Genomic DNA, 103777 nt, shown 5'->3' with positions numbered 1-103777 from the left:
GATACGCTGCTCAAAAAGCCACGGAAGGACTTGGTGACATTAGTCACGTTAGTAAGTAGGGAATGGTCGCGACCATTCCCTACGAATCAACAGACCCGCACCACGTAGGGTGCATGGCACGGATGGTAGGGGCGGACACATATGTGTCCGCCCTTTTTTTATCATTTTGTACCAGGCTGCGCGGACCTATGCCTGTTCGACCTGCCCGGTGAATGCGGGGCGGATGCCGGATGTGCCCCTACTAATATTTTGTGCAAATGTAAAAAACATTGAAATTTAAGGAAAAAAAATATAAAATAAATATTTACAATTATAAACAGGTGGAAATATGCGTTTATCCAGATATGAATATTTAGTCATTGCAATTTTATCGCTAGTGCTTTTATCGGCAAGTCCGGTCATTGCTGCGACACCGACGTTTACACCCACCTTGACCGAATCAGCGACGCATACGATTACTCCAACTGATACATTAACGCCGACCGAATCACCCACCTTGACCGAATCAGCGACGCATACGATTACTCCAACTGATACATTAACGCCGACCGAATCACCCACCTTGACCGAATCAGCGACGCATACGATTACTCCAACTGATACATTAACGCCGACCGAATCACCCACCTTGACCGAATCAGCGACGCATACGATTACTCCAACTGATACATTAACGCCGACCGAATCACCCACCTTGACCGAATCAGCGACGCATACGATTACTCCAACTGATACATTAACGCCGACCGAATCACCCACCTTGACCGAATCAGCAACCTACACCATCACTCCGACCGTGACGGAGACGGGCACACAAACCTTGACCGCTACGCCGGTAGAGTCACCTACAGAATCGCCGACTTATACAGTGACATTGACCGGCACCGAGACAGCGACAGTAACACCAAGCTTAACGATTTCAGAAACCGCCACATCAACGCCGACCATTACTGAGACAGCGACCGTATCGCCGACGCCGACGATCGGTGATACACCGACTTTTACACCGAGTCCCACGGTTTCAGAAACAATAACCGTTTCACCGACGGTCACACCCACACCTACGCCAGGTGATACCGCAACCTATACAGTGACGCCAACTGAAATAGATACACCCGAGCCGCTATCAACCAATACAAGTACACCGACAATTACCGAGACGGCCGTGCCGGGATTACCTTCGGCGACAGCAACACCCAGTCCGGTCGTGAGTGCCACCAACACCGGAACGCCATCGCCGACATCAACTCATTCACCCGAGACGGATGACTATACTGCAAATTTAGGCGAGGTCAGTGTTGTCTCCAAGACATTTACACCGGACAGCACCATCAACCGGGAATTAATGATTACCTTTCGTTCACAATTACCGTCCTCGGATATCACGGTGGGTCTGTATACGATCCATGGCAGAAAACAGATTGAGCTTGTGCCGCAGCAGACGCTTTTTGGGTATCGGGTTCAATGGGATGGCAAGGATGAAAGCGGCAATGCATTGCCGTCAGGAATCTATATTTATCAAATTAAAGCAGGCGACAGCGCTTTTCGCGGCGCGGTTGTATTGGTGCGCTAAAGATGAGGAAGACTTATTTTACAGCAATCGTCATGATGGTCGCAGTATTCGGGGTTGTCACACAGGCTTGGACGGTTTTTGATCTTGAACGTCCGGGTACTCGTCCTGCCGGGTTGGGCGGGGCTTTTTGTGCAGTGGCCGATGATGCTGATACGATGATTTATAACCCGGCAGGATTGGGTCAAGTTTATACGTCAGTGGTTGCATTTAATTATGTCAGCTTGCTGTCCGGCTTGGATGATGGGTCTCTGACGGATAACCGGATTGCGTATTTACAACCGCTGAGTGAAGCCGGTACCTTGGGGGTCTTATGGTATCAGCGTCGTCTGGCGGGTTTGTATCAGGAAAATATTGTTTCACTTGGTTACGGCTTGCCCCTGGGTGATGAGAGTAATTATTTAATCGGGGGGGCTTTGAAACTGTTTTTTCAGGATTTTCTGGATTCTGATGCGGTGACGGGAAACCCGCTGTTTGACAACGGGTCGTCTTCGCAAGGCGTTGGTATTGATTTGGGCGGCTTGGTTTATCTTAGTGATGATTTTAATTTGGGCTTCTCGATTGCGAATCTCAACCAACCCAATATGGCATTGGGGGACACCGATGTCATCGTACCTGTGACCCTGCGCTTTGGCGGCGCGTATCAATATGAACAGTATCTTGGGACTCTGGAATGCATGCTCAAAGAGTCCCACTACCGGATTTCCGGCGGCGGCGAAGCGTGGTGGTTTGATGGCCTGCTGGGAACCCGTGCCGGCATCGGCATCGGGGATCAGGATATGAGCGAACTGTCAGCCGGGTTGTCTTTTCGTTTTGAGCAGATTGTATGGACTGGTCAACTTGATTATGCTTTTGTGGTGCCGATAGGATCGCTGGCAGGTGGCGCAACCCACCAGTTTAATATTTCGGTATTGTTCGGTTCCGGTTTTGAAGATGGTACCGAGCGCCGGGCCGAGGAACTGATCCGGAAAGGGAAAAAAGCGCAGGAAGAGGGCGAAAGAGAAAAAGCGCTCGTTTTTTGGGAAGAAGCGGCAGAGATATTTTCCGAGGATGAGGAGCTGGCGGCGGATATTCAGGGACTTCGGGAAGACATGAAACGCGATTCGGAATCTCGTTACTACATCGAACGCGGGTTGGCTTTTGAAGCAAATGAAAGCTATTTGAATGCAGCAGTCGCTTATAGGAAAGCGATGAAGTTAAGCCCTGAAAAAGATCAAGTCCCTGCATTGTTGGAAAACGTTGAAAATAAGATCCGGCAAATGTCCAAGCGCCAACAGCAACTCCAAAAGAAAAAAGAAAAACAAGCGAAACTTGAGGCACAGGCGTTGACCAGAGAAAAGGCTGTTCGTGTTTTTCGGGCTGCGTCCAATGATTTAACGGCCGCTAAAAAGAATACCAAAATCATGAAGAATTTTTCCGAAGTTATTGCCCGTCTGACCAAACAGTTGACGGAAGCAGGCCGGAAGCTCAAACGGAAGCGGAATGAAAAAACGATTATATTGGCTCAGGCAATCAGCAAAGAATTGGGCGGACTGGCTTTGCGTGCAACGCGGCTGGAACGGGCCAAGGCACGAAAAAAGAAAATAGCCAGGAAATCGCTTGCCAAGGCACCGGTATCATCGGGAAAAAAGCAGACGGCTAAAATACCGGTTAAAGCCGGGAAGAAAGCCGTCAGTCCGAAGACGACAGCCGACAGTGAGCAGATTCGGAAAATGAAAAAACGTGCCCGTGGGGCGTATGGCCGGGTAGTGAAACTTATGCTGGATATTGATAAACTCAATGGGGAAAAATATTTTCCTGGAAATATGCGGAAGCACAAACAGGAATTATCCCGCATTAAGTCATTGATGAAACAAAAAAAATATCGTGCTGCGATCAAGGCGGCGGAGAAAGTATATCCTCCACTGACGCAGCTGAAAAACCGTTGCGAAAAAAAGGAAAAAGCCCGCAAGGCAATGCCCACCAATTGGTGAAATACAATCCGTATAAAACCAAAACGGTATCCATTCATCCGGGAAAAGCTATTTTGTTTTTTGGAAAATTAAATCAGGGAAATTACCGTACTTCAATAATCAGGATGGCTTTGTTTTCAGTGTGACCAATATTCGGAAGCGGGTCGCCTTCTCCCAGGGCATTGACATTGATCTGCGGGATTTTTTCATTAACAATCAAATGGCGCAGGATACTATTGGCGCGCGCACGGGCGAGTGTTTTAAGAATCGGTAGTGTTTTTTTGAACAAACCGGAGCCGCGCATATAACCTTTGACCACCAGCGAGGCTTCAGGGTAGTTTGATAATTTTTTTGCCAGAGTATGTAATGCAGGCAAGGAGACGGGTTTGATCATGTCTTTGGCAAAATAGAATTCAATCTGTGGCGTAAAGATTATTTTATTTTCATCGAGAGTGCCGTCTGTTTCTGCTAACGCCTTTTCAGGCAGAATAGCTTCATCCGCATCGGCATATTCTTCATATTTGGCGTATTCGTCTTCATCCACCATGACATATTCATAATCTTCATCTTCGCTGACCGGGGGCGCTTGGCCTTCTTCCACTTCAATGAGCTCAACCACTTCATAATCTGCTTCCGGCTCCGGTTTCAAGGCCTGGGTTGGCTCCGGTGTCGGCTTGCTGGTTGGGCGTGGCGTCGGCGCCAGGGTGGGTTTTTTGGCGGCGGGAATTTCTGTTGGCGGTGGCACGGGTGTTGGGTGCTTTTCAGGTGTTGGTAGGGCAGTTGGCAGGGCGGCTGTGCTGATGGGGATGAAATCATTCCGCGCACGTCTGAGCCAGACCGGGGAAAAACCACCTTTGCTGGTTATGGAAAATTGTCCGGTCCCGTCCTGGTTCATGGCCCATAGTTGCCAGTGATAGGGGTCTTGACGGCCGGAAGAAAATGCGAGTTTGTCTCCGTCCGGTGACCATGCGGGAGAGTTGCTCAGACCATCGCGTGTGAGTCGGGTTAATTCAGCACCGTCTTTACGAACAGACCAGACATTAACTTTTTCAAAAAGGGAAACCGTAAAAGCCAGGTACATGCCATGGGGAGACCAAGCCGGACTATCCACCTGATGGGTGGAAGGGAATTTGGTTACCTCCCATTCATCCCCGGTTGCCAGCATTCGGATGAAAAGTGACCGGCTCTGGTTTTGTTTGGCAATAAAAGCGAGCAGGGTCCCGTCAGGCGAAAGGGTTGGGGAATAGTTGGCACCTTCGGCAATCAGGGTTTCTAAATTAAACCCGGAAGTATCGATTTTCCATATTTTTCCGAGGTAAGAGAAAATAATTTGTGTACTGTCAGCCGACCAAGTCGGTGCATTGTGAATCGAGTAATTGGGCAGATCTGCTTGGGTTGTTTTTTCATTGAAGAAAGTAAGCTGCTTCGCCTGTTTTTCTTGCAGCGTATAAAGCCAGATTTCGTTGAAGCCGGATGCGGTGGACCAAAAAGCAACCTGCTGCTGTGCAGGCGATACGGCAGGAAACCAAACATTTTTACCCATAGCAGGAATTTTCTCATAGCTGTCGCCTGCCAGTGTGGTCTGGAAGCAATACCCGCCGGATGTAAAAAGGATTGTATCGACAAAGGGTAGCGGGGTGGGTACGGCAGTCAACGTATTGTTGCCAACAGGCGCACCCGGTTTGCAACCGGAAAAAAGCAAGCCGATGGCAGTCAAGGCAAGTAAGCAGTAGGGCGTCAAGGGTTGTCGTAAAGTGAGGAATTTTGTCATTTTTTTAGTTGTTTGCGCTCCGCAATTAGTATTATGGCCATGATCCTAAAACATCCAGGCCGCTAGGTTCCTCTTCGGCAATTTTACCTAAATTTTAAATGATTTTGTTAAAAGTTTAAAGGATTTTCTTATATATTATCAGAGGCAGAGCATGTCCGGGTTTTTGCTTGACAACGCCTAATTTTAATTGATAAACTGACCCTCATTAATAAAGCGTTGAAAAAACGGTTATTTAGGCGTTCAATTTTTTTTTATTTTAAAAATCCAGTTATTTTTTGCAATAAAAGGAGCACGAATGCGGGCGGGGTTAAAATTAAAGTTCATTATAATGACCGTTTTGTTGGTCACTGTTACCGTTTTTGGGTCCTCCTACTTTTTTACACAACAGGAACGCGATGTTCTTATGCGGGAAATGACCCGCCGGGGCGCCACCATTGCAAGAAATTTAGGTATTATCAGCACGGATTCTCTTATCAGCAAGGATAATCTTTCTTTAGCCACGTTTGTCAGCAGCACCATGAAAAATGAAGGTATTGTCTATGCCATGATTCTTGATGAAAAAAGCCGGGTTTTGGCACATAGCAATATTGAAATGATAGGTAAATCCTATTTGGAACCTCCCGGGGTTAGACCTTTGACCAATGAGGAGATTTTGATTCAACCCTATCGGAATGATAAAAAAGAGTCCGTTATTGACCTGGCGATTCCCATTAATTTGCGCAACGGTGTGCGTATTGGCGCTGTTCATATCGCGATGTCTCAAAAATCCATTGATAAATATGTGATGCAGGCTTTTCGGGAATCACTTTCCATTGCTGCCGGGTTGCTGATCATTGGTGTGATTATTGCGATTTTTGTCGTTAATTTCATGCTAAAACCTTTTGGGGAACTTGTTCGGGGTGCCAAGGCGATTGGGGAAGGCAACCTGAACTATAAAATTAATCTTAAAGGGCAAGATGAACTGGCGATTTTAGGACAGTCGTTTAATGAAATGACGGATCGTTTGAAAGAAATGTATATTGGCATGTTGCGAGCCATGGCCAAGGCATTGGAGTCGCGGGATCCCTTTGCCGGTGGTCATGACCAAAGGGTCGCCGAGCTGGCGGCTAATTGTGCGCAATTGATTAATCTGCCGCCGGAAGAGGTCGAGAATATCCGTTTGGCGGCGCAGGTCCAAAATTTGGGACATATCGCGGTGCCGGATGTTATTTTGGACAATACCGGAAAGCTGAGTAATGAAGAATACGACAAATTAAAACATCATCCTCAAGCGGGCGCTGAAATTCTGGATCAAGTTCAGGCACTTCGGGGGACCGTTTCATTGGTATTGCACCATCATGAACGGTTTGACGGCACCGGTTATCCGACCGGCATTAAGGGCAAGGACATCCCGCTGGGCGCGAGAATTCTTGCTGCCGCAGATGCTTATGACGCAATGACTTCGGCGCAAAAACATCGCGAGGCGATCAGCCACGAGCAGGCGGTTGAAGAAATAAAAAAAGGCGCGGGGACCCAATTCGATCCTGAGGTTGTGGAAGCTTTCGTTGAATCTTTAAGTAAACAATAGGGGAGATTGAGCAAGTGGTAAAAGAGGAAGACAAATTACTTCAAGCTAAAAAAGCTTCTAAAAAAGGTATTCGGATTCCTTTGATGATTCAGTTTACTTTTTTTGTAATTTTAACGATTGTAACAATTATGGCTATGACAACCTGGCTGACATACCGGCAGCAGCAGAAATCGTTGCAGGACGAGGTGGTGAAACGCGGAGCAACCATTGCCGGGAGTCTGGCGTCTTCGGCCGGTGAGACTGTACTGGATGAATTGAATTGTGCCGCATTGGTGCACGAGATTATGCCGGAGACCGGCAGCAAAGAATATAATGAAATTGATTTGCAGGCGACACTGGATTCGCTGGTTCATGATGTGCTGGGCAATCATCCGAAAACGTATGAGGAGCTCATCAGCAATGCCGGTGTGGTGGCGGCTTTTATTGTCAATAAAGACGGTATGATTATTGCTCACAATGATATCAAAATGTTTCAGAAAAAATATGTGCCGCCTAAGGGTGTGGCCCCTTATAATGGCCAATCCATTCTGGTACAAGCTTACCAGGCTGAAAACGGTGAAAAACTTTTTGATATTGCGGTCCCGGTTATTGTGAGAAAACCGTTGGTGGGGGATAAGCAGATCGGTGTGGTGCATCTCGGCATGTCTCGAAAGCTGGTTGACTTGACGGTGAGGCAGGCTGCCGTGAAACTGGGAATCGCATCGGTTTTTATCCTCTGCTTGGGCGCTATGGTTGCGATTATTTTGGCGCAGTATTTGACCCGGCCGGTCAAGATTTTGGTGGGTGGTGTGCTCGCGATTGCGGAGGGTGATCTGAATCAGGAAATTAAGGTGACGCGTAAAGACGAGCTGGGGGATTTGACATCGGCCTTCAATGAGATGGCGGCCTCCTTGCGTGAGAAGGAAGTTATTAAAGGCGCTTTTTCAACCTATGTTTCCAGTCAGGTGATGGAAGAGGTCATCAAAGATCCGGGGAGTCTGGCGCTGGGTGGTGCGCGTAAAAATGCAACTATGTTTTTTTCCGATATTCGCGGGTTTACTTCCATGTCGGAAACCATGGAACCGGAAGATGTTGTTTCGGTCATCAATGTCTATCTCTCGGTACAGACCGAAATTTTATTGAGATACGGCGGGATGCTGGATAAATTTATCGGTGATTGCGTGATGGCGGTTTTCGGTATTCCACTTGCAAAAAAAGGTGATGCCTTGCGGGCGGTAAAAAGCGGTCTGGAAATTCAGCATGCTGTTCAGGAGTTGAACCAAGCCAGAAAAATGGCCGGGGAAAAAACCGTCACAGTCGGCATCGGGATTAATACCGGTGATGTGGTTTCGGGTAATATGGGTTCTTCACAGAAAATGGATTATACCGTGATTGGTGATGCGGTCAATATGGCGGCCCGGTTGGAATCTGTTGCCGAAGGCGGCAGTGTTTTGATCTCGGAAGCAACGTATTTATTGGTACAGGATGAGATTGTTGCTGACAAACTATCTCCGATTGCGGTCAAAGGTAAAAAGGAGAAAATTTTAGTCTATAGTGTGAAATCCCTGAAAACCTGATATGACGCAACCCCGGACAATTATCGCAGTTTGTACAGGCAACACCTGCCGAAGTCCGATGGCGGAAGGATTTCTGAAAAAACACTTTCAACAATTCCCGGATTTTTGTATTATCTCTGCAGGAATCCAGGTTTTTTCCGGTGCACCGGCAACACCTGAGGCAGTCGCCGCAGCGTCTGAGCGGGGTGCGGATATAAGCAGACATACGGCGCGTATGATTAGCCGTGAGTTCATGGCAGAGGCCTGTCAGGTGATTGCCATGACCCGGCAGCATGCCGCTTGGTTGCGGGAACATTTTCCGGAATACAAGCAAAAGATTATGACATTGGGTGAACTGGCACACGGAACCGGGGGTTTGGATGTGGCGGACCCGATTGGCGGGACACCGGACCAGTACCGGGAAATTGCCCGGCAAATTGAAGAATTGATTTTGTCGGCCAAGACGACGCTATTGGGGAAATTTAAATAATTGGAATACAAAAACGGAGGGTGAATAATGACGTTGATTATAGGAAGTGATCATGCCGGTTATGAGCTGAAAGAAAAGCTGAAAAAACTTTTGCTGGCTGTCGGTGAGCAAGTTGAGGATTTTGGCACATCTACGGAAGAATCCTGTGATTATCCGGATGTTGGCGTGAAGGTTTCCGAACGCGTGGCCAAGGATGCTGCGGCATTGGGTATTCTAATCTGCGGTACCGGTATCGGAATGTCAATTGCCGCAAACAAGGTCCCCGGCATCCGGGCCGCACTGGCGTACAATACCTATGTTGCACAATATGCCCGGGAGCACAACAATGCCAATATCCTTGTCCTGCCGGGACGGGTGTTTGGTAAGGATATGGCGTTGGCCATGACCCAAGCCTGGCTCAAAGCACGGTTTTCCGGTGACCGCCATCAGCGTCGTCTGGACAAAATTACAGAAATTGAGAATCGCTATGCAAAAATTGAAACCCAATCCGCTTGAAGAGGTTAAACCATTGAAATCACTAGCTGAAATTGATCCCGATGTTTTTTCCGTTCTGACATCTGAAATTGAACGGGAGACCACCCGTCTCCAGATGATTGCATCGGAAAATTTTTCGTCCCGGGCGGTTTTGGAGGCCCAGGGAAGTTTGTTTACCAACAAATATGCAGAAGGTTATCCTCAAGCGCGTTATTACCAAGGCTGCGGGCCTTCCGATGCAGTGGAGCAATTGGCGATTGACCGGGTCAAAGAACTTTTTCAAGTCGACCATGCCAACGTACAGGCCCACTCCGGGTCGACCGCCAATATGGCGGCGTATATGGCATTATTACAGCCCGGCGATAAGGTGTTGGGAATGGATTTGGCGGACGGGGGTCACTTGACCCATGGGGCAAAATTTAATTTTTCCGGAAAAATTTATCAGGGTTTTTCTTATAAAGTACATCCGGAGACCCACCGGATTGATTATGATGCGTTGCGCAGCCAAGCCAAGCAGATAAAGCCCCGGCTGATTATTGCCGGCGCATCCGCTTATCCGCGGCTGATTGATTTTGCCGCATTCCGGAATATTTGTGATGAGGTGGGAGCTTATTTGCTGGTGGACATTGCGCACATCGCAGGTTTGGTGGCAGGCGGTGTTCATCCCAGCCCGGTCGCCTATGCGGATGTGATTACATCGACCAACCATAAGACCTTGCGCGGACCCAGAGGTGGATTTATTCTTTGCAAACAGGCATATGCCAAGAAAGTGGATGCCAGTATTTTCCCCGGGATTCAAGGCGGACCCTTGATGCATGTCGTGGCTGCCAAGGCAGTTGCGTTTCATGAAGCGTTGCAACCGGAATTTAAAGTATATACCAAACAAATTATAAGCAATGCCAAAGTCCTGAGTGAAGCGATGCTGGAACGCGGTTTTCAATTGATCACAGGCGGTACGGATAATCATCTGATCCTTGTGGATTTGAGAAAAGAAAATAAGACCGGTGCCGAGGTTGCCCAGCGACTGGAAGATGCCGGTATCGTAGCCAATAAAAACGGAATACCTAATGATCCTTTGGGACCACGGGTTACCTCGGGGATACGGTTGGGTGTGCCGGCGATAACATCGCAGGGCATGAAAGAAATTGAGATGCAAATGATCGCCGGGTATATTGACGACGTGGTTCGCGGCAGTGGCGATGCCGAAGATTTGAAAACGATTCGTGAAAAAGTCAGGGAACTGTGTAATCGCTTTCCGATACAGGTTGCCTCATGAGCGATGTCATCACCGGACAACCGGAAAAGGATGGACGGCTTCCTTGGGATGATTACTTTATGGAAATCACAAAGACCGTTGCCAAACGCGCGACTTGCCTGCGCCGTGCTGTGGGCGCGATTTTGGTCAAAGATAAGCACATCATCGCGACCGGTTACAATGGGCCGCCGCGCGGTGTGCGCCATTGCCGGGAAACAGGCTGTTTGCGCGAGAAATTAAAAATTCCTTCAGGGGAGCGGCACGAGATTTGCCGTGGATTGCATGGGGAACAAAACGCGATTATTCAGGCGGCGATTCATGGAACATCGATTGAAGGCGCGACACTTTATTGCACAACCCAACCTTGTATTATCTGCAGCAAAATGTTGATCAATGCAGGCATTCGTACGATCAAGTATGAAGGCTCCTATCCTGATGCCCTTTCGCTTGAGATGCTGGAAGAGGCAGGGATTGAACTGGTGCGGTTCAAAGCCAAATAACCGTAGAGACGTTGCAATATCGTAGAGACGTTGCATTGCAACGTCTCTACAGGGTATATCCCGGGAGACCTGAATGATCCCAAGTCTTGTGGCATTATTGATTGCCGGTATCCTTTCTTTTCTTGTGACTCCGCCGGTTCGCCGGTTGGCGGAACAATTGCAGGTTATTGATAAACCTGACCGCAACCGTAAACGGCACCGCCGTCTGATTCCCTTATGGGGCGGACTGGCAATTTTTCTTTCGCTTTTTATCGCGATTTGGATTGCCTTGCAAGTCACTTCCGGCGGCGAGGTTATGTTAACCTATCGGGAAGGCTTTTTTGGAAGCCGGATGCCGTTTCTTTTTTCCGCCGGAGCATTGTTGCTGACCATCGGGTTGATTGATGATCGTTTTCCCCTTCCACCCAAAGTAAAGCTGCTGGCACAAATTGTTGCTGCGACGCTGGTGGTCATGGTTGGATTTCATTTTATTGAAATTGTCATTCCTTTTCTGGATACCCGGGCAATCGTATGGCCCGGCGTCGGTGTCGCTTTTTCCATTCTCTGGATGGTTTTTTTTACCAATGCATTTAATTTTATCGATGGATTAGACGGGTTGGCTTCCAGTCAGGCGGTGATCTCCGGACTGGCTTTGGCCGGCGGCGCACTGATTCTGATGACAAAAACCGGGGACATGATGGTACGCCATCACTATTTGCTCGCGGCTGTGATTGGTGCGGCGGTAGCGGGCAGCGCCTCGGGATTTTTTAAATTCAATCATTTTCCCGCCAGGATTTTTTTAGGTGATGCAGGTTCAAACCTGCTGGGATTTTCTTTGGCATTTTCCGCTTTGCTGATTTTAATCCGGTCAGCCTCAGCCTGGACGCCGTTGTTTGTGCTGTTGGTATTGGGCTGGCCTATTTTTGATATAGTCCAGGTTGTGATCCGGCGCTGGCAGCGGGGGGAACCCATCTCCAAGGCGGATAACCGGCATTTACATCATTTATTGATGGAACGGGGATTTACCAATTCCTCGGCAGTCGCATTTATTAATATGATTGTTATTATTTTCTGTGTGATCGGTTTGGTGATCGTTTGGCTATAAAGAAAGCTACTCATAAAAAACACATTGCCTGTGTTTTTGGAACGCGACCTGAAGCCATTAAAATGGCACCGGTGGTGCATGCCTTGCAAGCAGTTCCGGATGTTTTTCGTACGACGGTGACGGTCACAGCCCAGCACCGTGAGATGCTGGACCAGGTTTTAGAGACTTTTTCGCTCACACCCCAGGTGGATTTGGACCTCATGCGGCATAATCAGACCCTGGCAGGGCTCAATGCCCAGGCGCTGGTGGGATGTGAAACCCTGTTTAAAAAAATAAAACCGGATGCCGTGCTGGTGCAGGGAGACACCACCACCACGCTGTCCGCCGCATTGGCGGCCTTTTATCTCCAGATACCGGTCGGGCATGTGGAGGCCGGATTGCGGACCTTTGATCCGCGCAATCCTTTTCCCGAAGAGATTAACCGCCGTATGGTGACCACAATGGCGCAATGGCATTTTGCAGCCACCCGGAACAGCTATGAAAATCTTCTCGCCGAGGGTATTTCGAAATCGCAGATCTTTATTACCGGCAATCCGGTGGTGGATGCCATGCGCTCAGTCTTGCAAGCGGATTTCGATTTTACCAGTCAGGGGATGGGGTTTGATCCGGCATTAAAACGTATTGTTTTAGTCACCGCCCACCGCCGGGAAAATTTCGGGAAACCGCTGCAGGCAATTTGCAGAGCGCTTTTTAGACTGGCACATTTTTTCCCTGACGTGATTTTTGTTTTTCCCGTGCATCCCAATCCAATGGTTCGCAAAACCGTTAATCAGTTGCTGGGCAAAGCCCCTGCCAATTTAAAACGTATCACTCCCATGGACTATCCGGCGTTTATCAACTTCCTGCGCCATGCTGAATTGGTTTTGACTGATTCCGGCGGGATCCAGGAAGAAGCACCGGCATTGGGTGTTCCGGCATTGATTCTGCGTAAAAAAACCGAGCGGCCTGAGGCGCTGAAAGCCGGTGCCAGGTTGATCGCTTTGGATGAGGACACGATTGTCCGGGAAGTCTCGGCCCGGTTGCGGGAAAAAGTGCGCGGGAAAGCCAAGCTCAGTTGTCCTTTCGGCGACGGCCGGGCCGCAGCCCGGATTGTCGATGTTCTTTTGTGGCATTTCAAGCATAAGAAAACCCGGCCCAGGGATTATTTAGGTTTAAAAATATCGAATTAAAGGAAGTTACTCATGTTTGAACAGGTATTTAAAAATATAGACGATATATTACACAAAGATGCCGGGTGCAGCAGTGAACTGGATTATGTGGAACAGACCTCATGGATATTGTTCCTCAAATATCTGGATGATTTGGAAAAAGATAAGAAAGCAGCCGCAGCCTTATCAGGACACCATCATACACAAATAATAGACAATAAATTTAAATGGGCAGTTTGGGCAGCGCCAAAAAATAAAGAAGGCAAGCTTGATCATCACAAAGCGCTGACCGGTGATGATTTGCGCGATTTTGTGGATCACAAACTTTTTCCTTATTTGAAAAAGTTCAAAACCAGTGCTGAAAGCCCGAATACCATTGAATACAAAATCGGTGAGATATTCAGTGAATTGAAAAATCGTGTCCAGAGTGGTTATAATCTGCGGGAAGTGATCAACCGGGTTGATGAACTAAAATTCAGAACTCACAAAGAAAAGCATGAGATGTCCCATCTTTATGAAGATAAAATTAAAAATATGGGCAATGCCGGCCGCAATGGCGGTGAATATTACACGCCTCGGCCGCTGATTAAAACCATTGTCAAAGTCGTGGCACCTGAGATCGGGAATAAAATTTATGATGGTGCAGTTGGTTCGGCAGGCTTTTTGGTGGAAGCGTTTGAATATTTGAAGAATACCGAAAAATTGACAACCAAAGATAATAAAACATTGCAAAAAAGCACCTTTTACGGAAAAGAAAAGAAGTCACTGGCTTATATTATTGGAATCATGAATATGATACTCCACGGCATAGAAGCGCCGAATATTGTCCATACCAATACACTGGCTGAAAATATCATGGATATACAGGAAAAAGACCGCTTTGATATCATTCTCGCCAATCCGCCATTTGGTGGAAAAGAGCGGCAGGAAGTCCAGCAGAACTTCACCATCAAAACCGGGGAAACAGCTTTTCTTTTTCTTCAGCATTTTATCAAAAAGCTAAAGGCCGGGGGCAGGGCTGGTGTGGTTATCAAAAACACCTTTTTATCCAATACAGACAATGCCTCTATCTCACTACGCAAAGAACTACTCCAGAGCTGTAATTTGCATACAGTACTTGATTTGCCGGGAGGAACCTTCACCGGTGCTGGCGTCAAAACAGTGGTGCTCTTTTTTGAGAAAGGTAAAAAAACAAAAAAGACCTGGTTCTATCAACTCAATCTCGATCGCAACCTGGGCAAAACCAACCCACTCAATGAAAAGGATTTGGCAGAATTTGTAAAACTGCAAAAGGCCAGGAAAGACTCAGACAATTCATGGACAGTGAACATCGCTGATGTGAATGAAGAAACCTGCGACCTTTCAGTCAAAAACCCTAATAAGAAAGATGAAACAGTTTTAAGAAATCCTAAAGAGATATTAGCTGAGATAAAAGCCCTTGATAAAGAAAACGCTGAGATTCTTAAAGGCATAAGGGAATTGGTATGAAAAAGGGGTGGGAAGAGAAGAGATTGGGGGAAGTGTGTGATATTATTGGCGGTGGCACTCCATCCAAAGCTAACAGTAAATTTTATAATGGTGAAATCCCTTGGGCTACCGTTCGAGATATGAAATTAGAGTGCATTAAAGATACTGAACACAAAATCACAAGAGAAGCTATTAAAAAAAGCTCGACGAACATCATTCCGAAAGGGAATGTAATTATTGCCACTAGGGTAGGTTTGGGGAAAATATGTTGGATAGAAAATGATACCGCAATAAACCAGGATTTAAGAGGGATTGTACCTAAAACAGCAGAAAAAATATCTGCGAAATACTTATTTCAATGGTTTAAAAGTATTTCATATAAAATTGAAGAAGAAGGAACAGGGGCAACAGTAAAAGGAGTGAAGCTTCCTTTTATTAAATCACTCGCAATCCCCATCCCCCCGCTCCCCGAACAAAAACGCATCGTAAAAACCCTCGACAAAGCTTTTACTGCTATTGATAAAGCCAAAGAAAATGCTGAGAAAAATCTCAAAAACGCCAAGGAATTGTTTGATTCTTATTTGCAGAATATCTTTGCCAGTCCGGGGAAAGATTGGGAAGAGAAAAAGCTTGAGACGATAACAAACAAAATAGGTAGTGGTGCTACGCCTCGTGGTGGAAAAAACGAATACAAAGCGGAAGGTCTATCACTGATTCGGAGCTTAAATGTTTATGATAATGGGTTTGCCTATAAAAAACTAGCATTTATTAACCAAGCCCAAGCAGATAAACTTTCAAATGTTATAGTTGAATCGGGTGATGTTCTTCTGAATATAACAGGTGCTTCTATTTGCCGTTGCACAATTGTCCCTGATGATGTTTTGCCGGCAAGAGTGAATCAACATGTATCAATAATTAGATTGAAGCAAGGTGTAATGGAATCAAAATTATTGTGGTACATATTAATATCAAAAGTACATAAAGATCGTTTATTAACTATAGGTGAAAAAGCAGGCGCTACCAGACAAGCGCTTACTAAAAATCAACTCGAGGAATATATCATTTATTACCCACGGTCTCTCACTGAACAAAAACGCATCGTTGCCAAGCTCAACGCACTCTCTGCCGAAACCAAGCGTCTTGAATCCATCTATCAACAAAAAATATCCGGACTTGAAGAATTAAAGCAGTCGGTTTTGCAAAAAGCATTTGAGGGGGGATTATAAAATGGTAGACACAGGCTTTATTAAAGGTTTGGATATTTGGTATGAAAGGGCTATTAAGAGTATTAAAAAAGCCGAAACAAAATTCAAACCCATTTATGAAGGGTTTACGAATTCTCTGGAATCATTATTTCGTGAAAATGAAGCTGTTGATACTCCGAAGATTATTATTCGATTATTTCATCGAAAAATACTGGTTGGGGGCATGCTTGAATTTGATTATATTGAAATTGAAGATAATGGTATCGGATTCACTGATGAAAATTATAAACGTTTTAAAACCTGGGGTGATGACCGGAAGGGGATGAAAAACAGAGGAGCTGGACGGGTTCAGCTCCTACATCTTTTCGGGAAATCAGAATATTATAGTATTTTTAAAAATGATGATGGGAAATATAAAGAACGGAAATTTTATCTATCCAAGTCAGAGGAATATTTAAAAAATAATGCTATTATTTATCAGTTTGCTACAAAGGATGCCGATTCTAGCGAATCTAAAACGATTCTTAAATTAAAAGAATTATTAAATGAAACCGAGAAGAAAGAATATGATGAACTAACGACAAATAAGCTGAAGGAGGCCTTGCTTAAACATTATTTGCCATGGTTTTGTATTCGGCGGAATGATATTTCGTTGCTAAAAATTGAGCAGTATGTTGATGGTGAATTGAAATCAGAAGAGGCACAAACAATTACTTCATCTGATATTCCAGAGTTTAATAAAGAGGAACAAATTGTAATTAATTATTCGAAAATGTCATCAGATGGGAAAGAAATTATAAATAGTGAAAAAACAGAAGCATTGACATTGCATGCTATTGAAATTCAAAAAAATGAGTTGAGTGAAAATTCAATTAAATTAGTAATTAAATCAGAAGTCGTTGAAAATAAAGAAATTGAAATAACGTGTCTTGCCAAAAAGGATACAATTGAAAATAAACGCTATTTATTTTTTATATCTGGAAAATATTTTGATGAATCGGATGGCGCGTCAAGAGGGGATTTTAATATTACGACTACTAAGGAATTTAAGAAGAAATATGCCGATCCTAGTTTATTTGAAAAAGAAGAAATTTTGTCAGAAACAATTGAAGATATAGCGAATAAAAAAATCGAAGCAGTATATCCTGAGATACGAAAAAACAAGGAAGATCAAAACGCAAAACTAGATAAATTAAAATCAATGTTCTTGCTGAATGATACAACATTAAATACCATAACGTGTGATTTGCATGATACCGATGCTGATATACTTAAAAAAGTGTACAAAGCAGATAGTGAAATAGCGGCCCAAAATGATGCGAAAATAAAGAAACAAATGGATACTCTTAATACGCTTGCATTGGACGAGAAAAACTATGAAGAAAATTTCAATAAAATAATTTCAGAACTTGTTAAAGAAATACCACAGCAAAATCGTACGTCTTTGACACGTTATGTAGCACGCCGAAAACTAGTTCTTGAATTGTTTGACAAAATATTAAACCGTGAAATGGAAAACCAGAAAAAAGAAGCGCGAAATGTAGATGAAAAATTATTACATAATCTTATTTTTCAACAAAGTACCGATGACCCAGAAAAAAGCGATTTGTGGGTAATAAATGAAGAATTTATTTATTTTCAAGGAACGTCAGATAAAAAAATAGAAGATGTTTTTATTGATAAAAATAAATTACTTAAAGATAATTTGACAGAAGAAGAAGAGGCATACCGTTTAAAGCAGAAAGGCGACGCAAACTTGAAGAGGCCGGATATTCTTTTATTTCCTGCGGAAGGTAAATGTATTATATTAGAATTCAAATCACCGGAAGTTAATGTTTCGGATCATATCAATCAGATAAATAGATATGCAAGTCTAATTAATAATCTTTCGAAAAAAGAGCATAACTTTATATCTTTTTATGGGTACTTGATAGGTGAAAATATAGATGTTGATGATGTCAATGATAATGATAGTGATTTTTTGTTCGCGTCTAATTTCAACTATCTTTATCGTCCTTATAAACGATTGAAGGGTAAATTCGGGAAAAAAGATGGAGCATTATATACAGAAATAATAAAATATTCAACATTACTTGAACGAGCAAAACAGCGTAATAAAATATTTATAGATAAGTTGGAAGTCAAATGAATAAATCAATACCCCATTCCAACAAACTACCATATTCCAAAGCAAAGAAAATTACTGGTGCCAGTTACTTGATTTCAATAGGAAAATAAAATATTTTTTTCTGCATTGTTGAAGGTTAAATTATAATTTTTACAAGAAAATTGAAAAATATCGGTCTAAGTGTATAGCGTGATTATTCTATACACAGGAGGAATAAGTAACATGTCTAAAAATTTAGCAATTTTTCAGGAAAAAGAAATCCGAAGAAGCTGGCATAGCAAAGGGTACTTATATTCACCGGTTGATATAAATGGAGAACTGGTATGAATCACGACGGCCAATCAACATCTGACATGATTTTATATTCAACACCCAAAGGTAAGATTCACATTGAGGTTATTTATCAGGATGAGACTTTCTGGTTATCTCAAAAAAAGATGGGTGAGTTGTTTGGTGTTAATCGTCCGGCTATTACAAAACACTTAAAAAAAATATTTGAAAGCGGTGAATTGGACGAGAAAGTGGTAAGTTCCATTTTGGAACATACCACTCAACATGGTGCCATTGAAGGAAAAACTCAGAAACAACCAGTTAAGTATTATAATCTCGATGCCATTATTGCCGTTGGATACCGCGTGAATAGCTATCAGGCAACGCAGTTCCGGATTTGGGCAACCAAAGTCCTGAAAGAATATATTATCAAGGGTTTTGCCATGGATGATGAGCGGCTCAAGCGTGGTAAACAGCCTGGCAGGGATTATTTTGACGAGCTTTTAGAGCGTATTCGTGAAATCAGGGCAAGTGAGCGCAGATTTTACCAGAAAATTACGGATATTTATGCGCTTTCAGTAGATTATGATAATAATGCACCTGTTACCAAAGATTTTTTTGCAACAGTACAAAATAAATTGCATTGGGCTATTACCGGAAAAACAGCTGCTGAAATCATCTATGACTCTGCTGATGCGGAGAAAATTTATATGGGACTGACCAACTGGAAACAAGCTCCTGATGGTATGGTTTTGAAGTCAGATACAATGGTTGCCAAGAATTATCTTGGTGAAGCGCATATCAGGGAATTAAATCGTATTATTTCTGCTTATCTTGATTTGGCGGAAACCAGGGCAGAGAAACAATTAGTAACCAAAATGGAAGAATGGACCTCTTTTTTACATAAGTTTTTAGAGCTTTCTAATTATCCCATTCTAAAAGATAATGGCAAAGTAAGTGCCTTGGAAGCCAAACTCAAGGCTGAACAGGAATATGAAAGTTACCGTAAGAAGCAAGATAAAGACTATATTTCCGATTTTGATAAGGAAATAAAACGTTTGGAAGGATAATTATGAACGAAGCCGAGACCAGGGCGGAACTCATTGACCCGGCATTAAAAGAAAAGGGCTGGGGTGTTGTTGAAGGCACAAAAGTTCTGCGCGAATTTCATATTACTGTCGGTAAGATCAATATCAACAATGCGCCGCGTAAGCCGCTTATTGCTGATTATATTCTGGTTTATAAAAATCGTAAGCTCGCGGTGATTGAAGCCAAAAGTGATGAACTGGAAGTTGGGGAAGGTGTCGCGCAGGCAAAAAACTATGCGGATAAATTGCATTTGCGCTATACCTATGCTGCCAATGGCAAAGAAATATATCAAATCAATATGGATACTGCTGAAGAAGGCCTGGCAGATAGTTTTCCCACACCAGATGAATTGTGGAACAGAGTTTTTGAAGTGGGAAATAAGTGGGAAGACAAGTTCGATCAAATTCCTTTTGAGGATATTGGCGGGACAAAACCGCTCCGGTTTTATCAGGAAATTGCTGTTAATAAGGCATTGAAAGCAGTAGCAGCCGGCAAAGATCGTATTCTCTTGACCCTGGCAACCGGAACCGGGAAGACTTTTATTGCTTTTCAGATTGCGTGGAAGCTTTTTCATACACGCTGGAATTTAAAGCGGGATGGATCAAGACGACCGCGCGTATTGTTTTTGGCAGACAGAAATATTTTAGCGAATCAGGCCTTCAACGCGTTCAGTGCATTTCCTGAAGACGCGTTGGTCCGGATCAAACCAAGTGAAATCAGCAGACAGGGACGCGTTCCTACCAATGGCAGCATTTTTTTTACTATTTTTCAGACATTTATGAGCGGGGGTTCGACAAGCTCACCCACCACATCTACAGATTTCGTCGAAGGATATTTCGGTCAATATCCGGATGATTATTTTGATTTCATCATTGTTGATGAGTGCCATCGCGGCGGTGCCAATGATGAAAGCAACTGGCGGGCTATTCTGGATTATTTTTCACCTGCTGTTCAACTGGGTCTGACAGCCACGCCAAAAAGACGGGATAATGTGGACACCTATAAGTATTTTGGTGATCCGGTGTATATCTATTCGCTGAAGGAAGGGATCAATGACGGTTTTTTAACACCGTTTAGAGTAAAACGCGTTCAGACAACGATGGATGAATACATCTATACATCTGATGACACGGTTATTGAAGGAGAAGTTGAATCCGGCAAGATTTATCAGGAACCTGAATTTAATAAAATTATTGAAATAAAAGAACGTGAAGGGGAACGGGTCAGGATTGTTCTGTCTGAAATTAAACAGAATGAGAAAACCATTATTTTTTGTGCGAACCAGTCGCATGCTGCGCTGATTCGTGATTTTGTGAATCAATATAATCCAAGTGGTGATCCGCAGTATTGTCAAAGGGTGACTGCAAATGACGGGGAATTGGGTGAACAGCATTTAAGGGATTTTCAGGATAATGAAAAAACGATTCCGACGATATTGACAACATCGCAAAAATTATCAACCGGGGTTGATGCCCGGAATATCCGGAATATTGTACTGTTGCGGTCGGTGAATACGATAATTGAGTTCAAACAAATTGTTGGACGGGGAACGCGTCTGTTTGACGGGAAAGACTATTTTACGATTTATGATTTTGTGAATGCCTATCATCATTGTTCTGATCCGGAGTGGGATGGCGAACCGGAAGATCCTTTGGACTATACAATCGTAGATCCGAAAAGACCAAATGCAACCAACGAAAAAGATAGTCCCGAGTATTTGACGAATCACAGGGAACAACATGAAAAGATAAAAATAAAATTAAGTGACGGGAAAACAAGAGAAATTCAACATATGATTGCGACATTATTTTGGAGTGCAGAGGGGAAACCAATTTCAACGGAAGAATTTTTGGAAATGTTGTATGGAAAATTACCTGAGTATATAAAAAATGAGGCGGAATTACGGAAAATTTGGTCAAGTCCGCTGACACGTAAAGCATTTCTGGAAAAGCTCTCGGCTGTTGGATATGGTAAAGATGAATTAGTAAATTTACAAAAAGTGATTGATGCTGAAAAAAGTGATTTGTTTGATGTTCTGGAATATGTGGCTTTTGCTTTGAAACCCATCACCAGAGAAATGCGTGTGGCTCAGGCGCAAACAAAAATTTTCAATGGACTCGATAGTAGCCAAAAGGAATTTTTGGAGTTTGTGCTTCATCAATATATTGAAACAGGTGTGGAGGAGCTGGATCAAGAAAAACTTCCGGGATTGTTGGAATTGAAATATCAATCTCTGGCAGATGCAGAAGAAATACTAGGCAGCCTGGATGCTATGCGGAAGACTTTTATTGATTTTCAGCGCTATTTATATGCAAGATGATCGGGGGTTCGACAAGCTCACCCACCGCATCTATAGACTCCCGGCGGGGGATTTGAAAAATGATTATCCACTTTACGGAAAAACTTAATAAAAAGCTGAAACTCGGTTCGCTCACGAAAATTGTGCATTGAATCATTGAATCCACAACAATCGAATGTACCCCATGTGGGTACCCTGAAAACAAGGGATCAACAATCATGGGGCAACCACAAGGGATTGCCCCTACGCTGGGTGATATGGTGGTGGGCATTAAAATCATTAACAACCAAAGTGATTTGAAAATTGCTGGTACTAGGCAGCTGATGACATATGCATAAAAAAACGCAATATTTTGCAAGGAAATTGAAAAATGTTGGTCTAAGTGTGTAGAACCATCATTCTATACACAGGAGGAATAAATAACATGTCTAATAGTTTAGCGGTGTTTCAGGGAAAGGCGATTAGAAAGACCTATCATAACGATGAGTGGTGGTTTTCGGTGGTGGATGTGGTGGAGGTTCTAACAGCTAGTAACAAACCCCGTGTTTATTGGAACGCAATGAAAGCCCGAGTGAAAAACGATGACGGATTTCAGTTGTCTACAATTTGTAGACAACTGAAATTAGAAGCTTCTGACAGCAAAAAATATTTAACCGACTGCGCCAACACCGAAGGTATGTTCCGTATTATCCAGTCTATTCCATCCCCCAAAGCCGAGCCGTTTAAGCGCTGGTTGGCAAAAGTTGGCTATGAACGGGTGCAGGAGATAGAGAATCCTGAACTCGCCCAACAACGTATGAAAGAGATTTACGAGAAAAAGGGTTATTCCAAGGATTGGATAGATAAGCGGCTTCGCGGCATTGCCATACGGCAGAATTTGACTGATGAATGGAAAGAGCGCGGTATCGAAAAGCAGCAGGACTTTGCCATCTTAACGGCCGAAATATCCAAAGCAACCTTTGGAATGACGCCCGATGAATATAGGGCGCATAAGCATTTATCTGAAAAATCAAAAGCTAATTTGCGCGACCACATGGATGATCTGGAACTTATTTTTAATATGCTGGGCGAGCGCGTTACAACAGAGATTTCCAAGAAAGAGAAACCCGCTACATTTAAACGAAATAAAAATGTTGCCAGACGTGGTGGCAAAGTTGCCGGTAATGCCAGAAAAGCAACGGAAAAAGAACTGGGCAGAAGCGTGGTTTCGAAACAGAATTATCTTGGGAGAAATGATGAATTAGAGTAGGGAACGCAGATCTGCGTTCCCTACTTATTACGAAAGCGGTGAATTGTAGGAAAATGCAACTGTTTCCAAAATGGAAACAACTGCCGCAGATGGTCATATGCAGTTGAATGATGCAGGTAAAAGGATAGAACTACCGCGAATTTGTAGGGGTGCCCCTTGTGGGTACCCTGAAAACAAGGGACCAACAACCAATCATGGGCAACCACAAGGGATTGCTTTTACGCAAAATATTGTTTTCATGTCCTTTATTTCACACAAATCCAAGAAAAACATTTCGATTCAAGATAATATCTGGTATAAAGTAGGGGTGGCAATTGCCATATACCAGATATTGTGGAGTGATTGATGACCAAAGAACGACTCCGATTGATATGTAATCAAGGCATTCTGCTCTCGCTGATGGCCATGCTGTTGGTGGTTCCGTTGGTTTTTTATACCAAGACACACGATGTTTTTGAGTTTAATAAATTAACCGCTTTCCGGATTTTTCTGCTGATGGCGTCGTTGGCCTATTTAACCAAAGTGCTTCTGCTCGGCAAGGAGACTATTCGGTCTTCGGCTTTATGGCCGCCGATTGCGTTGATCGGCATTTCTTCACTACTTTCCACCCTGTGGACGAATAATTTTGTAACCAGTGTTTTCGGGGTTTACGAAGATTTTGAAGGTATTCTGACTATCGCAGGATATGGGCTGCTTTTCTTTTTGGTAAATCAGTATGTCCGTCATTTGAAGGATATCAATAAATTTCTGGCAGTGATCGTTGCGGCTGGTTTATTGGCAGGCGGTTATGGGGTTGCACAGAATTTCGGGATTGATTTTATCAAATGGAATCCCCACACCTATACAGCATCCCGGCTTTTTGGTTCTCTGGGAAACCCTAATTTTCTGGCAGCTTACTTATTGATGGTGCTTCCGATTGCCATGATGCTTTTTTTAGCAGTCAAGCAGGTGACCTGGAAGCGCGTGCTCCTGCTTATCATCGTGATTATTGGGCTTGCCATTTTTTTTACGAAAAGCCGGGGCGCTTTTTATGCTCTGGTAGCAGAGGCTGTCGTGCTCGCCGCCTATGTTTTCTGGGACATCAAAAAGATGTCGCGCGCAGGCAATATCAGCGAAGCATTATGGACAAGAAATAAACGCTGGCTGCTGGTGCTGGCAGTACTGGCCGGTTTAACCCTTTTTTCACCGTATGTCCGCTCTAATATTTCAACGACAGTGACCCGCACGATTGCCACTATGGATATGAAAAGTATAAAAATAACACCGCGTCTGTATATCTGGCGAAGTGCGCTCCAGATGATGCGGGACAAACCCATTATCGGAAGCGGTCTGGATACATTTCAGATTACATTTCCCAAATACCGTCTGGCTGAATATTGGCGGCTGGAATGGAACGGGACACCTGAAAAAGCGCATAATTTTTTCCTCCAGATTGGCGCGACCACCGGATTTCTTGGATTGGGCGCCTGGCTGTGGCTGTTGGTGGCGTTTTATGCGGTGCTCTGGAAACAATTGAAGACATTGCCGCCGTACCGGCGGCATGTGACAGCTGCCATTGGTATTGCTCAGCTTGGTTTTATTGTCCAAAACCAGTTTAATTTCACGGTGATTGGATATGGTTCCTTATTTTGGTTTCTTTTAGCCCTGGGAACCGTCCTGCCGCGTCAGACAGTGATTGCCGGTCCTGCCCAAGCCGGGGAAACGGAATTCTCACTTTCCCAATTGCCGCTCAATCGATGGATGGCTTTTTTAGGCAGCGGTTGTTTGATTTTGCTGCTTATGATGTTTTCACTTAGGCTTTGGTCGGCTGATGTCTACTTTAAACGGGGTATTATTTATCTTGCCCGGGGTTATCCCCAGCAAGCCATAGCAGAGTTGGGTCGGGCGGCGGCCATCAATCCCCATCGGGAAATTTATTGGGTCAAATATGGGATTGCTTATGAAGAGGCTGCCAAGCGGGCAACGGAAAAAGAGCCGCTGTTGGAAAAAGCAGCGAAAATTCATAAACATACCATGGGAATGAATCCTCTCAATGGTTATGATTATAATAACCTGGGCCGGGTGTATAAATACTGGGGTGATTTTGTAAACAAAGAAAAACTCAAAGATGCCGAGGCTGCTACTCGCAAAGCCAGCGAATTGGATCCCTATAATGTCTATTTTGCACTTGATCTGGCCTCGGTGTATCTTTCGCAGAAGCGGTGGGTGGAAGCCGAGACCATTGTTGACCGTTTGATTAAGATTTTTCCTGATTTTGCCATTCCGTATTCTTACAAAGGTTATGTTGCTTTAATGCAGCAAAACCAGGAAGCTGCTTACCAGCATTTCACAGCAGCTTCTGAAAAAAATTGGCGGGGTGATGTCAATACCCATTCTTCCACGTGGAGCAATTTGGGAATTGTTCGGGCGCGCAAAGGGATGCTGGAAGCATCAATTGAGGCTTTTGACAAGGCATTGAAGATCAAACCGCAGTATTTGGAAGCACGTTTGAATAAGGCGTTGATTCTGGAACAACGCGGAATGGGTCGTGAAGCAGCCGGGGAGTACCGTTACATCATTCAGCAGGCACCGAATTATCCCCGGGTAGAGGAGTTAAAGCGTAAGATCAAAATTTTAGAGAGGGGGGCCAAACCATGAAATGTCCCTTTTGTAGTTTTCAAGAGGACAAAGTTGTGGATTCCCGCACCAGTAAGAATGGATTGGCGATTCGGCGGCGCCGGGAGTGTTTGCAGTGTGGAAAGCGTTTTACCACGTATGAGCAAGTTGAGGATATTTTGCCCATGATTGTCAAGAAGGACAATCGGCGGGAACCGTTTGATCGTTTTAAGATTGTGTCCGGTATGCGAAAAGCATGTGAAAAGCGGCCTGTTTCCATGGAGATGTTGGAGCAGGCAGTGGATGAGATTGAAAAAAATGTTCAGAACCGGATGGAAAAGGAGATTCAGGCAACCGAAGTCGGTGATCTGGTGATGCGGAAATTAGCGGAACTGGATGACGTTGCTTATGTACGTTTTGCTTCGGTCTACCGGCAGTTTAAAGATATCAATGCTTTTATGGAAGAGGTAAAATCCCTGCTGGGAAAAGAACCGCCCAAGTAGGCACCCTTACACCGGGAGATGTTCCGGGTGATGACAGTGATGGAGAGGCCGTAGTATGCACCGGGCAGCCTATTGGGAAAAACAGGGAAATGCCGTTCAATGTCGCTTGTGTCCCCATCAATGCGTGATACCGGAAGGGAAAGTGGGGCGCTGCGGCATCCGCCAAGTGCAAGACGGCATTCTTTGGGCAATCGCGTATGGGAAAATTTCCGCATCCAGTATGGATCCGATTGAGAAAAAACCTTTTTTTCATGTTAAACCGGGTAAGAAAATTTATTCTATTGGATCAGCCGGCTGTAATTTGAAATGTGATTTTTGTCAAAACTGGCCGATCTCGCAAAAAGTTCCTTCCATGAACGCCATGGCGCCCCTTCAGGTCGCCGAACAAGCGATACAAATGGGTGCTTGTGGTGTTGCGTATACCTATAATGAGCCTTTGATTAATTCGGAGTTTATACTGGCGTGTGCCCGCATTGTCAGGGAAAAGGGGCTTATCAATGTCGTGGTTACCAACGGTTATGTTGCATCCGGCCCGCTCAATGATTTGTTGGAAGTGATAGACGCATGGAATATCGATATCAAATCAATGCAGGACGGTTTTTATAAAAGAAGGTGTTGCGCTACGCTGGCGCCGGTTTTGGCGACCATCCGACGCGCAGCTGAAAAAAGTCATGTTGAACTGACCCATTTGATGGTGACCGGCGAGAATGACGCCATGGATCAGGTGCGTGAATTGGTGGCATGGATTGCGGATGTATCCCCCGAGTTGCCGCTTCATTTAACCCGGTATTTTCCGCAGTATCGCTCAGAGGAATCGCCGACCGATCCGGAAAAACTGTTGGCAGCCAGGGAGATTGCGCGTGAAAAACTTAAGTGGGTTTATTTGGGCAATCTGAGTGCAACCGATGATTCCACCTATTGCCCGGATTGCGGGGAAATACTGATTTCCCGTCAGGGATATCAGGTGGAAAAGAGCTCGGTGCATGCCGGCCGGTGTACGCAGTGTCAGCGTGTTGTGCCGGGGATTTTTTGAAAGAGGGAAGCCATGGAGTTAGGAAAAATACTTTATTATAGTGCCAGCATTCTTTTATGGGTTTTTTTAGCTGTGATGGCTTGGGCGGCTTTACGTTCCGGTTTTCCCAAATGGCTCCGGGAACATGAGCAGGCCATGCTGGTCCTGTTGGGAACCAATCAAATGCCGGCCAATCCGGAAAAAACGCTGCGCCGGTTTTATCTTTTTCTCGGCGGCGGTTGGACGTGGTTGCTGATCTGGTCTTGGTGGCTGATGCCGGTGGTAAAGGATTTTTTCTTTCGCGAAGTATCAAATCCGGCGGCTTTACAGATTTCCCGTATTTCGAGTGGGATCGTTCTTTTTGCCTATGCGGGGGTGGGTTTTTTTTGGATTGGAAAGGCGGTTACCATCTGGTTTAAAGAGATTTACAATCATCAGGAAAAAGAGATAGTTAGAAAATGAATTTTTGCTATAATAATCCGAGTTTTTTAAACAAACCGGTATGGAGGAGGAACCCGTGGCCCGTGTTAAAGGAACCGCATTAATCCCGCGGCTTAAGTATATTGATGAGCAAGGCACCCCGGAACAAAAAGAGCGGATACTGACTCAGCTGAGTCCGGTGTTTCAGGCGGATATCCGGAAAAACATTTACGTTGGGATGTGGTATCCGTTTGAATATTATATTGAGATCAACCGGGCCATGGACAAAGTTTTTGGCAGTGGAGATTTTACCATGATTCCACAATTTGGGAAATACTCCGCCGAACACTCGTTAAAAGGCGTATATAAATTTTTTTATAAAGTAGGCTCGCCTGATTTTATTATTATGCGTGCCACCAAAGTGTGGAATCAGTACTTTGAAAACGGCACCCTTACCGCGGAAAAAGAAGGGACTAAGCAGGTTCGGATGATCCTGCTGGATGTCGAAATGTACGCGGATGAACATAATCTCTCCGTGCTGGGATGGGTCAAACGCACCCTGGAGCTTTCCGGTGGAAAAAATGTAAAGTCCGATATTGTTAAGCACCGGAAAAAAGGCGACCCTCACTGTGAGATAGTAAGTTCCTGGGAATAATTTTTATCAAACCAATCAAGGCGGAAAAATGGCGGACATAAAAAAAAGTCGTCCCGGATGTGTGGCGGATCTGCAAATAAGTCCCCGGGATTTGAGTTTTGCCGATTTGCATATTCATTCAAAATATTCCCGAGCCACATCCAAACAGATGGAAGTATCAACACTCCATTACTGGGGACGGCGAAAAGGGATTCAGCTGCTCGGTACGGGAGATTTTACGCATCCCGAATATTTCAATGAATTGAAAAAAAGTCTGGAACCGGACCCCAGCGGTTTTTACCGCGTCAAGGGTCAGGATGACAGCGTTTTATTTGTGCCGACAGCCGAGACATCGCACATGTATAAACAGGACGGGAAAGGCCGTCGCGTTCATATGGTGATGATCGCCCGAACATTTGAATCCGTTGCCGAAATTAATCGTGCTTTGGCAAGTCGCGGCAATGTTGCTTCCGATGGCAGACCCATATTCGGTTTTAGCGCTAAAAATCTCTGCAAGATTGTCCGGGAGATTGATCCCGATACCCTGATGGTTCCGGCCCACATCTGGACACCCTGGTTTTCCGTCTTGGGTGAAAAATCGGGATTTGATACCCTGGAAGCTTGTTTCGAGGAAGAACTGGATTTTATTGCTGCGATTGAGACCGGGCTTTCATCCGACCCGGAAATGAATTGGCGTCTTTCTCAACTGGACCGTTTTGCCATCATTTCCAATTCGGATGCACATTCACCCGCGCGGATTGGCAGGGAGTGCAATGCCTTTTCCGGACCGTTGACCTGGACAGGCTTGCGGGAAACACTGTTGAAAAATGATCATCAGCGATTTAAATTTACAGTGGAATTTTTTCCGGAAGAAGGAAAGTATCATTGGCCCGGACACAGTAAATGCAAACAATCGGTATCCCCGGAGGACTATGTAGAACTCAACGGGATATGTCCTATTTGCCGCAAACCACTCACGCATGGCGTCGCGTCACGGGTGGAGATGCTGGCGGACCGGGCGGAAGGATATGTACGTCCCAATGCCGTTCCCAGTGTGCATTTGGTTCCGCTGGATGAAATTATCGGCGAAGCCAAAGGCAAGGGCCGGGCGACCAAAGGTGTTCAGGCGGTATGGGACCGGATGGTGGCAGGCGGCAGTAATGAACTTTATGTTTTAATGTTTATGCCCGAAGACCAATTGCGTGACCTTTCGGACGCACGTGTTTGTGAGGCTATTATGCGAATGCGGCGAGGCGAGGTCCGGGCTATTGCCGGATATGATGGTGAATATGGGCGTATTAAACTGTTCGAAGAGTCTCCGGAATCCAAAACGGACGATCTGCAATTGCCTTTGATCCATTTCAGCGGGAAATGATGAGTTCTTGTTGCATAACTCGCCCCCTATTGTTGAATTACGCGATGTGCTTATTTTTTTAATGAAATAACGCACCCCAAGTATTCATGAGCGTATGCAAAGACTTTATCGGCATGACCGGCTCTGGCATTTGGACACAGTATCAAATTTCCTTAAAAAAATAAGCACATCGCGTGATTTTACAGCGTACTTACTTTACTGATTTTGACAAGCGTGAACGAAAATGACTAAAAAAACGTGAAACTTTTATGCACTACCGGGGTTATTTATTATGGAGAAAATGACACAAAAAGATGAGCATGTACAATGGATGCTGGCTTTTCAGGCGGGTGACCTGCAGGCTTTTGATAAATTGGTTCAGGCGTATAGACGATCAGTGATGGCTATTGCTTATCGCTTTTTGCAGAATAAGGAAGATGCGGAAGATGCTGCGCAAGAGACATTTGTAAAGATGTATAAAGCGAAAATGCGCTATAAACCGGGAAATAAGTTTTCCTCCTGGTTATTTACCATATTGAATCATGTTTGCTTGAATATGATTCGATATCGCAAACGTCACGCAACAACGAGTATGGATAAATCCTTGAATGAAGCGGGTGATTCGCTTAGCAACCATTTGCCGGATCAAAAAGCGGTGTTGGCAAGTGATCGCGTTGAGCAAGACGAGGCCAATCAGATGGTCAGAAAAGTGATTGGCGAGTTGAGTGCGGATGAACGGATGGCTCTCATTTTAGATCATTGGGAGGACAAATCCATGGCGGAGATTGCCGAAATTGTGAATAAAAGTGTGCCCGCAGTCAAGTCGCTGTTGTTTCGTGCAAAAGCAAAATGCCGGATAAAATTAAAGGGTTATCTGGATTGGGAGAAAGCGTGGTGATGACATGGATTGCAGATTATGCCGGGAAAATATAAAAGAATATCTGCAAAATCAGCTGCCGGAAAAATCGATGTTTGAATTTGCTTATCATTTGACCCAGTGTCCTCATTGCAGGAATGAAGTTGGACAGACCACCAAAATGAATGGTTTGTTTGATAATTGGCAGGCACCGGAACCGGGTTTGGGATTTGAAGCCCGGTTGAAAGCCCGGATTGAGGCGGAAACTGTGTCTTGGTGGTCGCAAATGCGGTGGAGGTTGAATTGGCAGCCATTGGCTGTTATAGGTGCTGCTGCCATGCTGCTGGTGGCGGGGTTCGTTGCTTTTCAAACATCACAAATACCCGGTAGTGGAGCGGCATTATATGATTTGGCGGTGGTTGAAGAAGCCGGTTTTTTGGAGAAACTTGAACTGGTTGAAAATCTGGAATTATTTGAGCACTGGGATGATATTGAGCAAATGCAGGGTTCAGAGGAAGGCTGATATGAAGAAACTGTCATGGCTGGTGATGGTAATGACGTTTTTACTGCAAGTGCAAGGCGCGGTGAGTGTAAACGCATTTTCCGCGCCTAACCATGATGATCAAGAACTTATTGCTGATCTTGAATTTTATCAATTATTGGAATTGTTGGAATCAATTGCCAGCGAAGACGAGCAGGCAATGAATACCGAGTTGGCGTTTTACCAGGAAATTGTGTTACTGGAAAATACCGACGAATTAAATGATGCTGATGAGGATGGCGAAGAAGGGGCGGCCGATGCCGCCGAAGAGGAGGGTGAGCATGATGCGTCCGGACATTAAAATACTGTTCGCTGTTATTTTGATACTGGCATTTCTGGTGCCAGGTTACGGTTTGGCCGGCACCCAGCCGGAGGTCAAGGGAGAGAAAGTCGTAGATACTAATTTGGCGAAGTGGGAGTCACTGACGCCTGGACAAAAACAGCAGTTAAGAGAGCGCTTCCGGGCCTGGAAAAAAATGCCGCCTCAAAAGCGTAAACAGTTGAAGCGGAAATTAAACTGGTTTAACCGATTGCCGGCGGAAGAAAAAAAACAATTACGCCGGGCATTTAAAAAATATCAAAAACACAGCGTGGACGAAAGAAAACAGCTGAAGCGTAAATGGGAAGTCTGGAAAAAGCTCCCGGAAAATAAAAAACAGATGATTCGGAAAAATTTCAAACGATTTCAAAACCTTTCTCCGCAAGAGCGTAAGAAAAAGCTTCGTCAATTAAAAAAATGGCGTCGTTTATCACCGGCGCAGCGAAGAAAACTTAAGCAGAGGCTCAAACGGTGAACCGGCGTGGGTGGGGATGGATGACGGCTGGGGTGCTTCTGTTTTTGTTCGTGCATCCTGTCAGAGCGCATTATTTTTCGGAAAACATCCAATGGACAAAAGGCAGCGATTTTATGCTTAAAACCTCACTGGGTTGGGATATTACGGAACACTGGTCTTTGGAAGGCGCTTACTATAGCGGGACAAATTTCAAGCCCAAGGGCGGGCAATTTGTTCTGAATTTTCATCACTGGGTTGGTTGGCAGGGCTGGATTGATTATTTTATATTGGAAAATGAATCATCTCTGGCTATTGGGATGGGGCATCAACAATTATTATTATGGGATGACGGCGCATTCGGAATAAGCGGTGGTCTGAGCAGAACTCTTATAAAAAAAGCCTTTCAAGCGGAAGGTACGGATATTAAGCAATGGGAGCCCATGCTAAACCTGACAGCGGAAGCGGGCAGCGACTGGGTGTTCACGATTGATGGTCGCTACTATCGATACAGTTTGGAATTGAGTCAAGATATTATTGAGCAATATGGGTTTTTATTAGAAGATCGTGAATTTATGAATTCTTTGTATAGTGATTTTATTGTCTATCAAGTGGGTATGTCGGTGGGTTTTGACGGGAAGCATTGGGGATTTTATCAGTTGCGATATGAAAGTGTGAAGACCTATAGCCAAGGATTCATGAGTACCTGTCAATTCATGTGGATGAAAAATTTGTTTGAAAAGTGGGACCTGTCAGTGAATTCGCAACTAACCTCAGATTGGGATATGCTGGTGGGAATGGAAATCCGGTATAATTTTTGAAACTTTTTTAAGAAAGTGGTGTTACTGGTTATAAGCATGCTAAAAACAAACTAAAGAGAGGTGGATGAAATGAAAAAATTACTTGGAGTTGGTCTGGTAGCTTTGTTCGTCAGCCAGCAAGTTGTTCTGGCGGGAGCTGCTACGGTAAATGAAGCGGAAAAAATTTACAATAACAAGCTCTACACCATGGAACGTTTTGAATCAACAGATGTGAATGAAGACGGGTTTTTGAGTAAAGCGGAACTTCAGGGTGAGCAATTATGGTTTGAAAATTATAAAGAGGGCAAGCGCTTTCAGATGGCGGACAAGGATGGGGACGGGCAGTTGTCTTTGGATGAAGTGAAAGCACAAAAACAGTGGGAAAAACAAAATCGGGATGCTCTGGAAAAACAGGCTTTGGAGGAATTGCGCACGAAGCATCCCGGCATTACTGATGCTGATTTGGTCTGGTTGGAAGGACATCCGAAAGTTGCCAAAGCACTGGTGAAAAATGCGCAGTGGCTGGAAGGGCATCCGAAAGTTGCGGAAGCAATCTATGCAGATAAAAAATGGCTTGCAGCCCATCCGGAAGTTGCCAAAGCAGCCTATGCCAACCGGGTTTATTTAAACAATCATCCCGAAGTGGCCAAAAAGATATATCACTATCGTGAATTTTTAAATAGCCATCCTGCGGTTGCAATTGAGGTTTATAAAAACCGGGTTTATTTAAATAATCATCCTGAAGTTGCAAAAGCTGTTTATGCCAATCGAGATTGGCTGTATAACCATCCCAAAGTGGCGCAGGCAGCCTATGCCAATCGTTATTGGCTTAATCAACATCCGGGTGTTGCGAAACAGTTATACCGCCAGCGGCGCTGGTTGGTGGCACATCCTAAGGTAGCAAAAGAGCTTTTCCGGAACCGGGCGTTTTTAGCCAAACATCCGAAATTATCCAAATATTTGTATAAAAACAGAAACAAAATAATGAAGAATAAAAAAGCCATTAAAAGAGCATACCGTAAGCATAAGAAAAACAACTAAAAAGGGAGGGCGTCTCTACTTTTTAATTGTGGAGAGACAGGCCCGGTGTATCACGATTAATAATCATCCCCGCGTTCACCCGGCATTCGCCGGGCAAGAGTGCGGGGATGATTATTTTGTTTTTGGGAATTTTATCTGCCCTAGGACGGGTGAAATGTGCTATGACAGATGCTTGGATTGAAAAGGAGATGACTTGTGCCAAGGGTTAAACAAAGAATACTACAGAATGGATTGAAGGTTCTTACGAAGAAAATCAGTGCCATGCCGGTGGTCTCGGTTTTTTTGTGGTACCGCGTAGGTGCGCGCAATGAGAGTAAGGGGCAGTCCGGGTTGGCGCATTTTTTAGAACACATGTTGTTCAAAGGCACGGCCGCGTTTCCCCAGGGGGACATTTCCCGGTTGATTGAGCGTACCGGCGGTCAGCAAAATGCGTTTACCAGTTATGATTATACAGCTTATTATGAGACTGTGCCGTCTGAGCATTTGGAATTGGTGCTGCGCATACAGGCGGACCGCATGTCCAATGCATTGCTGGACCCGCGTGAAGTACACAAGGAGCGCAGTGTGATTCTTTCTGAACTGGATGGGAATAAAAACCATCCGCATGTGCGCTTTCGTGATCTGATGAATGCTCAGACCTGGATCAATCATCCCTACCGCCGTCCGGTGATCGGCTGGAAAGAGGAAGTGGAGAAGCTTTCCCGGGAACAATTGGTGAATTTTTACCGGGCGCACTACACGCCGTCCAATGCGGTGCTGGTGGTGGTGGGAGACTATGAGGAGAAAATTCTGGCCGGTTATGTAAAAAAGCATTTCAGCGGCATTGCCCGCGGCCAGGCACCGGCCCAACCCTGTTATCCGGCGGAACTTGCCCATGGCTTGAATCAAGTGGTGATGGAAGATCACGGCCCTGCGCCCATGGTGCAGGTCAATCTATTGATTCCCCCGGCTGGTCATAAAGACCACTTTGCACTCTCAGTTTTAAGTGATGTGCTTGCCAAAGGCAAAACAGCACGGCTATACCGGTCATTGGTTGACCGGGGACTGGCAACGGATGTTTATGCCTCACCGTATGAAATGATCGATCCGGGTGTGTGGACGTTTCGTGCTATTTGTCAAAATGCAGTACATCCCCAACAGGTTGAGGAGGTGTTTTTAAAAGAATTTGCGACGGTGCGGGAACAATTGATCCGGAAACATGAATGCGTCAAAGCAGTTAATCAAACCCGTGCCCAGCTGGTTTTTTCCAAGGATAGCATTACCGACCAAGCCTTGATGCTGGGGTTTTATGAGACCGTTGCCAAAGACTGGCGTATCCCCGAGCGCTATCTCCAGGCGGTCGCCAAGGTGACTCCAAAGCAGCTTCAGGAAGTTGCCGGGAAGTATTTGATTCCGGCCAATATGACGATTGGACGTTTTTTTCCGCATGGCGTCAAAATGAAGACGGTTCCACTCAAAGCATTAAAAGCGAAATCGTGCAGCATTGCAACGGCCGCGCCGACCCGAAGCCGGCAGGCGCCGGTTCGGACTTCGGTTGCCGGAAAGAAAATGTCCCGTTGCCATAGTGAAAAATTTTCTCATGGCTGCACCAAATATATTTTATCCAACCAAGCAACTTTACTGGTTCATCCAAATCCCGGCAATCCCATGGTGGTGCTTTCCGGCCTGGTTCAAGGTGGTGTTGTGGCCGAGCCGCAGGAAAAACCGGGGATGGCACTGATGCATGCACATATGCTGGATCGGGGATCACTTTGGCGGGATGCCAATAAAATTGCCGCTGACCTGGAGTTTAAAGGAACGCAGTTACTCTATACAGCGCGGCGCGAAGAACTTCAAATCACCGGAGAGACACTGTGCGAAGATTTACCGCTTATGTTCCGTGTGTTGGGTGAAAATTTTATCAAACCGGTTTTTCCCGAGATAGAGCGGCACAAGGCGGGGCAGGAAATTTTGGCAGTCTGTCACAGTGTCCGGCAAAATTCCGATATGCAGGCGTGGCAGCATTTTTATGAAATGGCTTATCCCGCAGGACATCCCATGCGGCGCAGTCTTCTGACGGCTGCCAAAGGGATTCCGAAAATGACACGCCAGGACTTGCTGGCGTATCATCAGGCAGCGATCAGTCCTGAAAAAGCTATTTTCTCGATTGCCGGGGATGTAGAACCGGAGAAGGTCAGGCAACTGATGGAAAAATATTTGGGTCAATGGCAGTCAAGCGGGAACCAATCACCGGATTATTTCAATACTGCTTTGGAGATGGCACCTGTTATGAAATCCAAAGGTCATATCCACCGGTTGCCGGGCAAACATGAGAGCATTGTGGTGCTGGGGCATCAGGGCCTTCACCGCGATCATCCTGATTATTATCCGGCGTTTGTTGCCAACCAGATTTTGGGCGGGGCCGGGCTTTCCAGCCTGCTGATGCAGGAAGTGCGGGACCGGGCCGGATTGACATACTCGATTTATTCGCAGTTTCGCGTTTCCCGCGGCAACCGTCCCTGGTGCATTGTATTTCAGACAGAACCGGAAAAAGTTGACGCAGCAGTTAAAATAGCTTTGGAGCAAATCCGGCGGCTGCAAACCGGCAGGATAAAGCGGCATCTGCTGATCGATACACAGGAGCGGCTGGCAGGCGGCTTGGCGATGGGGATGGAGACCAATACGGGTATTGCTTATTTGAACCGGGAGATTGAATATCATCAGCTGGGTAAGGATTATATTGCGGAGTATGCCCGGCGTATTCGGGCGGTTACGTTTAAGCAGATGACAGCTGCCGCCCGAAAATGGTTTCATCCGGATAAATATTTACTTTCCATTGCCGCGCCGGAGAAATAATCCTGATTATTTCCGACAGGGATTAAATTGATTCCTGTTGGAAATTTAATTGGTCGATCCTGAAAAACATAAAAAGCATTGTGACTATTGAAGAAACAGTAAAAAGGGGATGTTATCGTGTTCGCACTAGCACGATAAATCAGAAGGCCTCTTTGCAGCATAGGAGTGAAACAATGCGCACAGGCCTCCATCGATAGTAGGGAATGGTCGCGACCATTCCCTATTCAAACGATTGATCGCGTGAGCTGCCAAAGGACAAAGTACGGAATGGGGATGAGGATAGATACTAAAAAAGTGGTCAACGAGGGCGAGGTATCATCGCATTTGAAAAAGCAGTTGACATATCCGTATAAAGTATATATACTTACAAACAAGTATTAATAAAACATACGGAGATTAAATATTGGCTAAAATACATGAATGTATAAAATTTATCTGGAATAACGGCGGTATAGTCCGGTTTTCTGCTGTTTTGGAAGCTGGATTTCATCCGGATTCCCTCAACCTGCTTGAGAAAGAAGGGAAAATAGAAAAGATCGCCCGGGGTCTATACCAGCTAACCAATAACAATTATGGTTCTCATCCGGATTTGGTTATAGCATCGCGCCAAGCACCCAGAGGCGTTATTTGCCTTATTTCTGCATTAGCATTTCATGAAGCAACCAATGAGATACCTCACAAAGTGGATATAGCTATTCTCCAGGGAACCCATGCCAATCGAATAAAATATCCACTGGTAAGGTTTTATCGCTTTGCTCCCCGGACATGGGAAGCCGGGATCGAAGAATTTGAAATCGGAGGTCATAAGATCAAAGTTTATAGTCTTGCTAAGACCATTGCAGATTGCTTTAAATTCCGTAATAGAATAGGCGTGAATGTGGCGCGAGATGCCCTCAAAGGTGCTGTCCTGGAAAAAAAAGCAAAGCCCAAAGAGATTATGCAATATGCCAAGCTTTGCCGTGTTGACAGAATCATAAAACCAGTACTGGAAGCGATTCTATGAAAGCGGACGTAAAAAATCTGGAAGCCTCTGTCCGGGCCAAGCTACAAAACAAGGCGAAAGAAACCGGTTGTTCATTTTCTGAAATATTGCAATATTTTGGAATGGAAAGATTTCTTTACAGGTTTAGCCAATCCCAATATGCAGACAAATTTATACTCAAAGGGGCACTTACGTTTATTGCCTGGCAGGTTACGGAAAGAAGGGCGACCCGTGATATAGATTTTTTAGCCCGGTTTGACAATCAAGTGGAAAGTATTGAAAAAATAATCAAGGATATTTGCGTGTTTCCAGTACTGCCGGATGGACTTGAGTTTGATGCTGCTACAGTCAAAGGGCGGAAGATAAAGGAAGACGCGGATTATGAAGGTGTCCGGGTTAAATTCCTGGTTTTTTTGGATCGTGCCCGCATTGCGATCCAGGTTGATGTCGGGTTTGGTGATGTAATTTGTCCAAAACCAAAAGCCATTGACTACCCCGTAATTCTGGATTTTCCCAGGCCCCGCCTTAAGGTGTATCCTGCGGAAAGCGTGATTAGCGAGAAATTTGAAGCGATGGTAAAACTTGGTCTTTTGAACAGCCGTATGAAAGATTTTTACGATATTTGGCTAATGCTGCGTCAGTTCGAATTTGATGGGAGTAAGTTGGCCCAGGCATTGAATAGCACGTTTAGTCATCGCAAGACATCTTTACCTATTCATAAGCCGATATTTGATGGGGAAATATACGATGAGAGATCTGACCGCCAGACACTGTGGAAGGCATTTTTGGAAAAAGAAGGTATAAGGAATGCGCCGGAAAAATTGCGTAACACGGCTGCCGAAATTGAAAAATTCCTGATTAAGCCGCTGGAAGCGATAGGGAAAGGGCGGGAATTTAAAAAAACATGGCATGCCTCAGGACCGTGGCGATGAACGGCAGAGGCTGCTGCCAGGTTTTGATTTCTGAGGAATAGACGTTCATGATGGGAGGAAAAAATTATGAGTCATAAATGCATATTATGCGACGGTAATGCAGAAACCAATCATGAGCAACCGCGATCAAGTAATAAAATACAATTCGAATGCCCGCGCTGCGGTAAGTATGAGGTTTCAAGTCGGGCGAAAACAATTATTTCAGGTGTTCAAGATCGCTGGGTTCTTTCGGGAGTTGTTCGTGAAAACACCTTGGAAAATCGAAAGCTATTTTATTTGGATTCATACACCTACCAAGAAATTATTGATCAACATAAAAATTTAACTGTTCTTGAAAAAATGAAAAAATTTCTTAATGCGCTGGGTTCATTAACGCTTCATCCAGGACATGTTCTTAAGATTAAACCTGCAAAAGATTATCCGTTGGCCCATTGTCAAAATCAGGATGAATTGAAATTTTATCTCGAGGAGTTGTTGGCCGAGGGATTGATCTCCGATAGTAAGGATAGAAGCGGAGGCGGGTACGGCTATGGCTCTGGGGATGGTGCTGGAAATCTGCCAAGCCCACGAGCAGAAAGAAGAGAAATGGAAATATGGGAAATAATTCTCACCTCAAAAGCCTGGGAACGATTGCAGGGTTCGGGAATAAATATCAATAGTAATGTGGTTTTTCTAGTACGCTGGTTTCCGGGAGAAGATGACGACACGAATGATTGTGAAAATATGAAAGCATACTTAAAAGCTGTGAGCGAAGTAATTAAAGATTCCGGTTTTGACTTGGATGGTGATTTGGAAGGCGGGATTAATGAGAAAATATGTGACAGGATTATGGCGAAAATCAGACAAGCACGGTTTATTATTGCAGATACCACGTTCCCGGAAAAAAAGGGGTACAGGGCAAATATTTATTATGAAGCGGGATTTGCTTATGGACTGAATTTACCTATTATCTGGACCTGCCGCAAGGATCATCTGGATAATAAGAAACTGCCGTTTGATACCAGACAGTATCCGCACATTGACTGGACTCCAGATAATATGCAGGATTTTAAGAATGAATTAAAAGATAAAATCATTGCAAATTTAGGAAGAGGAACGAAAACATAAAATCGAAATATTATATGTAGTAAATAGGCTGGTTGGTGGGTACTCGAACGTTGGGTTGATTTTTTCGGGCTACTCATATAGAGATATTTTGATTGAGGTAGTTTTTTTGATTAATTATCCGAATGTGTCCGATAATAGTTGACTTCTTGGTCTAAATCGCTATACTTGCCTGAAAGATTTTGTAAATGAAAAAGGAGGAAAAAATTATGGAAGAATTTGAAATGAAAAAACCATTTAACAAAGATTCAATCAAGGGGTTCGGCGGGATTGCCGTTATTGGCGCAATTTTAATCCTGCTGTTTGTTCTCAACCCGATTGCAATCATTGGTCCGGGTGAACGCGGTGTGGTTTTCTCGCGTCTTTCCGGGGTGAAGATTGTAGTCATGCAGGAAGGTCTGAATTTCAAGATTCCGGCTATTGAAAATGTGGTGAAATTTGATATTAAAACCCAGAAAATGGACCGGATCAGTCAGGGTGCTTCCAAGGATTTGCAGGAAGTCAATTTGCGGACCGTGGTCAACTACCATTTGGACGGCCAGAAAGTTTCCACGCTTTACCAGGAAGTGGGCGTGGATTTTGAACGGAAGGTGATTGACCCGGCGATTCAGGAAGCGGTCAAAGCCGGTACAGCGCTGTTCCCGGTGGAAAATATTATTGTTGAGCGGCCTAAATTAAAAGCTGTGATTGCCGATATCTTGAAAAAAAAGCTGGCTGTGTACAATATTATTGTTGAGGATGTCAATCTGACGGATATTGAATTTTCTGCGGAATTTAACCGCGTGGTTGAGCAAAAACAGATTGAAGAGCAGAAGATCAAGACTGCTGAGTATAAAAAAAGGCAGGCGATGGAGTATAAAGAACAGGTTATTCTGGAAGCGCAGGCGGAAGCTGAAAAGCAGCGCTTGATCCGTATGCAGGTTACCAAGGATATTGTGTCTTTGGAATGGATCAAGAAATGGGACGGTAAGCTGCCGGTTACTGTGATGGGCGGCGATACGGTTCCTATGCTTAGTTTGAAATAAGCGGGGGTGCAGTATGAATGAACCGCTTTTTAATGGGATCAACCGGGTCAAAGATCCGGCTGCCATGACGGACCTGGAAAAAAAGCATGTGCCGGATATTCAGGTACCGGCCCAGGTGAAGGCACGCGAGGCTTTTGTTGTGACCATTACTCTGGGTAAGCATTTACCGCATCCGGATGAAGGCGGCCATTGGATACAGTGGGTTGAACTCTATGCCAATGAAGGCTATTTAGGACGGGCAGAGATGAGCGCAACGGTCTCCAGTACACCGGTTTCTTTTACGGTTAAATTAAATGAATCTGCAGAGCTGGTGGTCCGGGCCAGGTGTAATTTGCATGGTGTATGGGAAAACCGGGTGCCGATAAAAGTAGTGTAATGCAAGGCAGGTATTTTTAAAAAGCGAGGGTTTTTGACCCTCGCTTTTTTTTTAGGCAGCATCGTGGAGAAACCTTTTATGCCGGGTCTCAGTCTGGTATAATGCATGCTATTCCTAAATCTGTTTTTTTGGAGGAAATACCCGGTGAAAATGCTCCATGGTCGGCGTATTAAAAATGCACTTCTGGCAGGGATCGCCTGGTTTGGACATTTCAGACAGCATCTTGATAAGATGAATGTTTTTCCTGTTCCGGATGGAGACACCGGAAAAAATATGCATCATGCGCTGCAAGCAGCCCGAAAAGAAATTGAGAGTGTGCAGGGCGGCAGTGCTTCGGAGGTGGCCTGGGCAGCGGCACGCGGTACGCTGATGGGCGGCCGGGGATGCTCAGGCATGATTCTATCCGGTTTTTTTGCCGGTTTTGCAGAAGCGGTCGGGGATAAAAAATCACTCTCCGCCCGGGATTTGGCACTGGCTTTTCAAGTAGGGAGCACTCGGGCAAGAGAAAGAATTGACAATCCGGTGGAAGGTACGATTTTGAGCGTCGGTGAGGCGGCAGCCAAAGAGGCGGTTGAAGAGGCACGGAAAAGCCGGAACCTGATTGATGTCATGGTTTCCGCCTGGCGGGGGGCGGAAAGGGCATTGGAAAATACGCCTAAACAATTAAAAGTTCTTAAAGATAATAATGTCGTGGATGCCGGCGGGATGGGTTTGGTGTATTTTCTTGAAGGTATGGTGCGGTTTAATTTCCGGCAATCACTTCAAGCCGAGGCGGCAATACATACACCCTTGATGCCGGCTGCCGCCCGGTCGGCGCGTCCTGTTAAAATTTCAGAATATAAATATTGTGCGGAGTTTATAATCCATGGTGAAAAATTGACGCGGAGTGAGCTGACAGCGGTCCTGCAGCCAATGGGCGAAGAACTCATGATTGCTTCAGCGGAGCGCGGATTATTCAAGGTGCATATGCATACGAAGAATGCTGAAACCATTTTTAAAAAGATTTCCCGGCTGGGTCATATCACCTGGAAAAAAGTTGATGATATGGAAGCACAGCACAAGCACGCATTTGTGGATAGTGACAGCTGAACAAATGAGCAATCAAATCGATTCCATCCGGTTTTTAGTATCGGACGGATATTTTTACAGGAGGCGATCATGGCCGACCGTATTGCGATTGTAACTGACAGCACCTGCGATCTACCCCGGACCCTTTTAACCGAGGAAGGCATTTATATGGTTCCGCTCAGTATTTATTTCGGTGAAGAGGAGGTTTTGGATGGGGTTGATTTATCCCCGGCGCAGTTTTATGAAAAATTACAAACAGCAAAAAAACATCCCACAACGTCACAGCCGCCGCCGGGGAAATTTTTAAATCTTTTTCAGGAACTTCAGAAAGAGGGCTATACACAGATTGTTTGTATTCATATCACCCGGAAATTTTCCGGGACCGCACAATCCGCGACCGTCGCGGCCACGATGGTGCCGGAAATGAAAATCAAGGTGATTGATTCAAAAACCACGACCGGTTCGCTGGGGGCTTTGGTCCGATATGCCAATCAATTGGTTAAAAACGGTATGGGATTTGATGCGGTTATTGAGAAAATAATCATGCAGCTTCCGCGGACTGCCATTTATTTTTCTGTAGACAGTCTTGAGTCGTTGCAGCGCGGCGGCCGGATCGGCAAGGCCCGGGCTTTGATCGGAAAATATCTCGGTATTCGGCCGTTGATGGCATTGCATGAAAATAGCGGAGAGATTGAGGTGATTAATAAAGCGCGTTCCGTGGAAGCGGCCTGCCGGATGATGGCAAAGCTGGCCCGGGCGCATATAGAAAAATACGGCGTTTGTCATCAGGTGGTACTGCTAACGGCGATGGTTGAGGACTATGGCGTTGTGTTGCAGAAGGCCATGACATCACTCGCCTTTGATTTTGGTCATATAACCCAAGTAAAAATCGGCGGTGTCATCGGGACGCATCTGGGACCGACCGGTTGGGGGATTGGTATTTGTTGAAAAAAACTAATGGATAGGCGAAATTTTCCGATTCTATCAATATATCAAAGTAGTCCCCGGACTTTAGTCCGGGGTTACCGCATCCACTCTCCTTTTTAGGGAGAGGGATAAAGGGTGAGAGTTACCTGAATACTCCGCACTCTTGCCCGGCGTACTGTGGGGGAGTGCGGGGATGATTTATTAGGCGGCAGGAAAATGCGCCTGGGAGGAAAGTGTGAAAAAAAAGATTATTGTTGTCGATGATGAAAAAGATATTCTGGGTCTGGTTGAAAAAATATTGGCCTTCAATAATTATTCCGTTGCATTGGCAAAAGATGGGAGTGAATTGTTGGAAAAGCTTGAAACCTTTCACCCGGATTTGATCATTTTAGATGTCATGATGCCTGGTTTTGACGGGTATGAGATATGCCGCCGGTTGAAAAGCGAGGATGCCACCAAAGCAATCCCCGTCATGCTTCTGACCGTATTGGCTGACCCGAGTAATATTCAAAAAGGCAAGGATGCGGGTGCGACCGCTTATTTAACCAAACCGTTTGAACCGCGTGAACTGGAGAGGGAAATTAAAAAAATATTGAATGAAGTATAGTTTTCATAACCTTTCGGAAGCAGTTTCCCCAGTTTTGACATTTTTTCCTTTTTTTTACACGGATGTCCGAGTTATAAAACACGCTGTTTTCTGTTCACCCTAAGTACTGATTTTTAAAGGAAAACTGATACTGTGTCCATACGCTAGAGCAGGATTTGACGATAAAGTCTCCTGATGTTCCATCAGAACTTGTGGTGCGTCCCGCATCCGCCGGACAAGTTTTTTTCTTTAAAATCAGCACTTAGGGCGATCCTGTTAGTTGTCGTATTTTTTAATTTGGATAAAATGTTTTTTTTATTTAAAAAAATCTTGCAACCTGCGGCCGGGAATTTTAAACTGATTGCCTGAGCATTACAAGGGGGTATTTTCATTGAGACAGATTCATTGGATAGCGATCATTTTTTTTTGTTGGGGGCTGGCAGCCTGTGCGCCGGGCGATCCTGCCAGGCAATACCAATTACGTTACCGGTTTTTTGATCAGGGAAATTACCGGGTAGAGGCCAAATATACCTTTACCGATAGATTGGTAAAGGCGCATCAGGGGAAGGCTTTTCTGGAAAAAACGGATATCGTGAATGTGGCGGCAGCGTTTCGTTTAAGCACTGAGCCGACATCCGAGAGTGGAATTCGCGCCCGGTATCATCTTGTCAATATTAGCATTCATGACAATGCGGGTCATTTTAGTTTGGAATTAAGTCCGCAAAACGGGGAAATCACTTGGTTCGGTACTTCTGAAGGGTTTGAGGACTATTTTACAACAGAAGAATTTGAGCGCTATCAGGAGCTGGTTAGCCGGCCTTTGGCGATTGTCACAATTGATGCGCAAGGTGTTCAGCAAAACCAGACAGCACCCCAGGGAAGTCAATTGAATTTTAATCATGAATTGATACAGCTTCTGGGTAAAAACCGCGCGATCGGAAAAATTGTCGTCAAAACCATTAAAATTCCGCCGGTACTCATGACGATTTTATCCGAGGAGGCTGTCTGGGTTGGCAGGCAATGGACATACCAAGGTGTTGCAGCGCCCCAGGTTGTTGCCTGGGACCATCCCTTGACAACTGTGTTTAAACTCAAATCCGATTTGGACCGGGGCTTGGTCATTGTTTTTAACAGTGAGATGGAATTTAGCGGTGATGAGCTGACCCAGCTGGGTAAACAGATGGGAATAACGGAATTTGAAAAAATCAATTTTCAGGAAAGCCGGTTTAAAGTTGAAGGTGAGGTGCTTTTTGACTCCCAACAAGGACGTCCCCGGGAAGGCAGCATGTTCATTGAAAAAAAATATGGTCTTCAAACCGGAGAAGAAAACTGGAAATTGGTTGAGCAACAAGACTATCAATTTTCTTTGAGCCCGATTATAGAATAAACGACGTTGCGGATGAATTTGTCATTGCTTTTCATGAATTGGACATTTATACTTGAGAATCTAAAAAATAGTCAAAGCCTTAACCAGAGGTTTTTCCCTGAGGTGCATGCATGAAAAAGATGGTCTTGTTTTTATTGATAATGTTCGCCGGAGCAAATGCCGGCAATGTGTTGGCAGCTTCGACCGAGACGTTTACGCCTACGTTGACGATGACAGAAACGATCACTCCGACGATTACACTGACGCCGACGATTACTCAAACCGATACACTGACGCCGACGGTCACACCGACTGCGACAATTTCCCAGACGTATACAATGACCCCGACGATTACACTGACCCCCACGATTACCCAAACATCCACGATTTCGCCTACCAGTACAATTACCCCGACAAATACCGAGGTGATTAACGTGCTGGTGAGTATCAATCACAATTATTTTTACCCCCTGCGCGGTGAAACGCTCCGGATAAATTATTTGAATACGTTGCACGAAGCGGTGACGATCAAAGTTTTTAGCCAGAGCGGAACCCACATTAAAACCCTGCTGGACAAAGAAACCGTGACACGTGATATTATTCCGGAGTGGGATGGGAAAAATGAACAGGGCGAGACCGTTGCATCGGGTGTGTATATTGTCATGGTAAAGGGTAAAAAACTCCATAAACGCTTTAGGGTTGCCCTGATTAAATAATGAAAAATATCGGTGTTTTGGATAAAGGGATTCGTTTTTTTTTAGGAACGGTTTGTGGTATTACCGCGTTTACCCGCGAGCCGCGAAGTGCGCTCAATGCGTTATTGTTATTGATTGCCGCCTATTTATTGATTACTGCGCTGGCCGGTGTCTGCGCCCTCTATTCCTCCCTGGGATGGAATACCCGAGAAAAAGAATGATCCGCTAAAAAAAAATCAAAGCTATCCACGAATCAATACAAATAAATTCAAACCCTTAAAATATTTTAGGGTTGATTTCTTTTCTTTTGCTTTATTCGTTTTTATTTGTGTACATTTGTGGATATGTTTGAGATTTTGGTTCGAATTCGCGGACAAGATGGTTGTAATTATTTCACGGCCGGTTCGAGGATTTCCAGGCTGCGAGTGTGTGCGTTTAGTTTGGCCGGCACACCATACGGGAGCGTGACCTGGTCCGGGATATGCCCGATTGGAAATCCGGAAATTACCGGGATGCGTAAAGGAACAAGCCGGTCTGTCAGGACTTCCTGCACAGTAAAGCTTAGTCGCTTGTGTTGTGACGCAGGTTGGCAGGCACGAAATTCACCCAGGACAATGCCTGCCGCATCCGTCAACTTACCTGCTGCCAGTAATTGGGTCAACAAACGGTCCAATCGGTAAGGTTCTTCACCAATATCCTCGAGAAACACAATTCTATCTTTTGTTTTTATTTCATAGGGCGTCCCTATGCTGGCCGCCAGAAGACTTAAGGTGCCGCCGGTGAGGCGGCCTTGACACGATCCGCGAAACAGAGCCGCTTTTCCCGGTGGCAGTAGTCCGATGGGTTGGGATTGATAGAGGGCTTTTTTCATCCAGGTGGCGGCAAAGGGGCTTAAACCGGTTGCACTGGCAGGCATGGGACCCCAAAAACTGATCAGGCCGGCTTTTTGCAATGCCAGATGAAGCAGTGTAAGGTCTGAATAACCGACAATAATTTTTGGCTGTTGTCTCACACAGCGCAAATCCAGTTGTTCCAGCAGACGGGAGATACCGTATCCCCCGCGAGTACAAAAAATTGCTTTTATAGTTTTTTTAGTAAGCATGTCCTGGAAATCGCGTGTCCGCTGCCGGTCGGTTCCAGCCAGATAGCCGGTACGTTTTTCGGCGTTTTTTCCCAGAACCGGATGAAATCCCAATTGACGCAATTGGGTCATGGCGCGGGGGATTCCACCACGCGGCGGCGGGGAGGCGGGTGAAAGCAAGGCAATGGTATCACCTAAAGTAAGCTGAGGCGCACGAACCATTTCGGCCATGTTAAAAAAGCAGGCTGCAGACAATAAAGGCAGCCACCACCCCGGTAAGATCCCCGAGCAAAGATGCCGGCAAGGCATGCCGGGTCTTGCGGATTGCAATAGAGCCAAAATAAATTGCTAATACATAAAAAGTGGTTTCCGTACTCCCTTCAATCACACTTACCAATTTCCCGACAAATCCATCCGGGCCCAATGTGTTGAAAATATCTGAGATCAGACCCAAGGTGCCTGAGCCGGACAAAGGCCGCAACAGGGCAACCGGCAACGCTTCCGCCGGGAAACCGGTCCAAACCGTAAGGGGTTTGAGCAAGGTGACCAGCAGGTGCATGGCACCGCTGGCGCGGAACATTCCGATGGCTACCAGGATGGCCACCAGATAGGGAATAATTTTGACCCCGATCCAAAAGCCCTCTTTGGCTCCGTCAATGAAGCTCTCATAAACATTGACCTTGCGGAAAGCATAGGCATAAAGTGGAATGCCCAAAAGAAGCAAAGGTACCACCCAGTTGGAAGCGAGCGCGAGAAAATCTTTCATGGTTCGCCTCCCGGGGGATGAGATTTTTTAAAGTAGGGCAGACGGGAAAAAAATTTGGCTGCCGTGATGGCTACGATCGTGGAACAGGTGGTGGCTATAATCGCAGCGATAATGATTTCGGATGGGTTTTGTGAACCTGAGGATGCGCGCAATCCAATTACCATAACAGGTACCAACTGGACCGAGCTTGAATTGAGGGCTAAAAAAGTGCACATGGCATCTGTGGCAGTATCTTTGGACGGGTTTAATTTCTGCAATTCCTGCATGGCCTTGAGTCCCATGGGGGTGGCGGCATCACCCAAGCCCAGCATATTGGCACCCATATTTAGGGCAATGGCTCCGAGGGCCGGGTGGTCGCTGGGAACTTTGGGGAAAAGAAATTTGAATAAAGGGCGCAGCAGTCGCGCCAGGGCCTGGATCATACCGGCATCCTGGGCAATTTTCATAAGTCCCAGAAAAAGTGCCATAGTTCCGACCAGACCCAGGGAAAGTTCAACCGCGATTTTAGCATAATCAAATGCAGCTTTGGATACTTCGGGCATGGTGCCCTTGACGGCTGCGGTGACGACTGCCAGAAGAATGAGGCCAATCCATACAGTGTTCAAAAAATACCTCCGGGAAGTGGATTGGTTGATTGTAGCTGGCTCACGTCCCGGGGTCAAATGGAAAGTGATTTGTGTTATAATTTTAGGAAGATGAATTCAGGAGGTGTAAAAGCTGATGCAATTTGTTCCCTTACAGCTTAAGGAAGTCTGTTTAATCAAACCAAAGCAATTGGATGATGTGCGGGGATTTTTCCTGGAGAGTTATCACAAACAACGATTCGCTGAAAATGGAATTTTTGATGAATTTGTGCAAGACAATCATAGCCGCAGCGCCAAAGGCGTATTGCGGGGGTTGCATTTTCAGGCGGCACCTCACGGACAGGGTAAATTGGTGCGCGTGGTGCGTGGCGCTGTTTTTGATGTCGCGGTGGATATTCGTAAGGATTCGCCCACACGCGGTCAGTGGGTAAGTGAAGTATTGAGTGAGGAAAATAAATATATGCTTTATATACCGCCGGATTTTGCTCATGGTTTTTGTTCTTTGGCAGAGGATACTGATGTGGTCTACAAAGTATCCGAGCACTATTTTTCTGAATATGATCGAGGGGTTTTGTGGAATGATCCGGAGATAAATATTCAGTGGCCCGTACTGGATGTTGCGTATCGTTTTTCTGAAAAAGACAAAAACAATCCGCTGTTGAAGGATATATAAAATATAAATATTCATCCGAGAATTGTCACAAATGAAGGGTTGGATAAAATTGAAACCGTACAGGTAAATAAAAATATAGATAAAAAAACCACAGGCAGCCTGCCCGGCGTACTTGCCCGGCGAATGCCGGGTGCCGGGTAAGCCTGTGGTTTTTTTATTCGATTGTTTTACTTTGCAGACTTGGCGACTTTGCGTGATATGATTTTTTTGTTGTTTTGGGTTACGTTTTTTTCTCAGTATCCTCAGCCAGAGTATGATTTATCATTTCCGTAACCTGCTGGGGCGTCACCCGCGAGAAGACTTTGCCGTCAATGGTGACGACCGGTGCCAGACCGCAGACGCCGAGGCAGCGGGTGTTTTCCAAAGAGAACATGTTGTCCTTGGTGGTTTCGCCCATCTTGATTCCCAGTTCTGTCTGAAAAGCTTCCAGTATTTTGTCCGCACTTTTCACAAAACAGGCAGTCCCCATACAGACTGAGATGGTATGTCGTCCGCGTGGTTTCAATCGGAAGAAATGGTAAAAAGTGGAAACACCGCTCACCGTTGAAGCAGGAACTTGAAGCCGCTGGGCAACTTCATACATGTGCTCCTGGGATAAGTAACCATATTGGTCCTGGACTTTATGTAAAACAGCCATGAGGTAGCTTTCGGAATGTTCCTTTTGCAGGCATTCCTCAATAAAGGTAATAATATCGGCATGCAGTGTGCTTTTTATTTCTGTCGTCATTTGACACCTCTCGGGAAACGGGACTCGTACTTGGTATGCAGCAGTTTGTGCGCCAATTCACTGCCCGGTTTTTTAAGATACTTATCATACAGGTCTTTGATATAAGGATTTTCATGCGACTTGCGTACCTGCTTTTTTTGATCAATCGAATAAAGCGCTTGCGCGCGTTTTTTTAAAATTTCTTTGTCCAAAATGTAGTGGCCTTCAGGCGGGTAGGGCTGTCCGCCGCCGCCGATGCATCCACCCGGGCAGGCCATGAGTTCAATCAGATGGTACTGCTTTTCGCCGGCTTTGACTTTTTCCAGGATGATCCGGGCATTGGTCAATCCGTTGGCCACCGCCACATTCAGGGTTTTGCCGCCAACCTCAAGGGATGCCTCTTTGAGTCCTTCGGCATCGCGCACCTGGGTGAAGTTGATATTCTTGAGTGGTTGGCCGGTAACTTTTTCCACAGCTGTTCTTAAGGCCGCTTCCATTACACCGCCGGTGGCACCGAAAATATCCGCTGCACCGGAGGAAAAACCCAGCGGTGCATCAAATTCGTCTTCCGGCAATTTGCCGAAATCAATGCCATAAGCTTTGATCATCCAGATCAGTTCGCGGGTGGTCAGGACTTCATCTGTCAGCGGGACACCGTTTTCCGTACGGTGCTCCGGACGCTGGATCTCAAATTTTTTAGCTGTACACGGCATGATTCCTACAACATAAATGTCATTGGGATCAATGTTTTTTAATTCCGCATAATATGTTTTCAGCAATGCCGAGAGCATAGTCATGGGGGACCGGCATGTGGATGCGTGAGGAATCAGCTCCGGAAAGAAGTGCTCCATATATTTAATCCAACCCGGGGAACAGGAAGTGAGCAACGGCAGATTCTCGTTTTTTTCCAAACGGTGGACAAATTCATGGGCTTCTTCCACCACTGTCAGGTCAGCGCCGAAATTAGTGTCAAAAACTGCGTCAAATCCCAGGCGGCGCAACGCCGTCACAGTTTGCAACGTGGCCGGGGTTCCAGGTGCCATGCCGAATCCTTCCCCGATCGCTGCCCGGATTGAAGGTGCGATTTGGGCAACCACATGTTTTTTTGGATCTGCCAACGCCTGCCAGACATCATCTGTGGAACGTTTCTCTAAAAACGCGGCGGTCGGGCAGACATTGATGCACTGTCCGCAATTGATACAGACCGAGTTCGCCAGCGGTGCTTCAAATGCCGGCGCGACCACGGTTTTAACCCCGCGATGCAGCTGGCTCAGGTTATGGACCCCCTGAATCTCGGAACAAACCCGGATACAGCGGTGGCAGAGAATGCATTTTTCCGAATCACGCACAACGGAAAGGCTCGAACTTTCCTGTTCAAAGCGTTTGCGCTCACCCTCGAACAGGCGTTCCCTGACACCGAGTGAGTAGGCCAAATCCTGCAATTCGCACTGACCGTCCCGCTCGCAGGTCTGACATTCGCGCGGATGGTTGTCTAAAATCAGCTCAACCAAGTCTCTGCGCGCCTGGCGTATTTCAGGCGAATTGGTGCGTACTTGCATACCCTCCCGGACAAGGGTGGAACAGGAGGTTTGGAAAGTCCGCGCGCCTTCAACTTCGACGATACAGATACGGCAGGCACCCTCGACGGAGAGATCAGGATGGTAGCACAAACGCGGGATATGGATTCCCGTGGTTTGCGCCGCTTCCATAATTGTGGTTTGTTCAGAAACGCTGACAGGCATGTTATCAATGATTAAGTTGATTGTTTTCATGGTCACGATCCTTTGCGTGAAATATTAATGCTTGATGACTGCATCAAATTTGCAGACATTAAAACATTCGCCGCATTTGATGCAGCGTGATTGGTCAATGACATGGGGTTGGCGTGCGGTCCCGGATATGCAGGCAACCGGACAACGCCGGGCGCAGAGTGTGCAGCCGGTACAAGCTTCCGGATTGATATCAAATTTGACCAGTTTGGTGCAACGTTGTGTGGGGCAGTGTTTTTCTTTGACATGGACTTCAAATTCCCGCCGGAAATTTTTTAAGGCGTTCAATACCGGATTGGGTGCACTTTGGCCGAGCCCGCACAAAGACGTTTTTTTGATTAAATTGCCCAGGCGCTCTAGTTTGTCCAGATCCGCCATGGTACCGCGGCCGTCGGTAATTCTTTCGAGGATTTCAAGCATGCGTAAAGTCCCTTCGCGGCAGGGGACACACTTGCCGCAGGACTCATCCTGGGTGAATTCCAGGAAAAATTTCGCAGTGGATACCATGCAGTCTCTATCATCGAGTACAATCATTCCGCCCGAACCCATAATGGACCCGACGGCGGCCAAGCTGTCGTAATCAACCGGGGTATCGATTTTGTCGGCAGGAATACATCCGCCGGACGGACCACCGGTCTGGACGGCTTTGAGTGTGTGACCATCTTCGACACCGCCGCCAATGTCATAGATAATCTCGCGTAAAGTGGTTCCCATGGGAACCTCGACCAATCCGGAATTTTTAATTTTCCCGGCCAAAGCAAAAACTTTGGTGCCTTTGCTTTTTTCAGTACCGATGCGGGAAAACCAATCAGCGCCGTGCCGGATGATGATCGGAATATTGGACCAGGTCTCGACATTGTTGAGTACGGTCGGATGTCCCCAAAGTCCGGATTGGGTTGGATAAGGAGGGCGCAGACGGGGCTGCCCCCGCTTGCCTTCAATCGAAAGCATGAGCGCGGTTTCTTCGCCGCAGACAAAAGCGCCGGCACCAAGCCGGATTTCCAGATCGAAATCAAATCCTGATCCCAGGATATTTTTACCCAATAGATTAACTTTGCGGCATTGGTCAATCGCGATTTCCAGGCGTTTGATGGCGAGCGGATATTCAGCGCGAACATAGAGGAAGCCCTTTTGGGCACGGATGGCAAAAGCGCCGATTATCATACCGTGGACAATACTGAAGGGATCGCCTTCCAGGGTACTGCGGTCCATGTAGGCACCGGGATCACCTTCGTCGGCATTGCAGATGACATATCTGGTTTTATCCGGATTGATGATGGCGTCTTTCCATTTGCGTCCGGTGGGATATCCGCCGCCGCCGCGTCCGCGCAACCCGGACCGGGTTATTTCGGAAATGACCCAATCCGGATCATTTTTATCCAAAACCGTGGCCAGGGCTTCAAAGCCGTCATTGGCAATATAGTCCGCTAAATTTTCCGGATCGATAATACCGCTGTTGCGGAGAGTCAGCCGGGTTTGTTTATTGAAAAAAGCGACATCGCCGTAGAGCGAGAAGAAACGGTTGATGAGCGGGTCGATATCCGCCAATAGTTCGTCATAGACTTTGTGTTCCACAAAATGTGAGTGAATGATTTTGTCCAATTCTTCGGTGGTGCTCAAGGTGTAGACAACTTTTTCAGGGAAAACCATCATGCCGATTTTGTCGCCTTCGCCGCCCACGGGATGCAGCCCCAGGCATCCGCCCTCATAAGCGCGGATTGAATCTGGTTTGAGTCCCTTGGTTTTCAGCCGGTCGTGGAAGCGTTTCACCCATTTTTTAGGCAGGTCGGTCGCGACAGTGGAAAGTGAAGAAAAGGTTACCAAGCTGGTATACAGGTTTTGGGTTGTTTTGTCTAAAATCATACTGACGACCGGTTCGCCGTTGAGAACATGTTTCTGGAAAATTTCCTGGACCTGAGGAACCAAGACCTGACCATATTTGATCGGGAATTGTCCGGGGGCAAAGACACCCACAATCGGTTCCTGCGCACAGCGGCCGGTACATCCGGTCTGTTTGATAATGATATCATTGCGGCCGGAGGCTATGATCAATTTATTGAATTCAGCCCTGACGTCTTCGGCGCCGGCGGCATTTTCGCACGTGGCGGAGCCGATTTGGATAATTGTTTTGGTCGTGTCGTAATGCGGGGTATGGTCTTTCAGTATATCTTGTTTGAGTCGGTTGAATTTTTTTAAAATTTCACCCATGATGGTATCACCTTGCCTTCTTACGGTCCCGGAGTCCCGGTGGGGGATGTCCGTGGACCTTAATCACCCCGCTTGCTTGGGTTTTTGGGTTTTATTCGTTTTGCCCAATCTGGTAAAACCAGCATCGGAAGGGAAACTAAAAACATGAAATATTGTTAGGGAACTCCTGAGGGGATGCATCGGAATTCCGTATGTTTGTTCAAATTGGCGTGAATTTTTGTAGGGAACGGTCGCCCGGCATTCGCCAGGCAAGCTGACCGTCCCCTACAAAAAACGATTGTCTTAAATTTTATCGTTGGAACCAAGCACATTGATGATTTTATGTTTTACGATCTCTTTGATGGCATCCCGGCCCGGGCCGAGATATTTACGCGGGTCAAATTCGCTCGGTTTTTCAGCAAAAACTTTTCGGATGGTGGCGGTCATGGCCAGACGCAGGTCTGTATCAATGTTGATTTTGCAGACCGCGCTGGTGGCCGCTTTGCGGAGCATTTCTTCCGGCACGCCTTTGGCACCCGGCAAGTCACCGCCGAACTTGTTGCACTGGGCAACCAGATTTTCAGGAACCGAGGAGGAGCCATGCAGCACGATCGGGAAACCCGGAACCAGTTTGGAGATTTTTTCCAGACGGTCAAAATCCAGTTTGGCTTCGCCTTTAAATTTATAGGCGCCGTGAGAAGTGCCGATGGCAATTGCCAGGGAGTCCACCCCGGTTTTTTCCACGAATTCTTTAACCTGGTCCGGGTTGGTGTAGGAAGCATCTTCCGCACTGACATTGACGTCATCTTCAACCCCGGCCAGGGTTCCCAGCTCGGCTTCGACTGAGACGCCTTTGGCATGCGCGTACTCAACAACTTTTTTTGTTTCAGCAATGTTGTCTTCGAAACTGCGCGAGGAGGCATCGACCATCACCGAAGAGAACCCGCCATCAACGCAGGATTTGCAGATTTCAAAATCTTCGCCATGATCCAGATGCAGAACAATGGGGATCTCCGTTGTTTGCAATGCAGCTTCCACCAGTTTGATTAGGTATTCGTGACGGGCATATTTGCGTGCGCCGGCACTGACCTGAAGAATCAGCGGTGAGTTTGTCTCGGTTGCGGCATCGACGATGCCCTGGAGGATTTCCATGTTATTAACATTGAATCCTCCGATTGCATAACCACCTGTATAAGCTTTTTTAAACATTTCCTGACTTCCGACTAACGGCATAATGGTGACTCCTTTAGTATTGATTGGCGCCCAGACGGCACTTTGAGTTCGGCTGACATTATAGTCAAAGCATGCGAAAAGGCAACTGAATTCTGCGGAGAAATTCAATGCACTTAAAGTAGGGAATGGTCGCCCGGCATTCGCCAGGTAAGCTGACCATTCCCTACGGTGATGAATAAATTTTCGGAACTAAAAAAAGAGTAATTGAGTCGAAAAAAAGAGGACATTGGTTTTGTTATTTTATATAATACAGACGGTGTTGGTTTTTTTAGGCAAATGGGGGGGATATGCGAAGAACAGTTTTCATGGTTTTTGCAGTGCTGCTTTTTTTCTTAGCACCTGCAATTGAAGCGGCAACTCCGACAAACAGTCTGGTTAATTTTTATGTTTCAGTGAGCGGATGGGACAGTCATGACGGCCTTACGGAAGCAACCGCATTTGGAAGTGTGACCCGCGCGGTGCAGGCCCTGGATGCACTTGAGTCAGCCGCCAATACCGCCAATGCCCGTGTGCTGCTCTCGCCGGGTGTGCACCAGTCAGGTCAAATTGTTTTGAGTTATAAAAATTTGTCTTATGTGGAATTGCGGGGAGATGCAACGGCGATGTTTTTCACATCCATGCTTCCCGCCAATGTGATTATCCGCAATACCGACCTTAATCTTGCTGATGATTTGATAAGCGCCATTAACTGTACGACGACGATTGTGTTTCAGGAATTGGGTATGCAAACCAATAACATGAATAATTTTACCACCATGGTGGATATTGATAATTGTAATCCGGTATATTTTATCAAAGTGAAAATGGATTATACGATGATGTCGGCGGGCAGCACGTTGGAAAGTATTGTCCGGATATTCAACAGTCATAACGTTACTTGGAATGATTGCGATGTCTATTTTGATGATCAGACCGGTTTGAACACGGGTGTTGTCCGTAATATCCGGTTGGAACAGAGCCAGGATGTTCTTTTTGAAAATTGCGTGTTTACTGCCTGGCATCCATCAACTCCCCCGACAGCCACGCCTACGCCGCAGCCGCTGGTCTACGCAACCCAGACCAACCAAGCGGTATTTGAACGCTGCGGGTTGTATCAGACGGATCATGACGCCTTGACATACGGATTTGAACTGGCACCGGATTCTTCGGATATCACGATTGACAGTTGCGGTTTATCCGGTACGGCTATTGGAATTTATCTGGATAATAATTGGAATACGGTTATTCAGAACAGTTGGTTCGTGCTCAACGTGACCGCGATAGAACTAAATGATGCCCGCAATGCTATGATTGTTAATAATTGTATCAAAGGGAACCGGGAAGTTGGTATCAAGATTCATGAGGAGTGCATCGAGACGGTTATTTTCAATAATCTGATTGTTGACAACGGAGGTGTCGGCGGTCCGCAAATAACCTATGATTTCACACCTTTGTTTCCCAGCGGGAGCCCGCCTCCCTGGCAGAGCGGCTATAACTTTATTTATCCTCGTCCGGGCCAGTTGTTTGCCAAGTATGTTCCCGAATTGGCAATAGATGAGGATATTCCGAATATGAAAGAGTGGAATAGCAGAACCGGTCAGGACTCTCTGGGTGAAAGTAAGTGTTATCCAATAACCTTTACCACCGATCCTTTTATTCCGGACAGCGGGACTGTTTCCTGGGAAGGTTTCGGGACGATGATGTATGAGAATCATAACGCACCGGCAAGCGATTATAACGGTCAGCCCCGCCCGTATACCGGGAACCTTTATCCGGATACGGGGTGTTTTGAAACAGGTGATGCAGGACTTTGGCACCATATCAACCTGGTTCCGAATACAACCGTTGAAACAGAAGGCAATACCATCAATGTGACTGTGCATTTGCGCAACAGTCAAAACCAGCCCGTGGCAGCCATCCCGACGCAGCATTTATATTTCTATCTGGAAGACACCAATTACAATTCGGCGATTGAACCAACCGGTGTGATTGATTCGCCGGATTACCCGATGCAGGTGACCGGCACGGCCGGTCTGTATTTCATTGATAACAGCATATTTTTCGGTGCCATACAGAATTTCCGGATTACTGTCTCGCGCAGTTCCCTGGACGGGAGGACCTATCCGTTTTATCTGCGCGTGGTGGAGTGGGGAGACTGGTATGATAGCACCGGCATTGTTTACGGCGGACGCAGCGATGACGCCTCAGGTCAGATGCGCTGGACAGCCACCCCCCTGGCACAAAGCAGTCTTATGACAGCTACTTCACCTGTTCTGGCTTCGGGCCAGCCGCAGGATTATTCTTTGATCCGCATCACGATGCGGGAAACGGACGGGACACTGATTTTCGGGATGACCGTTGACCAGTTTATTTTCACCGGCAGCGGCGGGCAGTATGATATCGATCTTTCAACGTTTCAGGAAGATTCGTTTAATCCCGGCACCTATCAGGTTGAGTTGCGTTCCACGGAAGTGGGTACGCGGGTGATTACAGCGACGGCAGCAGCGGTAATTTTTAATACCGTATTCGTCGAATTTCAATCCGGTATTTACGGTGATGTTTTTGCTGAAGACACAACCCAACCGCTCCCTGATATCCGGCTACAGTTGCGCCGCCAAAACGGAGACCTGATTGGGGAGACCTATTCCGATATTAACGGCAACTACCGTATTTTGGTGCCAATTCCACAGGATGAGGCCTATACCTTGTCCGCAGTGGATCCCTCGGACCGCTATGTTCGTCAGGAAAGGGTGCTTAATTGGGGGCCTACCACGGTGCAATACGAACGCATTGTGATGAATGATATCAAACCGCCCAAGATCAGGGCGTATGCATATCCCAATCCGGTAAAGCGCGGCGAAACCATGACAGTGGTTTATGAAGTGCCTCGTTCGGCGCAAGGTTCAATTGAGGTCTATGATATGCGGGGGAAGCGGTTGATAACACTTTTGGACGAATATATGCATGCCGGGCAGGGCCGGGTTGCCTGGCAGGGGAAAAACCGTTTTGACAGGCTGCTGGCGCCCGGGACCTATTTGGTGGTCATGCGTCAAGACAATGATGTGAGTAAATGGAAACTGGTGATCATCCCATGAGGCACGATGAAAATCGTTATCCACAGATTACGCAGATTTCACAGATTGAAAATAGGAAAGCCAGGCAGGATTAAAATTGTAGGATATTTAAAACAGTAATATCTTTACCCTAAAAGTATTTTAATCTGCGTAATCTGCGTAATCTGTGGATAGGCATTTATATTTTTTAGATGAAGCATTTTTTTAGGAGAAGGAATTGAAGAAGCAACGCTATTTTTTCGTCATCATGCTTTTTATCACCATCCCGGCATATGCAGGTACGCTTCAAGAGACAGGCACATCTGCGGCTGTGATGCTCTCGCAACCGGCTTCTTCGCGGTTACTGGCCATGGGCAATGCCGGTGTAGCGGCGTCGCGGGGGCAAGAGGGTCTTTGGTGGAATCCTGCCGCACTGGCACGCTATCCGTATTTCAATGCAGAAATTTCTTTTCGTCAGCACTGGACCGATACCGAGGTGGGGTTTTTTGGGGCCGCCATTCCCACGGCCGGAGGCACGGTAGGTCTTGGCTTTATTTATTCTCAGACAACCAATATTGAGGGATATGATCGCGACGGGAATTCTCTGGAACTTTTTTCAACCAAAGATATGGATTTGAAAATCGGTTATGCCTACCAATGGCGGAAACTGGCCTTTGGATTGAATCTGGAATATCTATATCAGGATCTCTATATTGCCCAAATTCACGGTCTGGGCGGAGATTTGGGGCTGGTCTGGGAATTCCATCCCGGACTTAATGTGGGTGTAACGGTTTTACATGCAGGCGAGACCACGGCCGGTGATCCGTTGGGCATGGAGGTTCGGACAGGCTTTTGTGCTCAGGCAGTTGAGAATCTGGTGTTGACCTTTGATATAGTCTTGCCGCGCGATGATGAAAGTTATCTGGCCGGCGGGGTTGAGTATCAACCGATACCCTATTTTTTACTTCGCGCCGGTTGGCGCAATGGACCGGGCACCCTGGCCAATTTGGGCAAGTTTGCCGGACTCACGGCCGGCGCCGGGTTTGCCTGGCAGGATTTTTATCTGGATTATGTTTTTGAACCATCCGGTTTTTTGGGGAATGTTCATCATGTCAGTCTGGGGTACCGTTTCACGGAAAAACCGGCGACACCGACGCCTGTCCCAACCCCCTTTGTTCCTTCCGCACCGCGGCTTAAAATTCAGACGCGTGAACAAGTGGGCAAAATGGTGTTTATCCCAAAAACCTCACAGCGGAATTTTAAGATTAAAGGGTTTACATTTAAAGTTAAGGACAAGCAAGGGAATGTTGTTCGTACGTTTAAATATATCGGTAAAGCGGTGCCTAAGCGGATGGTATGGGATGGAACGGATAAATACGGTAAAAAGGTCGCGCAGGGGCAATTTTCCTATTCATTTGAATATATGACTGAAAAAGGTGTGAAGATCGAGAACCAGGTCTGGCCGGTGCAAAAACCGGTGCGTCAGTTGTTTTTTAAAAAACTGGGGTACGGCGTGTGCGCGGGAGCGGTATTTCGATTTGAAGAATATCTAGATCAGATCAAGACCTGGGGCATCAGGATTCGGGACGCCAAAACCGGCAAAACGGTTAGGGTGCTCAGAGGGGAAAAAACCTTGCCCGGCAAAGTGGTATGGGACGGCAAAGACAGCAAAGGCCGGTGGGTGTCTCCCAAGCGTAACTATGTCTATGAGATCCGGTTTGTTTCCAAGACCGGGGGCAAAGCCATGGTGAAAAATGATATTATTGCCATACCTGCCAAAATGCTGGCTCCGCGTGAAGGACATGTGCGATTCAGGATTCTTAAAATTCTTTTTGATTTCAATGATACGGAGATCACCACTGAGATGGAGGACAAGATTGCCAAAGCGGTTGAGATCTACCAACAGCAGGGAGAAAAAATTAAGGTGACCATTCAGGGGCATGCTGATGAAGTGGGTAGTGAATGGGCCAATCATAATATCAGCCGCAAGCGCGCCCAGGAGGTCAAGGCGCACATGCGGAGGATGGGGATTGTCAATTGGGAATTGAAAACCACGGGGTTTGGTAAGGAGCGTCTGCTTATTAAAAGCAAGCGGGAACACCTTCGCTCTAAAAACCGGCGGGTTGAGATCCAGATGGAAATTTTGAAAGAGAAGTGATCTTTCGCGAATCAACCCGAACGACGACCCATAGGGTAAAAGCGAAAATAAAAACATCTCACGCTAAGCCGCGAAGCGAAAAAGCACGCAAAGAAATGAAACTATTAAATAATGGATATAAACTAAAAAAACATTCTTTGCCGATCCTGCGAATTGTCTGTTTTGATGTCAAAGAGCAGGGCATAAGAAAAAAATATGAACACCGTGGAAATTTGTGGATAAGATTTTTAAAAGCTGAGATGAATAATAATCCTTGTAAACAGTGATGCAATATATTTATAATATGTTTTATAAAAATTCACGGGTTTACCCCGCATTCGCGGGGCAGGCTGTCCATCGTGTTCGCACTAGCACGATAAATTTTATTGGAGGCATGATGAAGAAATACGTTGTTTGTTCACTGATGATTTTAACGCTTACCGTTTTGAGCGCCCGGGGGTTTGCCGGTGCCGGGACCAGCGGCGCACAAATATTGCAGCAGCAAAACGGTGCCCGGGCCGCCGCCATGGGGAATGCCTTTGCCGGCTGTTCCGGTGATATTGCCGCACTTGAGGTGAATCCTGCCGGTGTGCATAATATTGAAAAAAATGAGATTATGCTGATGCATGTTGGCGGATTCGAAGGGATTTCCGCCGAACGGCTCAATGCGGTCATCATCGCACCCGGGCTCGGTTCTGTAGGCGCGCAGATACTTTACCGTGCCCAGCCGGTGATTGACAATCATGTGGCAGGCGAAGCGACGGTGAATGTCAAGGATATGGTTTACGGACTGAGTTTTGCCCGGCCGGTTGTGGCCGGATTCAGTATGGGCGTCAATATTAAAATGGTTGTGATGGAACTCGGGCCGGTGGATACCACAGCGCTTTCCTTGGATCTGGGAACCCAGTATGAGATGAGCCGGCTTCTGACCATCGGGCTGGCGCTGCGCAATTTGGGCACACCGGTGAAGTTTAGTGAGGCCGAAGATCCGCTCCCGATGAAGGTGCTTGTCGGTGCTTGCTATACGCCCCTGGAGGAAGGCCGGCATACACTGAATACCGTGCTGGATGTAGATTATCTGGTGCCGGAGGAAAACATCCTGCTGCATTTGGGAGCGGAGTATTGGTTCCGCCGGATGCTGGCCCTGCGAATGGGCTATGAATATTCCGCCAATGCATCGGTCAATGGATTTTCCGCAGGAGTGGGTTTTCGGTTCAAGGCAGGCAAGGTCGATTTTGTACTGGATTACGCCCTGCGGCCGCAATTTTGGGAAGAAGAGGATTTTGAGACCGAGAACCTCTTCACCTTCAGTGTGAAATTTTAATTAATTGGGTCGAGTAGCCTAGGGGTGAGATTCCCCTGGGCTACTCGACCTAAGTATAAATCACCCTCACGCCAAGGCGCGAAGAGCGCAAGGAAAAGCAAAATAATAGGATAAAACCAAACGCTGCTTCTTTGATCCCCTGATTGTACGAAATCATGCCTGGAATCACTCTTTCTCCACCTGTGTGAAAATGAAAAAATAATATGCAAGAAAACATTCGGAAATGAGTCTTAAATATATGAATAGACGAAAACGAGGATGGAAATCAGCTTGAAACATGCGGTGTAATAATATACACTTATCGGTGTAAATAATTACACCGGAGGTTTTAGGGATGATATCCTTACGGTCCAAAATAACGCAAGCTGTTTTGAATTACTTTTTTTTGAATGATACGGAAGAGCTTTATGTTAATGAACTTCAAAGTACGCTTTTATTGGATAAACGCAATTTGGTGAAAAAATTAAATGAACTCCAGCGCGAAGGGATATTGCAGAGCAAAATGCGGGGGAATTTGAAATTATATGCGCTTAATAAAAAATATCCCTTTCTCAGTGAATATAAAAAAATCGTATTAAAGCAAACTGGGTTTGAACAAAAGGTCGGGAAAATGCTTGAACATGTCAAGGGTGCCAAAACAGCGATTATCTTCGGCTCATATGCCAATGGAACAATGGATAACCGGAGTGATGTTGATCTTATGGTTATCGGAAACCATAAAGTACTCGATGTGCAACGCAAAATGAATAGCATTCAAAAAGAGATCAATCGGGAAATCAATGTCATTCATATGGATGAAAAAGAGTTTCTCAGCCGGAAAAAGAAAAAAGAACCATTGGTTACAGACATTCTTAAAAAAAAGTATATCAAGATTGATGTATGAAATTTGAAGAGCGTTTTTTTCGGAAGCAGAAGTATACCAGTGAGCAGGTGCAGCAGTATTACAGAAATGCGCTCAAGGATCTGGATATTGCCGAAAAAGATACCTTTGCCTCTGTTAAATTTAATTATGCCTATTCAGCATTTTTGAAAGCCGGGATCGCCTTGTTGGCGAATCATCAAGTGCATACCCGCAGCGTACCGGGTCACCATATGAAAATTATTGAGAAAATGGGAGAAATATTAAAGAGCAAAGATGTGGTGACCATGGGAAACCTTATGCGAACCAAGCGAAATCTTGATTTATACGACGGCGGTATTGATCCGACCCGCAAAGAATGCAGGGAATATATTGATTTTACGAGAAAGACAATCAAAAAAGTTATCAAACACCTCACCATTGAATAAATTTTCACACCTTAAAATGATTTTGCGCTTAGCGGCTTTGCGAGAGATAAAAAAAGCAAGGTTCCCGGATTTTTTTCAATGAACCCTCTCCCTTGAGGGGAGAGGGCAGGGTGAGGGTGGGGAGTTATTCGAACATTCGAACTTCGGCACCGAACATAGTCTGAAGAAGGAGTGTTGTACCTGTAATAAAATGCGCCAAAATGTCGATACTTTGGAATGGGTGAATGATATTATAGCAGATTGGCGGCATATACATGGCCTGCAAGGATGCTCGACAGGGGGATATTTATGCGGATTTTGATTATTGACGATGAACCGGATATTTGTGAATTGGTCGAATGTTTTCTGAGACCCTATGGCGAATGTGAAAAAGCACTGTCAGGCGCGGAAGCGATTGAAATTATCAAAAGGTACTGGTCTGCCGAAGAGGATGTGGATTGTGTTTTTCTTGATCTCATGATGCCCGGAATGGATGGGATTGAGACATTGAAAACCATCCGGCAGATGGAGCATCCCCGGGTTTGCAGAGGGATCAAGGAAATTAAAATCATTATGTTGACCGCTTCCAATAATCCCAAGTATGCAATGCGCGTATTTGAAGGGCAGATTGCCGGATATGTGCGTAAACCATTTGACGAGAAAAAATTAGTTGATGCGCTGGAAAAATCCGGTCTTTTATCAAGCTGATGCGGAATACGGGACGTAGTTCGGTAATACGGCAATAGAAATGATTTGTGCCGGAGTTTAAATGTTTAATTAACACACTTGTTTGATTATTTGAACTACCGTAGGGAACGGTCGCCCGGCATTCGTCAGGCAAGCTGACCGTTCCCTACGACTAGGTCTTACAAAAACACCCGGGCGCGTTTCTTCAACTAAATACCGTAATAGAAATATTTTGAGCCAAGGTGATTTTATTTGCATGAAATTTAGGGATTTTTAGTCTAACTCCATATCACGCGAATATGGAGGACTCATGCCGGAAAAAATTATTGTACCCATCGACTCGATTCAATCAAAAATTCATTTTATTCGTGGAAAAAAGGTCTTGCTTGATCAGGATTTGGCGGAATTGTATGGGGTGGAAACGAGACAATTAAAAAGACAGGTGAAAAGAAATATCAGCCGTTTTCCGGATGATTTTTTACTCGTCTTAACAAAGGAAGAAACGGTTTCTCTAAGGTGCCAATTTGGCACCTTAGAGAAAGGACGCCATTCCAAGTATTTGCCATTCGCGTTTACTGAGAATGGTGTGTCAATGCTTTCGACCGTGCTGCAAAATGAACTGGCTATTCAGATTAATATTCAAATCATGCGTACTTTCACCAAATTACGTGAATGGAGTGTTATTCACAAGGATCTCTACAAACATCTTAATCGAGTGGAAGCGAAACAGATTAATCATGACAAGCGTATCACCAGGATAGATGGCATTATTGATGAAATGCTCAAATTACCTGTAACGCTCAAAAAGAAAAATAAACCTATTGGATTCAGGAAGAAATAGAGAGGTGCGGCTGAAAGAAAAACAGTTTAATGAGAAATTTGATGATAATAAAAATGTGAGTAAACATCTTAATCTGAAAAAAGCGCGCTGGCCTGAGCAGGAACAAAAATTAGCACGACAAAAAGGGCAGGGATATGAAAACAATTATGCGTGAACGCAAAAGGAATCGTCTGTTGGATTATGATTATTCTGCCGCAGGTGCGTATTTTATTACTTTGTGTACACATACTCGGGAATGCTTATTCGGGGAAATAATAAATGGTAAAATAAAACTGAATGAATATGGGGAAATTGCGATGACGTATTGGGAAAAACCGCCGCACCATTATGGACATTGTCGATTGGATGAATATGTGATTATGCCTAATCATTTACACGGAATTATTGTTATCACGAATTTTGTAGGGAACGGTTTGAAACCGTTCCCTACGACGAATGAAACACAACACCACGGGTTGCCGGAAATCGTACGTGGTTTTAAAACATATGCATCGAAAACGATCAATCAATTACGCCAAACGCAGGGGTTGCCGGTTTGGCAAAAATCTTATTACGACCGTATTATCCGTAATGACAGGGAATTGCATAGCATTAGAAAATACATTCAAAATAATCCATTGAAGTGGGCGGAAGATGAAGAAAATCCGGAATGGGAAGGAAAGATTCCGTAGGGCATGGGTGGTGGGGCGCAGGTAGGACGGGGACGGGTTTGTAGGGAACGGTTTGAAACCGTTCCCTACGATAAAAACACCCGGGCGCGTTTCTTCAACTCACTATAGTTAAAAAGCCGATTGTAATTTATCAGTGCTGCCAAGGCGATTAAATATGTCAACCTGTTGGCCAAAAAAGGCGAGAAAGTTGTTGATATGGCACTGGCCGACGGGCTGGCCAAAGAAGATCAGGTTTTTAAAGCACTGGCTTTGGGCGCACTCTATACCAAGATGGTGTATATGGTTCGCTCACTCATGATCCCGGCTTATCTGGGTGCCGGATTGCAGCAATTAATGGCAGGTGCAGGTTTTTTTATTCGCAATTATATATTAGATGCGTATAATGCTGTTTTTGTATGCTGAAGTGGTTGGGATTTTTAAGGAAGTTGGGATTGTCGTGATGTCAAAAAAAGTATCAGGCAAACCGGAGCGTTCAATGCGCTGGTCCGGTATTTTTGCCGTCTCCTATGGTCATTATATTCATGATGTTTATTCTTCGTTTTTAGCACCTTTGCTCCCGTTTTTGATTGACAAACTTGCCATTGGGTATGGCATGGCCGCCATGCTGGCGTTTGCGCAGCGCATCCCCTCACTGACAAATCCGGTGATGGGTTTGATCGCTGATCGGATTTCTATGCGCTATGTGATGGTGGCGGCGCCGGCACTGACAGGTGTGAGCATGAGTCTGCTCGGTCTGGCACCCAATTATGGAATGCTGCTGCTTTTGCTTCTGGTCATGGGAGTCGGGTCATCCGCATTTCATGTTCCGGCACCGATTTTTATTAAAAAAGACTCGGGCAAGCGAATCAGCCTGGGCATGAGCTGGTTTATGATTGGTGGAGAACTGGCACGCATGAGCGGTCCTTTGATTATTATCAGCGCGATTTCTTTTTGGACACTGGAAGGGACCTGGCGGTTGGTGTTTTTTGGATTGACCGCCTCGTTGGTACTGTTGGTGTTTACCCATGACAATCCGAAAAAAGCACCCAAACGTACCGGGAACCATCTGTACCATGATGTCGCTGGTTTTTTTATGCAGTATAACCGGTTGTTCATTGGTTTGGGCGGATTTGTTTTTTTTCGCAGCCTGCTTAAATCAGCCATGACCGCTTTTTTGCCGGTATATCTTTTACAAAAGGGAGAAACCATTTGGGTCGGCGGTATGGCATTGTCATTGCTTCAACTTAGCGGCACACTGGGGGTTGCTTTGGCGGGGAATTGGGCGGACCGGTTGGGAAAACGGAATGTTTTAGGCTGGTCCGTGGTTTTATCAATAATTTTTATGCTGTTTTTTTTAATAACTTCCGGCCCGGCTCAGTATATCAGCCTGTTTTTTCTTGGCATTGTGATGTTTGCGCCGGAACCGGCTTTGCTGGCAATTGTCAATGAGACACGGACGGATCAGCCTGGTTTGATGAATGGAATATACATGTCCATGCGTCTGTTCGGGGCCGGTTTGGCAGTCTTGATTGTCGGTTTTTTCAGTGATTGGTTTAGTCTTCGTCAAGTTTACCAGTGGACGCCGTTTTTAAGTTTGTTGGCCCTGCCGTTTATCATTTATCTGCGGGAAAAGAAATCAGAAAAACATTCCGGAGACTGGCAGGAAGGCAGTGATCTGTAAGGATGGCAAAAAAGCGCGGGTATAAAGTGCACGTCCGGTGATGCATTTGTTGGCTTCATTTGAATTGACATAAAATCATGAAAATGATAGGGTGGTGCCTGAAAAAGAGCGGGAAAGTATCCGCTCTTTTTTTGTGTCAAAAATTTATGGATAAGATAGAGTCTCAAGCAACGACATCCTGTCACGTTTTTTTCATAGAGAGTATCCCGAGGGTAGAAAAACAGAGGAAAAGATAAATGCATAAAAATGGTAACCCACGACTTGGCTGGGGTTTATGGGTGATGATAAAAATAGGGGTATTTAGTGTGTTGGGTACCGTGCTCCTGATATATGCTCCCTGGTCCAGCACCTATGCCGGATTCAATGGGCAAGCCGGACAGACATTGCGTCACGACGCAGCCAAGCGTCCGGAAATTTTATCAACCTGGCAAACCCGGAATTTTGCGATGATGAACCGAAAATTTGAGACTGCTCGGACGGATTTTCCTGTTGAAATGGTGAAGGCGATTGCCTGGTATGAAAGCGAGTGGCGGCAAACAGATGTGCAGGGGCGCCCGCTGGTGAACGGAACCGTCGTCCGCCGGGCGGGAAATAAGCGGAAAACATATGACGTGGGTATTATGCAGATTAATGAGGACTCGCACTGTCTGGATGCTTCACTTTGGGATCTGGAAAAAATCAAGATAGATCCTATTTATAATATTGAGGCCGGCATTCGCATGCTGGAAAAAAAACGGGAGTATATCCGGTATTTACGCAGAAGAAAAGACTGGCTGCGGATCGAAGCAAAGTATGATTTGGCCAACCACAGTGAGTTGGATATGACATTGAAGGCTTACAATGGCTTTAGACGGTCATGGATCTATCCTGAAAAAATTTACTCGTTGATTTTGGAAAAACCATGGGAAAAAGCCATGGTTCGGCAGATGAAACAAGGCCGGAATACAACGCGCTATTTTATTTTGAGAAATCAAGGGGTTCCTTTGGCCGCTTCACGTGCGGCTGAGGTGTTTTTATCTCCGTCATTCGTTGCGGGGAGTGTTTCGGGGTATTCGGAAGGGTACAAAATGATTCGCATTCTTGAAGAGAATAAATGAATCAAGGTAAGCTGGTTTTGGATTGATGGAATAAGTCGTACGCAGGGGATTGCAAGGATGAAGGTATCTACAAAAGGTGACGTTGCCGGCAATCAGATAACCCGAAACATTAATATTTATTTTCTTAATTGATTTGCTTTAGTCCTTCGCGCATAATGATATATCACCTGTGAAGGAGACGGTATGGACCGGCAAGAATTTCAGGGAGCACAAAAAAAAAATTTACCCGGATCGCCGTGGTATGGACCCGGGATCGTGCTGCTGATTATGTTTGTTCTGCAAATTCTTTATTTTGTAACAGTCTATTATCTGCTTACGTCTGACAATCCTTTTAATTTTAACAATAATTATCATCTGATTGCGTTTGCGACGGTTTGGGTTGTTTTTATAAATATCACACTTTTTTTTGTAGTCGGACAGCGCAACGCAGCCGGCCGCCTCCACGTTGCTTCCGTTGGGGATGCTTTTCAGTGGAATACATTTTTTATATGCCATCTGGCGATGGTTGTTCTTATTGTCTTTCCTTTGACACTTTACTTTCTAATCTTAGATGATTTTGTTTTTCAATCGCGTCAGCTGGTCCCACTGTTGATGGTGGTGTTGCTCCTGGCATCTGTTTTTGGAAAAGCCCGGCGCCGGCTGGTGCAATGGGAAGGATTGGTTGTGCGTATGCTGTATTTGGTTATTGTCATTGTTTTTATCGTTGCCGTCATGGAGGTTTTGACCGGTTTGATTCCTACGGCAATACGTGGAAGTCAAGGCGATGTCATACTGCCGCTTTGATCAAACCGGTGAGATGATTCGTTTTTTAAGTTGTACTCGCCGGGGGATGAGTACAGCTGTGTTTCCGGTGGGCGGAATGGCTGGAAAAATAAAATGTTGTCCAAAAGGAGGATGGATATGGGGATAGGCCTTATGGTACTAATAGGTGCTGTCGGTTTGGGATTGTTGATTATTCTTGGTATCTATAATGGTTTGGTTGCCAAGAAGAATGCGGTGGAAAATACTTTTGGCGGGATTGATGCGCAATTGAAAAAGCGGTATGATTTGATTCCGAATTTAATTTCAGCTGTCAAGAATTACATGCAGCATGAGAGAGACACTCTGGAAAAATTGACTGAACTCAGGAGCCGCGCTGTTTCCGGGACGCTGAATTCTGATGAAAAAGTTGTGCTGGACAACCAGATTACACAATCCGTCAAGGGCTTGATGGTGGCAGTTGAAAACTATCCGGATTTAAAAGCCAATGAAAATTTTATGCAGTTGCAAAGAAGCTTGAATGAAGTGGAATCCCAAATTTCAGCAGCCCGGCGGGCTTTCAATGCAACCGTGACCGAGTACAACAACGGTGTTGAAATGTTTCCTTCCAGTATTATTGCCGGCATGATGAGATACAAACGTAAGCAGGTTTTTGAGATCACACAAGCAGAACGCCAAAATGTCAATGTGGGTGATATGTTTAAGGCATAAACCGGAGAGGGGCGGTCAATGGAAGACGATAATCATATTAAGGATCTTTTCGACAATGAACTGAAAACCCGGCTGCAGGCACTGGAGACGGTTCGCAAGCAAGTGATGAAACCGGTCTGGGCAACCTTGGGTGTCTTAGGAGTTTTTTTTATCCTGGCCAAGATGCTGAACATGTTTCGGCTTTTGGGGACAACTCAGGCCGCGACGATAATTACCTGGCTCGTCATTCTTGGCATTTTTATCGTCGCTGTGGTCATTAGTGGCAAGCGCTATCGTGTATACCGGAAGTTGTTTAAAGAACAAGTGGTTGCTGAAATTTTAAAACTCTACAATAAGGACTGGAAGTATGCGTATGACCGGTTTATTGATCGGGATGTTTATTTTGGCAGTGAGCTTTTTCGGCAACGGGTGGATCGCTACAAAGGCGATGACCTGATTGGCGGGAAGATTGGCAAGACAGATTTTGAATTTTCCGAATTGCATACCCAGTACAAAACCGTTTCCTATGACAGCAAGGGCAACCGGCGGGAGCAATGGCATACTATTTTCAAAGGCCTGTTTTTTCATGCTGATTTTAATAAGCATATTAAAGGCAAGACCTTTGTTTTGCCCGATACGGCCGAGTCTTTGTTTGGATCACTGGGGAAGCATCTGCAAGCCATGAACAAGAGTCGGGGGACACTGGTGAAGATGGAAGACCCGGCTTTTGAGAAAAAATTTGTGGTTTACGGATTGGACCAGATTGAACCCCGGTACATCCTGACACCAAAAATCATGCAAAATCTTACCCGGCTGAGGGAGACAATGAAACGGCCGGTTTATCTCTCTTTTTTAGGCAGCCGGGTATATGTGGCGGTCTCTTTTGGCAAAGCGCTGTTTGAACCGCGGCTTTTTAGCTCCGGTGTCCGGCTGGAGGATATGGAAGAAATGTATGGCTTGTTTGCATTGGTGGAATCGATCGTGGCGGAGATGGACCTTAATACCAGGATTTGGACCAAGGAATAAGCATGATCGGAAAGTAGAAACATTGTACAATGGTGTATGATGGGGTTAAAAGATACCGTGTTTTGCCGATACTCCAAGTGAATAATTGGACCGTATCCATAAAAGGAGCTTCCTGTGGCATTTAAATTGCGTGATCCCCACGTTGCGTTGAAGCCGGTTGATCAGATCATTCAAAGCGGCGATGAAATCGGCCTGACCAATCCAGACACCGCGAATCCGGTTACGTTTCATCCGGTCGTGACAATGAGTGAGAATCAAACCTTGACGCTCAATTTGCCGGAAAAATTTTGGGAACTTATTCGTGTGGAACCGGGTTTGCCGGTCCAGGTAACCAAAATAGGTGCGGATAAAATGTACTATATAGAAGGTACGATTCATAAAATTGAGAAGGGAAAAAATTCCAATATTACGCTCCAACACAATGGGGAGATTTTATGCGCGCAGCGGCGGCTCTTTTACCGCTTTGACTTGAGACGGCCCTGCAGTTTTAAAAATATTACCCAGCCTGATGGCAAGATCATCAGCCGGCTGAAGGCGGTGATACAGGATATGAGTCCTTCGGGAATCGGTTTTTCAGCATCCCGCCGGCTGCCGCAGGGGACGCAGTTTGGGGTCGGAGATTTATTTCAAGCAGTGACATCTGACATGGAAAATTTAAATTATTATATGCAGGTGATGTGGGTCAAAGGGAACCGTCTTTTTGGATACCGCCATGGTGCTGTATTTAAATTTGCTTCTGAAAAAGACCAGGATGCCTTTGGACGTGTTTTGTCCCGGCTGCAAATTGACCGGTTGTCATGGTACTATCACAATGCGCTGGCAAGGAAATAAAGAGATATGGATACTGAAGAACGCGCTCGCAGAAGACGGCGTCAGATGGAAGGGGTTCACAAGATCGCTTCCGGGTTGATACGTATTCTTTTTATCGGCCTGTTGGTTTATTTTTCTTTAAAATATTTTGCAAAATAAACAGTATTTCTCGTTTTTTTTGATGTTGGTGGATGGGAAATGATTCTGTCACACTCGGCTCACCTGACAGGCGGCAACGGTGTTGAAAAGGTGTGGTCGCGGCTGTGCAGATGCGCTATGATATTTCTATGAACCCCAAATCCCCAAAAAACATTCCGGACTGGTTGCTTGAATTTACAGAATATCTTTCTGCGGAAAAAGGGCTCTCGCCCCTGACATTGGCAGCCTATCAGGGGGATATTCAGCAATACCTCGCCTATCTGGCATTACGGAAAATTTCTTTTGCTCCCCGGCAACCGCCGGGCAGAGAATACATTCAGAATTTTTTAGGAAGTTTACAGCAACAAACCAAGGCATCGGCAACCATCGTACGTGTCTTGGTCTCTTTGCGCGGCCTGCATCGGTTCTTGAAAACCGAGGGAACTGCGGCGTATGATCCGACCGAGGATTTTGAATCCTACCGGTTGTGGAAAAAACTGCCGGATGTCCTTAGTGTTGCTGAAGTTGAGCATTTTTTGCGTACGCCGGAGTTGAAGATGAGAAATGGTGTCCGGGATCGTGCCATGCTGGAGATGCTCTATGCCACCGGGATGCGTGTTTCCGAGCTGGTGACTGTCGTACCCGGTCAAATTCACTGGGATGAGGGGTATGTTTTGGTGAAGGGGAAAGGGCGGAAGGAACGCCTGGTTCCCATCGGCATGGCAGCGTTGGCGATTACCCGCCGTTATTTAGAGATGCGGGGGACGCAAGCAGCATCGGTTCCGCTTTTTCTTTCCCGGCCAGGGCGGGGTTTTTCGCGTGTTGGTTTCTGGAAATTGTTAAAACGTTACGCCCGAAAGGCCGGGATTACGAAAACCATTTCACCGCATACACTGCGTCATTCTTTTGCCACGCATCTGCTGGCCGGGGGTGCGGACCTGCGGATTGTTCAGGAAATGTTGGGTCACGCAGATATCGGCACCACCCAGATCTATACTCACGTTGACCGGAGACGGCTGCAAAACGTGCACAAGCAATTTCACCCGCGGGCGTAGGCGGTGAGAGTGTAGTCGGTCTTCACCGATAGTAGGGAATGGTCGCGACCATTCCCTACTATCGCCTGGTCAAACGATTGATCGCGTGAGCTGCCAAAGGACAAAGGTCGGAACGGGGATGAGGATAGACACTAAAATAGCGGCCACGAAGGCGAGCATCATCGTATCATCCGAATCCCGGCATCCGGCATTCGCCGGACAAGTTACGCCGGGCAATGCCTGGCAGCGTACTTGCTCAATTGTTTAACCGGGCTTCATCGGTAAATGAGTTCTGATTTTACTTTTTCAGGATCGATACTAATATTATCTCGGCAGGTTTGTTACCCTGACGTCAATTTCATCAATGGTATTTCTATGGGAAAATATACCGACAGAAGGCTATAATAGTAACTATGGAATTGATTCTGACCCACATCAATGCGGATTTTGACGGCCTGGCATCTGTTTTGGCAGCCGGCAAACTGTACCCTAATGCGCACATTTTTTTGCCTGGTTCCCAGGAGTACAACGTACGTGATTTTATAAAACAATATCCCGATTTATTTCCGAAGTTGGTCAAAGCCAGATTTTTAAGAAACAAACTATTTGAGAAAATTATTCTGGTGGATGTCAGCACAGCGGAAAGGCTGGGTGAATTTAGACGACTGCTTGATCAGGGGACACCGGTGATAATCAGTTATGATCATCATCCGGACAAAAAAAACAGACTGGGTACTCACGGCCGGTATTGTAAAAAGGTGGGAGCCAATACCACCATCCTCATTCAGGCGCTGCAAGAAAAGAAAATTATCCTGACTGCCATGGAAGCGACCCTGTTGGCATTGGGGCTGTACGAGGAGACCGGGAATTTTACCTATACATCGACCTGTTCGGAAGATTTAGCTGCGGCAGGTTTTTTGATTTCTCAGGGCGCGGACCTTACGATTGTCAGTGAATACATGAAACGGCCGTTTCGCAAGGAACAGCAACTGCTTTTTGAGGATCTGATTAAATCGCGCATTACCCGCGTCATCCAGGGTGTTGAAATTAGTCTGGTGCAGGCACAACGGGAAGTTTTTATCGAGGATTTGGCGGTGATTGTCAATCGTATTAAAGAATTGGAAAATCTTCCGGTGTTGTTTGCCCTCTGTCGAATGCATGCGCGCACTTATGTGATTGCACGCAGCAGTTTTCCCGGTGTGGATGGCGGGAAAATTCTCACTGCATTTCAAGGTGGCGGACATGCCACTGCCGCGTCGGCGGTTTTGAAAAACACCGATATTTCAGGACTGCGCCGTAAATTATTGGCGCGGCTTAAACATGAGATTCCCAAGACCGCTGTTATGGCATCCATCATGAGCGCGCCGGTGGTTTCGGTAACGGCAGCTGCCACGGTCGTGCAAGCCAGGAAAATGATGATGCGTTTCAGGCATTCCGGATTGCCGGTGACTGACAAAAACCAACTTGTGGGTATTGTCACACTGCATGACCTGGACAAAGCATATCATCATGGACTGGAACAGGTGATTGTTCAAGAGGTTATGCGGTCGCAGCCGGTCACTGCCGGTCCGGAAGAAACACTGTCGAGTGTCCGCCGAAAAATGATTGATAAAAATATTAGTTATCTGCCGATCGTGACAAAAGGCAAAATTTGCGGCATTGTGACCAAGAGTGATATTTTGCGCCATGGCCGCGAGGAAGAATTTTATCCTGTTATAAAATCTTATTTTTCATCCTGGGAGGAAGGGCCGCTTGACCGTGCTCAAATTCGACGCATGCTGCAGGAACGTTTGCCGGAGCGTGTGGTGACATTGTTGCATACCGCAGGTGAGGTTGCCGATCACATGGGAATCAAGGCGTATGTGGTTGGGGGATTTGTGCGTGATATTATACTCCAGGTGGAAAATCTTGATGTGGATATCATGGTCGAAGGCGATGGGATTGCCTATGCAGCGGTTTTGGCCGAACGGGTAGGCGGTCATGCAAAATCGCATGAACGTTTTGGTACTGCAAAAATTCACTGTCGCGGAAGTTTCGTGATTGATGTTGCTTCAGCCCGGACTGAATATTATGTATCGCCGGCGGCGTTGCCCCAGGTGGAGGCGGCCAGCTTGAAATATGATCTGTTTCGGCGCGATTTTACAGTTAATGCAATGGCCATCAGCATCAATCCCGGGCGCTTTGGTGAATTGGTGGATTATTTTGGCGGATTGCACGACTTACATGCCGGGTTGATCCGGGTTTTATATGCCTTAAGTTTTGTGGATGATCCGACGCGGATTTTTAGGGCAATCCGTTTTTCTCAGCGATTTGGGTTTGCCATTGAACCGGATACCCGGCGTTATATTCAGCATGCGCTCAAACGTGATTTAATGGGAAAACTTTCCCGGCCGCGTCTCTTTGATGAACTTATGCTGATTTTAAAGGAGGATCAACCTTTAAAAGCGCTGCGCTGTCTGGATCAGTTGCGTTTGTGGCCTTGGATTCATCCGGCGCTGAAATCAATGAAAAAAGTCCTGGCACATGTTGAGACGGTATGGGAAACGTTTGCTTTTGTTATTTTGTTTCTTGAAGACGAAATTGATCAGTCGGCAGTCTATTTAATGACCTTGCTGACGCCGTTGAGCACTGTTCAGATGTTGGAGCTTGCCAAGCGCTGTCAGTTTCCTAAAAAAATAACCGAGATGATGCTGGTCCAAAAAAAAACAGGTGACCGGGCAGTGGATGCGCTGGGGAAAATGGCCGGTGCCCAAGCGATGGGGACGGTCCGCCGTCTCAAAAATATTCCGGTTGAGGTTTTGCTGTATGAAATGAACCGAAATCGCAAACAACCTGCCGGACAGCTTATTCGGAAGTATTTGACGCGCTGGCGGGACGTGAAAATTTATACCACCGGCCGGGATTTGAAAAAAATGGGGTACACTCCCGGTCCGGTGTATGAGCGGATATTAAAAAAAATGCTGGCGTTGCGGTTGGAAAGAAAAATAATTACCCGGCAGGATGAAATCAAATATCTTCGTAAAAACTTTCCGCTCTGATTATAGGGTTGTCAAACAGGCGAGCCAGCCTCTAAGCATTTTTTAGTTGATCTTGAAAAAATCAAATTGGAACTCATTTCCCGATGAAGCCCGGTTAAACGATTGAGCAAGTACGCTGCCAGGCATTGCCCGGCGTAACTTGTCCGGCGAATGCCGGATGCCGGGAGTTGGATGATACGATGATACTTCGCCTTCGTGGCCGTTACTTTATGTCTATCCGCATCCCCGTTTCGACCGTTGTCCTTTGGCAGCTCACGCGATCAATCGTCTGAGTAGGGAATGGTCGCGACCATTCCCTACCCCTGCAGCTTATTCGTTCAACAGCACACACAGATCTTTTTTTGTTTTTTTAATATTCCCGATACGTTTCGTGTTTTCGGGATTGACTATTTAAAATAGAGTTGTTGCATAATATGAAAAACGAAGTGAAATGTTGCCGGGAATGGAAAAGCTTGGTGACCGCCGAGCGGTATAATGCCGCCATCTGGGGATTTTTATGTATTCAGGGTAACGCTGGAGTGCTCCGCAACTTGGTCCTGTAATTGTTTTTTGTGCTCGGTTTCAGGCGGTAAAAGTAGCGTGAAGGTTGTCCCGTGACCTATTTCTGATTTTACCCGCAGGTCACCGCCATGGTCCTGTGCGATTTTCAAACAGATCGATAATCCCAATCCTGTGCCCTGGCCTTTGGGTTTGGTCGTGAAAAACGGGCTCCATAATTTTTTCAATGATTCATTTGGAATTCCCGGACCGTTGTCTTGCACAGTTATTTTGAGCAGGTTGTTTTCCGGAAAGATTTTTATAGTAATTGAAGCCTTGCTTGTTCCTGTCAGGGCATCAGCGGCATTGGCGATTAGATTAACGAGGATCTGTGTAATTTGGACGGAATTGGCCATCACACGAAAAGGGACGTCTGCGATCTCACTGCGTACCTGACATAAATGCTTGGTTTTGGGAAGACAGATTTGAATGGCATCTTTCAAACAGGCGGCCTGGTCAAGCAGTTCCACTTCGCCGCCTTGTCCGTGGGAAAAAGAGCGCATGCCATCGACAATATTTCGTAGACGTTTAATGGCTTTTTCTGTTGTCAGGATCATCTCGCCAACATCACTCGGTGTGGGATGGAAATTTTCCGGTGATTTTGTTTGGTTGAATTTTTCAGAATAAGCACTCTCGCCGAAGTGGTTCCAGAAATTTTTCATCAGGGTGACATTGCCCTGTGCAATGGTCAGGGGATTGTTGATTTCGTGGGCAATACCGGCTGCCATGGTTCCCAGTGAAATCATTCGATCCGCCTGAACAAGCTGTTGGGCGCGTTCCTGGGCCAGTGTTTCCATTTGCAAAGAATAACTGAGCAGTTTTTCATTGGCGGCTTTTAATGATTTTTCATAACTGACAACCCGGACACCGACTGCGATACGGCTTTTTAATTCATCCTTATCAAATGGTTTGGTGATATAGTCATTGGCACCGGCATCCAAACCGGCCGTGATATCCTCGGGCCGGTCGTTGGACGTCACTAAGATGGCATAAACAAAACCGTCTTTATTCCGGGTGCGGAGGCGCTGACAGATTTCGGTTCCGTCAAGACCCGGCATCATCCAGTCAAGCAATGCAATTTCCGGGATCGGCGGGGTGGTGAGGATTTTCCAGGCAGCCTCTCCATCCGTGGCCAGGATGGTTTCGTAGTTTGAGCGTCTCAGGGAATTTTCCAAAAGCCGCAAGGTGATCTGGTCATCATCTGCCAGTAAAATACGCATAGGTGTCTCCTTGGATTGTAATGTATGCTTTTGCCCGAGTATCGGCCGGCGCAAGCAAAGAATAACCGTAAAAGAGCAGAAAGATATTCTACCTGGAAATAAGCTGTATGGGCAAGAAACAAATTCTTGTCACGTTATCGTGTTCGTGTATAATAATTTAAATTTTTTGGAAATGCCCGGTGGATTTAACCGGGGAAACCAAGCGGCAAGACGAGGTGGTTATGAAGTTTGTGATGATTATTTTAAAAGGTGCGGTTATCGGGGTGGCGAATATCATTCCCGGTGTTTCCGGCGGTACCATGGCGCTGGTATTAGGTATTTATGAGCGTTTGATTGGGGCGATTCATAATATCTCCCTGGAAACTTTCAAAATTTGCCTGGGTTTGATAAAAATGAAGCGCACTGCGGGAACGGCATTTTTGGAAGAAATGAAACGAATTGATGCGATTTTTCTTGCTCTGACCGGTATGGGAGCGGTGGCGGCGATTGTTGCGCTGGCCAATGTGATGACTATTTTACTCGAACAGCAGCATGATCCGACCTATGGATTTTTCTTTGGATTGGTGGTGGTTTCTGCGCTGGTGCCGTTTCGGCTTATTCGAAAGCAGACCCTGGCCGGGTTATTGGCCGGCATCATTGCCTTGGGCGGTGTGATCATGCTTGCCAATACCATGAGCGGTGATGCCATGGTGGCAAAGGAACAAAAAAAAATTGAAATAAAAATGGAGAAAAAAAATTCTGCGGTTTTTTCCGTGTCAAAGGAAAGCACCAACTATGAGGTGCTGCATCTTGTCCTGATGTTTGCGGCAGGTGCTGTGGCTATTTCAGCAATGATTTTGCCGGGGATTTCAGGGTCGTTTATTTTACTGCTCATGGGAGTTTATTTTGAGGTGCTCAAGGCCATCACCTACCGGGATTTTCTCTTGCTGGTTGTTTTTGCGCTGGGCTGCGGCATTGGGGTTTTGCTCTTTACACGGTTGTTAAATTTTTTATTGCGTAAATGGCATGATCAGACCATGACATTTTTGCTCGGATTGGTTTTGGGCTCGCTTTGGGCAATCTGGCCGTTTAAAAGCAGTGTCACGGTAGGCGAGGAAACACTCTATCTGGCCAATCGGTTACCCGCAGTTTGGACGGTCAATGAGACCGCGACATTGGTTACCGGCTTGCTGGGCGCCGGGATTGTTTTTGGGTTTATTTGGATTGAGAAAAAGCAAAAAAAATAATGAAAATAATGAAGAGAATGATTAAATGGGAGCTATTCTGATACTTGGAGCGTGATGATTATGTGGGACTACACTGATAAAGTAAAAAAACATTTTTTCGAGCCGCACAATGTGGGGACGGTCGTTGATACCAATGCGCTGGGTGAAGTTGGTTCGCTGGTTTGCGGTGATGCATTAAAACTGACCTTGAAGGTGGAACCTCAGTCAGAGAAAATTTTAGAGGCTAAATTTCAGACATTTGGTTGCGGGAGCGCAATTGCTTCCTCCAGTGTTTTAACGGATATGGTTATTGGCAAGACGCTGGATGAAGCCGCTAAAATAACCAATCGGGATATTGCCGAAGAATTGGGCGGTCTGCCTGAAGAAAAAATGCATTGTTCCGTGATGGGTATGGAAGCGTTGGAAGCTGCGATTGCAAATTACCGGGGTAAAGAATTTGTCAAAGAAGAGGAAGAAGAAGGGGCGGAAATTGTTTGTAAGTGTTTCGGGGTCACCGATAAAAAAATTGAGCGGGCGGTCATTGAGAATAACCTGAGCACCATTGAAGAAGTGACCAATTATACCAAAGCCGGCGGCGCCTGTGCCTCCTGTCATTGGAAAATTGACGAAATTATCAAGCGTGTGAAGAAAAATTTGCAGATACCTCAAACGACGGGTGAGCCGAAACCCCTGACCAATCTCAGGCGCATGCAATTGGTCCAGGAAACCCTGGATCGGGAAGTGCGGCCGGAATTGCAAAAAGACGGCGGTGATTTAGAGTTGGTGGATATTGAGGGTAAGCTGGTGAAGGTTAGACTTTTGGGAATGTGCGCAGGCTGTCAGGTGTCTCAGTTTACGCTGCGGGATGTTGTGGGCCAAAAACTCCGGGAATTTGTGGAACCTGATATTGAAGTGGAGGAGATAAAAAAATGAACAAAATTATCTATTTGGATAACAATGCCACCACAGCGGTCGCGCCTGAAGTTTTAGAGACCATGCTCCCGTATTATCGCGAGGACTATGGTAATCCTTCCAGTATGCATACATTTGGCGGGAAGTTGGGGAAGGATGTTGAGCAGGCGCGTGAAAAGGTTGCGGCGTTATTTAATTCCCAGGATACAGAGGTTTTGTTTACCAGCTGCGGGACAGAGTCGGATAATGCCGCTGTGCGGGGTGTATTAGAAGCCTATCCGGAAAAACGGCATATTATCACCACCCGTGTGGAACATCCGGCGATTTTAAGTTTGTGCAAGCATTTGGAAAATCGCGGCTATCGGGTCACCTATTTGGCGGTTGACAGCAAAGGAGCCCTTGATCTTGATGCCCTGCGCCAGGCGATCACACCGGAAACCGCCCTGGTTTCCGTCATGTACGCCAACAATGAGACCGGCACGGTTTTCCCGATTGCCAAGATCGCTGAGATTGTAAAAGAACGGGGTGCGCTCTTACATTGTGACGCAGTCCAGGCGCCGGGCAAACTTTCGTTGGATATGCGCCACATACAAGCGGATTTGGTATCCATCTCCGGGCATAAGCTGCATGCGGCCAAGGGTGTCGGTATTTTATATATTCGTCGGGGAACCCGGTTTGTTCCTTTTATTATCGGCGGCCATCAGGAACGCGGCCGGCGCGGGGGTACGGAAAATGTAGCCGGTATTGTTGGAATGGGAAAGGCCTGTGAATTGGCGATGAAACAACAAGTTGAGGAAACTGCTATATTGGCCAAACTCCGTGATCGTTTGGAGCGGGGGATTCTAAAAACCATTCCGGAAGTGCATATCAACGGTGATGCCACCGCACGGCTGGTTTCGACCGCCAATATAAGTTTTTCTTATATCGAGGGAGAGGCGATTTTACTTAAACTCAGCGATCAGGGTATTTGTGCCTCATCAGGCTCAGCCTGTACTTCCGGGTCCTTGGAGCCGAGTCATGTTTTGCGGGCCATGGGGGTTCCGTTTACCTCCATTCATGGTTCGATCCGGTTTAGCTTTTCGCGCTATAATACGGAAGCGGATGTTGATACGGTTCTCGCCGTGCTGCCGGGTATTGTGGAGGAACTGCGTTCGATGTCGCCATTTTGGAAAAATCGCAAAGCCTGACAGTTTTTTCCTGCAAAAAAAGTGAACTGAAAAACAATAAATACATTAAGCTGTTTTCTGGATTCTGTCGAAGCTAACAGATGTGGAAGGCGGGTATGCTTGGTGTATTTCGGGATTGCCGGTTAGATGTTGTGCGCATTGTACAGGACATCCCGGAACGGGGTGTGGAAGTTAAAACCAGCCGGCGGCGGGACGTGCAGTAGCCGGCAAATGAATGGAGCGGGGGTGGCATGATGGGGAAACGGATTTTGGTAACAACCGGTGGGGGTGATTGTCCCGGATTAAATGCTGTTATTCGTTCGATTGTTAAACGGGCGAGTCAGGAAGAAGACTGGGAGGTTCTCGGCTCGGTGGATGCCTTTACCGGCATTATGCGCGAACCCATGGAGATTATGCCGCTGAATCGATCCAATGTTGCGGGGATTCATGTGCGCGGCGGAACAATTATCGGTACGACCAATAAAGGGTCGCCATTTGACTGGCCGGTTAAAAAGCAGGATGGTACCTGGGATACAATTGATGCTTCAGATGATCTTATCCGGCGCATTCAATGTCAGCAGATTGATGCGGTAGTCAATATAGGGGGCGATGGATCACAGGATATTTCCAATCGTCTGTTTAAGAAAGGGTTGAATATCATCGGCGTTCCCAAAACCATTGATAATGATCTGTCCTGTACGGATTTTACATTCGGATTTCAGACCGCAGTTGAGATTGCGACCGATGCCGTGGATAAGCTGGTCACAACAGCAGCCAGTCATAACCGGATCATGATTCTTGAGGTGATGGGACGGGATGCCGGCTGGATCGGCCTTTCGGCGGCGGTTGCCGGCGGTGCGGATGTGGTATTGATTCCCGAGGTCCCGTATGATATTGAAAAAGTAGTTGGTAAACTAAAAAAAAGAATTCATAACGGCAAGGGATTTGCGATTATCGTTGTTGCGGAAGGTGCTAAGACAAAAGAGGGCGAGGTGGTCAGCGCTGAAAGTTCGGAAGTCGGCTATAAAAATGTCCGCCTGGGAGGCATCGGCTATGCGTTGATGGAGGAATTGAAAAAACGTATGAATGGTATCGGTATGCGGGTTACTGTGCTGGGTCATCTACAAAGAGGCGGCACACCCTGTGCTTTTGACCGGATTTTGGCTACGCAATTCGGGGTCAAGGCGGTTGAATTGATAAAAGAGCGAAAATTTGGACGCATGGTGGTTTACCGGCATCCCGATATTGTGGATGTAGCTTTGGAAGAGGCGGTTGATACGTATAATTTGATCGGGCCGGATAATTTTTTACTCAAGACTGCGCGCGGCAATAATATCAGTTTGGGTGATTAGCGGGTGGTTTTAAATGAAACGTAGGGGCACGGCAGCTTGTCCGGCGTATGCGGGATGCCGTGCCCCTACTGTAAAAAAAAGGACACACTTCCCGTATTTTTCTGGATTTTCATTCGTGGTTCCGCTACAATAGCCCCCAATTTTGGAATAACAATAATCGTACGGTAGAAGTGCCAGGAGGAACTATTTATGTCAAAAAGTCCTATGAAAGCCAACCCGGAATTAATAAAAAGCTGGGAGGAAACGGAAAAAAATAATTCGCTGTTTGAATCCGAATTACGCCGGATGCCCTTGCCGGTAAAAAAAGTATTTTTGGAACAAGGGACGATTGCTCCGGCGGGATTTGAACCATCCGATCAAGTCATTGATCAGGATCGTGATTTTAGTGAAGTGGCAAAAGCATTTCCGAAGCTGTTTCCCCGGACGGCCAGCGCAGTTCTTAAAGCCGGCACCGGTAATCGTCCGCAGGTAAAAGGAAAACGCGTGGCTGTTTTGTTTTCCGGCGGGCCTGCTGCGGGGGGGCATAATGTTTTGGTGGGTATTAAAAAAGCACTGGGCCCGGACAATACTTTGTTGGGTATCCGGCAAGGTCCGAAAGGGCTTTTGGAAGGTGATGTGTTTGAGGTTTCAGAGGAAGCCATTAAAAGAATTGCCAATACCGGGGGGTTTGATTTTTTGGGTTCCGACCGCACAAAAATAAAGAATCATGAGCAGTTCAAGCAGGTAAAAGCAGTCTGTCATGATCAGGCGATTGATGCTTTGGTCGTGGTGGGCGGTGATGACTCCAATACCAACGCAGCCGTCCTGGCGGAGTATCTGTTTGAAAATGTACATTCCGATGGGCGCGGCGTTCAGGTTATCGGTGTACCCAAAACCATTGATGGCGATTTACAGGCCGGGACGTTGTTGCCCATTTCATTTGGTTTTGATACAGCGACCAAGATTTATGCCGAGTTGGTGGGAAATATTTTGCAGGATACGCCTTCTTCCAGAAAATACTGGCATTTTATAAAACTCATGGGCCGTAGTGCATCCCATGTGGCATTGGAAGTGGCGCTTCAAACCAAACCGGCCGTGGCGTTTATTTCCGAGGAGATAGCGGAGAAGCAGCTTTCTATTTCTCAAATTGTGGATATTATCTGCCGGGCAATTGCCCGGCGGGCCGGCAAAGGCGTCAATCACGGTGTGGTGCTTATTCCCGAAGGATTGATTGAATTTATTCCGGAAATGAAGCGGCTGATTAGTGAATTGAATGAAGTGATGGCCAAATCAGCCAAGCTGCTAAGCGAAATTCATAGTATAAACGAGAAAAAAGATTTTATTTACGGAAAAATATCAGCGGATTCAGCAAAATTGATGGCCTCGCTGCCGAATGAGTTTGAGGATATGCTGCTTTTAGACCGCGATTCGCATGGGAATCTTCAGGTTTCGCAAATTCCCACGGAAAAATTGTTGATTGAGATGGTGAATACCCGTTTGCACGAAATGAAAGTGGAGCCGGAGTCCTTTGTGGGTCAAGCGGAAGGTCAGATTGACTTGACCCCTGAGGAGATCGTATGTTTTCAGAAATCAAAGCTTTCCACCAATCATCATTTTTTTGGTTATGAAGGGCGCTGCGGTGCCCCGAGCCGGTTTGATGCCGCCTATACTTTTAATTTGGGTCTGACTGCCGGCTCACTGGCTTTGGCAGGGAAGACCGGGTACATCGTCGCAGTTAATGCATTGGACTGCGGTGGAGAAGCACTGGCCATACCTTTGACCGGTTTGATTGTTATGGAACGCAGGCACGGCAATGATGAATTGGTGATTGAGAAGGCGCTGGTCGAGACCGATTCTCCGGCGTATAAATTTTTTATTTCAGTACGTGAACGTTGGAGCACGGAGGATTATTTTTCCTCACCCGGACCGCGTCAACTCTGGGGACCGGCAGCGATGCAGATGCCGGCACTGGTTGCGCTTAATCAGGGATACGGTGACTTGAAATTTGATCTGGGAGATACAATTTCCATTTTTTAAGTGAATACGCGAAATGTAAAAAAACGGCAGGTACCCAAGACGTACCTGCCGTTTTTTTATGCCAAGGAGCAGCCGCATGAGGTGCGAAACCGGGAGTGCCGGCTCAATGGGGGGAGTTATACCAGCATTGCATCGGTCATGATGTATTCTTTTAAGGAGACCACTTCCTGTTGGAGTGTGGACAGGGTTTGCGTAAGCTTGGTAGAGGATGCGTTTGATTTGGCCATGGTTTCCATATACTGTGCATATTGCCGGACACGTTCGCAGGAAAGATTGGCTGCCGTGCCTTTGAGTGTGTGCGCGGTTTTTCGGATGGCATCGTAGTCCGCGAGTTCTATCTGCGATTGCAATGTTGTCAAGGTCGCTTGGGATTGATCGGAAAATGAAATTAACAGGTCCTTGAGCAGTGTTTTATCTCCGTCGGCACGGTCCAAGGCTGTCTTGAAATGGATGATGGGAAGATCCGGCGCATCGGTGATGACGGCATCTTTCGGTGGATTGGAAGTCCATGATTCAGCTTGGGACCGCTTGGCACTGCGAATGCTTTGGGCATACTTGTCGATCAGCTCAAAAAGCAATTTGCGCTCAATGGGTTTGGAAATATAATCATCCATGCCTGCTTCCAGGCAGTGTTCGCGGTCGCCTTTTAAGGCATGCGCGGTCATGGCAATGATCGGGATGTGTCCGCCGGTCGTTTGCTCCTGTTTTCGGATTTCCCGGGTGGTCTCAAATCCATCCATGCGCGGCATTTGCACATCCATCAAGATGAGGTCAAAGTGTTGTTCTGTCATACAGGTGAGTGCCTGTAGGCCATCTTCCGCCTCTGCCACAGCATCACCGCGTTTGCCCAATAAGGCGAGCATGAGCTGCCGGTTGATGGCATTGTCTTCCACTACTAAAATATTTAAGCGTGAAATGCGTTCCTTGATCGTATGCTTGGTGATCATTGTTGGTTTGGCAAGCTGCTTTGGTTTTTGACTAAATCCTTCGGAAAGGGAATGGAATAGTTCGGATTTTTTTATGGGTTTGGTCAGATAACCGGTAATTCCCAGTTTGCGTGAACGGGCGCCATCGCCGCGTATTCCTGCCGAGGTGACGATGAAAGTTTTAAGGTCTTGATAATACGGCTCATGCGCAATGGTGGTTGCCACGGTAAATCCGTCCATCTCGGGCATCAAAATATCCAGCAGCAAAAGATGGAACGGTTCGCCTTTCTGATACGCTGCTTGTAATTGATCGATGGCCATCCGGCCATTGTCGGCTTCTGAAGTGATCATTTTCCAGCTCTGTAGAATTTCCCTGAAAATTTGACGATTGATGGCATTGTCGTCTACAATCAGGGCACGCATGTTTTCCAGCGGGACAGTCGGAGCAGGCTCCACTGTTTTCGGATGGCTTTGCAGCACGAAGGGAATCGTCAGTGTGAATTGGCTGCCCTGGCCGATCTGGCTATCCAGAGTAATGCTGCCGCCCATGAGTTCAACCAATTGTTTGGTGATGGATAATCCAAGACCGGTTCCGCCATACCGCCGGGTGGTTGAGGTGTCGGCCTGGGTGAAGGTATCGAAAATAAGTTGCTGTTTTTCCGGAGCAATCCCTATCCCGGTATCAGAAATATTCAGGACGATTTCGACTTTTTTCTCAGATTCGCTTTTTATATCGACCGATAGGATTATTTCGCCTTGGTCGGTGAATTTGATCGCATTGCCGGTTAAGTTGAGGATGATCTGCCGCAGTCTGCCCGGATCGCCGATTAATGTTGTTGGTGTGGTTGGGGAGACACGGCAGGCAAGTTCAAGATTTTTATCCGCTGCTTTGGCGGCCAGGGTCTCGGTGGCGGTCTCGACCACAGTACGCAAGTCAAAATCAATTTCCTCCAGGGTCAGGTAACCGGACTCAATCTTGGAAAAGTCAAGAATGGCATTGATTAATCCCAGCAATGAATCAGAGGCCAACAAGGCTTTGGCAAGATAATCACGTTGTTCAGGGTTCATCTCAGTATCCAGGACCAGTTGAATCATGCCAATAATGGCATTCATCGGCGTTCGGATTTCATGGCTCATATTGGCCAGAAATTCAGTTTTGGCCAGACTGGCTTGTTCCGCCAAAACGGCCAGATCATTGGCTTGCCGGACAGATTCGGCCAATAATTTGTTGGATTTTTCAGCGTCCTGGCGGGCTTCGTGTACTTCGACAATGTTGACAAACGAGGTTAAAATAACCTCTTCGCCGGCCAGCGTAATCGGGACGACTGTACATAAAACCGGCAATTTCTGCTGGTTTAACTGTTGTAGAAATAATTCCCGGGTTCCGGGAGGGTTGTTTTGAAAAAATTCCCTGTATTCTGGGATGAATTTATCAATCGGATACTGAATCAGGTCCGCTTCCTTTTGCGCACCCAGCATTTGGACGGCAGTCACATTTACACTGCGGATGGTATTGTCTTTTTGGAAAACGATGACCCCGAAGGGCATTTTTTTCAGAATAGTGTTGGGTATATCCAATGCCTGTTGCAATTGTTCGTGGATTTGTTTACGTTGGATGACATTGGCAATGTTGCCGGCCAAAGATGTCAGCAGGTAATCTTCATTTTTATTCCAGGGATGATTGGTGTGACAATCATCAAATCCAAGAAATCCCCAAAAACCATTCTCAACATGAATGGGAATCAACAAGAAAGAATGGATAGCATAATCGAGATTATAATTTTGTTCTGCAGGGGGAACGTCGGCAGTGAGGCTGTGGATGGGATTGCGCGACGAGAGGGTACCGTGCCACCGGGAGAAGGTTTCGGACTGATAACTGCAGTTTTTTGAGGAAGCATCATTGATTGTCTCGATGATTTCTTCGCGGCACCACTCGAACCGGCGGCTGAATCCCAGGTGGTGGCTGCCGGGCAGATCGTGGTTTTCGCATAAATAGACACGGTCATAGTTGGTAATGCGGCCTATGGTTGCAAAAATTTCCATCATGGCAATTGCATAATCTTCATCATAGCTGAAAATGGAGAGGAGACGATCAGTAGCTTCCGAGGTGCCGCGCATCAGCCGGTCCTGGAATTCCCGGTCTTTGTCAATTTGTTGATGACAATCGATTTCTTTTTGCAGTAAATCACGGAGCGTAGAAAGATCCGTGGCGGCCGCGCTTAAGCGCGTTTCCAGACGCTTATTGCCGGCTTCAAGTTTTGAGCTTCTTTTGCTAAGGGCGCGGTTGATGGAGAAAATGATCATGAGTAATATGCCCGAAAAGATCAGGGTCAAAAATACGATTGCGGCCAGACTGATAATGAAATAGGGGCTCAGATGGGAGAACACAGTACACTCCTGACGCGGATTTTAAGGGTGCTCTGTTTATACCCTTTCGCCTATCAAACCCTGCCGATTACGGCAGGGTTTGAATAAAGGACGCACGGGGCAGGCTGCCGGATATCCTGGGGCTTGCTCCGGGGTTGTTTCATAGATAAAGTTTCGGTTGGAAAAGAAAAAACCTAATCATAATTCATTAGTTTGTCCCTTTAAGAGAGAGCGGAACCGTGTCCAAAAAAAACTTGCATTTCAGATAGTCGGAGGATACAATACGCGGGTTTGTTTGGGGCGATACCCATAGAATATGTATGAAAAAACGAGAATTTTCAGGAGGATAGTATGTCAACAAAAATTAAGGCAGTGAAGGCATTGGAGATTTTGGATTCGCGCGGTAATCCGACTGTTCGCGTCATGGTCACACTGGAAAATGGCGTGGTTGCCAAAGCTTCGGTTCCTTCAGGCGCTTCGACCGGTGAGCATGAAGCGGTTGAGCTGCGTGACGGCGATCAATCGCGCTATTTGGGAAAAGGAACTACCAAAGCCGTGGCCAATGTGAATGGTCCCATCGCCCAGGCGGTCATTGGGAAGGATGCCCTGGATTTTAAGGCAATTGATAAAATCATGATTGATCTGGATGGCACACCGAATAAAGCAAAATTCGGCGCCAATGCCATTTTGGGTGTCTCCATGGCAGTGGTTGCAGCCGGTGCCCAGTCCAAGGGTATGCCGATTTATAAATATCTGGGCGGTGATGATGCCTGTATTTTACCGGCACCTATGATGAACATCATTAATGGCGGTCAACATGCCGATAACAGTGTGGATTTTCAGGAATTTATGGCCATGCCTTTGGGTTTGCCGTCTTTTAAAGAAGCATTGCGTGCCGGTGCCGAGGTTTTTCATAATCTCGCGAAAATCCTTAAGAAAAAGGGTTATTCAACAGCGGTAGGTGATGAAGGTGGTTTTGCACCGAATTTGAAAAGCAACGAAGAAGCCTGTGATGTTATTATCGAAGCGATTAAAGCGGCGGGTTATGAACCTGGTAAGGACATTTTCATCGCGCTTGATCCGGCCACTGCGTCCTTCTACGAAGATGGCAAGTACAATTTGAAGGATTCCGGCAGCGGGATCAAAACAACCGACGAAATGATTGCGCTTTGGACACAATGGATTGAAAAGTATCCGATCGTATCAATTGAAGATGCACTGGATGAAAATGATTGGGACGGGTTTAAACGTTTCACAGCGGAAGTTGGCGACAAAATTCAAATTGTGGGTGATGACTTGTTGGTGACCAATCCGGTATTTGTTAAAAAGGGCATTGAAATGAAGGCGGCCAATGCAGTTTTAGTTAAAGTCAATCAGATCGGTTCGATTTCTGAAACAATCGATACGATTAATTTATGTAAGGCTGCGGGCTGGAATTATATTATCTCCCACCGCAGCGGTGAGACTGAGGATACTTTCATTGCCGATCTGGCAGTGGCCATGGGCGGCGCGGAAATCAAGACCGGGTCTGCCAGCCGGAGCGACCGGATCGCCAAATATAACCGGTTGCTTGAGATTGAAGATGAATTGGGTGATAAAGCAGTCTATAAAAATGTTGTAAGCAAATAAATATATCAGGACAAAAAAGGGACCGGTTGAAAAACCGGTCCCTTTTTTTTATTCTAAAAAAAGTATTCTGGATTTTTTCGCCAAGTCGGCCTGTGCGCATTGTTGGTCTCACTTGCAGCGAATCCGGCATTCGCCGGACGCGGTGGGCAAGAGATCATACCGGGGTCGTGAAAAAGATATAGTCATAGGGTATGATGATGGGTGGAGAGAGGATAATCCGGACCGGACCCATGCTGCGTACTCGTTCAACAGTGCGCACAGATTTCAACCGATAGTAGGGAATGGTCGCGACCATTCCCTACTCAGACGATTGATCGCGTGTGCTGCCAAAGGACAAAGCACGGAACGGGGATGAGGATAGACACTAAAATAGTGGTCACGAAGGCGAGGTGTCATCGTATCATCCAAATCCCGGCAGCGTACTTGCTCAATCGTTTGACCAGGCTTTATCGAAAAATGAGTTCCAATTTGATTTTTTCAGGAGGGGCGCATCATCAGGTGTTAAGCTGATTTGATTTAGACGCGCGATTCAATAGAACTATTTATCCCTTTTCACCAAACAGCACACGTGAATGTGAGCCGTGTTTTCGCTTGCGGATGCATCAAATCAGCTTAACACCTGATGATGCTTATCAGTGCCAGTATAATATTTTTGAAAAACTCCAGCTCATCAACAGGCATCCCGCCATTTTCTCAGAAAATCCAGCAATTCTTCCGGCGGGTGGATCCAAAAATCGGCATCAGTGGGGCGGAACTCGTTGCGTACCAAAATGCCCTGACCGGCATTGCCCAAAGCGGCAAAGGCATCTTCATCCGTTTTATCATCACCTAAAAATGTGGCAAAAATATCATTCGGAGAGTCTTTTAAAATAGCTTTGACCGAGGTGCCTTTGTCCCGGCCTTTTACCCTGAGTTCCAGTCCGCCGTCAAATGCCTGAAGTTCCAGTCCGGCGTGATTTTGAAAAGGCTCGCACACAGCTTGCGCGTGTTTTGAAAATGTTTCGCGCTGTTTGTTATCCAGGCCTCGCCAGTGGACTGCCACAGAGCTGGGTTTGATATCCATTTTTTCAATCGGGATTTGTCTTTGGAAATCATTTTTAACGGTTTCAAGAATGTTCCGGATATCATCAGGAAGCGGGAAGTCTTCGGTGGTGCCGTCTGTCAAGAGATGCTGCCATCCATGCGAACCCCAAATCTCCGGGTTGGGCTGCATATTAAGCAGCGGTAAAATTTCATTTAAGGGGCGACCGGTCACAATCACGACGCGAGAAGTGGGTTTGGCAATAATTTCATAGAGAAGATCAGTTACGCCGGGATAGGGAAAGGCTTTGAAGCGGTCATCGACAAAAGGTGATAAGGTGCCGTCAAAATCCAATAGAAGTAGTTTTTGTGAAGCCTGCTCGAGATGATTGAAAAAAGTTGTATCAGGGAAGGTCAGATCTGTTTGTAGGGTCATGGGGTGCCTCCTGGGACGTTGAGATCATTGTACCGTAAGTAACGGGTAAAACAAGTCTGGTCTGAATATCTAATTGCCGCAGCAGCGGGGAAAAACATGACTATTCATTGACATGTTTTTTGCCGATGGCAATCAGTTGATGAATGTGCGCATCGGATAAATGATAAAAACTGGACTGGCCGACCCTGCGTCGCGAAACCAAATTGGCCTGCCGTAAGACCTTCAATTGATGCGAGACAGCAGAAAGTGTCACCTCCAGATGTTGGGTCAGTTCGGTGACAGAGAGTTCCTTCTTTGCCAGGAGCAGCATGATACGCAGACGGTTGGGATCGCTCAGATGGTGAAAAAGATCAGCCAGAGCTTCTATCTTTTTTTGGTTGTTATTTTTGCTGCGGGTCATAAAATCCCCTTGGTTTTTGCGGCCGGATACCCGGCAGCCTGGATGTGCCGGATAATGGTTTTTTCATCCAATGTGTGACCGCTGATGCGGACCGTCTCGGTATCAAGATCAATCTTAACTTGGGTGATCTGCCGGTTTTTTAAGAGTGTGGTTTGGATTTTGGCAACGCACTTTTTACAGGTCATCCCCGAAACATACAGCGAAAGGATTTCGTCGGTGGGTGCCGGGTGCTTGCGGTGCTGTTGCAGCCATGCTGTCAGGTCTTTGCCGGACCAATACCCGATGAGTCCGGTAAGACAGACCGCAGCCAGCATATTGAGGAGCACCATGATCAGCGGTTGATGCTCGTGATGCGTTCGCAAAGTGGTGCTGACCAGGGAAGCACCACATGATTGAAAAAGTAATCCAAAGGCAATGCTGCCGAGGACCACGGTTCCCAGATAAATGGCGGTGATACGTTTGCCGAAATGTTTGAGAATGGCAGCCAAGGTGGCGGCATTGGTGGCCGGTCCTGCCATGAGAAATACCAGCGCAGAGCCGATTGGCAGACCGGCAGCGATCAAAGAAGCGACAATCGGTACGGAACCTGTGGTGCAGACATAAAGCGGGATTGCAATTGCCAGCATGACCAGCATGCCCCAGAGTCCCTGCAAAGCCGGCATGTTTGTAAAGGCATTGGCAGGAAACAAAACAGTGATCAATGCTGCGACCAAAAGTCCGATCGCAAGATATTGGTAGATGCCGCCGATGAGTTCCCGGACGGAAAAATCCCAAAAAAGGCGCCAACGCGAAAGCGGGGTTTTATTTTTAAATGCCGCAATTGATGTTTCACTGGTTGCAGTCTGTGCGGACAGGCGCGGTTCGGTCGTGTGGACAGCCAATCCTCCCAAAATTCCGGTGAAAAAAGCAGCCAGTACTTTGAAGAGCGCCAGCGGCCATCCCAGGAATGAGGCGGTGACCAGAATGGAATCCACACCGGTTTGAGGTGTGCTGATGAGAAATCCGACGGCAGCACCATTGCCGGCACCGTCTTTTTTGATGCCGATGGTGGCAGGCAAGACACCGCAAGAGCAGAGCGGCAAGGGTATACCCAACAGGGAGGTTTTGAAGATACTGCTGATTTTGCCGCTGCCGGTATGACGTTTGACAAAACCTTTGGGAAGAAAAAGTTTCAGTAAACCGGCCAGGAAGGCACCGAGGAAAAGCCATAGCGACAGTTCAAGCATAATTTGCCAGAGGGCGGTTAAAAAGTTTAATAGTGCGGTCATAGCAATCACCTTTTATGTACGAATGACAATATTTGAACATTTGTTCAAATATTGTCATAAAGGGTGTGTCCTGTCAAATGAATTATTTTATTGCCCGCGAAAGCACTTCGACGCCAGACCCCTGATGCAGCCGGATACCGTTTTCTTGGCATTCATAATCATGAATGCGGATGTGGTCGCCCCGTTTGAGCGTGAAAAAAAGCGCGTTTGATGCAGCGCGGTTTTTGGGATGCAGCGCAAGACCGAGCCGGCCAGCAGGTCCGCACCCGATAAACCGGATGCGCTTGTTTTTTGAGAGCATGGGTTCAGAGACAATCAGGAATGAACCCGTGGTCAAAGGGGTTTGCGGGGGCGGGCCTGATTTATGAAAAAGAAAGTATGTCATTTTCAGATCATGTTTTTTGAATCCGGATAAGCGGGCCAACTCTTCGGTCAGGGAAGGGGGAGACCAGGGCCAATCAATATGACAACTGTCACTGGGTTTAGAAAGTGCGGGACAATGCATTTGGGTTAGACAGGGCCCGGCAAGTGTGAATCCCTGGTCCAGCAAAGCATTTCTGATCCTAAGGAGGCACCGGGAGGTCTCAGTCAGCGCAGGCTCAATGAGGAGAAGTTGACCCCGGGGTGTGAGATGAGATGCCGCAGATTTAAGGAGTTTAAGAATGCTTTGTTCCCGGGCGGGATCTTTTGGCCACAATTCATTGAGGACATGCTGGAAACTTATGAGATCAAAATGACCTGGCAGGGAAGCGGGGGTGGTCCCGCCGTGCCAGAGGGTCGTGGTGATTTTCTTTTTTTGCTGCTGGATTATTTTTTTTGCAAAAAAGAGCGCTTCGGAGCTTCGATCCAGGGCGGTGACTGATCCGGCATTGAGGTCGCCTGCGGCGGTACCCAGCGGTGCAGCACCGGAGCCCATCTCGAGGATGGTCTTGAATCCCGGGACGAGAGGGTCCAGCACGAACCGCGCCTGGGCGTAAGAAACAGGCCAGAAAAAGAATAGGTATGCACCGAATTGATAGGGATCGGAAAAATAATTTTTCCCGGCCAATTTTCGTTCGCGGGTCAACCCCTGGGATAAGAGGCGTAGTTTTTTTGCGATGGCGGTGGTTTCCTGAAGGCGTAGACGATGGCGCGGTCCGGGGAGGTTGAAATGGTCCCGCCACAATGCAATCAGGTCAGGCAGCTTTTTATTTAAACGTTCGGTGACGGTTGGCTGCGGGAAAAGGGTCATTAGCGGGTGACTTTTTGTTCCATGGATTCGAATTTATCAAACGGTCGCCGGTCGGTTGAAATGCGTCCGTGCTTTTTCAGCACATTCAATTCTTCCGGTGTGGGTTCGACCAGATAGGTTGAAGGTGTGAAGTGCTCCAGACTTATTTTTTTTGAGCGAAAGTGCTTGGTGTTCGTGACCAAACGCTGATAAGCGATCGGCTGTGCAGATGCCATCCGGTAGGTCCAGCCCATACCGAAACAGGGCATATCCACACGTGCGGTGAGGATGTGAGGGAAAACACTCGTGAGGGTTTTGTAGATCGTGGCAAAACTTGTAGGGAAAAGAAAATGATTGTCTGTATGGATGGATAAAATTCCGCCACGGGTAAGGTGTTTTTGACAGATGCGGTAAAATTCCCGGGTATAAAGCATTTTGGAGGGGCCGTGCGGCTCAGTGAGATCAATGATTAAAACGTCAAAAGATTCCCGGGTTGTCTCAAGGTATTGCCGGGCATCCTGGTAAATAATTTCGATTCTCGGATCTTTGCGTACTTTCTGAATAACCGGGTAATGGCGGGTGCAAAAATTAACCACACCTTTATCGATTTCCAGCATCAAGATTCGTTTAAGCGAGGTGTGCTTGGCAACTTCTTCCAGGGAGAAACAATCGCCGCCGCCGATAATACAGACGCTTTTAGGGGCGCGGTGTGCCAGCAAGGGAGCTGCAACGAGGTATTGGTGATACCGGTTTTCATCACGTTCCGAGATCTGGATTTTTCCGTCCAGGAAAAGCATGGTGCCGAATGTTTGATTACGATGTATTTCCATATTCTGGAATTTAGATTTTCCTGCATACAGGCGGGTTCCCGTATACGTATGTCCGAAATCATTGGTCACCCACTCGGTTTTGCGAACCGTTTTTTTCAAAACACGCCTCCTGAAAAAAGTGGACTCATTATGCCACAAGTCGGGGAAATTATATAGTCGATCCTGAAAAACACAAAAAGTGTTGGAAATGTTGAAGAAACAGTAAAAAAGACCTATGCGTCCAACAACACGCATAGGTCGCCACTGATAGTAGGGAATGGTCGCGACCATTCCCTACTCAAACGATTGACCGCGTGAGCTGCCAAAGGACAAAAGTCGGAACAGGGATGAGGATAGACACTAAAAAAAATGGCCACGAAGGCAGGGTATCATCGTATCATCCGAATCCCGGCAGCGTACTTGCTCAATCGTTTGATCAGGCTTCATTGAGTAATGAGTTGCAATTTGACTTTTTCAGGATCGACTGGATTATAAGTATGTAGAAAATACAGTCCTGAGTGAGGAGAACCAAAATTGTTTTTTAAGGTCTAAATTATATATTACGGGCCATCAAAAAGCAGGTGAAGGAGATTTGTATGGGGGACTTAGCGGCACGGCCGCCGTGATATAAATAATTTCCGTTAAAATAATATTTTTCTTGTCTAACACTATCGCGATGGATACAATAGAGGTCGATCGTGTAAAAAAAGTGATTATTTAAATTAATGAGGAGGCTATGATGAATTGGAAATTACGTCTGACAACGGCACTGGTTGCGTTGGTGATGATTGCAGGGATGACAGGTTCGGCGCAGGCTCGGGTGACTGAAAAAGTTGAAGCCATGATTGCGGAGAATTCCCCCTTGAAAGTGAATGATACGGATTTGTGGATTCAAATCGGCGGGCCGCTGGTGGTGGGTATTCAGTATGACAAGTTTGCGACTGCCAATGTTGCTGTTGGCGGCGGTATCGGGACGTATATGAGCGGTCTTTCACTGGATTTGTCATTGAAATACTATTTTTTGACGGGTAAATTTTCGCCGTTTATTAGCGGCGGGCCTGTTTTGTATTATTCCTCACCAAAAGAAAATATATTTGCCATATTTGGATCAGCCGGGCTGAGTTATTTCTTTACTGACGGGTTGGGCCTGTCGCTGGCATTTACGTTTGTTAAGTCATTGACCGAGAGTCAAGAGCCGTTTAGTTATTATCAAATCAATGATAAGATTAATTGGCCTTCGGCCCAGCTCGGTTTGCATTGGAATTTCTAAATACATACTCAAGGAGGAAGTCTGCATGAAAAAGATGATGTTATTGTTGGCAGGTGCGGTGTTGGTTGCAGGGATGAGCAGTTGTTCCATGGAAGTGAAGCGTATTTCATCTGATGAGGTGGTGGACCTGTCCGGGAATTGGAATGATACGGATTCTCAGCTGGTTGCTGAAGAGATGGTCAAAGAAGCTCTCACGCGTCCCTGGTTGGGGAAGCACATGAAAAAACACAGAGGCGAATCACCGAAAGTGATTGTCGGGACCATTAAAAATAAGTCGGACGAACATATTGCCATTGATACTTTCCAGAAAGATATTGAAAGAGAGTTGACCAATTCCGGCATGGTTGAATTTGTGACAGGCAAGGGTGAGCGGGATGAAATGCGCGCAGAGCGTGAAGATCAGCAGACATATTCGTCTGACTCAACCCGCAAAGAAATGTATGCTGAAACCGGTGCGGATTATATGATGCAAGGTACGATTTCCAAGATCACGGATGCCCGGGGGGGCAAGCATACCTTCTATTACCAGGTGGATATGGAATTGGTGGATATGCAGCGCAATATTAAAATTTGGTACGGGAATAAGAAAATCAAGAAATTCATCAAACGTCCGGGCGCGCGTTTCTAATCACGTGTGTATTCAACGTTTGGCCATTGTTTTTCCTGCGAGTGTGCTGTTGGCGTTTCTTGTGACCGGGTGCGGCGGTATTCACGTCGCCACTCAGTTGGCCAACAGTACATCGCAGGGTGATTATGCTTCTGCTTTGGAGTTGTTGGAAAAGAAAAAAAGCCAGTATTCCGGCGCCAACAACTTAATCTACTATTTTGAGCGGGGAAGCCTGCTCCAGCGGACGGCTGATTATAAAACCAGTGTGAAGGAACTCAATACAGCTGAGCAATTGATTGAGGAATTGTACGGCACCAGCGTGACCCAGGCAGCCACTTCCTTTCTTGTCAATGACATGTCCATGGATTATGTGGGAGAGGATTTTGAGCAGATCATGGTGCATGTTTTTAAAGAACTCGATTTTCTATATATGAACAAGCTTAATAGTGCGCTGGTCGAGGCCCGCAAGGTCAATACACGGCTGGTTAAACTTTCCGGTAAGTATGGGAAAGAAGCGATTTATAAAGAGGATGCGTTCGCCCGGTATATGGCTGCGTTTGCCCATGAGGCCACCGGCGAATACAATAGCGCTTACATTGACTACAAATTGGCATACAAGGCATTTGGGAAATATGAGAAGCACTACGGTATGCCGGTACCGGAAGTGATCAAAAGTGATCTTATCCGGCTCTCGCGCTGGATGGGGTTTGATGATCAATACCGTCAGTGGCGGAAAGAATTTGGTAAGGATATTTTAGATGCCGGGAGACGTCCGCACAAACGCAGTGAAGTGATGATTGTGGTGTATGACGGCATGATTCCGGGAAAAATTACCAAGCGTATTGCAGCCCCGATTAGGACCCCGGACGGGAATCCTTATGTGCTCAAAGTTGCATTTCCGGCATTTAAGCCGCGTAGAAATGTGGTGGATTATATTCGCGTAGGACTTGCGGATGGCACTGTGGTGACCAGCGAAATGATGGAGCCGCTCGATGCCATTGCTTATAAAAATCTGGAACAGCGGATCGGGTTGATCTCGGTCAAAGCGATTGCCCGCGCCACCACTAAATATATCGCGGCTTACCAGGTTAGAAAAGCTGCGGGGAATAATCTGGCAGTAAATATTTTATCCAATGTGTATACCCTGGCTACGGAACAGGCAGATACCCGTTCCTGGCGGACATTGCCGAATAAGTTTCATGTTTTGCGAATACCGCTGTCGGCAGGTGAGCATTCCCTGGAGGTCAGGTTGCGGACAGTACGCGGCAGTACGGTTTCGCTTCCGCCGATTGAGGTGGTGCTGAAAAAGGGGCGTAAAAAAGTTATTCCTTTATACATTCCCCGCTAAAAATCGTGATCGACCCATGGTCCGGAAACATTATAAAAACAAATAATGAAAGGGGTTGGACAGTGTGCCTGAAAAAATAATTGAGATACCCGGCATGCAGATGGTGAAACAGGGAAAAGTCAGAGATATTTATAATGCAGGTGAGGAGCTGCTTTTGGTGGCTTCGGACCGTATTTCAGCCTATGATGTCATTTTGCCGACCCATGTTCCCGGGAAAGGCAGTATTTTAACCGGGATTTCCCGGTTTTGGTTTAAGCGGTTTGAGGAAATTATTCCCAACCATTTGTCGCAGAGAAAGCTGCAAGATCTGATAAAAGATGAGTCCCTGTTGGGCATACTGGAATCGCGTTCCATGCTGGTGAAAAAAGCCGAACCTTTGGCTGTGGAAGCCATTGTGCGCGGATATCTTTCCGGCTCAGGTTGGAAAGAGTACCAGTCAAAAGGGACGGTTTGCGGCATCCAACTTCCGGCAGGATTGCGTGAATCGGATAAGTTGCCTGAACCTATTTTTACGCCCTCGACCAAAGCGGATGTGGGAGATCATGATGAGAACATCTCGTTTGAAAAAGCCGCCGGGATCATCGGCCAAGAGCGCGCAGAGCAGGTCCGGGATTTCAGCCTCCGCATTTATAAAGCGGCTTCCGACTACGCCCGTACACGCGGGATTATCATTGCGGACACGAAATTTGAATTCGGGATTTATAACAATGAATTGATCTTGATTGATGAAGTGTTGACGCCGGATTCCTCCCGTTTTTGGCCTGAGGATCAATACAAACCCGGCCAGGGTCAGCCCTCGTATGATAAACAATATGTGCGGGATTGGTTGTCGCAGTCAGGATGGGATAAAACCCCGCCCGGCCCGGAATTACCTCCGGAAGTTGTGGAAAACACAGCAGCCAAGTATCATGAGATTGTAAAAATACTCTGTCCGTAAAAAAATAAGAACCAAAAGGGCGGAAAGTGTTTCAAATATAGGAAGGCTGTTTACTGTTCTTGTAAAGCAGTCAAAGACAACAGGAGGCATGATGATGAAACGGTTTGTGACGGTAAATCTCGTTGGGCTTTTTTTATTGGGAATGGCGGCAGGTGCTTTTGCCAAACCGCGTATTTACAAGTGGGTGGAAGACAAAAGAGTTTCTTCAAACGATGTGCTGCGTAAATCCCAATATTTGCGGGTAGTGCCTATGAGCGAGGCGCAGACGCTGGCAGTGGTCAAACGTATTATGACGGATGAACTGTATATGGCGCTCGCCCAGTATCATACCACACGGCATCAAATGGACGCGGAAACCACCCCCGATACAGTGCTGCCGGAAGAAGTGGTTCGTCAGGCGGAATTTGATCTGATTGACGAGAATTACCGTTTTATTTTAAAAGTGAAGCTCAAACCCTATGGCAATCGGACCCGGGTCACGGCAAAAGCAGTGCCGGTATACCGGATACGTGATGCTGAAGCGGAAGAAGCCCGGGATGACGATGATACGGTTGGCGGCAATTCCATTGAAGTCAAGGTACAGGCCGGCCGGGGAAGTGTTGTGGCTTTGGGCCCGATTGTGATTGCGCCGATTCTGGGGTTTCCCGGCGACTATGGGATCAGACCCTTGCCCGAGGCACAGAAAAGAGCCGGTGAGATAGTGAAATCGTTTAACTATTTTATGGACCAACATCTCAAAGGGTTGAGGAGCAATGCTCCCTCGGATGAAGGCTCTGAAGTGAACATTAAGGTGAAAAGCGCATACTAATGGTCCGGGGTTTACGCAAGTAACAGGAGAATGATGGGGTAACGGAGGGACACCGCAGGACCGACATTTTGTCGGCGTACCCGCATCATTCTCCTGTGTGGTTAGCCAATGGCTTCCTTGCCTTTTTCACCAGTACGGATGCGGTAGCAATCTACCAGCTCAGTAACGAAAATTTTGCCGTCACCGATGGTATCTGTACAAGCACTTTCCATAATGGTGTCAATGACGGTTTTAAGGAAGGCGTCGTTGACTGCAATTTCCAGACGTACTTTTTTCAGAAGATTAATAGTGATTTTATTTCCGCGATAGTTTTCCTCGAAGCCCATCTGCTGGCCGCATCCCAAGGCATTGGTGACCGACATTTTGCCGACACCGGCGGCTGCAAGGGCGTCTTTGACCTCGGTTAGCTTCTGAGGTTGAATATAAGCAATAACGAGTTTCATGATTTGTTCCTCCCTTATTCCGTTGTGAAGATCTGGAATCCACTATATGATTCCACACCATGTTCGGTGATGTCCAGACCCCGCAGTTCGTCTTCTTTGCTGACCCGAAGTACCTTGCTTGCCTTGATCGCGCCAAAGAGAATCAACCCGGTTGCCATGCACCAGGCAAATACAGCCACAACACCGATAAACTGGCTGACGAGCAGAGACAGGCCGCCGCCATCCAGCAAACCGGAAATGCCGCCAAATTCTCTGGAAGCGAAAATACCGACTGCCAGGGTTCCGAAAGCACCGCAGACACCGTGTACGCTGATCGCACCGACCGGATCATCAATTTTGAGCACTTTGTCAATAAACTCAACCGAGAGGACCACCAAGATGCCGGCAGACAGACCGATAATAATTGCCGCCATGGGCGAAACATTGGCGCATCCGGCTGTGATGGCTACCAGACCGGCGAGGACACCATTTAAAGCCATGGTCGGTTCCGGTTTTTTATCTTTGATCCAGACCGTGATGAGGGCACCAATGGCACCTGCCGCAGCAGCCAGATTGGTCGTGACCGCAATCAGACCGATGTTCTGGCTTGCTTCTGTGGTGCTGCCGGCATTAAATCCAAACCAGCTGAACCAGAGGATAAAAACACCCAAGGCTGCCAGAGGAATATTGTGACCCATAATGGCTTTTGATTCGCCTTTTGGTCCGTATTTACCCAAACGCGGTCCGATGATGATGGCGCCTGTCAAGGCAAGCCATCCACCCACTGAGTGGACAACGGTTGATCCGGCAAAATCGACCATGGGTGTTGCCAGCTTACTGAGCCATCCTCCGCCCCATATCCAATGTCCGGACACCGGGTAGATTATCAAGGTGATAAAAACACTAAAGATAAGGTAGCCGACGAATTTGGTGCGTTCCGCCATGGCACCGGAAACAATGGTGGCTGCCGTGGCTGCGAAAACCACCTGGAACATCCAGAAGGCGTACTGCCACATGCCGTCTTTGCCGGCAGTGTTGGCGGAAGAAAGAAAAAAACCATCACTACCAAAGAAGCCCATTTTATCTGCGCCAAACATAATCCCGAAACCGAGGACGAAAAAAGAGATTGAGCCGATCGAGAAATCCATCAAATTTTTCATCATGATATTACCGGCGTTTTTAGAGCGGGTGAGTCCGGCTTCCAGCATGGCAAAACCCGGTTGCATGAACATGACCAGAATGGCTGCAATGAGGATCCAGACCCAATTGGCTGAGTCCTGGGCAGCGCTGGCGGCATCTTTAGCTTCCATAATGAGGGAAGCGATGTTTGCCGCCGGTGCTTTAACAACGGCATCGCTTGCTATGGTTGTGGTTTCCAGGATCGGGGCATCTTCAGCCCCGGCGATTGCGACCCATCCTGCGGTGGTTAAAAGCAGTGTGATTAAAAAACTCTTGAGAAATTTCATCATTATCACCTATCTTTCTTTAGAGAGTTAGCGAGACAGTCAGTGAAAACAGCGCATAACTGGATTTGTCAAGCGCTTCACTGATATCGCTGTCGAGCAAATAACTGTAGACAACACCGGGTGTCACACTGATGCCGGAAATCGAAAGGGGTAATCCCAGGGAAACAACCAGATCAACCGGTTTGGCTTCATCGATCCCGAAGTAACCCCGATTATAAGAACCGCTGCCATAACCGGCGGACAGACCGAGATCAATCCCGGTCAAGGGTCCTGCGGTCAAGGAGAAGCTGTGTCCGAGGCTTAGCATAAAATAGGAGCCTTTGACCTCATCAACATCTGAATATACAGCCAGGGTTGGACTGGCAATTACATCGCCTGAGACCGAGGCGTATAATTCGTGGGTGGTTGATCCCAGGCCGGGGAAAATATACGAGATGATTCCGGCGCTAAGACCCACTTTTCCAAAAGAGTAACTATAGTCCAGTGTCAAATCAACTTCAGTGAATTCGCCGGAGCGATTGCCGTAACCGGCTTCTTCGCCAAAACCGGTTATGTCCATATTGCCCCAAAGGTTGAAGCTCAGTCCGTTGGAACCTGCGACAGTCAATGAAGGCTGCAAGACCGGCTCTTCATTGGCTAAAATGCCGCGCCATACATACTGTGATACCACCGGGATGTCCAAGGTGACATCCGCGGCATAAACGGCGGGCGTGATGATTGAGGCGGTGATGAGTAGTGCAACTGTGAATACGGTTAGCTTTTTCATGAATGTTTTCATTTTATTTTCTCCTGGAATTTTTTTTTGAGACTGCCGTACTTCTATGTTCATCCCTCCTTGCTAAATAGTTTAGTCTCATATTCATGACATTAGATAATGCAAATGTCGTGCCAAACGGCAGGACAGGAAAAAACGCCTGTTTTTAAAGGGGGAGTTGAATAAAACGCGAAAAATTAAGTTTGCATAAAAATACAAAAAAGTAGGAATAAAAAAAATAAATACAAAAATGAAATAATGTTGTTTTTTTAGTCCAGATTGTGATAGAGGCGGCCGAAGTCGATACCGGCGATATGCTTGTGCTCGCTTTGATAGATATACTTGATGTTTTTCTTGGCATCATGCAGGTCCTGGCTGGCGCTGCCATTGAGGGTGGCCACATGTGCCTCGATAAACGCTGCCAGCATGTCTGCGGCCTTGATTAATTTTCCATCGCGGGGATTGAACCGGTCGTGGTTGTATTTTTGATTAATAGTGTCATTGTCCACCTTATCATTGATTTTATTATTAATCACCACCGTGTTGGAAAATTCATGTTCAGTAAACATTTTGATGTCCGTGTGCCAGGCACTGGGCAAGATACTGTAAACCTCTTTTTGCATCATCTCGACTTCATAGTCTTTGATGAGGTCATCCAGCCCTTCGACCGCGCGCTTGACCGGTGAGATGATATCCCGGGTGAGCACTTCAGGGAGATCATGGAAAAGTCCGGTAAAAAAATTGTTGATGGCCCGTTGCGGGCAGGCGTTGATTTCCAGGGAAAAAAGGTAAGAGACGATGGCCACAAAAAGCATGTGTCCCATCACCGATGTTTTGGGAATGCGGTAGATATTGGACCAGCGGATCTGGAAACGAAGCTCGCCGCAAAGGTTGATAAAACGGGTTATATTTTTATCCTTCACCAACCGTTGGAATCCGGGGAGGTTGCTGTATTTGGCCTGTTTGCTTTGGATGTCGGCTTTGATTTCTTCGATGTCATAGCTGTTGGGGTTGGCCTTTTCGATGATATCAAATTCCCATTTGGTGGCATAAAAATGGGCGGCGCTTAAAATTTGGCGGTTGATGTTCTCATCGGTTTGGGTGAAGTAGTTCTGGAAACGCTCGCAAAAATCTTTTCCCAAGGGCGCCAGGATATCTTTGAGATGCTCCTCGTAGACCCAATTGTTAAGCCGCCGGTATTTATCAGCGTCGGACCTGATTTTATGAAAAACCGGGGGTTTGAGGTCTGTCAGGACAATTCGTTGCAATAATTCGAAAATACCGCCCTCAATGATTTCGATCCAGTTGAACCCCGGGGTTGTTTCTTCTGATTTTCCCAGGCAGTAGGCAATCACCATTTTGTGGGCCTGTTTGTCCAATTCTGTCAAATCGACAGGTCGCACTTTGTCATTCCAGCGCTGAATGAATGCCGCATCAAATAATTTCATAAGCATCGATTTTTGGATGGAAGGTTTATGTGGTACCATGGTAATCCCCCTGCAATGGTTTTTAAACATACTTGCAAATGCGAACCGGACATGCAAGGGAAAACCGGCGGCATAGGTTACGAAGTATTTGAACTTTAACGATCGTTAAGATTCAAATACGGTCAATTTTTTATTTTCAGCACATTGCGATTTTAGTACTGTAACGGATCGCTTGCCGGCACAGCAGCGTCGCCGTTGGGATGGGATTTAGATGTCTTGCTTCCAGGGATGGTTTTTGTGATCCGTGTCGGCCTCTTCAGTAAAGTGTTTGAGCGGGAATAGTTGCAGAAAAAATTTCAGGGAAATAAAAATACTCTGTGTATTGAAAAACATGTTTTTTTCCTTTGTCGAAAAAGATATTGGTAGTATGGTTAGTTTTGTACTGACTGCTCAAGGGATGACTGCAGGTGCTCGAGCTTCTGTGTTTGCTGCGGCGCCAGATGACCGTACATCGATGTGAGCATCAGTTCCCAGCGGGATTTGGCCATGGCCTGCAGGCATAATTTGCGGTAAAAACGCTGGTCCGACGGATGGGTGCAGTGCAGCAATAATCGATAGTGGCGAACCACCTCGCTGATAAGATTAATCCAGGCATGGGAGTATTCGGGAGGCAGTGAACAGGCGGTGGAGCTGTAAGTAAGCCACCACTTTTGAATAAGATCTGAAGAAGGACGGACAAGATAAGTGCTTTGCATTTGGTGGATCCCCCCGAATGAATGACGGTAATGTGTACTAAAAGAATATCGGACTTTTAGTGCAAAAACTTGAATTTTTTTTTGACCCTTATAGGGTTGAATAGCCGGACAGTGCATGGGAATTTCATAACAAAAAAAGATGATTGAATCCCAACCGGGAGTCGGTGAGTCATTGATGAAAACGATTTGGAAAGAAAAATTTCGCTCAGATAAAAGTGATGATCTGTTTGAGGAAATGGACGGTCCGCCCCGTGTTGTTCTGGTTGCGGCCGGGTTGTTGCTGGTCTTTTTTTTAGTAGGGAGTATTTATCTTTTTGTTTCAGGTCCCTTTCGCGGGATTGAGGTGGTGGCGCCGTCTGAGTTGTCGGAAATATCAGTGGTACTGACCGACTACCAAGGGACACTGGTCGGTTTGGAAAAGCAGCGTAGGATTGTTCGCACAGCGATTCGCGAGTTGGGCATTGCGCAAGGGACCCCGATTACACTTTTTGCTCAGAGCCCGTTTCGAATGCGGCCGATTGATATTGTCTGCCGGGTCGGTTATATTCTGCCGTTGGATTATTCTTTGGAGAACCTTCCATCAGGCGTGGTCCAGGAGACCATTCATCCCGGCAAACGGTTGGTGGTGCGGGTAAGCGGGCATGGGAATTTTACCGGGAACAAAGCCTACAAGGCGGCGGTCAAAGCATTGCGTCCCATGGGGCTGGCGCCGGATGATGGCGGGCGCTTTGAGGTGAAAGTACGGTTGGATAATCGTAAGAGCATTGAGCATTGGATTCCGGTCCGCTAAAATAAATGATTGCTAAAAAGCGTCCGGGAGCGTAAA

The 103777-nt window shown here is 46.3% G+C and carries 91 protein-coding genes; 71 read left to right on the top strand and 20 right to left on the bottom strand.

Going from position 1 to position 103777, the window contains the following annotated elements; genetic code table 11:
* The first annotated feature begins 328 nt into the window (after positions 1 to 328).
* A complete protein-coding gene (locus tag K8S19_10765) occupies positions 329 to 1573 on the top strand; it encodes a hypothetical protein (GenBank protein ID MCD4814159.1) in 1245 nt (414 codons plus the stop codon).
* Between the two features lie 2 nt (positions 1574 to 1575).
* Positions 1576 to 3543, top strand: a complete 1968-nt coding sequence (locus K8S19_10760) for a type IX secretion system membrane protein PorP/SprF (GenBank protein MCD4814158.1) — start codon at positions 1576 to 1578, stop codon at positions 3541 to 3543.
* Positions 3544 to 3625: 82 nt separating this feature from the next.
* On the opposite strand, the gene K8S19_10755 is transcribed toward K8S19_10760, so the two are convergent.
* Complete coding sequence (locus tag K8S19_10755; GenBank protein ID MCD4814157.1) at positions 3626 to 5293, bottom strand: hypothetical protein; 1668 nt, start codon at positions 5291 to 5293, stop codon at positions 3626 to 3628.
* Between the two features lie 295 nt (positions 5294 to 5588).
* On the opposite strand from K8S19_10755, the gene K8S19_10750 reads away from it, so the two are divergent.
* The 38 genes from K8S19_10750 (at position 5589) to K8S19_10565 (ending at position 45696) form a co-directional block, all read left to right on the top strand.
* Positions 5589 to 6860 carry a HAMP domain-containing protein gene (locus K8S19_10750; GenBank protein ID MCD4814156.1) on the top strand — a complete coding sequence of 424 codons (1272 nt, stop codon included), beginning with the start codon at positions 5589 to 5591 and terminating at the stop codon, positions 6858 to 6860.
* A gap of 14 nt (positions 6861 to 6874) precedes the next feature.
* Positions 6875 to 8416 carry a HAMP domain-containing protein gene (locus K8S19_10745; protein ID MCD4814155.1) on the top strand — a complete coding sequence of 514 codons (1542 nt, stop codon included), beginning with the start codon at positions 6875 to 6877 and terminating at the stop codon, positions 8414 to 8416.
* Positions 8417 to 8474: 58 nt separating this feature from the next.
* Positions 8475 to 8885, top strand: coding sequence for a hypothetical protein (locus K8S19_10740; protein MCD4814154.1), 411 nt, complete (start codon positions 8475 to 8477; stop codon positions 8883 to 8885).
* Between the two features lie 27 nt (positions 8886 to 8912).
* Positions 8913 to 9380, top strand: a complete 468-nt coding sequence (gene rpiB / locus K8S19_10735; GenBank protein ID MCD4814153.1) for a ribose 5-phosphate isomerase B — start codon at positions 8913 to 8915, stop codon at positions 9378 to 9380.
* On the top strand, positions 9352 to 10635 hold the full coding sequence (locus tag K8S19_10730; GenBank protein ID MCD4814152.1) for a serine hydroxymethyltransferase: 1284 nt from the start codon (positions 9352 to 9354) through the stop codon (positions 10633 to 10635). The genes rpiB and K8S19_10730 overlap by 29 nt, the downstream gene beginning before the upstream one ends.
* Positions 10632 to 11114, top strand: coding sequence for a cytidine/deoxycytidylate deaminase family protein (locus K8S19_10725; protein MCD4814151.1), 483 nt, complete (start codon positions 10632 to 10634; stop codon positions 11112 to 11114). The genes K8S19_10730 and K8S19_10725 overlap by 4 nt, the downstream gene beginning before the upstream one ends.
* A gap of 73 nt (positions 11115 to 11187) precedes the next feature.
* Positions 11188 to 12198, top strand: coding sequence for an undecaprenyl/decaprenyl-phosphate alpha-N-acetylglucosaminyl 1-phosphate transferase (locus K8S19_10720; protein MCD4814150.1), 1011 nt, complete (start codon positions 11188 to 11190; stop codon positions 12196 to 12198).
* A gap of 62 nt (positions 12199 to 12260) precedes the next feature.
* Positions 12261 to 13367, top strand: coding sequence for a UDP-N-acetylglucosamine 2-epimerase (non-hydrolyzing) (gene wecB / locus K8S19_10715; protein ID MCD4814149.1), 1107 nt, complete (start codon positions 12261 to 12263; stop codon positions 13365 to 13367).
* Positions 13368 to 13379: 12 nt separating this feature from the next.
* Positions 13380 to 14834 carry a type I restriction-modification system subunit M gene (locus K8S19_10710; GenBank protein MCD4814148.1) on the top strand — a complete coding sequence of 485 codons (1455 nt, stop codon included), beginning with the start codon at positions 13380 to 13382 and terminating at the stop codon, positions 14832 to 14834.
* Between the two features lie 398 nt (positions 14835 to 15232).
* Positions 15233 to 16039, top strand: a complete 807-nt coding sequence (locus K8S19_10705; protein ID MCD4814147.1) for a restriction endonuclease subunit S — start codon at positions 15233 to 15235, stop codon at positions 16037 to 16039.
* A 1-nt stretch (position 16040) separates the two neighbouring features.
* Positions 16041 to 18167 (top strand): ATP-binding protein, encoded by a 2127-nt coding sequence (locus K8S19_10700; GenBank protein ID MCD4814146.1) that lies wholly within the window; start codon positions 16041 to 16043, stop codon positions 18165 to 18167.
* Between the two features lie 302 nt (positions 18168 to 18469).
* Positions 18470 to 19486 (top strand): virulence RhuM family protein, encoded by a 1017-nt coding sequence (locus tag K8S19_10695; GenBank protein MCD4814145.1) that lies wholly within the window; start codon positions 18470 to 18472, stop codon positions 19484 to 19486.
* A gap of 2 nt (positions 19487 to 19488) precedes the next feature.
* Complete coding sequence (locus K8S19_10690; protein ID MCD4814144.1) at positions 19489 to 21825, top strand: DEAD/DEAH box helicase family protein; 2337 nt, start codon at positions 19489 to 19491, stop codon at positions 21823 to 21825.
* A 403-nt stretch (positions 21826 to 22228) separates the two neighbouring features.
* Positions 22229 to 23053, top strand: coding sequence for a Bro-N domain-containing protein (locus K8S19_10685; GenBank protein MCD4814143.1), 825 nt, complete (start codon positions 22229 to 22231; stop codon positions 23051 to 23053).
* Between the two features lie 345 nt (positions 23054 to 23398).
* Positions 23399 to 25690: an O-antigen ligase family protein gene (locus K8S19_10680; protein ID MCD4814142.1), complete on the top strand. Its 2292-nt coding sequence runs from the start codon at positions 23399 to 23401 to the stop codon at positions 25688 to 25690.
* The gene (nrdR, locus tag K8S19_10675; protein MCD4814141.1) at positions 25687 to 26151 is read left to right on the top strand and encodes a transcriptional regulator NrdR; all 465 of its coding nucleotides are present in this window, start codon (positions 25687 to 25689) and stop codon (positions 26149 to 26151) included. The genes K8S19_10680 and nrdR overlap by 4 nt, the downstream gene beginning before the upstream one ends.
* A gap of 55 nt (positions 26152 to 26206) precedes the next feature.
* Entirely contained in the window at positions 26207 to 27184 is a 978-nt protein-coding gene (amrS, locus tag K8S19_10670; protein ID MCD4814140.1) for an AmmeMemoRadiSam system radical SAM enzyme, read from the top strand.
* A 12-nt stretch (positions 27185 to 27196) separates the two neighbouring features.
* Positions 27197 to 27625, top strand: a complete 429-nt coding sequence (locus tag K8S19_10665) for a hypothetical protein (protein ID MCD4814139.1) — start codon at positions 27197 to 27199, stop codon at positions 27623 to 27625.
* A gap of 55 nt (positions 27626 to 27680) precedes the next feature.
* Complete coding sequence (locus tag K8S19_10660; GenBank protein MCD4814138.1) at positions 27681 to 28238, top strand: hypothetical protein; 558 nt, start codon at positions 27681 to 27683, stop codon at positions 28236 to 28238.
* Between the two features lie 28 nt (positions 28239 to 28266).
* A complete protein-coding gene (locus K8S19_10655; GenBank protein ID MCD4814137.1) occupies positions 28267 to 29592 on the top strand; it encodes an endonuclease Q family protein in 1326 nt (441 codons plus the stop codon).
* Between the two features lie 271 nt (positions 29593 to 29863).
* Positions 29864 to 30469, top strand: a complete 606-nt coding sequence (locus K8S19_10650; GenBank protein MCD4814136.1) for an RNA polymerase sigma factor — start codon at positions 29864 to 29866, stop codon at positions 30467 to 30469.
* Positions 30470 to 30473: 4 nt separating this feature from the next.
* Positions 30474 to 30950, top strand: coding sequence for a hypothetical protein (locus K8S19_10645; protein MCD4814135.1), 477 nt, complete (start codon positions 30474 to 30476; stop codon positions 30948 to 30950).
* Position 30951: 1 nt separating this feature from the next.
* Positions 30952 to 31269: a hypothetical protein gene (locus tag K8S19_10640; protein ID MCD4814134.1), complete on the top strand. Its 318-nt coding sequence runs from the start codon at positions 30952 to 30954 to the stop codon at positions 31267 to 31269.
* Positions 31250 to 31762, top strand: a complete 513-nt coding sequence (locus K8S19_10635) for a DUF3106 domain-containing protein (GenBank protein ID MCD4814133.1) — start codon at positions 31250 to 31252, stop codon at positions 31760 to 31762. Before K8S19_10640 ends, K8S19_10635 begins: the two co-directional genes overlap by 20 nt.
* Positions 31763 to 31782: 20 nt before the next feature.
* Positions 31783 to 32559, top strand: coding sequence for a hypothetical protein (locus tag K8S19_10630; GenBank protein MCD4814132.1), 777 nt, complete (start codon positions 31783 to 31785; stop codon positions 32557 to 32559).
* Positions 32560 to 32628: 69 nt separating this feature from the next.
* A complete protein-coding gene (locus tag K8S19_10625; protein ID MCD4814131.1) occupies positions 32629 to 33579 on the top strand; it encodes an EF-hand domain-containing protein in 951 nt (316 codons plus the stop codon).
* A gap of 195 nt (positions 33580 to 33774) precedes the next feature.
* On the top strand, positions 33775 to 36414 hold the full coding sequence (locus K8S19_10620) for an insulinase family protein (protein MCD4814130.1): 2640 nt from the start codon (positions 33775 to 33777) through the stop codon (positions 36412 to 36414).
* A gap of 403 nt (positions 36415 to 36817) precedes the next feature.
* The gene (locus tag K8S19_10615) at positions 36818 to 37417 is read left to right on the top strand and encodes a type IV toxin-antitoxin system AbiEi family antitoxin domain-containing protein (GenBank protein ID MCD4814129.1); all 600 of its coding nucleotides are present in this window, start codon (positions 36818 to 36820) and stop codon (positions 37415 to 37417) included.
* The gene (locus K8S19_10610) at positions 37414 to 38328 is read left to right on the top strand and encodes a nucleotidyl transferase AbiEii/AbiGii toxin family protein (protein MCD4814128.1); all 915 of its coding nucleotides are present in this window, start codon (positions 37414 to 37416) and stop codon (positions 38326 to 38328) included. Before K8S19_10615 ends, K8S19_10610 begins: the two co-directional genes overlap by 4 nt.
* Before the next feature lie 252 nt (positions 38329 to 38580).
* Positions 38581 to 39435, top strand: a complete 855-nt coding sequence (locus K8S19_10605) for a hypothetical protein (protein ID MCD4814127.1) — start codon at positions 38581 to 38583, stop codon at positions 39433 to 39435.
* Between the two features lie 206 nt (positions 39436 to 39641).
* On the top strand, positions 39642 to 40457 hold the full coding sequence (locus tag K8S19_10600) for a prohibitin family protein (protein MCD4814126.1): 816 nt from the start codon (positions 39642 to 39644) through the stop codon (positions 40455 to 40457).
* Between the two features lie 64 nt (positions 40458 to 40521).
* Positions 40522 to 40833 carry a class II SORL domain-containing protein gene (locus K8S19_10595; protein ID MCD4814125.1) on the top strand — a complete coding sequence of 104 codons (312 nt, stop codon included), beginning with the start codon at positions 40522 to 40524 and terminating at the stop codon, positions 40831 to 40833.
* Positions 40834 to 40977: 144 nt separating this feature from the next.
* The gene (locus K8S19_10590) at positions 40978 to 41922 is read left to right on the top strand and encodes a DAK2 domain-containing protein (protein MCD4814124.1); all 945 of its coding nucleotides are present in this window, start codon (positions 40978 to 40980) and stop codon (positions 41920 to 41922) included.
* A 69-nt stretch (positions 41923 to 41991) separates the two neighbouring features.
* Complete coding sequence (locus K8S19_10585; GenBank protein ID MCD4814123.1) at positions 41992 to 42849, top strand: DegV family protein; 858 nt, start codon at positions 41992 to 41994, stop codon at positions 42847 to 42849.
* A gap of 214 nt (positions 42850 to 43063) precedes the next feature.
* A complete protein-coding gene (locus K8S19_10580; protein ID MCD4814122.1) occupies positions 43064 to 43435 on the top strand; it encodes a response regulator in 372 nt (123 codons plus the stop codon).
* Positions 43436 to 43805: 370 nt separating this feature from the next.
* Positions 43806 to 44801 carry a hypothetical protein gene (locus K8S19_10575; GenBank protein MCD4814121.1) on the top strand — a complete coding sequence of 332 codons (996 nt, stop codon included), beginning with the start codon at positions 43806 to 43808 and terminating at the stop codon, positions 44799 to 44801.
* Between the two features lie 110 nt (positions 44802 to 44911).
* Complete coding sequence (locus K8S19_10570; GenBank protein ID MCD4814120.1) at positions 44912 to 45496, top strand: hypothetical protein; 585 nt, start codon at positions 44912 to 44914, stop codon at positions 45494 to 45496.
* On the top strand, positions 45496 to 45696 hold the full coding sequence (locus tag K8S19_10565; GenBank protein MCD4814119.1) for a DUF2892 domain-containing protein: 201 nt from the start codon (positions 45496 to 45498) through the stop codon (positions 45694 to 45696). Before K8S19_10570 ends, K8S19_10565 begins: the two co-directional genes overlap by 1 nt.
* Before the next feature lie 167 nt (positions 45697 to 45863).
* Here K8S19_10565 and K8S19_10560 read toward each other — a convergent pair whose 3' ends face one another.
* Genes K8S19_10560 through K8S19_10550 form a run of 3 tightly spaced genes read right to left on the bottom strand, consistent with a single transcriptional unit; the run spans position 45864 to position 47864 of the window.
* A complete protein-coding gene (locus K8S19_10560) occupies positions 45864 to 46787 on the bottom strand; it encodes an LD-carboxypeptidase (protein ID MCD4814118.1) in 924 nt (307 codons plus the stop codon).
* 1 nt (position 46788) lies between these two features.
* Complete coding sequence (locus tag K8S19_10555) at positions 46789 to 47322, bottom strand: spore maturation protein (GenBank protein ID MCD4814117.1); 534 nt, start codon at positions 47320 to 47322, stop codon at positions 46789 to 46791.
* Complete coding sequence (locus K8S19_10550; protein ID MCD4814116.1) at positions 47319 to 47864, bottom strand: nucleoside recognition protein; 546 nt, start codon at positions 47862 to 47864, stop codon at positions 47319 to 47321. Before K8S19_10550 ends, K8S19_10555 begins: the two co-directional genes overlap by 4 nt.
* Before the next feature lie 178 nt (positions 47865 to 48042).
* On the opposite strand from K8S19_10550, the gene rfbC reads away from it, so the two are divergent.
* Entirely contained in the window at positions 48043 to 48579 is a 537-nt protein-coding gene (rfbC, locus tag K8S19_10545) for a dTDP-4-dehydrorhamnose 3,5-epimerase (protein MCD4814115.1), read from the top strand.
* 220 nt (positions 48580 to 48799) lie between these two features.
* Here rfbC and nuoE read toward each other — a convergent pair whose 3' ends face one another.
* The 4 genes from nuoE to fba all read right to left on the bottom strand — a co-directional run bounded on the left by nuoE (position 48800) and on the right by fba (position 54474).
* Positions 48800 to 49306 (bottom strand): NADH-quinone oxidoreductase subunit NuoE, encoded by a 507-nt coding sequence (gene nuoE, locus K8S19_10540; protein ID MCD4814114.1) that lies wholly within the window; start codon positions 49304 to 49306, stop codon positions 48800 to 48802.
* Positions 49303 to 51057: a [FeFe] hydrogenase, group A gene (locus K8S19_10535; protein MCD4814113.1), complete on the bottom strand. Its 1755-nt coding sequence runs from the start codon at positions 51055 to 51057 to the stop codon at positions 49303 to 49305. Before K8S19_10535 ends, nuoE begins: the two co-directional genes overlap by 4 nt.
* Before the next feature lie 24 nt (positions 51058 to 51081).
* Entirely contained in the window at positions 51082 to 52917 is a 1836-nt protein-coding gene (gene nuoF / locus K8S19_10530) for an NADH-quinone oxidoreductase subunit NuoF (protein ID MCD4814112.1), read from the bottom strand.
* 627 nt (positions 52918 to 53544) lie between these two features.
* Entirely contained in the window at positions 53545 to 54474 is a 930-nt protein-coding gene (fba, locus tag K8S19_10525) for a class II fructose-1,6-bisphosphate aldolase (GenBank protein ID MCD4814111.1), read from the bottom strand.
* Between the two features lie 287 nt (positions 54475 to 54761).
* Between fba and K8S19_10520 the strand changes: the two genes are divergently transcribed.
* The 18 genes from K8S19_10520 to K8S19_10435 all read left to right on the top strand — a co-directional run bounded on the left by K8S19_10520 (position 54762) and on the right by K8S19_10435 (position 74684).
* Positions 54762 to 57548 (top strand): right-handed parallel beta-helix repeat-containing protein, encoded by a 2787-nt coding sequence (locus tag K8S19_10520; protein ID MCD4814110.1) that lies wholly within the window; start codon positions 54762 to 54764, stop codon positions 57546 to 57548.
* 196 nt (positions 57549 to 57744) lie between these two features.
* A complete protein-coding gene (locus K8S19_10515; GenBank protein ID MCD4814109.1) occupies positions 57745 to 59664 on the top strand; it encodes an OmpA family protein in 1920 nt (639 codons plus the stop codon).
* Between the two features lie 373 nt (positions 59665 to 60037).
* On the top strand, positions 60038 to 60967 hold the full coding sequence (locus K8S19_10510) for a PorV/PorQ family protein (GenBank protein MCD4814108.1): 930 nt from the start codon (positions 60038 to 60040) through the stop codon (positions 60965 to 60967).
* A 334-nt stretch (positions 60968 to 61301) separates the two neighbouring features.
* The gene (locus K8S19_10505; protein MCD4814107.1) at positions 61302 to 61850 is read left to right on the top strand and encodes a nucleotidyltransferase domain-containing protein; all 549 of its coding nucleotides are present in this window, start codon (positions 61302 to 61304) and stop codon (positions 61848 to 61850) included.
* Positions 61847 to 62254, top strand: a complete 408-nt coding sequence (locus tag K8S19_10500; protein MCD4814106.1) for a hypothetical protein — start codon at positions 61847 to 61849, stop codon at positions 62252 to 62254. The genes K8S19_10505 and K8S19_10500 overlap by 4 nt, the downstream gene beginning before the upstream one ends.
* A gap of 288 nt (positions 62255 to 62542) precedes the next feature.
* Positions 62543 to 62941, top strand: a complete 399-nt coding sequence (locus K8S19_10495) for a response regulator (GenBank protein ID MCD4814105.1) — start codon at positions 62543 to 62545, stop codon at positions 62939 to 62941.
* A 289-nt stretch (positions 62942 to 63230) separates the two neighbouring features.
* Entirely contained in the window at positions 63231 to 63761 is a 531-nt protein-coding gene (locus K8S19_10490) for an ORF6N domain-containing protein (protein MCD4814104.1), read from the top strand.
* 4 nt (positions 63762 to 63765) lie between these two features.
* Positions 63766 to 63915 (top strand): hypothetical protein, encoded by a 150-nt coding sequence (locus K8S19_10485; protein ID MCD4814103.1) that lies wholly within the window; start codon positions 63766 to 63768, stop codon positions 63913 to 63915.
* Entirely contained in the window at positions 63896 to 64432 is a 537-nt protein-coding gene (locus K8S19_10480; GenBank protein ID MCD4814102.1) for a transposase, read from the top strand. The genes K8S19_10485 and K8S19_10480 overlap by 20 nt, the downstream gene beginning before the upstream one ends.
* Positions 64433 to 64597: 165 nt before the next feature.
* The gene (locus K8S19_10475) at positions 64598 to 64834 is read left to right on the top strand and encodes a hypothetical protein (protein MCD4814101.1); all 237 of its coding nucleotides are present in this window, start codon (positions 64598 to 64600) and stop codon (positions 64832 to 64834) included.
* Entirely contained in the window at positions 64815 to 66092 is a 1278-nt protein-coding gene (locus tag K8S19_10470) for an MFS transporter (GenBank protein MCD4814100.1), read from the top strand. The genes K8S19_10475 and K8S19_10470 overlap by 20 nt, the downstream gene beginning before the upstream one ends.
* 236 nt (positions 66093 to 66328) lie before the next feature.
* Positions 66329 to 67189, top strand: coding sequence for a transglycosylase SLT domain-containing protein (locus tag K8S19_10465; GenBank protein ID MCD4814099.1), 861 nt, complete (start codon positions 66329 to 66331; stop codon positions 67187 to 67189).
* 183 nt (positions 67190 to 67372) lie between these two features.
* Positions 67373 to 67972, top strand: a complete 600-nt coding sequence (locus tag K8S19_10460) for a hypothetical protein (protein MCD4814098.1) — start codon at positions 67373 to 67375, stop codon at positions 67970 to 67972.
* Between the two features lie 117 nt (positions 67973 to 68089).
* A complete protein-coding gene (locus K8S19_10455) occupies positions 68090 to 68659 on the top strand; it encodes a LemA family protein (protein ID MCD4814097.1) in 570 nt (189 codons plus the stop codon).
* An 18-nt stretch (positions 68660 to 68677) separates the two neighbouring features.
* Entirely contained in the window at positions 68678 to 69664 is a 987-nt protein-coding gene (locus K8S19_10450; protein ID MCD4814096.1) for a DUF3137 domain-containing protein, read from the top strand.
* A gap of 114 nt (positions 69665 to 69778) precedes the next feature.
* On the top strand, positions 69779 to 70495 hold the full coding sequence (locus K8S19_10445; protein ID MCD4814095.1) for a PilZ domain-containing protein: 717 nt from the start codon (positions 69779 to 69781) through the stop codon (positions 70493 to 70495).
* Between the two features lie 248 nt (positions 70496 to 70743).
* Complete coding sequence (xerD, locus tag K8S19_10440) at positions 70744 to 71667, top strand: site-specific tyrosine recombinase XerD (GenBank protein ID MCD4814094.1); 924 nt, start codon at positions 70744 to 70746, stop codon at positions 71665 to 71667.
* A 392-nt stretch (positions 71668 to 72059) separates the two neighbouring features.
* Entirely contained in the window at positions 72060 to 74684 is a 2625-nt protein-coding gene (locus K8S19_10435) for a CBS domain-containing protein (protein ID MCD4814093.1), read from the top strand.
* A 494-nt stretch (positions 74685 to 75178) separates the two neighbouring features.
* On the opposite strand, the gene K8S19_10430 is transcribed toward K8S19_10435, so the two are convergent.
* A complete protein-coding gene (locus K8S19_10430; GenBank protein ID MCD4814092.1) occupies positions 75179 to 76441 on the bottom strand; it encodes a response regulator in 1263 nt (420 codons plus the stop codon).
* 179 nt (positions 76442 to 76620) lie between these two features.
* Between K8S19_10430 and K8S19_10425 the strand changes: the two genes are divergently transcribed.
* The 5 genes from K8S19_10425 to K8S19_10405 all read left to right on the top strand — a co-directional run bounded on the left by K8S19_10425 (position 76621) and on the right by K8S19_10405 (position 83092).
* On the top strand, positions 76621 to 77667 hold the full coding sequence (locus tag K8S19_10425) for a DUF368 domain-containing protein (GenBank protein MCD4814091.1): 1047 nt from the start codon (positions 76621 to 76623) through the stop codon (positions 77665 to 77667).
* Between the two features lie 60 nt (positions 77668 to 77727).
* Positions 77728 to 78579, top strand: a complete 852-nt coding sequence (nifU, locus tag K8S19_10420; GenBank protein MCD4814090.1) for a Fe-S cluster assembly protein NifU — start codon at positions 77728 to 77730, stop codon at positions 78577 to 78579.
* Entirely contained in the window at positions 78576 to 79745 is a 1170-nt protein-coding gene (nifS, locus tag K8S19_10415; protein ID MCD4814089.1) for a cysteine desulfurase NifS, read from the top strand. Before nifU ends, nifS begins: the two co-directional genes overlap by 4 nt.
* 233 nt (positions 79746 to 79978) lie before the next feature.
* Entirely contained in the window at positions 79979 to 81076 is a 1098-nt protein-coding gene (locus K8S19_10410; protein ID MCD4814088.1) for an ATP-dependent 6-phosphofructokinase, read from the top strand.
* Positions 81077 to 81280: 204 nt separating this feature from the next.
* Positions 81281 to 83092 carry a diphosphate--fructose-6-phosphate 1-phosphotransferase gene (locus tag K8S19_10405; protein ID MCD4814087.1) on the top strand — a complete coding sequence of 604 codons (1812 nt, stop codon included), beginning with the start codon at positions 81281 to 81283 and terminating at the stop codon, positions 83090 to 83092.
* Positions 83093 to 83208: 116 nt separating this feature from the next.
* Here K8S19_10405 and K8S19_10400 read toward each other — a convergent pair whose 3' ends face one another.
* Entirely contained in the window at positions 83209 to 86406 is a 3198-nt protein-coding gene (locus tag K8S19_10400) for a response regulator (GenBank protein ID MCD4814086.1), read from the bottom strand.
* A gap of 330 nt (positions 86407 to 86736) precedes the next feature.
* Here K8S19_10400 and eno point away from each other — a divergent pair, with 330 nt between their 5' ends.
* Positions 86737 to 88014, top strand: a complete 1278-nt coding sequence (eno, locus tag K8S19_10395; protein MCD4814085.1) for a phosphopyruvate hydratase — start codon at positions 86737 to 86739, stop codon at positions 88012 to 88014.
* A 670-nt stretch (positions 88015 to 88684) separates the two neighbouring features.
* Here eno and otsB read toward each other — a convergent pair.
* From otsB to K8S19_10370, 5 genes are all read right to left on the bottom strand, one after another.
* Entirely contained in the window at positions 88685 to 89470 is a 786-nt protein-coding gene (otsB, locus tag K8S19_10390; protein ID MCD4814084.1) for a trehalose-phosphatase, read from the bottom strand.
* A 100-nt stretch (positions 89471 to 89570) separates the two neighbouring features.
* Positions 89571 to 89870: a metalloregulator ArsR/SmtB family transcription factor gene (locus tag K8S19_10385; GenBank protein ID MCD4814083.1), complete on the bottom strand. Its 300-nt coding sequence runs from the start codon at positions 89868 to 89870 to the stop codon at positions 89571 to 89573.
* A complete protein-coding gene (locus tag K8S19_10380) occupies positions 89867 to 91138 on the bottom strand; it encodes a permease (GenBank protein ID MCD4814082.1) in 1272 nt (423 codons plus the stop codon). The genes K8S19_10385 and K8S19_10380 overlap by 4 nt, the downstream gene beginning before the upstream one ends.
* An 82-nt stretch (positions 91139 to 91220) precedes the next feature.
* Complete coding sequence (locus tag K8S19_10375; protein ID MCD4814081.1) at positions 91221 to 92369, bottom strand: small ribosomal subunit Rsm22 family protein; 1149 nt, start codon at positions 92367 to 92369, stop codon at positions 91221 to 91223.
* Positions 92369 to 93277 carry a fused MFS/spermidine synthase gene (locus K8S19_10370; GenBank protein MCD4814080.1) on the bottom strand — a complete coding sequence of 303 codons (909 nt, stop codon included), beginning with the start codon at positions 93275 to 93277 and terminating at the stop codon, positions 92369 to 92371. The genes K8S19_10375 and K8S19_10370 overlap by 1 nt, the downstream gene beginning before the upstream one ends.
* Positions 93278 to 93893: 616 nt before the next feature.
* Between K8S19_10370 and K8S19_10365 the strand changes: the two genes are divergently transcribed.
* The 5 genes from K8S19_10365 to K8S19_10345 all read left to right on the top strand — a co-directional run bounded on the left by K8S19_10365 (position 93894) and on the right by K8S19_10345 (position 98127).
* The gene (locus K8S19_10365) at positions 93894 to 94427 is read left to right on the top strand and encodes a hypothetical protein (protein MCD4814079.1); all 534 of its coding nucleotides are present in this window, start codon (positions 93894 to 93896) and stop codon (positions 94425 to 94427) included.
* Between the two features lie 25 nt (positions 94428 to 94452).
* A complete protein-coding gene (locus K8S19_10360) occupies positions 94453 to 95055 on the top strand; it encodes a penicillin-binding protein activator LpoB (GenBank protein MCD4814078.1) in 603 nt (200 codons plus the stop codon).
* 4 nt (positions 95056 to 95059) lie between these two features.
* Entirely contained in the window at positions 95060 to 96382 is a 1323-nt protein-coding gene (locus tag K8S19_10355) for a hypothetical protein (protein MCD4814077.1), read from the top strand.
* Positions 96383 to 96476: 94 nt separating this feature from the next.
* Complete coding sequence (locus K8S19_10350) at positions 96477 to 97319, top strand: phosphoribosylaminoimidazolesuccinocarboxamide synthase (GenBank protein ID MCD4814076.1); 843 nt, start codon at positions 96477 to 96479, stop codon at positions 97317 to 97319.
* 88 nt (positions 97320 to 97407) lie between these two features.
* Positions 97408 to 98127 (top strand): hypothetical protein, encoded by a 720-nt coding sequence (locus tag K8S19_10345; protein MCD4814075.1) that lies wholly within the window; start codon positions 97408 to 97410, stop codon positions 98125 to 98127.
* 101 nt (positions 98128 to 98228) lie between these two features.
* On the opposite strand, the gene K8S19_10340 is transcribed toward K8S19_10345, so the two are convergent.
* The 5 genes from K8S19_10340 to K8S19_10320 form a co-directional block, all read right to left on the bottom strand.
* Positions 98229 to 98570: a P-II family nitrogen regulator gene (locus K8S19_10340; protein MCD4814074.1), complete on the bottom strand. Its 342-nt coding sequence runs from the start codon at positions 98568 to 98570 to the stop codon at positions 98229 to 98231.
* Positions 98571 to 98584: 14 nt separating this feature from the next.
* Positions 98585 to 100015 (bottom strand): ammonium transporter, encoded by a 1431-nt coding sequence (locus tag K8S19_10335; protein ID MCD4814073.1) that lies wholly within the window; start codon positions 100013 to 100015, stop codon positions 98585 to 98587.
* 19 nt (positions 100016 to 100034) lie between these two features.
* Positions 100035 to 100793 (bottom strand): hypothetical protein, encoded by a 759-nt coding sequence (locus K8S19_10330; GenBank protein ID MCD4814072.1) that lies wholly within the window; start codon positions 100791 to 100793, stop codon positions 100035 to 100037.
* 245 nt (positions 100794 to 101038) lie between these two features.
* Positions 101039 to 102256: an HD domain-containing protein gene (locus K8S19_10325; GenBank protein MCD4814071.1), complete on the bottom strand. Its 1218-nt coding sequence runs from the start codon at positions 102254 to 102256 to the stop codon at positions 101039 to 101041.
* Between the two features lie 371 nt (positions 102257 to 102627).
* Positions 102628 to 102951: a hypothetical protein gene (locus tag K8S19_10320; GenBank protein ID MCD4814070.1), complete on the bottom strand. Its 324-nt coding sequence runs from the start codon at positions 102949 to 102951 to the stop codon at positions 102628 to 102630.
* 175 nt (positions 102952 to 103126) lie between these two features.
* On the opposite strand from K8S19_10320, the gene K8S19_10315 reads away from it, so the two are divergent.
* Positions 103127 to 103741, top strand: a complete 615-nt coding sequence (locus tag K8S19_10315; protein ID MCD4814069.1) for a hypothetical protein — start codon at positions 103127 to 103129, stop codon at positions 103739 to 103741.
* Positions 103742 to 103777 lie beyond the last annotated feature (36 nt).

Source organism: bacterium, from assembly GCA_021108215.1.
Classification (GTDB): domain Bacteria; phylum Oederibacteriota; class JAAXVQ01; order JAAXVQ01; family JAUVAV01; genus JAIORK01.
The sequence above is the reverse complement of the archived record's forward strand: the minus strand, read 5'-3'. Positions and strand labels throughout refer to the sequence as shown.

What these genes read in the sequence shown, in the direction of transcription:
- K8S19_10765 (MCD4814159.1), top strand. Translation starts at nt 329, where the DNA reads ATGCGTTTATCCAGATATGAATATTTAGTCATTGCAATTTTATCGCTA.
- K8S19_10760 (MCD4814158.1), top strand. Translation starts at nt 1,576, where the DNA reads ATGAGGAAGACTTATTTTACAGCAATCGTCATGATGGTCGCAGTATTC.
- K8S19_10755 (MCD4814157.1), bottom strand. Translation starts at nt 5,293, where the DNA reads ATGACAAAATTCCTCACTTTACGACAACCCTTGACGCCCTACTGCTTA.
- K8S19_10750 (MCD4814156.1), top strand. Translation starts at nt 5,589, where the DNA reads ATGCGGGCGGGGTTAAAATTAAAGTTCATTATAATGACCGTTTTGTTG.
- K8S19_10740 (MCD4814154.1), top strand. Translation starts at nt 8,475, where the DNA reads ATGGCGGAAGGATTTCTGAAAAAACACTTTCAACAATTCCCGGATTTT.
- rpiB (MCD4814153.1), top strand. Translation starts at nt 8,913, where the DNA reads ATGACGTTGATTATAGGAAGTGATCATGCCGGTTATGAGCTGAAAGAA.
- K8S19_10730 (MCD4814152.1), top strand. Translation starts at nt 9,352, where the DNA reads ATGCAAAAATTGAAACCCAATCCGCTTGAAGAGGTTAAACCATTGAAA.
- K8S19_10725 (MCD4814151.1), top strand. Translation starts at nt 10,632, where the DNA reads ATGAGCGATGTCATCACCGGACAACCGGAAAAGGATGGACGGCTTCCT.
- K8S19_10720 (MCD4814150.1), top strand. Translation starts at nt 11,188, where the DNA reads ATGATCCCAAGTCTTGTGGCATTATTGATTGCCGGTATCCTTTCTTTT.
- wecB (MCD4814149.1), top strand. Translation starts at nt 12,261, where the DNA reads ATGGCACCGGTGGTGCATGCCTTGCAAGCAGTTCCGGATGTTTTTCGT.
- K8S19_10710 (MCD4814148.1), top strand. Translation starts at nt 13,380, where the DNA reads ATGTTTGAACAGGTATTTAAAAATATAGACGATATATTACACAAAGAT.
- K8S19_10700 (MCD4814146.1), top strand. Translation starts at nt 16,041, where the DNA reads ATGGTAGACACAGGCTTTATTAAAGGTTTGGATATTTGGTATGAAAGG.
- K8S19_10695 (MCD4814145.1), top strand. Translation starts at nt 18,470, where the DNA reads ATGAATCACGACGGCCAATCAACATCTGACATGATTTTATATTCAACA.
- K8S19_10690 (MCD4814144.1), top strand. Translation starts at nt 19,489, where the DNA reads ATGAACGAAGCCGAGACCAGGGCGGAACTCATTGACCCGGCATTAAAA.
- K8S19_10685 (MCD4814143.1), top strand. Translation starts at nt 22,229, where the DNA reads ATGTCTAATAGTTTAGCGGTGTTTCAGGGAAAGGCGATTAGAAAGACC.
- K8S19_10680 (MCD4814142.1), top strand. Translation starts at nt 23,399, where the DNA reads ATGACCAAAGAACGACTCCGATTGATATGTAATCAAGGCATTCTGCTC.
- nrdR (MCD4814141.1), top strand. Translation starts at nt 25,687, where the DNA reads ATGAAATGTCCCTTTTGTAGTTTTCAAGAGGACAAAGTTGTGGATTCC.
- amrS (MCD4814140.1), top strand. Translation starts at nt 26,207, where the DNA reads ATGCACCGGGCAGCCTATTGGGAAAAACAGGGAAATGCCGTTCAATGT.
- K8S19_10665 (MCD4814139.1), top strand. Translation starts at nt 27,197, where the DNA reads ATGGAGTTAGGAAAAATACTTTATTATAGTGCCAGCATTCTTTTATGG.
- K8S19_10655 (MCD4814137.1), top strand. Translation starts at nt 28,267, where the DNA reads ATGGCGGACATAAAAAAAAGTCGTCCCGGATGTGTGGCGGATCTGCAA.
- K8S19_10650 (MCD4814136.1), top strand. Translation starts at nt 29,864, where the DNA reads ATGGAGAAAATGACACAAAAAGATGAGCATGTACAATGGATGCTGGCT.
- K8S19_10645 (MCD4814135.1), top strand. Translation starts at nt 30,474, where the DNA reads ATGGATTGCAGATTATGCCGGGAAAATATAAAAGAATATCTGCAAAAT.
- K8S19_10640 (MCD4814134.1), top strand. Translation starts at nt 30,952, where the DNA reads ATGAAGAAACTGTCATGGCTGGTGATGGTAATGACGTTTTTACTGCAA.
- K8S19_10635 (MCD4814133.1), top strand. Translation starts at nt 31,250, where the DNA reads ATGATGCGTCCGGACATTAAAATACTGTTCGCTGTTATTTTGATACTG.
- K8S19_10630 (MCD4814132.1), top strand. Translation starts at nt 31,783, where the DNA reads ATGACGGCTGGGGTGCTTCTGTTTTTGTTCGTGCATCCTGTCAGAGCG.
- K8S19_10625 (MCD4814131.1), top strand. Translation starts at nt 32,629, where the DNA reads ATGAAAAAATTACTTGGAGTTGGTCTGGTAGCTTTGTTCGTCAGCCAG.
- K8S19_10610 (MCD4814128.1), top strand. Translation starts at nt 37,414, where the DNA reads ATGAAAGCGGACGTAAAAAATCTGGAAGCCTCTGTCCGGGCCAAGCTA.
- K8S19_10600 (MCD4814126.1), top strand. Translation starts at nt 39,642, where the DNA reads ATGGAAGAATTTGAAATGAAAAAACCATTTAACAAAGATTCAATCAAG.
- K8S19_10595 (MCD4814125.1), top strand. Translation starts at nt 40,522, where the DNA reads ATGACGGACCTGGAAAAAAAGCATGTGCCGGATATTCAGGTACCGGCC.
- K8S19_10585 (MCD4814123.1), top strand. Translation starts at nt 41,992, where the DNA reads ATGGCCGACCGTATTGCGATTGTAACTGACAGCACCTGCGATCTACCC.
- K8S19_10570 (MCD4814120.1), top strand. Translation starts at nt 44,912, where the DNA reads ATGAAAAAGATGGTCTTGTTTTTATTGATAATGTTCGCCGGAGCAAAT.
- K8S19_10565 (MCD4814119.1), top strand. Translation starts at nt 45,496, where the DNA reads ATGAAAAATATCGGTGTTTTGGATAAAGGGATTCGTTTTTTTTTAGGA.
- K8S19_10560 (MCD4814118.1), bottom strand. Translation starts at nt 46,787, where the DNA reads ATGGCCGAAATGGTTCGTGCGCCTCAGCTTACTTTAGGTGATACCATT.
- K8S19_10555 (MCD4814117.1), bottom strand. Translation starts at nt 47,322, where the DNA reads ATGAAAGATTTTCTCGCGCTCGCTTCCAACTGGGTGGTACCTTTGCTT.
- K8S19_10550 (MCD4814116.1), bottom strand. Translation starts at nt 47,864, where the DNA reads ATGCCCGAAGTATCCAAAGCTGCATTTGATTATGCTAAAATCGCGGTT.
- rfbC (MCD4814115.1), top strand. Translation starts at nt 48,043, where the DNA reads ATGCAATTTGTTCCCTTACAGCTTAAGGAAGTCTGTTTAATCAAACCA.
- nuoE (MCD4814114.1), bottom strand. Translation starts at nt 49,306, where the DNA reads ATGACGACAGAAATAAAAAGCACACTGCATGCCGATATTATTACCTTT.
- K8S19_10535 (MCD4814113.1), bottom strand. Translation starts at nt 51,057, where the DNA reads ATGAAAACAATCAACTTAATCATTGATAACATGCCTGTCAGCGTTTCT.
- nuoF (MCD4814112.1), bottom strand. Translation starts at nt 52,917, where the DNA reads ATGATTTTAGACAAAACAACCCAAAACCTGTATACCAGCTTGGTAACC.
- fba (MCD4814111.1), bottom strand. Translation starts at nt 54,474, where the DNA reads ATGCCGTTAGTCGGAAGTCAGGAAATGTTTAAAAAAGCTTATACAGGT.
- K8S19_10520 (MCD4814110.1), top strand. Translation starts at nt 54,762, where the DNA reads ATGCGAAGAACAGTTTTCATGGTTTTTGCAGTGCTGCTTTTTTTCTTA.
- K8S19_10510 (MCD4814108.1), top strand. Translation starts at nt 60,038, where the DNA reads ATGATGAAGAAATACGTTGTTTGTTCACTGATGATTTTAACGCTTACC.
- K8S19_10505 (MCD4814107.1), top strand. Translation starts at nt 61,302, where the DNA reads ATGATATCCTTACGGTCCAAAATAACGCAAGCTGTTTTGAATTACTTT.
- K8S19_10500 (MCD4814106.1), top strand. Translation starts at nt 61,847, where the DNA reads ATGAAATTTGAAGAGCGTTTTTTTCGGAAGCAGAAGTATACCAGTGAG.
- K8S19_10495 (MCD4814105.1), top strand. Translation starts at nt 62,543, where the DNA reads ATGCGGATTTTGATTATTGACGATGAACCGGATATTTGTGAATTGGTC.
- K8S19_10490 (MCD4814104.1), top strand. Translation starts at nt 63,231, where the DNA reads ATGCCGGAAAAAATTATTGTACCCATCGACTCGATTCAATCAAAAATT.
- K8S19_10480 (MCD4814102.1), top strand. Translation starts at nt 63,896, where the DNA reads ATGAAAACAATTATGCGTGAACGCAAAAGGAATCGTCTGTTGGATTAT.
- K8S19_10470 (MCD4814100.1), top strand. Translation starts at nt 64,815, where the DNA reads ATGCTGTTTTTGTATGCTGAAGTGGTTGGGATTTTTAAGGAAGTTGGG.
- K8S19_10465 (MCD4814099.1), top strand. Translation starts at nt 66,329, where the DNA reads ATGCATAAAAATGGTAACCCACGACTTGGCTGGGGTTTATGGGTGATG.
- K8S19_10460 (MCD4814098.1), top strand. Translation starts at nt 67,373, where the DNA reads ATGGACCGGCAAGAATTTCAGGGAGCACAAAAAAAAAATTTACCCGGA.
- K8S19_10455 (MCD4814097.1), top strand. Translation starts at nt 68,090, where the DNA reads ATGGGGATAGGCCTTATGGTACTAATAGGTGCTGTCGGTTTGGGATTG.
- K8S19_10450 (MCD4814096.1), top strand. Translation starts at nt 68,678, where the DNA reads ATGGAAGACGATAATCATATTAAGGATCTTTTCGACAATGAACTGAAA.
- xerD (MCD4814094.1), top strand. Translation starts at nt 70,744, where the DNA reads ATGCGCTATGATATTTCTATGAACCCCAAATCCCCAAAAAACATTCCG.
- K8S19_10435 (MCD4814093.1), top strand. Translation starts at nt 72,060, where the DNA reads ATGGAATTGATTCTGACCCACATCAATGCGGATTTTGACGGCCTGGCA.
- K8S19_10430 (MCD4814092.1), bottom strand. Translation starts at nt 76,441, where the DNA reads ATGCGTATTTTACTGGCAGATGATGACCAGATCACCTTGCGGCTTTTG.
- nifU (MCD4814090.1), top strand. Translation starts at nt 77,728, where the DNA reads ATGTGGGACTACACTGATAAAGTAAAAAAACATTTTTTCGAGCCGCAC.
- nifS (MCD4814089.1), top strand. Translation starts at nt 78,576, where the DNA reads ATGAACAAAATTATCTATTTGGATAACAATGCCACCACAGCGGTCGCG.
- K8S19_10410 (MCD4814088.1), top strand. Translation starts at nt 79,979, where the DNA reads ATGGGGAAACGGATTTTGGTAACAACCGGTGGGGGTGATTGTCCCGGA.
- K8S19_10405 (MCD4814087.1), top strand. Translation starts at nt 81,281, where the DNA reads ATGAAAGCCAACCCGGAATTAATAAAAAGCTGGGAGGAAACGGAAAAA.
- eno (MCD4814085.1), top strand. Translation starts at nt 86,737, where the DNA reads ATGTCAACAAAAATTAAGGCAGTGAAGGCATTGGAGATTTTGGATTCG.
- otsB (MCD4814084.1), bottom strand. Translation starts at nt 89,470, where the DNA reads ATGACCCTACAAACAGATCTGACCTTCCCTGATACAACTTTTTTCAAT.
- K8S19_10385 (MCD4814083.1), bottom strand. Translation starts at nt 89,870, where the DNA reads ATGACCCGCAGCAAAAATAACAACCAAAAAAAGATAGAAGCTCTGGCT.
- K8S19_10380 (MCD4814082.1), bottom strand. Translation starts at nt 91,138, where the DNA reads ATGACCGCACTATTAAACTTTTTAACCGCCCTCTGGCAAATTATGCTT.
- K8S19_10375 (MCD4814081.1), bottom strand. Translation starts at nt 92,369, where the DNA reads ATGACCCTTTTCCCGCAGCCAACCGTCACCGAACGTTTAAATAAAAAG.
- K8S19_10365 (MCD4814079.1), top strand. Translation starts at nt 93,894, where the DNA reads ATGATGAATTGGAAATTACGTCTGACAACGGCACTGGTTGCGTTGGTG.
- K8S19_10360 (MCD4814078.1), top strand. Translation starts at nt 94,453, where the DNA reads ATGAAAAAGATGATGTTATTGTTGGCAGGTGCGGTGTTGGTTGCAGGG.
- K8S19_10350 (MCD4814076.1), top strand. Translation starts at nt 96,477, where the DNA reads ATGCAGATGGTGAAACAGGGAAAAGTCAGAGATATTTATAATGCAGGT.
- K8S19_10345 (MCD4814075.1), top strand. Translation starts at nt 97,408, where the DNA reads ATGATGATGAAACGGTTTGTGACGGTAAATCTCGTTGGGCTTTTTTTA.
- K8S19_10340 (MCD4814074.1), bottom strand. Translation starts at nt 98,570, where the DNA reads ATGAAACTCGTTATTGCTTATATTCAACCTCAGAAGCTAACCGAGGTC.
- K8S19_10335 (MCD4814073.1), bottom strand. Translation starts at nt 100,015, where the DNA reads ATGAAATTTCTCAAGAGTTTTTTAATCACACTGCTTTTAACCACCGCA.
- K8S19_10330 (MCD4814072.1), bottom strand. Translation starts at nt 100,793, where the DNA reads ATGAAAACATTCATGAAAAAGCTAACCGTATTCACAGTTGCACTACTC.
- K8S19_10325 (MCD4814071.1), bottom strand. Translation starts at nt 102,256, where the DNA reads ATGGTACCACATAAACCTTCCATCCAAAAATCGATGCTTATGAAATTA.
- K8S19_10320 (MCD4814070.1), bottom strand. Translation starts at nt 102,951, where the DNA reads ATGCAAAGCACTTATCTTGTCCGTCCTTCTTCAGATCTTATTCAAAAG.
- K8S19_10315 (MCD4814069.1), top strand. Translation starts at nt 103,127, where the DNA reads ATGAAAACGATTTGGAAAGAAAAATTTCGCTCAGATAAAAGTGATGAT.